This window comes from Amycolatopsis acidicola, from assembly GCF_007713735.2.
In the GTDB taxonomy this organism is placed as follows: Bacteria; Actinomycetota; Actinomycetes; order Mycobacteriales; family Pseudonocardiaceae; genus Amycolatopsis_E; species Amycolatopsis_E acidicola.
Genome location: NZ_VMNW02000002.1, coordinates 110,793 through 223,910, shown reverse-complemented (window position 1 = coordinate 223,910; position 113,118 = coordinate 110,793). Strand labels below are relative to the sequence as shown.

Annotated in this window: 104 protein-coding genes, 1 tRNA gene and 2 pseudogenes (2 of these 107 running past the window's edge); 75 read left to right on the top strand and 32 right to left on the bottom strand. The window is 70.6% G+C overall.

Annotated elements, in window-relative coordinates; genetic code table 11:
- The 19 genes from FPZ12_RS02670 to FPZ12_RS02580 all read left to right on the top strand — a co-directional run.
- On the top strand, positions 1–270 hold the final stretch of the coding sequence (locus FPZ12_RS02670) for an LLM class flavin-dependent oxidoreductase (RefSeq protein ID WP_144745809.1). It extends 738 nt beyond the left edge of the window; the window shows 270 of its 1,008 coding nt (coding positions 739–1,008); its start codon lies off the left edge, out of view; the stop codon is at positions 268–270.
- A gap of 29 nt (positions 271–299) precedes the next feature.
- Entirely contained in the window at positions 300–1,583 is a 1,284-nt protein-coding gene (locus FPZ12_RS02665; RefSeq protein WP_144745811.1) for a cytochrome P450, read from the top strand.
- A complete protein-coding gene (locus tag FPZ12_RS02660) occupies positions 1,580–2,383 on the top strand; it encodes an SDR family NAD(P)-dependent oxidoreductase (RefSeq protein ID WP_144745813.1) in 804 nt (267 codons plus the stop codon). The genes FPZ12_RS02665 and FPZ12_RS02660 overlap by 4 nt, the downstream gene beginning before the upstream one ends.
- A 185-nt stretch (positions 2,384–2,568) precedes the next feature.
- Positions 2,569–3,897, top strand: a complete 1,329-nt coding sequence (locus tag FPZ12_RS02655; protein WP_144745815.1) for an MFS transporter — start codon at positions 2,569–2,571, stop codon at positions 3,895–3,897.
- A gap of 116 nt (positions 3,898–4,013) precedes the next feature.
- Complete coding sequence (locus tag FPZ12_RS02650) at positions 4,014–5,228, top strand: acyl-CoA dehydrogenase family protein (RefSeq protein WP_144745816.1); 1,215 nt, start codon at positions 4,014–4,016, stop codon at positions 5,226–5,228.
- Positions 5,225–6,391 (top strand): acyl-CoA dehydrogenase family protein, encoded by a 1,167-nt coding sequence (locus FPZ12_RS02645; protein ID WP_144745818.1) that lies wholly within the window; start codon positions 5,225–5,227, stop codon positions 6,389–6,391. The genes FPZ12_RS02650 and FPZ12_RS02645 overlap by 4 nt, the downstream gene beginning before the upstream one ends.
- The gene (locus FPZ12_RS02640) at positions 6,388–7,191 is read left to right on the top strand and encodes an amidohydrolase family protein (RefSeq protein WP_144745819.1); all 804 of its coding nucleotides are present in this window, start codon (positions 6,388–6,390) and stop codon (positions 7,189–7,191) included. Before FPZ12_RS02645 ends, FPZ12_RS02640 begins: the two co-directional genes overlap by 4 nt.
- The gene (locus FPZ12_RS02635; protein WP_144745821.1) at positions 7,188–8,552 is read left to right on the top strand and encodes an acyclic terpene utilization AtuA family protein; all 1,365 of its coding nucleotides are present in this window, start codon (positions 7,188–7,190) and stop codon (positions 8,550–8,552) included. The genes FPZ12_RS02640 and FPZ12_RS02635 overlap by 4 nt, the downstream gene beginning before the upstream one ends.
- 1 nt (position 8,553) lies before the next feature.
- Positions 8,554–8,907, top strand: coding sequence for an AtuA-related protein (locus FPZ12_RS02630; protein WP_144745823.1), 354 nt, complete (start codon positions 8,554–8,556; stop codon positions 8,905–8,907).
- Positions 8,904–11,033 carry an acetate--CoA ligase family protein gene (locus FPZ12_RS02625; protein ID WP_144745824.1) on the top strand — a complete coding sequence of 710 codons (2,130 nt, stop codon included), beginning with the start codon at positions 8,904–8,906 and terminating at the stop codon, positions 11,031–11,033. The genes FPZ12_RS02630 and FPZ12_RS02625 overlap by 4 nt, the downstream gene beginning before the upstream one ends.
- A complete protein-coding gene (locus FPZ12_RS02620; protein WP_144745826.1) occupies positions 11,030–12,214 on the top strand; it encodes a thiolase family protein in 1,185 nt (394 codons plus the stop codon). Before FPZ12_RS02625 ends, FPZ12_RS02620 begins: the two co-directional genes overlap by 4 nt.
- A gap of 3 nt (positions 12,215–12,217) precedes the next feature.
- Entirely contained in the window at positions 12,218–12,976 is a 759-nt protein-coding gene (locus FPZ12_RS02615) for an SDR family NAD(P)-dependent oxidoreductase (protein ID WP_144745828.1), read from the top strand.
- Complete coding sequence (locus tag FPZ12_RS02610; RefSeq protein ID WP_144745830.1) at positions 12,973–13,752, top strand: crotonase/enoyl-CoA hydratase family protein; 780 nt, start codon at positions 12,973–12,975, stop codon at positions 13,750–13,752. The genes FPZ12_RS02615 and FPZ12_RS02610 overlap by 4 nt, the downstream gene beginning before the upstream one ends.
- A gap of 11 nt (positions 13,753–13,763) precedes the next feature.
- Entirely contained in the window at positions 13,764–14,927 is a 1,164-nt protein-coding gene (locus FPZ12_RS02605) for an acetyl-CoA C-acyltransferase (RefSeq protein WP_144745832.1), read from the top strand.
- Positions 14,924–15,727 carry an enoyl-CoA hydratase/isomerase family protein gene (locus FPZ12_RS02600; RefSeq protein WP_166462539.1) on the top strand — a complete coding sequence of 268 codons (804 nt, stop codon included), beginning with the start codon at positions 14,924–14,926 and terminating at the stop codon, positions 15,725–15,727. The genes FPZ12_RS02605 and FPZ12_RS02600 overlap by 4 nt, the downstream gene beginning before the upstream one ends.
- 5 nt (positions 15,728–15,732) lie before the next feature.
- Positions 15,733–16,488 carry an SDR family NAD(P)-dependent oxidoreductase gene (locus tag FPZ12_RS02595; protein WP_144745835.1) on the top strand — a complete coding sequence of 252 codons (756 nt, stop codon included), beginning with the start codon at positions 15,733–15,735 and terminating at the stop codon, positions 16,486–16,488.
- Positions 16,489–16,510: 22 nt separating this feature from the next.
- Positions 16,511–17,239, top strand: a complete 729-nt coding sequence (locus FPZ12_RS02590; RefSeq protein ID WP_144745837.1) for an SDR family NAD(P)-dependent oxidoreductase — start codon at positions 16,511–16,513, stop codon at positions 17,237–17,239.
- 8 nt (positions 17,240–17,247) lie between these two features.
- Complete coding sequence (locus tag FPZ12_RS02585; protein WP_144745838.1) at positions 17,248–17,784, top strand: nuclear transport factor 2 family protein; 537 nt, start codon at positions 17,248–17,250, stop codon at positions 17,782–17,784.
- On the top strand, positions 17,781–19,256 hold the full coding sequence (locus FPZ12_RS02580) for an aldehyde dehydrogenase family protein (RefSeq protein ID WP_144745840.1): 1,476 nt from the start codon (positions 17,781–17,783) through the stop codon (positions 19,254–19,256). Before FPZ12_RS02585 ends, FPZ12_RS02580 begins: the two co-directional genes overlap by 4 nt.
- 49 nt (positions 19,257–19,305) lie before the next feature.
- On the opposite strand, the gene FPZ12_RS02575 is transcribed toward FPZ12_RS02580, so the two are convergent.
- Together FPZ12_RS02575 and FPZ12_RS02570 are read right to left on the bottom strand one after the other, a co-directional pair.
- A complete protein-coding gene (locus tag FPZ12_RS02575) occupies positions 19,306–20,130 on the bottom strand; it encodes a mycofactocin-coupled SDR family oxidoreductase (RefSeq protein ID WP_144745842.1) in 825 nt (274 codons plus the stop codon).
- 85 nt (positions 20,131–20,215) lie between these two features.
- Positions 20,216–20,998 carry a FadR/GntR family transcriptional regulator gene (locus FPZ12_RS02570; RefSeq protein ID WP_144745844.1) on the bottom strand — a complete coding sequence of 261 codons (783 nt, stop codon included), beginning with the start codon at positions 20,996–20,998 and terminating at the stop codon, positions 20,216–20,218.
- A gap of 172 nt (positions 20,999–21,170) precedes the next feature.
- On the opposite strand from FPZ12_RS02570, the gene FPZ12_RS02565 reads away from it, so the two are divergent.
- Positions 21,171–22,526, top strand: coding sequence for an MFS transporter (locus FPZ12_RS02565; RefSeq protein ID WP_166462538.1), 1,356 nt, complete (start codon positions 21,171–21,173; stop codon positions 22,524–22,526).
- A 9-nt stretch (positions 22,527–22,535) separates the two neighbouring features.
- Here the strand turns inward: FPZ12_RS02565 and FPZ12_RS02560 are convergent, their stop codons facing one another.
- Positions 22,536–23,477 carry an AraC family transcriptional regulator gene (locus tag FPZ12_RS02560; protein WP_144745847.1) on the bottom strand — a complete coding sequence of 314 codons (942 nt, stop codon included), beginning with the start codon at positions 23,475–23,477 and terminating at the stop codon, positions 22,536–22,538.
- Positions 23,478–23,617: 140 nt separating this feature from the next.
- Here FPZ12_RS02560 and FPZ12_RS02555 point away from each other — a divergent pair, with 140 nt between their 5' ends.
- Together FPZ12_RS02555 and FPZ12_RS02550 are read left to right on the top strand one after the other, a co-directional pair.
- The gene (locus FPZ12_RS02555) at positions 23,618–24,841 is read left to right on the top strand and encodes a cytochrome P450 (RefSeq protein ID WP_144745849.1); all 1,224 of its coding nucleotides are present in this window, start codon (positions 23,618–23,620) and stop codon (positions 24,839–24,841) included.
- Between the two features lies 1 nt (position 24,842).
- Positions 24,843–25,841, top strand: coding sequence for a 2Fe-2S iron-sulfur cluster-binding protein (locus FPZ12_RS02550; RefSeq protein WP_144745851.1), 999 nt, complete (start codon positions 24,843–24,845; stop codon positions 25,839–25,841).
- A gap of 48 nt (positions 25,842–25,889) precedes the next feature.
- Here the strand turns inward: FPZ12_RS02550 and FPZ12_RS02545 are convergent, their stop codons facing one another.
- From FPZ12_RS02545 to FPZ12_RS02535, 3 genes are read right to left on the bottom strand one after another with little or no spacing between them, the layout of a single operon-like run.
- Positions 25,890–26,651: an SDR family NAD(P)-dependent oxidoreductase gene (locus tag FPZ12_RS02545; RefSeq protein ID WP_144745852.1), complete on the bottom strand. Its 762-nt coding sequence runs from the start codon at positions 26,649–26,651 to the stop codon at positions 25,890–25,892.
- 14 nt (positions 26,652–26,665) lie between these two features.
- Positions 26,666–27,661: a transketolase family protein gene (locus tag FPZ12_RS02540; RefSeq protein ID WP_243769641.1), complete on the bottom strand. Its 996-nt coding sequence runs from the start codon at positions 27,659–27,661 to the stop codon at positions 26,666–26,668.
- Positions 27,658–28,530, bottom strand: coding sequence for a transketolase (locus tag FPZ12_RS02535; RefSeq protein WP_144745856.1), 873 nt, complete (start codon positions 28,528–28,530; stop codon positions 27,658–27,660). Before FPZ12_RS02535 ends, FPZ12_RS02540 begins: the two co-directional genes overlap by 4 nt.
- A 240-nt stretch (positions 28,531–28,770) precedes the next feature.
- Between FPZ12_RS02535 and FPZ12_RS02530 the strand changes: the two genes are divergently transcribed.
- Positions 28,771–29,967: an IS110 family RNA-guided transposase gene (locus FPZ12_RS02530; protein WP_424923567.1), complete on the top strand. Its 1,197-nt coding sequence runs from the start codon at positions 28,771–28,773 to the stop codon at positions 29,965–29,967.
- A gap of 35 nt (positions 29,968–30,002) precedes the next feature.
- Here FPZ12_RS02530 and FPZ12_RS02525 read toward each other — a convergent pair whose 3' ends face one another.
- The 3 genes from FPZ12_RS02525 to FPZ12_RS02515 form a co-directional block, all read right to left on the bottom strand.
- Positions 30,003–31,367: an MFS transporter gene (locus FPZ12_RS02525; protein WP_144745859.1), complete on the bottom strand. Its 1,365-nt coding sequence runs from the start codon at positions 31,365–31,367 to the stop codon at positions 30,003–30,005.
- Between the two features lie 151 nt (positions 31,368–31,518).
- A complete protein-coding gene (locus FPZ12_RS02520; RefSeq protein WP_243769640.1) occupies positions 31,519–32,175 on the bottom strand; it encodes a GntR family transcriptional regulator in 657 nt (218 codons plus the stop codon).
- 101 nt (positions 32,176–32,276) lie between these two features.
- Entirely contained in the window at positions 32,277–32,936 is a 660-nt protein-coding gene (locus tag FPZ12_RS02515) for a FadR/GntR family transcriptional regulator (RefSeq protein ID WP_144745861.1), read from the bottom strand.
- A 148-nt stretch (positions 32,937–33,084) separates the two neighbouring features.
- Between FPZ12_RS02515 and FPZ12_RS02510 the strand changes: the two genes are divergently transcribed.
- The 3 genes from FPZ12_RS02510 to FPZ12_RS02500 are packed head-to-tail and all read left to right on the top strand — an operon-like array spanning position 33,085 to position 36,030.
- Entirely contained in the window at positions 33,085–33,969 is an 885-nt protein-coding gene (locus FPZ12_RS02510) for a fumarylacetoacetate hydrolase family protein (protein WP_144745863.1), read from the top strand.
- A 20-nt stretch (positions 33,970–33,989) separates the two neighbouring features.
- On the top strand, positions 33,990–34,751 hold the full coding sequence (locus FPZ12_RS02505; RefSeq protein WP_144745865.1) for an alpha/beta fold hydrolase: 762 nt from the start codon (positions 33,990–33,992) through the stop codon (positions 34,749–34,751).
- A gap of 40 nt (positions 34,752–34,791) precedes the next feature.
- Positions 34,792–36,030, top strand: a complete 1,239-nt coding sequence (locus FPZ12_RS02500; RefSeq protein WP_243769639.1) for a metal-dependent hydrolase family protein — start codon at positions 34,792–34,794, stop codon at positions 36,028–36,030.
- 131 nt (positions 36,031–36,161) lie between these two features.
- Here FPZ12_RS02500 and FPZ12_RS02495 read toward each other — a convergent pair whose 3' ends face one another.
- The 5 genes and pseudogenes from FPZ12_RS02495 to FPZ12_RS46235 form a co-directional block, all read right to left on the bottom strand.
- Positions 36,162–37,520: an MFS transporter gene (locus FPZ12_RS02495; protein WP_243769638.1), complete on the bottom strand. Its 1,359-nt coding sequence runs from the start codon at positions 37,518–37,520 to the stop codon at positions 36,162–36,164.
- Positions 37,423–38,076, bottom strand: a complete 654-nt coding sequence (locus tag FPZ12_RS46250) for a LacI family DNA-binding transcriptional regulator (RefSeq protein ID WP_424923566.1) — start codon at positions 38,074–38,076, stop codon at positions 37,423–37,425. The genes FPZ12_RS02495 and FPZ12_RS46250 overlap by 98 nt, the downstream gene beginning before the upstream one ends.
- Positions 38,077–38,134: 58 nt before the next feature.
- Positions 38,135–38,446 (bottom strand): annotated as a pseudogene (locus tag FPZ12_RS46245) (LacI family DNA-binding transcriptional regulator); the annotation flags it as partial.
- 165 nt (positions 38,447–38,611) lie between these two features.
- Entirely contained in the window at positions 38,612–38,935 is a 324-nt protein-coding gene (locus FPZ12_RS46240) for an LLM class flavin-dependent oxidoreductase (RefSeq protein ID WP_243769636.1), read from the bottom strand.
- Positions 38,878–39,186 (bottom strand): LLM class flavin-dependent oxidoreductase, encoded by a 309-nt coding sequence (locus FPZ12_RS46235; RefSeq protein WP_243769635.1) that lies wholly within the window; start codon positions 39,184–39,186, stop codon positions 38,878–38,880. Before FPZ12_RS46235 ends, FPZ12_RS46240 begins: the two co-directional genes overlap by 58 nt.
- Before the next feature lie 495 nt (positions 39,187–39,681).
- Between FPZ12_RS46235 and FPZ12_RS02480 the strand changes: the two genes are divergently transcribed.
- Genes FPZ12_RS02480 through FPZ12_RS02470 form a run of 3 tightly spaced genes read left to right on the top strand, consistent with a single transcriptional unit; the run spans position 39,682 to position 43,162 of the window.
- Positions 39,682–40,974, top strand: a complete 1,293-nt coding sequence (locus FPZ12_RS02480) for an MFS transporter (protein WP_166462537.1) — start codon at positions 39,682–39,684, stop codon at positions 40,972–40,974.
- Positions 40,971–41,741 carry an SDR family NAD(P)-dependent oxidoreductase gene (locus FPZ12_RS02475; RefSeq protein WP_166462536.1) on the top strand — a complete coding sequence of 257 codons (771 nt, stop codon included), beginning with the start codon at positions 40,971–40,973 and terminating at the stop codon, positions 41,739–41,741. The genes FPZ12_RS02480 and FPZ12_RS02475 overlap by 4 nt, the downstream gene beginning before the upstream one ends.
- 41 nt (positions 41,742–41,782) lie before the next feature.
- Entirely contained in the window at positions 41,783–43,162 is a 1,380-nt protein-coding gene (locus FPZ12_RS02470; protein WP_144745871.1) for an amidase, read from the top strand.
- Between the two features lie 11 nt (positions 43,163–43,173).
- Here the strand turns inward: FPZ12_RS02470 and FPZ12_RS46815 are convergent, their stop codons facing one another.
- Positions 43,174–43,938, bottom strand: a complete 765-nt coding sequence (locus tag FPZ12_RS46815) for a FadR/GntR family transcriptional regulator (protein WP_144745873.1) — start codon at positions 43,936–43,938, stop codon at positions 43,174–43,176.
- 131 nt (positions 43,939–44,069) lie between these two features.
- Here FPZ12_RS46815 and FPZ12_RS02460 point away from each other — a divergent pair, with 131 nt between their 5' ends.
- From FPZ12_RS02460 to FPZ12_RS02415, 10 genes are all read left to right on the top strand, one after another.
- Positions 44,070–44,885, top strand: a complete 816-nt coding sequence (locus FPZ12_RS02460; protein WP_144745875.1) for a polysaccharide deacetylase family protein — start codon at positions 44,070–44,072, stop codon at positions 44,883–44,885.
- Positions 44,882–45,583 carry an SDR family NAD(P)-dependent oxidoreductase gene (locus FPZ12_RS45450; RefSeq protein WP_166462535.1) on the top strand — a complete coding sequence of 234 codons (702 nt, stop codon included), beginning with the start codon at positions 44,882–44,884 and terminating at the stop codon, positions 45,581–45,583. Before FPZ12_RS02460 ends, FPZ12_RS45450 begins: the two co-directional genes overlap by 4 nt.
- Positions 45,584–45,619: 36 nt before the next feature.
- Complete coding sequence (locus FPZ12_RS02450; RefSeq protein WP_144745876.1) at positions 45,620–46,795, top strand: 3-isopropylmalate dehydrogenase; 1,176 nt, start codon at positions 45,620–45,622, stop codon at positions 46,793–46,795.
- A 103-nt stretch (positions 46,796–46,898) separates the two neighbouring features.
- Positions 46,899–48,209, top strand: coding sequence for an MFS transporter (locus FPZ12_RS02445; RefSeq protein WP_144745878.1), 1,311 nt, complete (start codon positions 46,899–46,901; stop codon positions 48,207–48,209).
- Positions 48,206–49,162: an LLM class flavin-dependent oxidoreductase gene (locus FPZ12_RS02440; protein ID WP_144745881.1), complete on the top strand. Its 957-nt coding sequence runs from the start codon at positions 48,206–48,208 to the stop codon at positions 49,160–49,162. Before FPZ12_RS02445 ends, FPZ12_RS02440 begins: the two co-directional genes overlap by 4 nt.
- Positions 49,155–49,598, top strand: a complete 444-nt coding sequence (locus FPZ12_RS02435) for a (2Fe-2S)-binding protein (protein ID WP_144745883.1) — start codon at positions 49,155–49,157, stop codon at positions 49,596–49,598. The genes FPZ12_RS02440 and FPZ12_RS02435 overlap by 8 nt, the downstream gene beginning before the upstream one ends.
- The gene (locus FPZ12_RS02430; protein WP_144745885.1) at positions 49,595–53,005 is read left to right on the top strand and encodes a molybdopterin cofactor-binding domain-containing protein; all 3,411 of its coding nucleotides are present in this window, start codon (positions 49,595–49,597) and stop codon (positions 53,003–53,005) included. Before FPZ12_RS02435 ends, FPZ12_RS02430 begins: the two co-directional genes overlap by 4 nt.
- 267 nt (positions 53,006–53,272) lie before the next feature.
- Positions 53,273–54,091, top strand: a complete 819-nt coding sequence (locus tag FPZ12_RS02425) for an IclR family transcriptional regulator (RefSeq protein ID WP_144745886.1) — start codon at positions 53,273–53,275, stop codon at positions 54,089–54,091.
- Between the two features lie 89 nt (positions 54,092–54,180).
- Complete coding sequence (locus tag FPZ12_RS02420; protein WP_166462534.1) at positions 54,181–56,409, top strand: CaiB/BaiF CoA-transferase family protein; 2,229 nt, start codon at positions 54,181–54,183, stop codon at positions 56,407–56,409.
- On the top strand, positions 56,406–57,197 hold the full coding sequence (locus FPZ12_RS02415; protein ID WP_144745890.1) for an enoyl-CoA hydratase/isomerase family protein: 792 nt from the start codon (positions 56,406–56,408) through the stop codon (positions 57,195–57,197). Before FPZ12_RS02420 ends, FPZ12_RS02415 begins: the two co-directional genes overlap by 4 nt.
- Before the next feature lie 48 nt (positions 57,198–57,245).
- Here the strand turns inward: FPZ12_RS02415 and FPZ12_RS02410 are convergent, their stop codons facing one another.
- Both FPZ12_RS02410 and FPZ12_RS02405 read right to left on the bottom strand, forming a co-directional pair.
- Positions 57,246–57,587, bottom strand: a complete 342-nt coding sequence (locus tag FPZ12_RS02410; protein WP_144745892.1) for an indolepyruvate ferredoxin oxidoreductase subunit alpha — start codon at positions 57,585–57,587, stop codon at positions 57,246–57,248.
- A gap of 11 nt (positions 57,588–57,598) precedes the next feature.
- Positions 57,599–58,573, bottom strand: coding sequence for an NAD(P)/FAD-dependent oxidoreductase (locus FPZ12_RS02405; protein ID WP_144745894.1), 975 nt, complete (start codon positions 58,571–58,573; stop codon positions 57,599–57,601).
- Positions 58,574–58,778: 205 nt separating this feature from the next.
- Here FPZ12_RS02405 and FPZ12_RS02400 point away from each other — a divergent pair, with 205 nt between their 5' ends.
- The 13 genes from FPZ12_RS02400 (at position 58,779) to FPZ12_RS02340 (ending at position 73,271) form a co-directional block, all read left to right on the top strand.
- Positions 58,779–60,020, top strand: a complete 1,242-nt coding sequence (locus FPZ12_RS02400; protein WP_144745896.1) for an aromatic ring-hydroxylating oxygenase subunit alpha — start codon at positions 58,779–58,781, stop codon at positions 60,018–60,020.
- A gap of 10 nt (positions 60,021–60,030) precedes the next feature.
- On the top strand, positions 60,031–60,975 hold the full coding sequence (locus FPZ12_RS02395; RefSeq protein WP_144745897.1) for a DODA-type extradiol aromatic ring-opening family dioxygenase: 945 nt from the start codon (positions 60,031–60,033) through the stop codon (positions 60,973–60,975).
- Entirely contained in the window at positions 60,972–62,255 is a 1,284-nt protein-coding gene (locus FPZ12_RS02390) for a zinc-binding metallopeptidase family protein (RefSeq protein WP_208025707.1), read from the top strand. Before FPZ12_RS02395 ends, FPZ12_RS02390 begins: the two co-directional genes overlap by 4 nt.
- Positions 62,252–63,100, top strand: a complete 849-nt coding sequence (locus tag FPZ12_RS02385) for an alpha/beta fold hydrolase (protein ID WP_144745901.1) — start codon at positions 62,252–62,254, stop codon at positions 63,098–63,100. The genes FPZ12_RS02390 and FPZ12_RS02385 overlap by 4 nt, the downstream gene beginning before the upstream one ends.
- Positions 63,101–63,228: 128 nt before the next feature.
- Positions 63,229–64,083 (top strand): alpha/beta fold hydrolase, encoded by an 855-nt coding sequence (locus tag FPZ12_RS02380; RefSeq protein WP_144745902.1) that lies wholly within the window; start codon positions 63,229–63,231, stop codon positions 64,081–64,083.
- Positions 64,083–65,021: a quinone oxidoreductase family protein gene (locus tag FPZ12_RS02375; protein WP_144745904.1), complete on the top strand. Its 939-nt coding sequence runs from the start codon at positions 64,083–64,085 to the stop codon at positions 65,019–65,021. Before FPZ12_RS02380 ends, FPZ12_RS02375 begins: the two co-directional genes overlap by 1 nt.
- The gene (locus FPZ12_RS02370) at positions 65,018–65,770 is read left to right on the top strand and encodes an IclR family transcriptional regulator (protein WP_144745906.1); all 753 of its coding nucleotides are present in this window, start codon (positions 65,018–65,020) and stop codon (positions 65,768–65,770) included. Before FPZ12_RS02375 ends, FPZ12_RS02370 begins: the two co-directional genes overlap by 4 nt.
- A gap of 88 nt (positions 65,771–65,858) precedes the next feature.
- Positions 65,859–67,799 carry an FAD-dependent oxidoreductase gene (locus FPZ12_RS02365; RefSeq protein WP_208025706.1) on the top strand — a complete coding sequence of 647 codons (1,941 nt, stop codon included), beginning with the start codon at positions 65,859–65,861 and terminating at the stop codon, positions 67,797–67,799.
- A 16-nt stretch (positions 67,800–67,815) separates the two neighbouring features.
- Positions 67,816–69,231 (top strand): cytosine permease, encoded by a 1,416-nt coding sequence (locus FPZ12_RS02360; protein ID WP_144745910.1) that lies wholly within the window; start codon positions 67,816–67,818, stop codon positions 69,229–69,231.
- Positions 69,224–70,027, top strand: coding sequence for an alpha/beta fold hydrolase (locus FPZ12_RS02355; protein WP_144745912.1), 804 nt, complete (start codon positions 69,224–69,226; stop codon positions 70,025–70,027). The genes FPZ12_RS02360 and FPZ12_RS02355 overlap by 8 nt, the downstream gene beginning before the upstream one ends.
- 15 nt (positions 70,028–70,042) lie before the next feature.
- Entirely contained in the window at positions 70,043–71,158 is a 1,116-nt protein-coding gene (locus tag FPZ12_RS02350) for an acyl-CoA dehydrogenase family protein (protein ID WP_144745914.1), read from the top strand.
- Positions 71,158–72,618, top strand: coding sequence for an AMP-binding protein (locus FPZ12_RS02345; RefSeq protein WP_144745916.1), 1,461 nt, complete (start codon positions 71,158–71,160; stop codon positions 72,616–72,618). The genes FPZ12_RS02350 and FPZ12_RS02345 overlap by 1 nt, the downstream gene beginning before the upstream one ends.
- Complete coding sequence (locus tag FPZ12_RS02340) at positions 72,615–73,271, top strand: isochorismatase family protein (protein ID WP_144745918.1); 657 nt, start codon at positions 72,615–72,617, stop codon at positions 73,269–73,271. The genes FPZ12_RS02345 and FPZ12_RS02340 overlap by 4 nt, the downstream gene beginning before the upstream one ends.
- Positions 73,272–73,354: 83 nt before the next feature.
- Here the strand turns inward: FPZ12_RS02340 and FPZ12_RS02335 are convergent, their stop codons facing one another.
- From FPZ12_RS02335 to FPZ12_RS02325, 3 genes are all read right to left on the bottom strand, one after another.
- Positions 73,355–74,095: an SDR family NAD(P)-dependent oxidoreductase gene (locus FPZ12_RS02335; RefSeq protein ID WP_166462533.1), complete on the bottom strand. Its 741-nt coding sequence runs from the start codon at positions 74,093–74,095 to the stop codon at positions 73,355–73,357.
- A 201-nt stretch (positions 74,096–74,296) separates the two neighbouring features.
- Positions 74,297–74,380, bottom strand: a tRNA-Leu gene (locus FPZ12_RS02330).
- 103 nt (positions 74,381–74,483) lie between these two features.
- Positions 74,484–75,170 (bottom strand): IclR family transcriptional regulator, encoded by a 687-nt coding sequence (locus tag FPZ12_RS02325; protein ID WP_243769634.1) that lies wholly within the window; start codon positions 75,168–75,170, stop codon positions 74,484–74,486.
- Positions 75,171–75,300: 130 nt separating this feature from the next.
- Between FPZ12_RS02325 and FPZ12_RS02320 the strand changes: the two genes are divergently transcribed.
- Genes FPZ12_RS02320 through FPZ12_RS02300 form a run of 5 tightly spaced genes read left to right on the top strand, consistent with a single transcriptional unit; the run spans position 75,301 to position 80,091 of the window.
- The gene (locus FPZ12_RS02320; protein ID WP_243769633.1) at positions 75,301–75,747 is read left to right on the top strand and encodes a nuclear transport factor 2 family protein; all 447 of its coding nucleotides are present in this window, start codon (positions 75,301–75,303) and stop codon (positions 75,745–75,747) included.
- Positions 75,744–76,562, top strand: a complete 819-nt coding sequence (locus FPZ12_RS02315; RefSeq protein ID WP_144745924.1) for an SDR family NAD(P)-dependent oxidoreductase — start codon at positions 75,744–75,746, stop codon at positions 76,560–76,562. The genes FPZ12_RS02320 and FPZ12_RS02315 overlap by 4 nt, the downstream gene beginning before the upstream one ends.
- On the top strand, positions 76,555–77,334 hold the full coding sequence (locus FPZ12_RS02310) for an SDR family NAD(P)-dependent oxidoreductase (RefSeq protein WP_144745926.1): 780 nt from the start codon (positions 76,555–76,557) through the stop codon (positions 77,332–77,334). Before FPZ12_RS02315 ends, FPZ12_RS02310 begins: the two co-directional genes overlap by 8 nt.
- On the top strand, positions 77,331–78,734 hold the full coding sequence (locus FPZ12_RS02305; protein ID WP_144745928.1) for an FAD-dependent oxidoreductase: 1,404 nt from the start codon (positions 77,331–77,333) through the stop codon (positions 78,732–78,734). Before FPZ12_RS02310 ends, FPZ12_RS02305 begins: the two co-directional genes overlap by 4 nt.
- A gap of 31 nt (positions 78,735–78,765) precedes the next feature.
- Positions 78,766–80,091 carry an MFS transporter gene (locus tag FPZ12_RS02300; RefSeq protein WP_144745930.1) on the top strand — a complete coding sequence of 442 codons (1,326 nt, stop codon included), beginning with the start codon at positions 78,766–78,768 and terminating at the stop codon, positions 80,089–80,091.
- A gap of 72 nt (positions 80,092–80,163) precedes the next feature.
- On the opposite strand, the gene FPZ12_RS02295 is transcribed toward FPZ12_RS02300, so the two are convergent.
- The 5 genes from FPZ12_RS02295 to FPZ12_RS02275 form a co-directional block, all read right to left on the bottom strand.
- On the bottom strand, positions 80,164–81,330 hold the full coding sequence (locus FPZ12_RS02295) for a thiolase family protein (protein WP_144745932.1): 1,167 nt from the start codon (positions 81,328–81,330) through the stop codon (positions 80,164–80,166).
- Between the two features lie 76 nt (positions 81,331–81,406).
- Positions 81,407–82,567 carry an acyl-CoA dehydrogenase family protein gene (locus FPZ12_RS02290; RefSeq protein WP_144745934.1) on the bottom strand — a complete coding sequence of 387 codons (1,161 nt, stop codon included), beginning with the start codon at positions 82,565–82,567 and terminating at the stop codon, positions 81,407–81,409.
- 13 nt (positions 82,568–82,580) lie between these two features.
- Positions 82,581–84,044 carry a 3-hydroxyacyl-CoA dehydrogenase NAD-binding domain-containing protein gene (locus tag FPZ12_RS02285; RefSeq protein WP_144745936.1) on the bottom strand — a complete coding sequence of 488 codons (1,464 nt, stop codon included), beginning with the start codon at positions 84,042–84,044 and terminating at the stop codon, positions 82,581–82,583.
- 18 nt (positions 84,045–84,062) lie between these two features.
- Positions 84,063–84,818, bottom strand: coding sequence for a CoA-transferase subunit beta (locus FPZ12_RS02280; protein ID WP_144745938.1), 756 nt, complete (start codon positions 84,816–84,818; stop codon positions 84,063–84,065).
- Positions 84,815–85,735 carry a CoA transferase subunit A gene (locus FPZ12_RS02275; protein ID WP_144745940.1) on the bottom strand — a complete coding sequence of 307 codons (921 nt, stop codon included), beginning with the start codon at positions 85,733–85,735 and terminating at the stop codon, positions 84,815–84,817. Before FPZ12_RS02275 ends, FPZ12_RS02280 begins: the two co-directional genes overlap by 4 nt.
- A gap of 106 nt (positions 85,736–85,841) precedes the next feature.
- On the opposite strand from FPZ12_RS02275, the gene FPZ12_RS02270 reads away from it, so the two are divergent.
- The 8 genes from FPZ12_RS02270 (at position 85,842) to FPZ12_RS02235 (ending at position 95,892) form a co-directional block, all read left to right on the top strand.
- On the top strand, positions 85,842–86,741 hold the full coding sequence (locus FPZ12_RS02270; RefSeq protein WP_144745942.1) for a LysR substrate-binding domain-containing protein: 900 nt from the start codon (positions 85,842–85,844) through the stop codon (positions 86,739–86,741).
- A 493-nt stretch (positions 86,742–87,234) separates the two neighbouring features.
- Entirely contained in the window at positions 87,235–88,056 is an 822-nt protein-coding gene (locus tag FPZ12_RS02265; RefSeq protein WP_243769632.1) for a sensor histidine kinase, read from the top strand.
- A 116-nt stretch (positions 88,057–88,172) separates the two neighbouring features.
- The gene (locus FPZ12_RS02260; protein ID WP_144745946.1) at positions 88,173–88,787 is read left to right on the top strand and encodes a TetR/AcrR family transcriptional regulator; all 615 of its coding nucleotides are present in this window, start codon (positions 88,173–88,175) and stop codon (positions 88,785–88,787) included.
- Positions 88,787–89,281 (top strand): nitroreductase family deazaflavin-dependent oxidoreductase, encoded by a 495-nt coding sequence (locus FPZ12_RS02255; RefSeq protein WP_144745948.1) that lies wholly within the window; start codon positions 88,787–88,789, stop codon positions 89,279–89,281. Before FPZ12_RS02260 ends, FPZ12_RS02255 begins: the two co-directional genes overlap by 1 nt.
- A gap of 213 nt (positions 89,282–89,494) precedes the next feature.
- Positions 89,495–89,941, top strand: a complete 447-nt coding sequence (locus tag FPZ12_RS02250; RefSeq protein WP_166462532.1) for a response regulator — start codon at positions 89,495–89,497, stop codon at positions 89,939–89,941.
- An 11-nt stretch (positions 89,942–89,952) separates the two neighbouring features.
- Positions 89,953–94,395, top strand: a complete 4,443-nt coding sequence (locus FPZ12_RS02245) for a HAMP domain-containing protein (protein ID WP_150980172.1) — start codon at positions 89,953–89,955, stop codon at positions 94,393–94,395.
- 79 nt (positions 94,396–94,474) lie between these two features.
- On the top strand, positions 94,475–95,023 hold the full coding sequence (locus tag FPZ12_RS02240) for a hypothetical protein (RefSeq protein ID WP_144745954.1): 549 nt from the start codon (positions 94,475–94,477) through the stop codon (positions 95,021–95,023).
- A gap of 104 nt (positions 95,024–95,127) precedes the next feature.
- A complete protein-coding gene (locus FPZ12_RS02235) occupies positions 95,128–95,892 on the top strand; it encodes an SDR family NAD(P)-dependent oxidoreductase (protein ID WP_144745955.1) in 765 nt (254 codons plus the stop codon).
- Here FPZ12_RS02235 and FPZ12_RS02230 read toward each other — a convergent pair.
- From FPZ12_RS02230 to FPZ12_RS02205, 6 genes are all read right to left on the bottom strand, one after another.
- Entirely contained in the window at positions 95,877–96,758 is an 882-nt protein-coding gene (locus FPZ12_RS02230; protein ID WP_144745956.1) for an enoyl-CoA hydratase-related protein, read from the bottom strand. The genes FPZ12_RS02235 and FPZ12_RS02230 overlap by 16 nt on opposite strands.
- On the bottom strand, positions 96,755–97,531 hold the full coding sequence (locus FPZ12_RS02225) for an enoyl-CoA hydratase/isomerase family protein (RefSeq protein ID WP_243769631.1): 777 nt from the start codon (positions 97,529–97,531) through the stop codon (positions 96,755–96,757). The genes FPZ12_RS02230 and FPZ12_RS02225 overlap by 4 nt, the downstream gene beginning before the upstream one ends.
- On the bottom strand, positions 97,528–98,568 hold the full coding sequence (locus tag FPZ12_RS02220; protein ID WP_144745957.1) for an acyl-CoA dehydrogenase family protein: 1,041 nt from the start codon (positions 98,566–98,568) through the stop codon (positions 97,528–97,530). Before FPZ12_RS02220 ends, FPZ12_RS02225 begins: the two co-directional genes overlap by 4 nt.
- Before the next feature lie 14 nt (positions 98,569–98,582).
- On the bottom strand, positions 98,583–99,770 hold the full coding sequence (locus tag FPZ12_RS02215) for an acyl-CoA dehydrogenase family protein (RefSeq protein ID WP_144745958.1): 1,188 nt from the start codon (positions 99,768–99,770) through the stop codon (positions 98,583–98,585).
- Complete coding sequence (locus FPZ12_RS02210) at positions 99,767–100,909, bottom strand: thiolase family protein (protein ID WP_144745959.1); 1,143 nt, start codon at positions 100,907–100,909, stop codon at positions 99,767–99,769. The genes FPZ12_RS02215 and FPZ12_RS02210 overlap by 4 nt, the downstream gene beginning before the upstream one ends.
- An 88-nt stretch (positions 100,910–100,997) precedes the next feature.
- Positions 100,998–102,542: an acyl-CoA synthetase gene (locus tag FPZ12_RS02205; RefSeq protein ID WP_144745960.1), complete on the bottom strand. Its 1,545-nt coding sequence runs from the start codon at positions 102,540–102,542 to the stop codon at positions 100,998–101,000.
- A gap of 50 nt (positions 102,543–102,592) precedes the next feature.
- On the opposite strand from FPZ12_RS02205, the gene FPZ12_RS02200 reads away from it, so the two are divergent.
- From FPZ12_RS02200 to FPZ12_RS02180, 5 genes are all read left to right on the top strand, one after another.
- The gene (locus FPZ12_RS02200) at positions 102,593–103,285 is read left to right on the top strand and encodes a TetR/AcrR family transcriptional regulator (RefSeq protein ID WP_243769630.1); all 693 of its coding nucleotides are present in this window, start codon (positions 102,593–102,595) and stop codon (positions 103,283–103,285) included.
- 63 nt (positions 103,286–103,348) lie between these two features.
- The gene (locus FPZ12_RS02195) at positions 103,349–104,929 is read left to right on the top strand and encodes a long-chain-fatty-acid--CoA ligase (protein WP_144745961.1); all 1,581 of its coding nucleotides are present in this window, start codon (positions 103,349–103,351) and stop codon (positions 104,927–104,929) included.
- A 33-nt stretch (positions 104,930–104,962) separates the two neighbouring features.
- Positions 104,963–105,787: a MerR family transcriptional regulator gene (locus tag FPZ12_RS02190; protein WP_144745962.1), complete on the top strand. Its 825-nt coding sequence runs from the start codon at positions 104,963–104,965 to the stop codon at positions 105,785–105,787.
- A gap of 431 nt (positions 105,788–106,218) precedes the next feature.
- Positions 106,219–106,602, top strand: a complete 384-nt coding sequence (gene trxA / locus FPZ12_RS02185) for a thioredoxin (RefSeq protein ID WP_144745980.1) — start codon at positions 106,219–106,221, stop codon at positions 106,600–106,602.
- Between the two features lie 84 nt (positions 106,603–106,686).
- Complete coding sequence (locus FPZ12_RS02180; RefSeq protein ID WP_144745963.1) at positions 106,687–107,721, top strand: zinc-binding dehydrogenase; 1,035 nt, start codon at positions 106,687–106,689, stop codon at positions 107,719–107,721.
- Here FPZ12_RS02180 and FPZ12_RS02175 read toward each other — a convergent pair.
- Positions 107,699–109,216, bottom strand: coding sequence for a long-chain-fatty-acid--CoA ligase (locus FPZ12_RS02175; RefSeq protein WP_144745964.1), 1,518 nt, complete (start codon positions 109,214–109,216; stop codon positions 107,699–107,701). The genes FPZ12_RS02180 and FPZ12_RS02175 overlap by 23 nt on opposite strands.
- A 230-nt stretch (positions 109,217–109,446) precedes the next feature.
- On the opposite strand from FPZ12_RS02175, the gene FPZ12_RS02170 reads away from it, so the two are divergent.
- From FPZ12_RS02170 to FPZ12_RS02150, 5 genes and pseudogenes are all read left to right on the top strand, one after another.
- Positions 109,447–110,229 carry an ABC transporter ATP-binding protein gene (locus FPZ12_RS02170; protein WP_144745965.1) on the top strand — a complete coding sequence of 261 codons (783 nt, stop codon included), beginning with the start codon at positions 109,447–109,449 and terminating at the stop codon, positions 110,227–110,229.
- Positions 110,222–110,725 (top strand): annotated as a pseudogene (locus FPZ12_RS02165) (ABC transporter ATP-binding protein); the annotation flags it as partial. The gene FPZ12_RS02170 and the pseudogene FPZ12_RS02165, both read left to right, overlap by 8 nt.
- 203 nt (positions 110,726–110,928) lie before the next feature.
- Complete coding sequence (locus tag FPZ12_RS02160; RefSeq protein WP_144745967.1) at positions 110,929–111,807, top strand: branched-chain amino acid ABC transporter permease; 879 nt, start codon at positions 110,929–110,931, stop codon at positions 111,805–111,807.
- The gene (locus tag FPZ12_RS02155; RefSeq protein WP_144745968.1) at positions 111,804–112,895 is read left to right on the top strand and encodes a branched-chain amino acid ABC transporter permease; all 1,092 of its coding nucleotides are present in this window, start codon (positions 111,804–111,806) and stop codon (positions 112,893–112,895) included. The genes FPZ12_RS02160 and FPZ12_RS02155 overlap by 4 nt, the downstream gene beginning before the upstream one ends.
- Positions 112,892–113,118 carry the beginning of an ABC transporter substrate-binding protein gene (locus FPZ12_RS02150; protein ID WP_144745969.1) on the top strand. 1,078 nt of this gene lie beyond the right edge of the window, so 227 of the gene's 1,305 nt are visible here — the first part of the coding sequence; the start codon lies at positions 112,892–112,894; its stop codon lies off the right edge, out of view. Before FPZ12_RS02155 ends, FPZ12_RS02150 begins: the two co-directional genes overlap by 4 nt.

Genomic DNA, 113,118 nt, shown 5'->3' with positions numbered 1-113,118 from the left:
CGGGCGCGCTACGAGACCTACCGCAAATGGGGCCTCAACGGGCAGAACACGCCGGTGGGGAAGTCCGGCGAAGAGCTGCGCGAGGACATCGACCAGCGCTTCATCCTCGGCAGTCCCGAGGAGTGCGCCGCCGAACTGCACAAGCTCGGTGCCGAAATCGGGATGACCCACTTCGTCTACAAACCGCACTGGCCCGGTCTCCCGCACGCCGAGGCGATGCGGCAGCTGGACCGTTTCGGTTCCGAGGTGGTTCCCCTGCTCAAGGACTGATCCCTGGAACCGGCTCGACGAGGAGCACGATGACTACCACCACGACGGCCCCCGGGGTCCGAGACGACGAGATCACCGCGTTCTTCCGCGCGGACACCGACGCGATCCGCTGGCCCTACCCGATGTTCGACCGCTGGCGGGGTCACGGCGCGCTGCGCTGGGCAGCGGGACCGGCTGTCGTCGTCACCCGGTACGCCGACGTCAAGGCGCTGATGTCGGGGGAGCTGCCGGTCGGCAACGACGGGCACGCCCGCGGTTCGCTGGCGGACGGGACGGTGTCGCGGCTGCCAGCGCGCCAGCACCGGATCTTCCACGAGATCATGGAGTTCGAGAGCAACTTCATGAGCCGTCACGATGGCGCTTCGCACCTGCGCCTGCGGCGGATCGCTTCCCGCGCGTTCACTGGCCGCCGGATCGGCCTGCTCCGCGACGCCGTTCAGTCGCATGTGGACGAACTGTGCGAGGAGCTCGCGGCGGATCCGGCGCCGGATTTCAAGCGGCACCTTGCCGACCGGCTGCCGGTCCGGGTGATCGTCGACCTGCTCGGCGTTCCCCAGGCCGACCGGGACATGATCTGGGAGTGGGCCGAAGCGATCGCCGCCCACTTCACGATTTCCGAACAGAGCCTGGACGCCGCGGAGGCGGCGATCACCGCCTTCCGCGGGTACCTCGCCGACATGGTGGCGCGGCTGCGCCGCACTGGGGACGGGCCGGATCTGGCCCGGACACTGCTGGGCCGCCGGGACGAGGAGGCGATGACCGAGACGGAGCTGCAGGCGATGTACCTGCTGATCCTCTTCGGCGGCAGTGAAACGACCACGAACCTGCTCGGCAACGGGTTCCGCGCGCTGCAGGACCACCGCGATCAGTGGGACCTGCTGGTCGCGGATCCCGGTCAGGTCCGGGGCGCGGTCGACGAACTGCTCCGCTACGACTCGCCGCTGCAGTTCCTGCCGCGGGTCGCCCAGGCGGACTTCGAGCTCGACGGCCTGCCGGTGCGGGCCGGGGACACGGTACTGGCGGTGATCGGGGCGGCCAACCGTGACCCCTCGGTGTTCCCCGATCCTGCCCGGCTGGATCTGCTGCGCCCCACTAGGAACGAGCACCTCGCCCTCGCGTTCGGATCGCACTACTGCCTGGGCGCCGCGCTGGCCAGGCTGGAAGGCGAGGTCGTGTTCGACACCCTCGTCCGCCGGTTCCCGCGGATGCGGCTCCGCGGTGGCGAACCGCCCTACGGCGGCAGCGCGATGCTCCGGAAGATCACCAGCCAGCCGGTCGATCCGGGCCCGGACCGCGGGCGGGTGCCGCGGTGAGCGCGGGGCCGGTCGCCGTTGTCACCGGAGCCGCCAGCGGGATCGGCGCGGCGCTCGCTCGTGCCTGTGCCGCGCGAGGGATGGCGCTGGCGCTCGCGGACGTGGAAGCGGGACCGCTCGCGGAAGTTGCCGAATCCTTACGCGGCAACGGGTCGCGTGTGCTGGAATGCGCGATCGACGTGGCGGACGGTGATGCCGTCGCGGCCTTCGCCACGGCGGTGCGTGCGGAGTTCGGGCGGGTCGGCCTCGCGTGCCTCAACGCCGGGGTCGTCGGGCCCCGTCTGCCGGTCTGGGAGCAGCGTCCCGAGGACTGGCGGTGGGTGCTGTCGGTCAACCTCGGCGGGGTGGTCAACGGGCTCACGGCGTTCATCCCGGGGCTCATGAAGCAGGGCAGTGGTCACGTACTCGTGACGGCTTCGACAGCGGCTCTGAATCCGGTGCACGGTGGGGGAAACGGGCCATACGCGGCGAGCAAGCACGCTGTGCTGGGCCTCTGCGAGACGCTGCGGGAGGATCTCGGCGCCGCGGGCCATCCGGTCGGCGTGAGCGTGCTGTGCCCGGGGCCGGTGGCCACCCGGATCCGGGATGCCGCGCGGAACCGGCCGGACGCGGCCGGGGAGCCGCGTTCTCCGTCGCCCTCGTTCGAGAACACGATCACGACGATCGACGCGGACACGGCGGCGGCCCGCGCTCTCGCCGGGGTCGACGCCGGGCGGTTCCTCGTGCTGACCAACCCCGGGTCGGAGACCGAGGCCGGCGCGCGCTTCGCCCGCTTGGAGCGGGATCTCGTCGTGGAGTGAATCGGCCGGGCATCGATCCCGGCGCAACCGTTGACAAAGCCGGGGGGCAGCGCCTCACAATAACAACCGAAATATACGCATGGTAAGGATGGATGACCAATGAAGCTCAGTCGATCCCACATGTCCCGCCCGCGTTCCTCCCGGCGCGCTGCCCGGGTGCGCGTGGCCGCGAAGGGAGTCTGCGGATGAACGCCCCCTCGCGCGGCCAAGAGGTCCGCACCGTCACGGCGAGCATGATCGGCACCGCGGTCGAGTTCTACGACTTCTCGATCTACGGTGTCGCGGCCTCACTCGTGTTCTCGCACCTGTTCTTCCCGGCGGTGAGCGACGTCGTGGGGACGCTGCTGTCGCTGTCCACGTTCGCGATCGCGTTCGTGGCGCGGCCCATCGGTGCCGCGGTCTTCGGCCACTTCGGGGACCGGGTGGGACGCAAGGGGACGCTGTTCGTCACGCTGATGCTGATGGGGATCGCGACCGTCGCGATCGGGCTGCTGCCCACATACGGGCAGATCGGCGTCTTGGCTCCGATCCTGCTCGTTTTTCTGCGGCTGGTACAGGGTTTCTCCCTCGGTGGCGAGCAATCCGGCGCGATGCTGATGAGCGTCGAGAGCGCGCGCGACAGCCGGCGCGGGATGTTCGGGGCGTTCGTCAACTCCGGTGCCGGGTGGGGGCTGCTGCTGGCCAACCTGGTCTACCTGCTGGTAGCGCGGCTCTCGCCCGCGGCATTTCAGAGCTGGGGCTGGCGGGTGCCGTTCGTGCTGAGCGCCGTGCTGGTCGTGGTAGGGCTCTTCATCCGGCTCAGGCTGGCGGAGAGTCCCGAGTTCCAGGAGGTCAAGCAGGTCGGCGAGGTGCGCCGGCTGCCGCTGGTCGAAGTGCTGCGTGACAACGGGAAGCAGGTCGCGCTGCTGGCGTTCGGGCTCATGGCGTCCGGGGTCAGCTACTACATCGCGATCGTCTATTCCCTGTCCTACGGCGCGAAGGCGCTGCACAAGTCCAACGGCACGATGCTGTCGCTGGTCCTGTGGATGACGGGCCTGATGATCACGCTGGTGCCGTTGATCGGCTGGCTGTCGGATCGCTGGGGCATGGCCTCCCGGAGGCTGATCTTCGTGGGGTCCTCGGTGGCGCTGATGGCGACTTCGTTCCTGTGGTTCACGCTGCTCAACACCGGCGACTACGGCTTGATGCTGCTGGGTTTCGTGATCCTGTTCGTGGCCTACTGCGCGAACATCGCGGTGACGCCGACGTTTTTCGCGCTCGCGTTCCCCGCGCGCGTCCGCTACAGCGGCATGGCGCTCGGGTTCACGCTCGGCACCGTCATCGGCGCGTCGATCGCTCCGCTGATCGCCACCGCGTTGCAGGACGCGACCGGCAGCTGGGTCGGCGTCGCGGTGTATATGAGCGGCTCGGCGTTCCTCGCCGCGATCGCCGGGCTCCTGCTGCGCGAGTACGACCCGCTTCGACCCCGGCGTCGCCGCGCGAAGGACAAGGACGCCGAAGTCGTTTCCGCCTAGCCGGCCTGGGTGTTGACACCCCCTTGACCTGACGACTACTAATAATAGCTAAACATACGCATGTTTAAGGAAGGTCTGGCGTCCGGCCGGACTGTTCTCATCGTGGAGGAACCCAGATGGCCCGACCCATCCCGAGCTACGGCGACGAGGCGCTCGACGCGCTCGCGGGCATGGTGCGCGAGTTCGGTTTGCAGGAGGTGCGGCCGCGGTTCCGCGAGCTGGAGGACGCGGGCGAGTTCCCGCGCGAACTGTACCGGCGGATGGGCGAGCTCGGCCTGTTCTCCTGCTGCTTCCGCAGCGCGGACAACCCCGACGCCGGTTACCGGGCGCTCGCGGTGGTCTCCGAACAGCTGGCCTATGCCTACCCGCCGATCAGCGCGCCGATGAACCTGCAGGCGGCGACCGTGCCCCTGACGATCGCGAACTGGGGCACGGTCGGACAGATCGACGCTTACGTCCCGGGGCTGACGGCGGGGAAAGTCCTGGGCTGCAACGCGATGACGGAACCCGACGGCGGATCCGACCTGCTGGGCGCCATGCGGACCCGCGCCGTGCGCGACGGTGACGAGTACGTGGTCACCGGTGCCAAGATGTGGATCACCAACGCGAACGTCGCCGACGTCGCCGTCGTCTACGCCAAGACCGACCCCGCTGCCGGGCACAAGGGCGTCACCGCGTTCCTGCTGCCGATGGACACCCCGGGTGTCGTCGTGGACCGGGTGCCCTGCCGGGTGCTCGGCAAGCTCATGCCCACGAACATGATCACCTTCGACGGCGCGCGGGTGCCCGCGTCCGCGGTGCTCGGCGCCGAGGGCGACGGGTTCAAGGTCGCCATGAGCGCCATGGACTTCGGCAGGCTCACCGTCGCGGCGCGCTCGCTGGGGCTCGCACAGTCCTGTTTGGACACGGCCGTCGACTACGCCACCCAGCGGGAGGCGTTCGGCCGGCCGATCGGCCACTTCCAGATGGTCAAGAAGCAGATCGCCGACATGACGTGCGAAGTGGCGGCCGCGCGCAAGCTCGTCTGGGACGCGGCGGTGAAGTACGACGAAGGCACGGTGCCCACCCGCGAGTCGTCGATCGCGAAGTACTACGCCGCGGAGGTGTGCAACCGCGCCGCGCAAGCCTGTGCCGAGATCCACGGGGGCTACGCGTTCAGCGACGAGCTGCCGATCTCGGTCTACCTGAACTACGCCAAGCTGTGGCAGACCGGCGAGGGTTCGGCCAACATCCAGGCCGTCCTGATCGCCGACGACGCGCTCGGGTTCAAACGGATGGACCGCCATCGCCGCCCTTCGTTCGTCACGGCGCCGACGGCGGTGCCGGCATGAGCACACCGGCCGACACCACTTTTCACGAGCTGGCGCCGGAATATGTCGCGCTGCGGGAGCGTGCCCGCGAACTCGCGGCGACCTGCGCGCCGTTGGCCTGCCGTGCGGACGAAAGCGACTCGGTCGACCGGGAAGTCCGTGCGCTGCTGGGCGAAAGCGGCCTGGCCGCCGTACAGGTGCCGCGCGAATACGGTGGCGAGTTCCACCGGCCGGACTCGCTGGCCGTCACGCTCGTCCGCGAGCAGCTCGCCGCCGAGTCCGGGCACCTGGACTCGTTGTTCGCGATGCAGGGGATCGGCAGCTACGCGATTTCCGAGGGCGGATCGGATGAGCTGCGCAGGCACTGGTTGCCTCGCGTCGCGCGGATGGACGCCATCGCCGCGCTCGCGCTGACCGAGCCGGACGTCGGTTCCGACCTCAAAGCGCTGAGCACCACCATCACCGCAGAGGGCGGGGAACTGATCGTTTCCGGGCGCAAGAGTTTCATCACGAACGGCGGCGACGCGAGCTACTACTGCGTGCTGGGCAAGGAAGAAGTCGATGGGCGCACGGGGTACTCGCTCGTGCTGGTGCCCGCGGACGCCGCCGGCGTGAGCTGGTCCCGGCCGCACCAGATCATCGCCCCGCACGTGCTCGGCGACCTCGTGTTCGAGGACGTCCGGGTGCCCGCCGGGAACCGGCTCGGGTTGCCGGGTAAAGGTTTCGCGCTCGTGCTCGCCACGCTCGCGACCTTCCGGGTCTCGGTCGCGGGTGCCGCGGTCGGCACGGCACAGGCCGCGCTCGACGACGCCTTGGTTCATACCACTGGGCGTGCGCAGTTCGGTGTCCCGCTGGCGCGGCTCGGCCCGGTGCCGCAGCTGCTCGCGATGTCCTGGACCGAGATCGAGATGGCACGGACGTTCACCTACCGCGTCGCCCGCGCGGCGGCGGCCGATCCCGCGGGCAGCCTGCACCTGTCGTCGATGGCGAAGATCGGCGCGACCGAGGTCGCCGGGCGGGTGACCGATCGCGCGGTGCAGGTGATGGGGCGCTTCGGTCTCGTCCGCGGCACCCGCGTCGAGCGGATGTACCGCGCGGCGCGGCCGATGCGCGTGTACGAGGGCGCTACCGAGGTCCTGCTCGACGCGCTGTCCAAGCAATTGATCAAGGGGGCCCGCTCGTGATCATCGACGCCCATTGCCACGTCTGGCCGGACGAGATCGCGCGCAAGGTCCTGGCCGGGCGGCCCGTGGGGCTCGATCCGGTGCACGACGGCACCCTCGACGGCTTGCGCCGGACCATGGACGCGGCCGGGATCGGCCTCGCGATGACGCTCGCGGTCGCGAACGTGGCCCGGACCGTGCGGCGCACCAACGAGTTCGCGGGCAAGGTGGACCGCTCACGCTTCATCCCGTTCGGCACCGTCCATCCGGGGCTGAGTACCGAAGAGAACCTCTCTTCGTTGCGGGACAACGGAATCGTCGGTGTGAAGCTGCACCCGCTGTTCCAGGACCTGTCGTTCGCCGACGCGAAGGTGCGCGAGATCCTGACCGCGCTCGCGGAGCACGGCTTCCCGGTGATCGCCCACGTCGGGTGCGGAGGTGATCACACGCAGAATGAGCGCGGAGCTTCGAAACACCTGCCGTCGCTGGTCGAGCGCATTCCCGGCCTGCGGTTCATCGCCGCGCATTTCGGTGGCTACCACGACCTCGACGCGGCCGAGGAATGGTCGGTCGGGGCGGACGTGCACCTGGAAACGTCCTGGCCGCCGAGCGTGGGCACGCTCCCCGGCGAGCGGCTGCGGACGATCATCCGGCGGCACGGCGCCGACCGGGTCGTCTACGGCTCGGACTGGCCGATGACCGACCCTGCCACGGAGATCGCCGCCATCAGGAACCTCGGCCTCACCTCCGAGGAAGAGGCGGGTGTGCTGGGGGACAACCTCGCGCGCCTGCTCGGGATCGACGAGAAGGGCTTCGCATGAGCAAGACAGTCCGGCTCGGCGCCGGCATGGCCTTCTGGGGCGACAGCGTCCAGCCGGCCATCCGGATGGTGGAGCGCGGGGAGATCGACTACCTGTGCTGCGACCACCTCGCCGAGCTGACCATGTCCATCCTGTCCAAGCAAAAGGACCGCGACCCGGAGCGCGGCTACACTCCCGATATCCTCGATCTGCTGCGCGGCGCGCTGCCGGGGTGCGTGGAAAAGGGCATCAAGATCATCACCAACTCCGGCGGCGCGAACCCGCGCGGCGCGGCCGCGAAGATCGCCGGCCTGGCCAAGGAGCTCGGGATCTCCGGGATCAAGATCGCCGTCGTACTCGGCGACGACCTGAGCCCGCGGATCGACGGGCTCCTGGAGCAAGGCGTCGACTTCGCCAACATGGACACCGGAGAGCCGCTGTCGGCGGTGCGTGACCGGCTCACGCACGCGGCCGTGTACACGGGCTGCGAAGGGATCGTCGAAGCGCTCGGCGCGGGCGCGGACATCGTGGTGTGCGGCCGGGTCACCGACATCGCGCTGTACCTCGGCCCGCTGCGCCACGAGTTCGGCTGGGCCGCGGACGACTGGGAGCGGCTCGGGATGGCCACCGCGGTCGCGCACGCGATCGAATGCGGTGGCCAGGCCACGGGCGGCCTTTTCGCCGGTGGCTGGTGGGAAACCGGGGGCCTGGAGGAACTCGGGTATCCGATCGCGGAGGTCGCCGAGGACGGCACCGCGGTGATCACGAAGACCCCGGGCTCGGGCGGCCGCGTCGACATCGCGTCGCTGAGCGAGCAGATGATCTACGAGATCCTCGACCCGGCGAACTACCTGACCGCCGACGTGACGGCGGACTTCTCCGGCATCGAACTCACCGAGATCGGCCCTGATGAGGTCCGTATCACCGGTGCCACCGGACGGCGGGCGCCGGCCACGCTCAAGGTGAACATGGGCTACCGCAACGGTTTCGTCGGCGAGGTGCAGTTCACCTACACCTGGCCGCACGCGCGGGCGAAAGCCCGGCGCGGGATCGAGTTCCTCGAAAGGCGGCTCGCGCGGGCCGGGTTCACCGCCTCCGGCACGCACGTCGAATACCTCGGCCAGACGTCGATGTGGAACGACCGGGTGTCCGTGCCGGACGATCCGGACCTGCCGGAGGTCGTCGTCCGCTACGCGGCCCGCTGCCCCGACCAGGCCGAGGCACGCAAGGTTTTCACCGAGTCCGTGCCGCTCTACAACAACGGTCCCGCCGGCGTCGGCGGGATCGGCACCCGGCCTCCGCTGAAGGAACTCTTCGCGATCTGGCCGTGCCTGATCCCCCGCGAGCACATCGTGCAGTCCGTCGAGATGGTGGAGGTCTGAGATGCGGGTGGCGGACATCGCGCACGGCCGCTCCGGCGACAAGGGCGACACCTGCAACGTCGGGATCGTCGCCTACGACGCCGAGGGTTACGCGCTGCTGCGCCGTGAACTGACCGAGGAAGCGGTGGCGGCGCATTTCGGGAACCTGGTGCACGGCACTGTCTCCCGCTATGAGCTACCGGGCATCCTCGCGCTGAACTTCGTGCTGACCCGCGCCCTCGACGGCGGCGGCACCCAGTCACTGCGCTCGGACCACCTGGGCAAGACCATGTACGCCTGGCTGTTGCGGATGGATCTCCCGGACGAGCATGGCGTGCGGCGCTATCCCACCGGCCCCGCGGGAGTGCCGGCATGACGGAGCTCATCCGGGTCACCGGCGCCGAGGAGGATGTCCGCCGTCTGTGGTCACCCCGCTCCGTCGCGGTCGTCGGGGCGAGCAGCAGGCCCGGCGCGCTGAGCTGGTGGCCGCTGGAGCTGTTGCGCCGCTACGGTTTCCGCGGCCCGGTCCACGCCGTGAACCCGCGCCGCGACCGGATCGGGGACGTGCCGTGCGTACCGTCGATCTCCGAGGTCGACGGTCCCGTGGATCTGGCCGTCGTGCCCCTCGCCGCCGCCGACACGGTCGTCGCGGTGAAGGAGTGCGCGGCCGCCGGTGTTCGTACGGTTGTGTTGCCCTCACAGGGTTTCGGTGAGCTGGGCGAGGAAGGACGGGCGGCCGAACGCGAGCTGCTGGCGGCCGCCCGCGAAACCGGGATGCGGATCGTCGGGCCGAACACCGACGGTGTCGCGAACCTGGCGCTCGGCGCGCTCGCGTCGATCCAGCCGCTGTTCGGACAGGGGGTGCGCCCGGGGCGGGTCGCGGTGGTGACCCAGAGCGGCGCGACCGCGGCCTCGCTCCTGGTGCGGCTGGACGCGGAGGGTATCGGCTGCCGGCTCTACGCCAGCGCGGGAAACGAGATCGACCTCGGGCTGGCGGACTACCTGTCGGTCGCGGTGCAGGACCCCGAAGTCGGCGTGGTCGTGTCGTTCGTCGAGGCGATCCGGCGCCCGCGGGACTTCGTGGCGGTGGCGGAACTGGCGGCGCGGCTGGGCAAGCCGATCGTCCTGATCAAGGTCGGCCGCACCGAACAGGCGGCCGCGCGGGCCGCCGCGCACACCGGCGCGCTCGCGGGCCCGGACCGGATCTACGACGCGCTTTTCCGTTCGCTCGGCGTGATCCGGGTCGGCGAGCTGTCCGAGATCGTCGCGGTCGTGAAACTGCACCTGGGTGTCGGCGTGCCGGACTCCGCCGGGCTGGGGGTGATGTCGGTGTCGGGTGGTCAGGCGGGTGCGATCGCCGACCGTGCCCCGGAATTCGGCATCAGGGTCCCGGTGCTCGGGGAGCCGGCCCAGGAGCGGCTGGCCGAGCTGCTGCCGTTCGGGTCGCCGCTGAACCCGTGCGACCTGACCGGCGAAGTCGCCGTCCGGCACGACCTCGCGGCCGGGGTGTACCGCGCCTACGACGCCGATCCCGGAATCGGCCTGGTGATCTACGCCCGCAAGGAACTGACCGGCGACGCCGGGCGTCACGCGGCACGAGCGTTGGTCGCGGCGCGCGCGGAGGGAGCGACCCCGTTGGTCGTGTACGCGATGGACGGTCAGTTCAACGAGGATGAGACCGCGACCTACGCCGGCGCGGGAGTCCCGGCCTTCACCTCGTTGTCCGAACTACTCACCGCCTACGGCGCGCTTGTCCGGCACGGAGCCGCTTTGCGGGCGCGGGCGGGCCGCGCCGTCGCGTCGGCCGGGCCGCGCGGAGTTCTCCCAGTGGGCTCCGGCACGGTGGACGAAGACGCGGCGCGGACCTTGCTCGCGGAGTACGGCCTGCGCGGCCCCGCGGCGGAAACGGTGCCCGATGTGGAGTCGGCCGTCGCCGCGGCCGAACGCATCGGCTACCCGGTCGCGGTGAAGGTGGTCAGCCGCCGCATCGCGCACAAGACCGAGGCCGGTGGCGTGCGCCTCGGCTTGACCGGCGCCGGCGAAGTGCGCCGTGCGGGCAACGAGATCCTGGCCGCCGCCCGTCGCCACCTCGGCGGCGATCCGGCCGACGGATTGCTGGTGCAGCACCAGATCGTGGACGGAGTCGAGATCATCGCCGGGCTCGTCGCCGATCCGCAGTTCGGGCCCTTCGTGTTGCTGGGCACCGGTGGCATCACCGCGGAGCTGCTGGCCGACTCGGTGCTCAAGCCGGCACCGGTCACCGCGGGTGAGGCACGCGAAATGGTCGGCGAGATCCGGGGAAACGCGTTGCTGCGGGGATTCCGCGGCGCTCCGCCCGCCGATGTCGACGCCCTCGTCGAAGCGATCGTCGCGCTCTCCCACCTTGGCGCCGATCACGCGGACCGGATCGCCGAGCTGGACCTCAACCCACTGCTGGTCCGCCCCGAGGGTTTGGGCGTGGTCGCCGTGGACGCGCTGATCGTGACGAAGGAGAGCTCGTGAGCACGGCGGTGATCGTCGGCGCCGTCCGATCGCCCATGGGCAAAGGAAAACCGGGCGGCGCGCTGTCGGGCCTGCATCCCGTGGAGTTGCTGGCCCAGACATTGACCGGGCTCATCGGCCGCACCGGAATCGACCCGGGCCTCGTCGAAGACGTGATCGTCGGCTGCGTCAGCCAAGGCGGGGAACAGGCGGCGACGCCGGGACGGCACGCGTGGCTCGCGGCGGGCTATCCCGAGCACGTGCCCGCGACGACGATCGACCGGCGGTGCGGGTCCTCGCAGCAGGCACTGCATTTCGCCGCCCAGTCCGTCCTGGCCGGGGTACACGACGTGGTCGTCGCGGGCGGCGTCGAGTCGATGAGCCGGGTCCCGATGGGCTCCGCCCGCATGGGCGCGGACGTCTACGGCCCTTCGGTGACCGAGCGCTACGCTCCGGGCCTGGTCTCGCAGGGCGTCGCTGCCGAACTCGTTGCGGCACGGTGGAAGATCGGCCGTGAGGAGATGGACGAATACTCCGCTCGTTCGCACGCGCGGGCCGCCGCGGTCGCCGACTCCGGCGGCTTCGACGCGGAGATCGTGCCGATTCGCGTGCCCGGCCGTCCGGAGCCGATCTTCGCGGACGAGACGATCCGCCGGGGCACCACCGCCGGCACACTCGCAGCCCTCCGTTTGGCCTTCGCCGACGACGCGGCGGCCGAACGGTTCCCCGGGATCGACTGGTCGGTGACGGCCGGGAATTCGTCGCAGATCACCGACGGAGCAAGTGCCGTGCTGGTGATGAGCGAACAGCGGGCCACCGCGCTGGGACTTCGGCCGCGGGCGCGGGTCGTCGCGATGTCGGTGGTGGGCGACGACCCGGTCGCCATGCTCACCGCGCCGATCCCGGCCACCCGGATGGTCCTCGAACGCGCCGGTCTCGCGATCGACGGCCTCGACGCCGTGGAAGTCAACGAGGCCTTCGCATCCGTGCCGCTGGCCTGGCAGGCCGAGTACCGGATCGGCGAGGAACGGCTCAACCCGGCAGGCGGGGCGATCGCGCTCGGGCATCCGCTCGGCGCGTCCGGCACCCGGCTGTTCGCCACGCTGCTGCACCACCTCGAACGCACCGGGGGCCGCTACGGGCTCCAGACGATGTGCGAGGCGGGCGGCATGGCCAACGCGACCGTGATCGAAAGGCTCTGACACATGGACATCGCAGGACAGTCCGCCCTGGTCACCGGGGGAGCGTCCGGGCTCGGGCAGGCCACCGCCCGGCGGCTGGCCGGAAAGGGGGCCCGGGTAACCATCCTGGATCTGCCGACCTCGGCGGGGGAGAAGGCCGCCGCGGACCTCGGCGCCCGCTTCGTCGCCGCGGACGTCACTGACCCCGAACAGACCCAAGCGGCCGTCCAGGAGGCAGGGCGCGACGCGCCGCTGCGCGTCCTCGTCCACTGCGCCGGGCGCGGTGGGCCCGTTCGCGTCGTCGACAAAAACGGGCAGCCCGGGTCGCTCGAGGCGTACGAGGCCATCGTCCGGCTCAATCTGATCGGCAGCTTCAACGTCCTGCGGCTGGCGGCCGCCTCGATGGCCGCCACCGAGCCCGTCGACGGCGAACGCGGAGTCTGCGTACTGACCGCGTCGGTGGCCGCGTTCGAGGGCCAGATCGGGCAGATTCCTTACGCCTCCTCGAAAGCGGGCATCGTCGGCATGACACTCGTGGCCGCGCGCGACCTGGCGGGCAAGCTGATCCGGGTCTGCACCATCGCCCCGGGCACCTTCGATACACCCCTGCTCGCACGTCTGTCCGACGACGTCCGCGACAGCCTCGGCAAGGCCGTCCCGCATCCGAGCCGGCTGGGCAGGCCGGGCGAATTCGGTTTGCTCGCGGCACAGATCGTGGAGAATCCGATGCTCAACGGCGAAACCATCCGGCTCGACGGCGCGATCCGGATGCCCCCGCGATGACCGGCCGGACGAAGAGCGACGTGCCCCTGCTCGTCGCCGACGAAGGACCCGTCCGGATCCTCACCCTGAACCGGCCGGCGGAACGCAACGCCATCGACCTGGCCACCGCCACCGCGATCGACGAGGCCGTCACGGAGTTCGACGCCGACCCCGTACTACGGGTCGCGATCCTCGCCGCGAACGGCCCGGCCTTCTGCGCGGGCATGGACTTGAAGGCGTTCCTGCGCGGGGAACGCCCGTCGACGGTCCGCGGGTTCGCCGGGCTCGTCGAGCAGCCACCCGCGAAACCGGTGATCGCGGCCGTCGAAGGGGCCGCCGTGGCGGGCGGGTTCGAACTGGTGCTGGCCTGCGATCTGGTCGTCGCCGCGGAGACGGCGTTCTTCGCGCTGCCCGAAGTCCGGCGCGGCCTCGTCGCGGCGGGCGGTGGTCTGCTCCGCCTGCCCGGGCGAATGCCGTACCACCTGGCGATGGAACTCGCGCTCACCGGCAACCGGCTGGCCGCCGCCGATGCCGGACGGCAGGGGCTGGTCAACCGGCTGACTCCACCCGGCGAAGCGTTGCCGGCCGCACTCGAACTGGCACGCGAGGTCGGTGCGTGCGGCCCCCTCGCCGTCACGGCGACCAAGAAGATCATCCAGGACGGGCCGGGCTGGCCGCGGGACGAGGCATTCGGCCGGCAGCGCGTGCTGGCCGAGCCGGTGCGCTCGTCGGCGGACGCGGCCGAAGGCGCCCTGGCCTTTACCGAGAAGCGTGCCCCGGTCTGGACGGGGAAGTAGGAGGAAATCAGATGCTGGCCAGACCGGTATACGTGGCCGGAGCGGTGCGATCCGCCATCGGCCGCCGCCGGGGAGTGCTCGCCGGGGTGCACCCTGCGGATCTCGGTGGCGCCGTCGTCGCGGAACTGCTTGAACGGACGGGGGCGGCGGGCGACGCCGCCGCGGAGGTCGACGACGTGATCCTCGGCTGCGTGACGCAGCTCGGCGCCCAGTCGACCAACCTCGCGCGGATCGTCGCTCTCTCCGCGGGACTCCCGGAGTCCGTGCCGGGCACGACGATCGACCGCCAATGCGGTTCGTCCCAGCAGGCGCTGAACTTCGGCGTGCAGGCGATCGCGTCCGGCGACCAGGACCTTGTCGTCGCCGGCGGGGTCGAGGTGATGTCGCGGATCCCGATCGCCTCGGCGGCGTTCGTCGGCGCCGAGCACGGAATGGGGCTCCCGCGTGACGGCGAGCTGTGGCGGAAGCGTTACGGCGACGAGGAAATCAGCCAGTTCCGCGGTGCCCAGCTGATCGCCGACCACTGGTCGGTCAGCCGCGAGCGGATGGAGGAGTTCGCGCTCGCCAGCCACGCCCGCGCCCTCGCGGCGCGGGACGGCGGACTGTTCGACGCTGAGATCGCGCCCGTGTACGGGCTGGCTCGCGACGAGGGCCCGCGTGCGGATACCACCGCCGAGAAGATGGCCGCGCTGAAGCCGCTGGCCGAAGGAGGCACCCTCACCGCGGCCGTCGCGTCGCAGATTTCCGATGGTGCCGCGGTACTTCTGCTGGCTTCGGAGACCGCGGTCGAACGCCACGGGCTCACCCCGCTGGCCCGCGTCGTCGCGCAGACCGTCGTCGGCTCGGACCCGGTCATGATGCTCACCGGCCCGATCCCGGCGACCGCAAGGGTGCTGGCCAAGGCGGGTCTGAGCGCCGGGGACATCGACTTCTTCGAGGTGAACGAGGCGTTCGCGTCCGTGGTCCTCGCGTGGCAGCACGAGACCGGCGTCGGTGCCGACCGGACGAACGTACTCGGCGGGGCGATCTCCCTGGGGCATCCCCTGGGCGCGACGGGAGCCCGGCTCGCCACGACCTTGGTCCACCACCTGCACCGGACCGGGGCCCGCTACGGACTCCAGGTGATGTGCGAAGGCGGCGGGATGGCGAACGCGACGATCCTGGAGCGAGTGTGAGCGGCGCGGTCGAAGTCACCCGGGAAGGCAGCCTCGGCTGGATCAGGCTGAACCAGCCCGAGCGGCGCAATCCGCTGGACCGCGCCACGGCCGAGGCCGTCACCGAAGCGTTCCGCGCGCACTTCGCCGACCCGCGCGTCCGGTCGGTGTGCGTTACGGGGGAGGGCAAGGCTTTCTGCGCGGGCGGGGACCTGGCGCAGATGGGCCGGTTTTCGGAAATGGGCACGGCCGCCGCGTTCGACTGGCCCGGGCCTATCGTCGAGCTGCACCGGCTGGTGCTGCGCGCCGAAAAGCCGGTCATCGCCGCGGTGAACGGACCCGCCTACGCCGGCGGGATGGGGCTCGCGGGGATGTGTGACGTGTTGCTGGCGGTGCGCGACGCGCGGTTCGCCATGCCCGAGATCAAGGTCGGCATCTTCCCGATGATCATCGTCGCGCACTTGTGCCGCGCGCTGCCGCGCAAGCGCCTGATGGAGATGATGTTCACCGGCGACCCGATGGGTGCCGGGGAAGCCCACCGGCTGGGGTTCGTCAACCGGCTCTATGGAACCGCGGACGAGCTGGCCGATGGGGCCAGGGAGTTCGCGCGCAAGTTCGACCAGGTGAGTCCCGCGGCCGCCAAGCTCGGCAGGCGCGCCTTCGGCCTGCTCGCCGACCTGCCCGCGGACCAGGCGATCGACGCGGCGCAGTTCCTGGTCATGCCGTTCCATCTCGGCGAGGACATCAAGGAAGGGGCCGCGGCGTTCCTCGAAGGCCGCAGCCCGAACTGGGTCCCGCGCGACCCGACCGGACAGGAGTGACCACAATGGACCTGGACCTCAACGGCCGCGGGGTGATCGTCACCGGCGCCAGCAAGGGACTCGGCCGCGCGGCCGCCCGCGCGCTGGCCGAGGAGGGCGCCGACGTCCTCGCGGTCGCCCGTACCGAGGAGAGCCTCCGCGAGCTGGCCGGCGAACGGTTCCCCGGCAAGATCCACCCGCACGTCTGCGACATGCGCGACCGCGCGCAAGTGTCCGCGCTGGCGGAGCTCGCCGCCGGGAAGCTGGGCCGCCTCGACATCGTGGTCAACAACGCCGGGATCGCGCCCGCCGCGAACTTCCTGGAGATGGACATGGGGGTCTTCGACGAGGTGATGGAGGTCAACGTCGCCGCCGTCGCCGTTCTTTCCCAGGCGGCGGCACGGGTTTTCGTGGAATCGGGCACCGGTGGCCGGATCATCAACGTCGTGTCGACGTCCGGCATTCTCGGCAAGGCCACGCTGGCCGCCTACTCGGCGTCCAAAGGCGCGGCGATCCAGCTCACCAAGGCGCTCGCCGCGGAATGGGCGCGCCACGATATCCAGGTGAACGCCATCGCGCCCGGCGCGTTCGCGACCGAGGCCCAGGCCTACGTCACCGGCAACCCCGAGGTGCTCGCCAAACGGGTGCGGAAGATCCCGGCCCGCCGGATGGCCGACCCCGGCGAGTTCGCCCCGCTGGTCTGCTACCTCGCCTCGGCGAAGGCGAAGTTCGTGTCCGGCGCGGTGTACGTCATCGACGGCGGGGAAACGGCGAAGCAGTGAACCCACGTTCGAAGGGGAATTGATGGCTCTGCTGGAAGGACAGTCGGTGATCATCACCGGCGCCGCGCGCGGCATGGGGGAGGCCACGGCGCGGCGGGCCGTGGCCGAAGGCGCCGCGGTCGTGCTCGTGGACCTGGACCCGGCGGTGACCGGACTGGCAGCGGAACTCGGCGGTGAGTCCGTCGTCGGCTCGGTCGCCGACCCGGACTGCGCGGAACGCGCGGTGGCCGCCGCCGCTGGCGTCACCGGGCTCGTCAACGTGGCCGGCGTGTTCCGCCTCGGCGACGTCGTCACCGCGTCCGACACCGACTGGGACGAGCTGCTCGCGATCAACCTCACCGCACCCCGGATCTGGGCGAGAGCGGTGATCCCCGCGATGATCGCCCGCGGCGGCGGCGCGATCGTCAATTTCGCTTCACTGGCCGGAACCCGCGCGCGACCGAACTGCGTCGCGTACACGACGGCGAAGACGGGACTGCTCGGACTCACGCGCAGCATCGCGATCGACTACGGCCCTCAGGGAATCCGCGCGAACTCGATCTCGCCGGGAACCATCGACTCGCCCATGCTGCGTGGCAGCGAAGCGGCAGGCGGGACGACACGGGCGGAGCACATCGCGCTCAACTACCTGCCCCGCCTCGGCACGCCCGGAGAAGTCGCGGGCTGCTGTTGCTTCCTGCTCTCGCCGGACGCGGGCTTCGTCAACGGGGCGGACTTCATGATCGACGGCGGCCGGACCGCCGGAACCTGAGGAGGGGCATGAACGACGACATTCCCGCCCGGCTGCGGCGCATCGAGGCACGGACCGAGCTCGATGAGCTGATCACCCGGTACGCGATGGCCTGTGACGATCGTGATCTCGGCGCGCTCGCGGAATGCTTCACCACCGACGGCGCGTTCGTGTCCGTCGGCGGCCGCGTCGAGGGGCGCCCCGCGCTGGTCGAGTACTACACGGAACGGTTCCGGCACTACGGCCCGAGCTACCACGTACCGCACCGGCTGGTACTCGACGACCTCGCCGGAGAAACCGCGCGCGGGGTCGTGCTCGCCCATTCGGAGCTGATGCTCGAGGGCGGGCTGTTCGTGTCCGCCCACCGCTACCGCGACACCTACCGGGTCGAAGACGGGCGCTGGCGGGTGGCCGAGCGAACCTGCGATTTCCTTTACGGCGCGCCACTTCGGGACCTGCTGGACCTCGATCACGCCACGCCACGCCGCCGCTGGCCGGGCGTAGCGCCGGCCGACGCCGACATACCTGAGAAGCTCGACACGTGGAGGGCGTTCTACCAGCGATGACCGACTACCTCGACCGGCGTGCGGCCCCGCCGTGGTGCACTTCGTTCACGATCGACGGCGAGGAGATCACGGGGGCGGGCGCCGCGCTCGACGTGGTCGGCCCGGCCACGGAAGAGACGCTCTGCGCGCTACCCACCGCGTCGGTGTCGCAAGTGGACGGTGCCGTCGCGGCCGCCCGCCGTGCCTTCGACGACGGCCGCTGGTCCGGCCTTTCCGGTGCGCGGCGGGGAAAACTGCTGCACGCCTTCGCCGACCGGATCGAGAGCCTGCACGACACCCTCGCCGCGGGTGTCGTCTGTGAGGTCGGCAGCCCGGTGTCACTGGCCACCACTTTGCACACCGACGTGGCGCTGCGAGTCTTGCGCACGTACGCGGATCTGGCCGCCCAGGACAGGACAGTGGACCTCGGTGCCGACGGCGCGCCGGTGCCGAGCCGCAGCATCGTCGCGCATCGCCCGATGGGCGTCGCCGCGGTGATCACGGCCTACAACATCCCGCTGCTGATCCTCGCGCGCGCGATGGGAGCCGCACTCGCGGCGGGCTGTACCACCGTTGTGCTCCCGAGTCCGAAGGCGCCCCTGACCTCCCTGATCGTGGCACGGGCCGCGGCCGAGGCGGGCCTGCCCGACGGCGTGGTCAACATCGTCGTCGGCGGCCACGAGGCCGGCGAGCGGCTCGGCACCCATCCCGGGGTGGACAAGGTCGCGTTCACCGGCTCACTGGGCGTTGGACGGCGGATCATGGCGCAGGCGGTCCCGCGGCTGACGGGGCTGTCGCTCGAGCTGGGCGGCAAGTCGCCCTCGCTGGTGATGCCGGGCTTCGACGCCACGGAAGCCGCCTACGAGATCCACGCCCGCTATCTGCGCAACGGCGGTCAGGGCTGTGCGGCCCCGGCCAGGATCCTGGTGCCGCGCGACTACTACGACGAGTTCGCCGAACTCAGCCGCGTGGCGTTGGCCAGGATCCGCACCGGCGACCCCTGGGACCCCGAGACGATAGTGGGCCCGATGATCAGTCGCGAACACCGCGACGGGGTCCGTGCGACGGTCGAGGCCGCTGTCGCCGGCGGCGCGACACTCGTGGCCGAGGGGCCCGATCCCGGCCGGGACACCGGCTGGTTCGTCCGCCCGGCCTTGGTCGGTGGCGTTGCTCCGGAGGCTCGGATCGCCCAGGACGAGATCTTCGGACCGGTCGGAGTTGTGCTGCCCTACAACGGAATCGACGACGCCGTGCGCCTGGCCAACGGCACCGCATTCGGCCTGTCCGCCCACGTTTACTGCCGCGACAAGGAAGACGGCGTCGCTCTCGCCGCCCGGCTGCGCGCCGGGACTGTGGCGGTGAACGGCGGCGGTGCGTTCCGCCCGGACGCCCCGTTCGGCGGTTTCAAGGCCAGCGGGTTCGGCCGCGAGTACGGCGAATGGGGCGTGCGTGAGTTTCTCGAAGTCCAGCACGTGCAGTGGCCGGCCGGCTGAACGACGGGAGCCCCGGCCGGGAAGACGTCCCGCCCGGGGCTCCCGTCGTTCAGCAGAGGAGCTGGCCCGCGTCGACCGGCACCGCCGTTCCGGTGACATAGCGCGATTCCTCCGACAGGAGCCACAGCACGGCGTCGGAGATGTCCTGGGGCTCGGCGAGGTCCACGTTCATCGCGTTCGCCATCCAGCCGGGTGGGGAGGCGCTCCGGAGGCTTGAAAAGGCGTCGTTGACGACCATCGGCGTGCGCACCCCGGCCGGGGCGACCAGGTTGACCCGCACGCCGTACTGGCCCAGCGCGCGGGCGAAGTTCTTCATGATCGCGATCACCCCGTGCTTGGCCGCGCCGTACCCGATCTGGCCCGGATTGAGCAGGTCGACGTCGTAGGCCACGCCGCGGAACGAGGACGTGGACCCGGTGATGACGACCGCGCCGCCGGTTCCGGCGTCGAGCATGGCGCGTGTCGTCTCCCGCACGGTGTAGAAGACGCCGGTCAGCATGACGTCGAGGGTGTCGGCCCAGGCCTGGATCTCCAGGGACCCCGGCCCGGTGGTGGGCATGATGCCCGCGTTCGCCACGACGAGATCGAGGTGGCCGAACTCGGCGATCCCACGCCGGACCGCGTCCTCGACGGCCGCGTGGTCCCGTACGTCCGCCTCGACCGCCAGCGCGCGCCGTCCTTCTTTTTCCACGAGCGCAACGGTTCCCTGGAGATCGGCCCGTGAGGACATCGGGTACTGCACCGAATCGATCTGCCGGCAGAGGTCGAGCACCACGACGTCCGCGCCCTCGCGGGCGAGGTTCACCGCGTGGGAGCGGCCCTGGCCCCGCGCGCCCCCGGTGACGAAGGCGACCTTCCCGTCGAACTTGCCCATGACAACACCCTCCTGCTCCGCATCGGGCTAAACCATGCGAAACATTAGTATGTCTTGTGGGGTGAGGGCAACGGGCGAGTGGTGCTCAGCGCCAGTCGACGACCTCGTCGAACAGCTCAGGGAACCGTTCCTCCAGCTGGGCGGTGTAGTCGATCATGTGCTCACGCATCAGTTCCTCGGCGATCCTGGCGCGGCCCTTGATGATCGCCTCCGCGATCTCCTGGTGGCTGTCGGCCACCATGTGCCGGTGCGAAGGCGGGTACACGTACCGCACGACCCGGTCCGCGTAGATGATCTTCAGGGACTTGCCGACCAGGTCGAGGACCCGGTTGCCGGAGACCCCGGACACGACGTCGTGGAACGAGGTCGCGCCGTGGATGTAGTCGTCGCTGTTCTCGCTGACCACGGCGTCCTTGGTCAGGCCGACGGCCTTTTCGAGCGCCTCGACGGTGCCGGGGTCGCGGCGCGCGGCGGCGAGGCCCGCCATCATCGGCTCCAGGGCCAGCCGGGCCTCCACGAGCTCGCGGAAAGTGGCGCGCGCGGCCTGGAAGTGCAGGGACGCGTAACGCGCGAAGTCGTGGGGGCCGGTCGCGGCCACCATGGGCCCCCCTCCGCGCCCCGGTTTGATGATGACCAGGCCCTGCACCTCGAGGATGCGCAGCGCCTCGCGGACCGAGGCGCGGCCGACGCCGAAACGCTCGACCATCTCCAGTTCGGACGGCAGCATCGCGCCCGGCCGCAGGTCGCGGGCCACGATGTCGCCGACGATGTCCCGCACCAGCGACTCGGAGATCTTCGACGTCCGGCGCTGTCGGGGCTGGTCCGCCGCGGAGAGGTGACTGTTCTGGCGGGCAGCTGACTCCGTCATGCGGTCACGGTACCGACTTCTCCTGAGACCGTCGTATTTTTCGCACGGATTGCGCCGTTCGGCGTGTCGGGTGGCCAGGACAGGGCGGCCGGGAAGTGGGGAAGGTCTTGCCCTCCGGGGATTCAATGCGCATGATACGAGTACTTTCACCGCGGAGAGGCAGGAGTGGCCGATGACGCTGGACCCGGAAGCCCCGGAGAGCACCACTTCGCCGGCAACGAGAGCGGCGACGGGCGCTACGCGGCGAGCCACCAGGGCATCGGTCGCGAGCCTGCTCGGCACTGCGGTCGAGTACTACGACTTCTCCGTCTACGGCGCCGCGGCGTCGCTGATCTTCAAGGACCTGTTCTTCCCCGATGTCAGCTCCTTCGTCGGCACGCTGCTTTCGTTGTCCACCTTCGGGATCGCGTTCGTGATGCGCCCCGTCGGCGGCCTGTTCTTCGGGCACCTGGGCGACCGCGCCGGCCGGAAGGCCACCCTGGTCGCCACGTTGCTGGTCATGGGGATCGGCACGACGGCCATCGGCCTGCTGCCGACGTACCGGTCGATCGGGGTGCTCGCGCCGGTGCTGCTGGTGATCTGCCGGCTGCTGCAGGGTTTCGCGCTGGGCGGGGAGCAGTCGGGCGGGTTGCTGATGGGTATCGAGAGCGCCCGCGGCGAACGACGCGGGTTCTTCGGGGCACTCGTGCAGTCGGGTTCCGGCTGGGGGCTGCTGCTGGCGAACCTCGTGATGCTGCTGGTCACGCGGCTGCCGCACGCGCAGCTGATGAGCTGGGGCTGGCGGATTCCCTTCCTGTTCAGCGGGGTGCTGATCGTCGTCGGCCTGTGGATCCGGCGCAGGCTGGAGGAAAGCGCCGATTTCGCCCAGGCCCGTCGGGCCGGGAAGCCGCCGAAATACCCCGTGGTGGCCGCCATCCGCGGTGAGTGGGTGCGGATCATCCTTGTCATGCTGGGACTTCTCGCCTCGAGCGTCAGCTTCTACGTCGTCACCGTGTACTCGCTGACCTACGGCACGAAGACGCTCGGCCTGCCGAGCGGCACGATGCTGTCACTGGTGCTCGTGGGGACCGTCATGATGATCGTCTGCATCCCATCGTTCGGCGTGCTGGCGGACAAGATCGGCCGTAAACGGCTGTTCGTGGTGTCCGCGTTCGGTTTCGCGGTCGTGCCCTTCGCCTGGTTCCCGCTGCTCGGTACGCGGAGCTACCCGTTGATGGTGCTGGGTTTCGTTTTGTTCTTCCTGTGCGACACCGCGAACCTCGCAGCCTTCCCGGCCTTCTTCGCCATGGCGTTCGCCCCGAAGGTTCGCTTCAGCGCGATGGCACTCGGCCTCACGCTCGGCAATCTGCTGGGCGCGTCTCTGGCTCCGACGATTTCGAGCCTGCTGCTGCGGGCCACCGGGAGCTGGGTCAGCATCGCGTTGTACATGTGCGGCGCCTCGGCCGTGGCGCTGGTCGCCGGTCTCCTGCTGAAAACCCGTCCGGACAGCCAAACCACCGGCGAGCGCATGAGCGCGGACCTCGGCTGAGGACGTGTCCTAACCGCGTCGTGCTTGTGCGGGGGAGAGGCCGTACCGGCGCCGGTAGGCCGCCGCGAATCGGCTGGCGCTGGAAAATCCCCAGTACGCCGCCACTTCACTGATCGTGCGCCGCGGATCGGCCGCCAGGTCGGCGTCCGCCCGCTGGAGCCGGATACCGGCCAGGTATTCCATCGGCGCGCAGCCGACCCACTGCCGGAACCCTTCCTGCAGCCGCCGCACGCTCGTGCCCGCGACCGCCGCCATCTCGCTTGCCGTCCAAGCGCGGCCGGGGTCGTCGTGCAGCTGGTCGACCACCCGGCGGATCGCGCGGGGGCGCGGCGCCGGGCCCGCGCCGGCCTCGGGGCATCCGGCCAGCAGGAAGCTCGCGGCGACCGCCCCGGCGAGCTGCTCCCGGACGAGGTCGCAGTCGCCGAACAGGTGCGGGTCGTGCAGGTGCGCGGCGAGGCTGCCGACGAGCTGCCGCCATCCGCGGCCCGGGCCCGCGCCCAGTTCGAGTTGTTCGGGCAGAGTCCCGCGCAGCGCGGTGCGGTCGGTACCGAGCACGCGTTCGGCCTCGCGGGCGAGCCAGGTGCTGTCGAACTTCACGCCGAGCACCGTGCAGGTCGCGTCCCAGTGGCTGATCTCCGAGGGAGTGTCCGAACGGAACACGGTGGCCTGGCCGGGCACCGACGTGACCGCGCCGTGCCGGCCGAGGCTTTCCAGATGCCCGGTGAGCGGCATGTTGATCTCGTAGGCGCCCGGGTAGTCGCAGGCGATCCGCACGTCCGCGCCCCAGCCGACGTGCCCGACGAGCACCGGGCCGAGGTCGAGGGTGTGCAGGGTCAGGCGCGGATCGCGGCCCCCGCCGAGCGGTGTCAGCTCGTGCGGGAAATAGGCCTCCGCCACCTTCCGGGACGCCTGCTGCCAGTCCCGCGGCGGCGCACTACGCCGTGCGCGCATGGCTGGGACGCTACCAGAACACCAGGTCAGCAACTCGGCGCGCGATCCGTGCCGGTCCCGCGCGAAGCGTGTCGCCACAGGCGTCCGAGCTTCCTAACGTCCGGATCCGTCCCTTACGACGACGTGGGAGGAACCCGGCGATGACCACCACCGAACGCCCTGATCTGGCCTGGCTCGACGAGGTCACGATGACCGAGCTGGAACGCGATCCGTACGCCATTTATGAACGGCTTCGCGAGCAGGCACCGCTGGCCTTCGTGCCGGTGCTCGGTTCGTACGTCGCCTCGACCGCCGAGGTGTGCCGCGAGGTCGCCACGAGCCCGGACTTCGAAGCCGTGATCACCCCCGCCGGTGGCCGCACCTTCGGGCATCCGGCGATCATCGGCGTCAACGGCGACGTGCACGCGGACCTGCGCTCGATGGTCGAGCCGGCGCTGCAGCCGGTGGAGGTGGACCGCTGGATCGAGGACCTGGTCCGCCCGATCGCCCGCCGCTACCTGGCGCGGTTCGAGAACGACGGCAGTGCCGAGCTGGTCTCGCAGTACTGCGAGCCGGTCAGCGTGCGCGCGCTCGGCGATCTGCTGGGCCTGCACGAGGTGGACTCGGACAAGCTGCGCGAGTGGTTCGCCAAGCTGAGCCGCTCGTTCACCAACGCGGCCGTCGACGAGCACGGCGAGTTCGCCAACCCGGAGGGCTTCGCGGAGGGCGACCAGGCGAAGGCAGAGATCCGCGCGACCGTCGACCCCCTGATCGACCGCTGGATCACCGACCCGGACGACAGCGCGATCTCGCATTGGCTGCACGACGGCATGCCGCCGGGGCGGACCCGCGACCGCGAGTACATCTACCCGACGATCTACGTGTACCTGCTCGGCGCGATGCAGGAACCGGGGCACGGCATGGCTTCCACGCTCGTCGGGCTGTTCAGCAGGCCGGAGCAGCTGGAGGAGGTCGTCGACGACCCGCAGCTGGTGCCGCGCGCGATCTCCGAAGGGCTGCGGTGGACGTCGCCGATCTGGTCGGCCACCGCGCGCATCTCCACGAAGCCGGTCACCGTCGCCGGGGTGGAACTGCCCGAGGGGACGCCGGTGATGCTGTCGTACGGTTCGGCCAACCACGACACCGGCCACTACGAGGCACCGTCGCGGTACGACCTGCACCGGCCGCCCTTGCCGCACCTGGCTTTCGGCGCCGGGAACCACGCCTGCGCCGGGATCTACTTCGCCAATCACGTCATGCGGATCGCGCTGGAGGAACTGTTCGAGGCGATCCCGAACCTCGAGCGCGACACCCGCGAGGGCGTGGAGTTCTGGGGCTGGGGCTTCCGCGGCCCGACGTCGCTGCACGTCACCTGGGAGGTCTGAGATGGGGCACGCGGTGACCGTCGGCGGCCGCCAGGTCGACTGCGCCGCCGGCCAGACGTTGCTCGACGCCTGCCTGCGCGCCGGGGTGTGGATGCCGAACTCGTGCAACCAGGGGACCTGCGGGACGTGCAAACTCCAGGTGCTGTCCGGAAACGTCGACCACGGACTGTCCCCTGTGGACACGCTCACCTGTGACGAGCGGGCCGCGGGCCTGGCACTCGCCTGCCAGGCCCGTCCGGTGTCCGATGTGGAGGTCGGCTCGGACTCCGGCCGGGCCACGCACCCGCTGCGCGACCTGTCGGCGACCGTGTTGCAGGTGGCCGACATCGCCAGGGACACCCGCCGGGTGCTGCTTGGATTGGCTGAGCCCCTGGCTTTCGAGGCCGGGCAGTACGTGGAACTCGTCGTGCCCGGCAGTGGCGCGCGGCGTCAGTACTCGCTGGCGAACACCGCTGACGAGGACAAGGTGCTGGAGCTGCACGTCCGGCGCGTACCGGGCGGGGTCGCCACCGACGGCTGGCTTTTCGACTGCTTGGCCGTCGGTGACCGCGTCGAGGCCACCGGTCCGCTCGGCGACTTCCACCTGCCCCCGGAAGCCGAGGACGACGGCGGCCCGATGGTCCTGATCGGCGGCGGCACCGGGCTGGCGCCGCTGGCCGGCATCGCCCGCACCGCGCTGGCCCGCCACCCGGAGCGGGAAGTGCTGCTGTACCACGGGGTTCGCGGGACCGCCGACCTCTACGACGCCGACCGGTTCGCCGAACTGGCCGCCGAACACGCGGGATTCCGGTTCGTCCCCGTCCTGTCCGACGAGGCGGATCCCTTGTACCGCGGCGGTTTCCCGACCGACGCGTTCGCCGAGGACGTCACGAGCGGGCGCGGCTGGTCCGGCTGGCTGTGCGGCCCGCCCGCGATGGTCGAGGCGGGGGTGAAGGCGTTCAAACGACGGCGGATGGCGCCGCGGCTGATCCACCGGGAGAAGTTCACCCCAGCGGAGTGACGCCGAACGACCACGTGCGTGCTGGCCCGTGCGGATTGGCGTGCCGTGTCAGTGGATGTGGGAGCCGCCGTTGACGTCGTAGGTGGCACCGGTGATGTAGCTGGATTCCTCCCGGCACAGGTAGGTGATCAGGTCGGCGACGTCGGCGGTGCGCCCGTTGCGGCCGACCGGGATTCCGGCCAGCAGCGCGGCTTTCCGGTCGCCTTCGAGGAGGCCGCCGGTGATGTCGGTGTCGATGAGTCCGGGGGCGACGCTGTTGACGGTGACGCCGTGCGGGCCCAGCTCGCGAGCGAGCGCGCGGGCGAAGCCGAGTTGTGCCGCCTTGGCCGCGGAGTACGCGACGCCACCGAAGACGCCGCCACCGCGTTCGGCGGAGACAGAGGAAAGGAAGACGACGCGGCCGAAACCACGCTCTGCCATCCCGGGTGCGACGGCGCGGGTGATGGTGAAGGCTCCTCGGACGTTGACGGCGAAGATGCGGTCCCATTCGGTGCCGTCGACGTTCAGGAATGGTGTGGGTGAGGTGATTCCGGCGTTGTTGACTAGGGCGCCGACCGGGGGACCGTCGGCGCTGAGAGTACCGAGCGCGGTCGCGACGGAGTCCTCGTCGGTGACGTCGCAGCCCAGTCCGAAGGCCTGAACCCCGTGCTGTGCAACGATTTCCTCGGCGGCGGCCTTCGCGCCGACCTCGTCGAGATCGAGGACGGCGACGTTCCATCCGGCGGCGGCGAGCGCGTGGGCGGTGGCGCGGCCGATGCCGCGCTGGGAGGCGGCGCCGGTGACGATGGCGGTTTTGCCGGTGACGGTCATGTGGTGTCCCCTGTTCAGAGTTCGGCTTTGACGCGCGCGCAGAGCGCGTCGGTGGACAAGCCGTAGCGGTCGTGCAGCGTGGGCAGGGCGCCGGCGGCGAGGAATTCGTCGGGCAGCGCGGCGGCCACGATGCGCGAGCCCGTGCGGCCGTAAGCGGCGGTGGCGGCGACGGCTTCGGACAGCCCGCCGATCACGGTGTGGTTTTCGCAGGTCACGACGAGCCGGTCGGTGCGCAGCTGGGCGAGGATCGTCTCGGTGTCCAGCGGTTTGATGGTGGGCACGTGCAGTACGGCGGCGTCGATGTGGTCGGCTTCGAGCCGGGCCGCGGCTTGCAGCGCGCGCATCGTCATCAGCCCGGTGGAGACGAACAGGACATCCTTGCCGCCGCGTAGTTCCGCCGCCTTGCCGAGTTCGAACCGGTAGCCGTACTCGTCGAGCACCGTGGGCACTTTTCCGCGCAGCAGCCGCAAATACGTCGGTCCGGGGTGGTCGGCGAGCGCGGGTACGGCCTGGTCGATGTCGACGGAGTCGCACAGGTCGACGATGGTCAGGTTCGGGCAGGCGCGCAGGATCGCGAGGTCTTCGGTGGCCTGGTGGCTGGGCCCGTAGCCGGTGGTGAGTCCGGGCAGGGCGCCGACGACGTTGACGTTGAGCCCGGGCTCGGCGATGTCGAGGCACAGGAAGTCATACGCGCGGCGGGTCGCGAACACCGAGTAGGTGGAGGCGAAGGGGACGAGCCCGGCTTCGGCCATGCCCGCGGCGGCGCCGAGCATCGCCTGTTCGGCCATGCCCATCTGGAAGAACCGGTCGGGGTGCGCGTCGCGGAAGACGTGCATGTCGGTGTATTTGGCGAGATCGGCGGACAGGCCGACGATCTCGGGCCGTTCTTCGGCGAGGCGGTTGAGTGCGTGGCCGAAGGGCGCGGGGCTGGTGCGCTGGCCCGGGTCGGCGAACGAGGCGATCATCGCTGAGGTGGTGAGCTTCTTGCGCGGGGTCTGCGCGGTGGTCACTGCTGGTCTCCTTCGAGCTGGTCGCGGGCTGCCTGCCATTCGTGCTCGGCCACCGGCATGAAGTGCGCCTTCTCCCGGGTTTCCAGGAACGGCACGCCGCGGCCGATGCGGGTGTCGCAGATCAGCACCGACGGGCCGCCGGTGTGTTCGCGGATCTCGTCGAGGCCGTCGAGCAGTGCCGGGATGTCGTTGCCGTCGACGCGCACCGCGTGCCAGCCGAAGGCACGCCACTTGTCCACGAGCGGTTCGGTGCGCAGGACGCCCGGGGTGGGGCCGTCTGCTTGGAGGCCGTTGACGTCGACGATCGCGGTGACGTTGCCGAGTTCATGGTGGGCGCAGGCCATCGCGGCCTCCCACGTCGAGCCCTCGTCGAGTTCGCCGTCGGAAAGCAGGTTGAACACGCGCGCGGGGTTGCCGCGGTATCGCAGCCCCAACCCGAGCCCGCAGGCGATGCCGAGGCCGTGGCCGAGTGAACCCCCGGAGATCTCCATGCCGGGCGTATAGGTGGCCATGCCCGACATCGGCAGCCGTGACTCGTCGCTGCCGTAGGTTTCCAGCTCTGCCAGGGGAATCGTGCCGGCTTCGGCGAGTGCGGCGTAGAACGCGATGGCATAGTGGCCGATCGAGAGCAGGAACCGGTCGCGGCCGTCCCACTCCGGATCTTCGGGGCGCAGCCGTAGTTCACCGTCGCCGTGGGCGTAGAACACGGCCAGGATGTCGGCGACGCCCAGTGCCTGGCCGATGTAGCCCTGGCCCTGCACCTCGCCCATGATCAGGGCCGACCGGCGGATCCGGGTGGCGGCGGCGCGCAGGCGCGCGACGCGCTCCGCGGCCGGGGCCGGTGGTGACACGGGACTGACCGAGGTCATGAGTTCCTCCATAAGGTTGTTGATGTTCAGGACGGGATGTTCTGAATGCCCAGGGCGGTGGGGTGTGGCTGATGAGTTCTTGCCGTTGGGTGGTTTCTCAGGAGTAGCCGCCCTGCCGTTCTGGACGTCCTGGCCGCTGATTGAGATCTGCGTTCGGTCGCTGTTTATGGAGATGCTGGCGGGTCGTCCACGGGGTTGAGCTGCGGACACAGGAGGACGGGCCGGGTGGCGGTGCGCACGATGTGGGTCGGGATCGACGTGGGCAAGGGCTTTCACCACGCCTGCGCGGTGGATGAGACCGGCCGGGTGGTGTTCTCGCGGAAAGTGGTCAACGGGCAGGCCGCGATCGAGCAGTTGATCGCCCGCACTCGGGCGAAGGCGGCCGAGGTGGTGTGGGCGGTGGACATGACCTCGGGTGCCGCGGGACTGCTGGTGGCGTTGCTGCTGGGCACGGGGCAGCCGGTGATGTACGTGCCGGGCCGGCTGGTCAACCGGATGGCCGGCGCCTTCGCCGGTGAGGGCAAGACCGACGCCAAAGACGCCAAGACCATCGCCGAAACCGCCCGCCTGCGCGGCGACCTCACGCCGGTGACGAGTCCGGATGAGATCGCGGCCGACCTGAAAATCCTCACCGCCCGGCGCGAGGACCTGATGGCCGACTGGGTCCGCGGAGTCAACCGGCTGCGTGAACTGCTCGCGAGCATTTTCCCCGCCCTGGAGCGGGCCTTCGACTACTCGACGCGTTCGCCGCTGATCCTGCTCACCGGCTACCGCACCCCCACCACCATCCAGGAAGCGGGCGCACCCGGCCTGACCCAGCACCTGCGAGCCGGCGGCGCCTGGCCCAAGGGAATTCCATCCATAGTGGACAAAGCTCTCGCTGCCGCGGCCGAGCAAACTGTTGCCCTGCCAGGGGAAACCATCACCGCGCCCCTGATCACCAGACTGGCCCGCCAGCTGCTCGACCTGGATCGGGAGATCAAAGACCTCGACAAGCAGATCACCGAGCGTTTCGGGCAGCACCCGGCCGCCGGGTCGATCACCAGCGTCGACGGGTTCGGCCCGATCCTGGGTGCCCAGCTGCTCGCCGACACCGGCGGCGACCTGCAAGCGTCCTTCGGCAACTCCGGGCGCCTGGCCGCCTACGCAGGGCTGGCCCCCGTGCCACGTGACTCCGGCCGGGTGCGCGGCAACCTGCACCGACCCACCCGCTACCACCGCGGCCTGCGGCGCGTGTTCTACCTCGCCGCCCTGTCCGCCATCAAAGTCAAAAACGGCCCCTCCCGAACCTTCTACCAGAAGAAACGAGACGAAGGAAAGATCCACACCCAAGCCCTGATCGCCCTGGCCCGCCGCCTCGTCGACCTCATCTGGGCACTGATCCGCGACGGCCGCGAGTTCCACCACTCACCACCACCCACAGCCCAAACGGCTTGACAAATTCATTGAGACTCCTTGGGGTGCAACGGTTTTCAGCTGCTGACCGGGTTGGCGGCGGGGGTGGCGAGTGAGCGTTGGAGCGCGTCGACCTCGGCGCGTTCGGCCCGGCCCCACGTTTCGCGGGTCAGCAGGGTGGCGATCAGGCCGAGCAGGCCGAAGGCGCTGAACAGCAGGGCCGGGCCGATCCAGCCGGCGGCGCTGAACAGGGCGGTCGCGATCAGCGGTGTGAAGCCGGAGACGACGGCGGAGAGCTGGTAGGACAGCGAGGCGCCGCTGGTGCGGGTGCGGGCGTGGAACAGTTCGGAGAACCAGGCGCCCTGCACGCCGGCAAGACTGTTCTGGCACACCGCGTAGCTGACGATGAACGCGAGCACGATCGCGGTGGCGCGGCCGGTATTGAGCAGGAGGAACAGCGGAACGCCCCAGGCGAGGGCGATCGCGGTGCCCAGCAGGTAGACCGGGCGGCGCCCGATCCGGTCGGTCAGCGCGCCCCACAGCGTGGTGGCGATGATGCCGAGCCCGGCGGCGAGCATCAGCGCGAACAGGGTGGTCGAGCGGCCGGCGAGGTCCTCGCTCTTGAGGTAGGAGAGCACGAAGGTGATCGACAGGGCGTAGCCGGCGGTTTCGGTGACGCGCAGGCAGAACGCGCGCAGGATGTTGGGCCAGTCGGTGCGCAGGACTTCCAGCAGCGGGTTCTTCGCGACCTCGCCCTCGGCCTTGAGCTCCTCGAACGCCGGGGACTCCTCGACCTTGAGCCGGATGACGATACCGACGGCGATCAGGATCGCGGACAGCAGGAACGGCAGCCGCCACGCCCACTGCGCGCCCAGCGGCACGCTGATCAGGAACGCCGCGTTCGCGAGCAGCAGCCCCACGGGGAAACCGGCCTGGGTGAGGCCGGTGTAGAGCCCGCGTTTGCGCCAGGGGGCGTGTTCGAACGTCATCAGGATCGCGCCGCCCCATTCGGCGCCGAACGCCAGCCCCTGCACGACGCGCACGGCGACCAGCAGGATCCCGGCCCAGATCCCGACCTGCGAATACGTGGGCAGCGCGCCGATCAGCACCGTCGCGATGCCCATCACCAGCAGCGACCCGACCAGGACGGGTTTGCGCCCGATCCGGTCGCCAAGGTGCCCGCCGAGAATCCCGCCGAGCGGGCGCACCGCGAACCCGACGCCGAGCGTGGCGAACGACAGCAGCGTCCCGGAAAGCGGGTTGCCGGAAGGAAAGAACGCGTCGTTGAAGTAGAGGGCCGCGGCGGTACCGAAGCCGATGAAGTCGTACGTCTCGATCGTCGCGCCCACCGACGAGCCGATCGCGACCCGCCGTCGTGCCGGTGTGCCCTCGATGGCGGCACGGACTGATTCGGCTCCTGGCCGGCTTTCAGGTCCAGACATGAGATCTCCAGTGATCCGTCGGGGCGTGCGAACGGTAGCTCAAGGATTGAGCGTTGACTGTCAACACTCAACATGGAAGTCACGATGCAGGCTGGGTCAGCGTTCTGTCAAGCGTGCGGCGTCAGGGCCCCGAATCTGGTGGGGCGGGAGGTCAGCCGGCGGTGCCGGTGAAGTGGTCGGCCGCGGCGGTCATGTGCTCCTGCACGACCTCGAGCGCCTTGTCGAGGTCGCCGTTGTCGATCGCGTCGATGATCGGGGCGTGCCGGGCCGGCGTCATCATCGTGGGGGCGCCTTCGGGGCCGCGGTTCATGATGGTGATCCGGATGCGGCCTTCGAGGTGCCGCCATGACTCGACCAGCATCGCGTTGCCGGACAGTTCGCACAGCTTCAGGTGGAACCCGAGATCGGCCTCGACGCGGGTGGCGAAGTCGTCCGCCCCGGCGAGTTCGTCGACGGCCTTGCGCAGCGCTGTGACCGCTTTCTTGCGGCGCGGGCCGCCGATGATCTCGGTGACGGCCAGCCCTTCGAGCGCTGCCCGCACCCGGAACAGGCCGTGGATCTCTTCCTGCGACAGGGAATTGACCCGGAGCATGCCGCGCATGCCGGCCTGGACCAGGCCTTCCTGCTGCAGGTGCCGAAGCGCTTCGCGGACGGTGCCGCGGCTGACGCCCAGCCGTCCGGCCAGTTCGACCTCGCCGAGGTGGTCGCCAGGGCGGTACGCGCCGGAGGTGATCGCCGTGCGCAGTGCCTGCAGCACCCGTTCGCGCAGCGTGCTCCGGTCCATCGTCGGCAGCGACTCGGCGGACAAGGCGTCTCCTCTCGACAGCCGCCATGGTAGCTGCCGACAGTCAACGATCGGTTCCTGACACGGTCATGATCAGGAGCCGACAAGCCGGTTTCCGGCCGTCGTCAGCGCCGGCCGAGGAGGCTGTCGGCGACGTGCTGGAGGTGGCGGCTCATGGCGTCGCCCGCGCCTTCGGGGTCGCGGTCGCGCAGGCTGTCGACGATGTCGGTGTGCTCGCGGTGGTAGCAGGCGCGCAGTTCGGGCGTCGAGGTGCGGCGTTTGAGGTTGCCCCACACCGGAAGCGAGCGAGCGGTGTTCATGACGTCGAACATGCCCATCAGCAGGCCGTTGTGGGCGGCGGCGGCGATCGCACGGTGCAGCGTGGCATCCCAGCGTTCGAAGCCTTCGAAATCGCCGGCCGCGCCGCCGGCCGTCAGCGCCTGGGTGATGTGGTCGAGGTCGGTCTGGGTGGCGACGCGGGCGGCCAGCACGGCGACCTGCGGTTCGAGCAGTTGCCGCACCTGCATGATCTCGACCGGGCTGGTGTCCGCGGGCGCGCCGTCGACCGGATGGGCGGCATCGGTGAGGAAGGTGCCGCGCCCGACGTGACGTTCGACGAGTCCGTCTCGTTCGAGCGCTTCGAGCGCCCGGCGGACGGCGCTTCGGGGCGCGGCGAGGCGTTGGACGAGGTCGCGTTCGGTGGGCAGTTTCGTGCCGGGCAGGAGGGTGCCGTCGCGGGTGCCCTCGGCTACCAGGGCGCGCAGGGAACGCTCGACCGTCGTCATGACTGGATCCTACTGCACGGAATCTGACCAATCGAGACCAATAATTGCGAGGCTGCCCGGCGCCATCTTGGCTCTCGACAGGGCTGAGCGCGCCGCGTACGGTGAACCTGGTCAGAGTTGGTCTCTATTGGTCATGATTGGTCTTTGGATGAAGCTGGTGACCTTCTCCGCTGGGGCGGAGGACCGGGTCGGTGTGGTGGACACCGGGTCCGGCGTGGTGCGTGATGTGACCGGGCTGCTGCCGGCCGGCACCGGGATGCTGGAACTGATCCGGCGCTGGGACGAGCTCGGCCCGGTGCTGGCCGACCGCGCCGGCGGGCTGGACGGTGAGCCGCTGGATTCGGTGCGGCTGCGCGCGCCGATCCCGGAGCCCCGGCGAAACGTGTTCTGTGTGGGCAAGAACTACCGCGAGCACGTGGCCGAGTTCGGGCGCAGCGGGTACGACACCCCGGGCCGGTCGCAGGAGCTGCCGGCCAAACCGATCCTGTTCTCCAAGGCCACAACGGCGGTGACGGGTCCGTTCGACGATGTGGACCCGCATCGCGAGGTCACCACCGAACTGGACTACGAGGGGGAGCTCGGGGTGATCATCGGCCGTGGCGGCCGGGGCATCAGCCGGGCGGACGCCTTCGGGCACGTGTGGGGATACACGATCATCAACGACGTGACCGCGCGCGATCTGCAGCGTGACCACAAACAGTGGCTGCTCGGGAAATCGCTGGACACGCATTGCCCGATGGGGCCGTACGCGGTCACGGCGGACGAAATCGCCGACGTGACCGGACTGGAGCTGGAGACCAGCGTCAATGGCGAGAATCGTCAGCTCGCCATGGTCAAGGACCTGATCTTCGACATCCCCGACCTGATCGAGACGCTCTCGGCGGGAATCACGTTGCTGGCGGGCGACATCATCGCCACGGGTACGCCGGCCGGGGTGGGGATCGGGTTCGAACCACCGAAGTTCCTGCGCAGCGGGGACGTCGTCGAGGTGTCGATCACCGGACTCGGCACCTTGCGCAATCGGATCGCCTGAGCGGGAAGGAAAGTACGCGAATGAGGATCAACGACACCGAGCTGGCGGTCGAGGTCGACGGCGACGGCCCGGCCGTGCTGCTGGTGCACGGTCTCGGTGGCACGTCGAACTTCTACCAGATCCAGGCCGAGGCGCTGGCGGCGCGGTTCCGTGTCATCCGGGTCGACTCGGCCGGCGCCGGGCGTTCCGGGCTGCGCGGGGACATCAGCATCGAGTCCCACGCCGACGACTTGGCCGCGGTCCTCGACGCCCTCGACGTGGCCTCCGCGGCGGTGGTGGCGCACTCGATGGGCACCTTGGTCGCGAGGACCCTCGCGGCGCGGCACCCGCGGCGGGTCAACGCGCTGGCCTTGCTGGGCGCGGTCGCCGAACCGGCCGAACCCGGACGGCAGGCGCAGCGAGACCGGGCCGCGGTCCTGCGCGAGCAAGGCACGGCCGCGGTGGCGCCCGGCGTCGTGGCGAACGCGTTGTCGGAAACCACCCGCCGGGACAAGCCCGAGGTCGCCGCGTTCGTGCGCGAACTGGTGATGCGGCAGAACCCGGAGGGCTACGCCCGCAACTGCGAGGCGCTCGCGGCCGCAGCCGATCCCGGCCCGGTTCCCGCTGAACTGCCGCTGCTGCTGGTCACCGGGACCGACGACAAGGTCGCCCCGCCCGAGGTCAGTGAGGCACTTGCCGCGGCGCACGGTGACGCCACCGTGGCGGTGCTGCCCGGTGTCGGGCATTGGACCGCGCTGGAAGCCGCGGGTGACGTCACCGGACTGTTGTCGAAGTTCCTTTAGCTCCAGCCTTTTCCCCACCTCAACGACGAGGAGAACCATCATGCCCCTGCCGGTGCGCAAAACCCTGTTCCGTGACGTGTCCATTTTGGACTCGACCGGGGCGCTGCCCTACCGTGGCGACGTACTCGTCGACCACGACCGCATCGTCGCCGTCGGCGCCGCGGATCCCGGTGTGGCCGACGATGCCAGGGTGATCGAGGGCCGGGGCCGGACCTTGATGTCCGGGCTCTGTGACGCACACACCCACTTCACCTGGAACAACAGCGGGGACCTCGAGGGGCTCGGCGCGTTGCCTGTCGAAGAGCACCTGCTGTTCGCGATCGAGTCCGCCCGCTCCTATCTCGACTCCGGCTACACCATGTGTCTCGGTGCGGCCTCAGCGAAGGACCGGCTCGACGTCGTCTGCCGGGACGTCATCAACGCGGGGCGGTTCCCGGGGCCGCGCTACCTCGCCAACGGGCCGGAGATCGCGGTCACCGGCGGCGAACTGGTCAAGGGCATCACGTGGTTCGCCGACGGTCCCGAGGAAATGCGCAAGGCCGTCCGCCGCCTGATCGAGATCGGCGTCGACCAGATCAAGCTGTCGATGACGGGCGAGGAGATCACCGGCACTCAGCGCGCCGAGGACACCTACATGTCCGACGAGGAGGTGGCTGCCGCGGTCGCCGAGGCGCACCGCCGCGGCAAGCGCGTGTGCGCCCACGCACGCAGCGCCGAAAGCGTGAAGATGTGCGTGCGGCACGGCGTCGACATCGTCTATCACGCCAGCTTCACCGACGAAGAAGGTATGGACCTGCTCGAGTCCGCCAAGGACTGGATCTTCGTCGCGCCCGGCGTGAACTGGCTCGTGGCGACGCTGTACGAGGCGGCTGATTTCGGCTACCCGCAGGAAGCCGCCGAAGCCGCGGGCTACAAACGGGAACTGGAGACGGCGACCGCCGCCATGATCGAGATGCACCGGCGTGGGATCCGCGTGCTGCCCGGCGGGGACTACGGCTTCGCGTGGACCCCGCATGGCACCTACGCCCGTGATCTCCAGCATTTCGTCGAACGTTTCGAGTTCACCCCGATGGAGGCGATCCTGGCGGCCACCGCGCTCGGCGGCGAGATCATGCTCCGCCCGGACGAGCTCGGCAAGGTGCAGCCCGGCTATCTCGCCGACCTGCTCCTCGTCGACGGCGACCCGCTCGCGGACATCACCGTCCTGCAGGACAAGGAGAAACTGCACTACATCATGAAGGACGGCGTGTTCCACAAGGAAAATCCCGGCACCCGCTGACTTCGGGAGCGGCTGCCTGCTCAGTGATGATGGCGGCCGCGCGTTTCGCGCTTACGACGGCGGTGTCGATGACAAGGTGTTCGCGACGTGCTGGCGGAACGGCAGTGACGCGCACGCATACCGGTTTCGGATCAGATGGCCAACCGTGCGGTGTTCTGGTGTGCGCGGAGGCGGTGCATCGCCAGCGTGCCGACGAGCGGCCCGGCCGCGAGCAACGGCACCGCCTGGCGCCAGCCCACCGCGTCGGCGAGCAGGGGGAGCAGCTGAATGGTGAGCCCGCTGATCAGGAAACCGCACGCGGTCATCGCGGTGAGCGCCGTTCCGACGTAGCGCTGGTCCGTCAGTTCGCTCAGCGCGGCGGAGAACTGCCCGGAGTCCGCGACGACGGCCGCGCCCCAGACGAGCAGCAGCGGGACGAGCGCGACGGTACCGAACGCGGCGGCCGAGAGGAGGCAGCACACCCCGCTGACCAGCATCGCGATCATGGCCACCAGCGGACGGCCGTGCCGGTCGGACAGCGCGCCACCGGCAAGGCAACCGAACGTGCCACAGATTCCGATGACCACGAACGACCTCGGCCCCGACCCCGGGCCGAGGTAGGCGGGCAGCCAGGCCCACAACGCGTACATCTCCCACATATGCCCGAAATAGCCGAGAAAGACCAGCCGCTGTCGCCGGTCGGCCAGTATCCGCAGGACGTAGCGGGGCTCCCATGAGGACGACGGCGGGAACTCCGGTCCCGGGCGCACCCCCACGATCGCGAGCACGCCGGAGACCACCGCGAACGCCGCGGTGCCGAACAGGACCGGTCGCCAGCTGAGCACGGTGAGCAGGTTGGGCATGGCCGAGCCGACGGTGAGCGCTGCCAGCAGAACACCGAGCGCGAGGCCACGACCGCGGGGAAACCACGAGACGACGACCTTCATCCCGACCGGGTACACGGCGGCCAACGCGAAACCGGTGAGGAACCGCAACCCCACGCCGAGCCATTTCGTCTCACCGCACAACGGAAACGCCGCGTTCGCCGCCGCGGCGAGGAACGCGCCGCCGCGGCGAGGAACGCGCCGCAGCCCATGATCACCTGCGGGCGGAACCGGTCGGCCAGGTTCAGCGCGGCCGAGACCACCGCACCGGCCGCGAACCCCACCTGCACCGTGACCGTCAGCAGGATCGCGCCTTCTCTCGACAGCGACCACTCGGCCCGCAACGCCGGAATCACGGCCGATGCCGAGAACCAGACGCTCATCGCGAGCACCTCGACCACGGCGAGCAGCACGAGCTGTCGCAGGCGGCGTTGCATCCTCCGTGCTTATTGACCACCTGCCTGCCCGGTCAACGCGCGGTCCGTCTCGTTCATCCGAAAGCGTGGATCTTTCCCGCGATGCGGACGGATTACGGCAGTGCCCGCGACGTGGTCCGGCACCCGCAGGTGTCGCCGATCCAGAGCAAAGAATCGATGGGCGCGCGGATGGTGGCGGAGGTCTGGGCATAGGTGCCCGCGATGACGGCCTGCGGCGCGGTCGGGGACTTGCGGAGGAAAGCGCTGACGGCCGAGTACGCGCCTGCCGGGGTGAGGTCGGTGCGGATCTGGGTGATGCCGTGCTCGCGCACGGCACTGGCCCCGGCGAATCGTTGCTGCACGGTTTCGCGGTCGCCGTGGGGAACGTCCGCCCCGGTGAACCCGCCGACGAACACCAGGTCCTCGCAGTCGTGCTCGTCGACGAAGTGCCGGGCGACGAGTTCGCCGGCGCGCACGTGGTCCACGCCCACGATCGGCACGGCGGCTTCGCCACGGATGCTGTGCATCCACACCACCGGGACGCGTTCCCGCGCGCACAGTTCCGCGGTTTCGGTCGCGCTCGCCGCCCCGATCACGACAAGGCCGTCGATCCCGGCTTGGGCGAACGCGGTCGTGAACTCGAGTTCGCGTTCCGGGTCGTAGCCGGTGTTGCCGATCAACGTGAGATGGCCGCGGGCACGGGCCTCGGCCTCGATCCGCCCCACGAACTCGCCGAACAGCGGCAACGTCAGGTCCGGGACGAGCAGGCCGATCTGCCGCCAGCCGCGTGGCCGCCGAAGTGCTTGCGCGCCGGTCCGGCCGGTAGTCCAGCTCGTCGATAGCGCTGATCACCTTGGCACGTAACGAGGCCGACACCGGACGCGGGCCGTTGTTGAGCACGTAGCTCACCACCGCTGTCGACGTGCCCGCGCGGTTCGCCACGTCGGCGAGCGTCGGACGTTTCCTGGCCACTGCTCCTACCTTCGACCCCTCTTCGTCAACGCCCGATTGTGGCAGCTCCGCGGGCTCGCGCCGCTTCCCGCATGCTGGGTTCCTTGACCGGCCGCGCCGCCGGATCGCCGACGGTGACCTCGTGGCGGTCCGCGGTTTCCCGGTTCGGGCGCTCGGCTGGATCATCGTCGGGCTCGTCTTCGCGTCGGCGGTGTGGTCGCTGGTGGTTGCGTCCGGGCGGTTCCCGCGCCAGCTTTCCCGAGCGTGCCGGAGATCCTCGCGGCCGGACGTACATTGTGGACGGACGGCCCTGTTTTCGGCCAGCCGCGCGACCTTGGCCTCGGCGTCGGCTCAGGCCGGGTCGGTGGTGTCCCGTACGAACGTGGTGACCCGCAGCCCGAACTCCAGGGGCGGATGCTCGCGCCCCAGCTTCTCGCTCAGCCCCTTGAGCCGCTCGATGCGCTCGGCGATCCCGTCCAGCGGCTCTCCCCAGAAGAGCTGGACGTCGGCGTCGGTGGCGGCCACCTGTTCGGCGGCCGGGGAGGCGCCGCCGAAGTAGAGCCGGGGATGTGACCGTCCACTGCGGACGACCGGGCGCTGGGCGAGGGTGGAGCCGGTCACGGTGAAGTGCTCGCCGCGGTAGGTGACGTCCTCCTCGGTCCACAGTTTCCGCACGATCCGCAGGAACTCCCTGGTGCGCCGAGCGGCTGGAACTTCGTCGTCCTGGCGGCGAGCGCGGTGGCGACGGTGAAGGTGTCGGGCCGCCCCCAGCCGGTGCCGATCAGCGCGCCGTCCCACCCGTGGTGTTCCAGCGCCTTCGCTTGCCTGGTCAGCGTTTCCAGGCCGTTGTGGTCCGCCGCGACGGCGTCGCCACGGTGACCGGGCTCGGCCTGGTTCGGGATGTACCAGAGGAATTCGAGGCTCATGGCCGTGTACTCGTTTTCTGGTGCCGCGGCAGCCCGCCGTACTTTATGGTGCGCAACGGTTTCCGCCAACGCGTCTCAGGTGTCAGGGCATCGGCTGACGTGCCCGAGGCAAACGGGCCATGCTTCGATCTGCGCTGACCGCATCGTGGGAGGGGTTTTCCCGCCGCCGCCCGGCGCGCACGATGGTGCGACGGACCGGCTTCCCCGCGGCAGAGTACGCGGATGATCGCTTCGCGGTTCCGTTGTCACCGCCGCGTGTGGCGCAAGGGACGCCGCACGCGGTTTTCGTTCGCGAGACCGGCGGGGCGCCACAGGCTCGTCAAGAGACCACCTTCGTCCGGAGGCTGTTAACGCGTAGTTACTGCTCGCCGGGTACCTGGACTTCCGGTCCGGTGGCATCTACTGTTCTTCTGGTCAGACCAGTAGCTAGGTGCGCCGACTGGCGCGGACAGCCCGGAGGTGCGTGTGTCGTCACCAGCCCGACCATCCGAGGGAGTGGACGCCGGGACCGCGTCAGGCAGGCGGGGAGATCGTCGCGCCGTATTCGCCGGCGGGATCGGCAATTTCATCGAGTGGTATGACTACGGCGTCTACGCCTCGCTGAGTCCGGTGATCTCGTCGCTGTTCTTCCCGAACGAGAGCGCGGTGGCCTCGACGCTGTCGACGTTCGCGGTGTTCGGCGTCGGCTTCATCGTGCGCCCGCTGGGTGGGTTGTTCTTCGGCCAGCTCGGTGACCGGCGGGGGCGCCGCACCGCGCTCGGGCTGTCACTGATCATGGTTTCGCTGAGCACGCTCGGCATGGGCCTGCTGCCCGTGTTCGCTCACGCCGGCCTCGTCGCGCCCCTGTTGTTGCTGGTCTTCCGGTTGATCCAGGGATTCTCGGCCGGCGGTGAGTTCACCGGGTCGGCGACGATGATGGTCGAGAACGCGCCGGCCGGACGGCGCGGGAGGGTCGGCAGCTGGCAGCAGTTCAGCGTCGTCACCGGGACACTCGCCGGCGTCCTCATCGTCACGGCGATCACGAACTTCGGCTCCGCCGAGCTGCTGTCCGCCTGGGGCTGGCGCATCCCGTTCCTGATCGCGCTGCCCCTGGGCGCCGTCGGTTTCTACATCCGGTTCCGCATGGAGGACACCCCGCATTTCCAGGCGCTGGCGCAGGCCGGTGAGGTAGCCGAGCGGCCCACCACGGAGGCCGTCAAAACCCAGCGCGGCGCGATGGTCATGGCGTTCTTCTACACCGCACTGCCGAACATCGGGTTCTACACGTTCCTGACGTACACACCGACGTTCCTGCGCAACCAGGGCGGGCTCAGCCTCGGTGACGCCTACATCGTGAACGTCATCGGGATGGCCACCTACGCCGTGCTGACCCTCGTCGTCGGCAGGGCGTCCGACCGGATCGGCCGGCGGCCCGTGCTGATCTTCCACGCGGTGGCGTTCTTCGTCTCCGCGATTCCGATCTACCTGCTGATGTCGAGCGGATCCTTCTGGGTCGCGATCGTGGCGCAGCTTCCCGCGATGCTGATCATGGCGTGCTACTCGGGGCCCGGGACCGCGGGCCTGACGGAGCTCTTCCCGACGAGGTTGCGCTTCTCCGGGATGGCGTTGCCCTACAACCTCAGCTCCGCCCTGTTCGGGGGCACAGCTCCGTTCGTGGCGACGGCGCTGATCGCCTGGCTGGGCACGCCGCTGGCGCCGGCGTTCTGGGCGATGCTCGCCGCGATCCCGACCGTCATCGTCTACCTCCGCATGCGCGAAACCGCGTTCACCGGGCTGAGGGACCGGTGACGGCCGCCGGTACCCAGCCCGTGGCGATCGTGACCGGCTCGTCGTCGGGGATCGGCCGTGCGTGCGCCGTGGAACTGGCCCGCATGGGCTGGGACCTGGTGGTGCACGGCCTGGAGGACGACGCGGACCTCCAGCGGGCGGCGGAAGACGTGCGGGCGCAGGGCGCGAACTGCGTGACCGTGCCGGGAAACGTCGCGGACCCCGCGACCACGGCGGCACTCGTCGGTCACGCGGAATCCGCGTTCGGCAGGCTCGACAGCGTGGTCAGCAACGCCGGAACCGGGATGACCAGGCCGTTCGACCAGATCGACGACGACGGATGGCACGAGCTGTGGGCCGTGCACCTGGGTTCGGCTGCCCGGCTGCTGCGGCGCGCGCACCCGCTGCTGGCCGTACGTGGCGGCGCGGTGGTGGCGATGTCGAGCCTCGCGGCGAGCCGGGCGATGTCCGGCCGCGCGGGCTACGGCGCGGTGAAAGCAGGACTCGAGGGGCTGGTGCGGCAGCTGGCCGCCGAGTGGGCGGCCATCGGGATCAGGGTCAACGCGGTCGCGCCGGGGACCATCCTCACGCCGCTGGTCGAACGCAACTTCGAGCGCGGATTGCTCGACGAACAAGGCGTGCTGGGGCGCACGCCGATGGGCAGGCTGGGCGAGCCGTCAGAGGTGGCGACGGTCGTGCGGTTCCTGCTGTCGGCTGACGCCTCCTATGTCACCGGGCAGACGCTGGCGGTCGACGGCGGCTGGTCCGCCTTCGGTGGCTGGTCGTGATCGCCTCCGGTGACCATCCGAGCAAGAGAGGAAGCACCACGATGTCCGCAGTCACGGACGTGCGGGGCCTGGGAACGCCCGGCTCCGCCGGCACCGCGACCCGCGAAAGCCTCGACCGCATCCGCGAGCTGGATCCGGCGTTGCACGCCTTCCTGACCGTCTGCGCCGACCGCGCGCTCGACGAGGCCGACACGCTCGACGCGAACGATCGGGTGCTCGGGCCGATGCACGGCATCCCGTTCTCGGTGAAGGACACTTACGCCACCCGGGATGTCCGCACGACATACGGTTCGGCGGTGTTCGCCGGGCACGTGCCGGAGCGTGACGCGCCGGTGGTCGCGCGGATCCGGGAAGCGGGCGGCGTGCTGGTGGGCAAGACCAACACACCCGAGTTCGCGATCTACATCCGCACACTCAACGAACTCCAGCCCGAGACGGTGAACCCGTGGGACCGGCACCGCATCTGTGGGGGATCGAGCGGTGGCGCGGCGGCCTCGGTGGCGGCGGGTCTGACGCCGGTCGCGCTCGGCAGCGACGGCGGGGGATCGGTGCGCATTCCCGCGGCGCTGTGCGGAGTGGTGGGCCTCAAGCCGTCTCACGGGGCGGTATCGGCCGGGGGCGGGTTCATCGGTACCCGGCGGTTCTCCGTACCCGGCCCGCTCGCTCTGCGGGTTCGGGACGCACGTGCGATGTGGCAGGCCATGCGTGGACCCGTCGACGCCGAACGCGCCACCCGGACATTCGTCGACCGGGACGCGACGCGACGTTCGGGGACCACCGGCTGGCGCCTGCGCTGGGTCCCCGAAAGCGGGCGGAACACGGACGCCGAGGTGGTCGCGGCGGTGCGCGCGGCCGTGGGGACACTCGCGGAGCTCGACGATGTGGACATCGAAGAAACACAGTCCAGTTTGGACACACCCCGCTTCGCGGAACCGTTCTACGACGCGATGATGGCCGACCGGCTCGCTACCGGCGGCGACCGGATGCTGGCAGACCCGGCGGCGCGCGCTCTGCTGGCCGCCTACACACGGCACCACCTCGAGCGCGCGGCCGCCGTCACCGGCACCCGGTATTCCGAGTCCCTGGCTCGCGGTGACGCGGCAGCCGACCACCTCGACGGTCTGCTGGACGGCGTCGATTTCCTCGTCACGCCCACCACCGGGACGATCGCGCCCGAGGGGGCCGGCGGTCCCGCGGACACGGTGCCCGAGGACGCACGCCGGGAACTGGTGGCCTACACCTTCCTGGCCAACTACACCGGCTATCCGGCGATCACCGTTCCCTGTGGCACGGTGTCGGGAATGCCGGTGGGGCTCCAGGTACTGGGGCGCCCCGGCGCCGAAGATCGCTTGCTCGACGTCGCCGAGGCTGTGCAGGAGAAGGTGTTCCCGCCGCGACTGGCACCGTGGACCGCGGCGTGACGGTGGCGCGCTCAGTCTCCGGGCAGTTCGGGTGCGCCGTCGGGGCCGAGCAGTACCCTGAGCCGCGTGCGCTGTTCGGCGTCGAGCGACCCGGCATAGCCGGCGTACAGCGTCTGCCCGGCCAGTCGCGCGGCGGTGTCGCCATCGCGGTTCTCGATCGCCGCGAGGACGTCACGATGAACGGCGATGAACTTCTCGCGAGCCTTCCGCCCGCCGGCCGAGGGCGAAACCGCGCCGGCGACGAGGTCGAGGGTCGCGTCCTGGATGACGCCGCCGATGATGCCGAGCAGCCGGTTGCCCGCCGCCTCGCGGATCACGGCGTGGAAGCCGTCATCCGCGGCGGCGAAGGCCGCCGTGTTCTTGGCGGATGCCATGGCGTCGATCGCCTCGGCCATCCGGGTCAGGTGCTCTTCGGTCCGCAGGTGTGCCGCCAGCCGGTTGGCGGCCGCCCCGGCGATGATCCGGTATTGGACGAGCTCCACGACCGGGATCTGCTCCATCCGCACGGCGCCACGCAGCATCCGGGTGAGGCCCGGCGTCATCGTCGCATCGACCTGCGGGCCACTGCGGCTGCCCGGGCTGGTGCGGACGAGGCCCATGCTTTCCAGGATCCGGAGTGCTTCCCGCACGGTGGAGCGGCCGACACCGAAGTTCTCGACCAGCGTGCGTTCGGGCGGCAGGAAATCGCCCGGCCGGTACTCACCGGAGTAGATGGCCGATTCGATCTGCGTGACGACCGCTTCGAAGGCCCGCGTCTTGTCAACCGGCTTGAACATCGCTCCCCAGACAGGTCGTCGTCGGCAGGCCCGAACCGGGCCTTCGCCTTCAACCTAGCATCTTGTCAGACCACAACCCGTTCGCTCGCCGGGACGATCGTCCGCGGTGCGCGGTACTCCAGGAGCCATCGATGACCACACCCGTGCTGCTGACCTTCGACATGGATGCCGAACTGCTGTGGACCGCCCGTGACCCGGAAGGCGCCGGGAAGCCGGTGTGGGTCTCGCAGGGCCACTACGGGCCGAACGTCGGGTTGCCCCGCATCCTGCGCTTGCTGAAGAAATACGGGATCGCCGCGTCGTTCTTCGTGCCGGGGCAGGTCGTGGAGCGCTACCCGGCGGCCATCGAGTCCATTTTGGACGCCGGGTTCGTCATCGAGCACCACAGCCACACGCATACCTGGTCGGACAATCTCAGCAGGGACCAGGAGGCCGAGGAGTTCGGGCTCGCCGCCGAAGCGATCGTCAAGGCCACCGGCCGCGCCCCGAAGGGCTGGCGTTCGCCCGCCGCGGAGCTGACGCCTCATTCGGTGTCGCTGTTGGAGGAGCACGGCATGATCTTCTCCTCCAACCTCTTCGACGCCGATTCCGTGCACCTGCTCGACGATCGAGAACGCGGGACGGACATCGTCGAGATCCCGTTCGCCTGGGCGCTGGTGGACACTCCGGTGTTCATGTACACCAACCGCGTGGCCGGCCGGGTCATGTCCGCGCCATCGGCTGTCCTCGAAACCTGGACCCGCGAGTTCGACGGTCTCGTCGAAGAGGAGGGCACGCACTTCATGATCGGCATGCACCCGCAGTTCATCGGCCGGTCCTCGCGGCTCTGGGTGCTGGAGCAGACGATCAAGCACGCGCTGGCTTCCGGCCGCGCCGAATTCCTTTCCTGCGCGGATTACGCCGAACGCGTGCGCCCGGGCCTTCTCGCCGCGAAGGACGCCCGGTGACCGGCGACCAGGTCGCGGTCGTCACCGGCGGCGCCAGCGGTATCGGCGCCGCCGTCGGCGTCCTCCTCCGCGCCAAGGGCTACACGGTCGTGGTCGCCGATCTTGACGGTGACGAGCCGGTGGACGTGGCCGACGGTGCGTCGGTGCACGCGTTCGCGGCGCGGCTGGGGGATTCGTTCGGCCGGGTCGACCTCGTGGTGCATTGTGCGGGGACGGTGGCCACCGGAGCGGTCGACACGATGGACGAGCACGCCGACGCGGAGTGGGATCGGGTTTTCGCCGTCAACGTGACCGCGGTCTGGGCCGTCAGCCGGGCGTTGCTCCCGATGATGGGGGAGGGCGCCGCGATCGTTGTCGTGGCTTCGGCCGCGGGCTTGCGCCCGATCGCCGAGATGGCGGCCTACGTCGCGTCGAAGTCGGCCGTCATCGGGCTGAGCCGGTCGATGGCGGTGGATCTCGCACCGCGCGGGATCCGCGTCAACTGCGTGTGCCCGGGGCTGGTGGACACTCCGATGGCGCGGGCCGCGCAGCGGAAACGCTCGCCGGGCGCACGTGCGGGTGTCGCCGAACGGCGCGGTTACCTGATCGACCGTGACGGAACCGCCGAGGAACTCGCCGAGGCGATCGTGCTGGCCGGCACGAACGGATACCTGACCGGCTCGACGATCGCCGTCGACGGCGGCCGTTCCCTGCACTGACGAACCTGATCGCCCGCGCGGAGTGAGGAGACCACCATGCCCACCTACGACCTCGCCGTGATCGAGGGCGACGGTATCGGACCCGAAGTGACGGCCGCGGCGCTCGCGGTCCTCGACGCGGCTGCGGACCGATTCGGCTTCTCCGTCACGACGACCGGCTATCCACTCGGCGCCGGACACTACCTTGAAACGGGTGTTGCCCTCGACGACCAAACCGTTGCGGCACTGAGTAAACACGACGCGATCCTGTTCGGTGCGGTGGGTGATCCGAGGGTCGCGCCGGGCGTGCTCGAACGAGGCGTGATCGTGGCCTTACGCGTCGCGTTCCGCCAGTCGGTGAACGTCCGGCCTGCCAGGCTTTATCCGGGCGTCCGCAGCCCGATGCGGGACGTCACCCCGGACGACTGCGATCTGGTCATCCTGCGGGAAAACACCGAAGGCCTCTACGCCGGCGGTGGGTCCACTGTGCACGGTGGAACCGGAAACGCGACCGCGCTGCAGAGTTCGGTGACGACCGCGGCCGCGACCCGCGAGTGCGTCGAGTTCGCCTTCCGCCTCGCCGCGGCCCGGCGCAAGCGGCTTACCCTGTGCCACAAGACGAACATTCTCGTGCACGCGGGCCGGCTGTGGGAACAGATCGTCGACGAGGTCGGGGCGGACTATCCGGATGTGGAACGAGACTACGTGCACGCCGACGCGATGTGCCAGCATCTGCCGATGAACCCCGGCCGGTTCGACGTCGTGGTCACCGACAACCTGTTCGGCGACATCATCAGTGATCTCGCCGCCACTGTCATCGGCGGCCTCGGCATAGCCGCGAGCGCCAACTTCAACCCGCGAGGCACGGCTCCCAGCATTTTCGAACCCGTTCACGGCTCGGCGCCGGACATCGCGGGACGAGGCTGGGCCAATCCCGCCGCCGCGATCTTGTCGGCCTCGCTGTGCCTGGCCACGCTCGGCGAACGCGACGCCGCGCTGGCGTGTGAAGCCGCGACATCCGTTGTCCTGAGTGGACTCACCGCGCTCACCGGGCCCGGCATGGGAGCCGACACGGCAGAAATCGGCCGCCGCGTCGCGGCCAAGGTTTCCGACGTCGCACTCGACGCACTGGGCGACCCCGCCCGATCCCTCATGACCGCCATGGCCGGGTTGGCACCCGCGAACACGGCCCGGCCACCGCTGAACGCCTGGTCCACTGAACGAACCGACTGATTGGCCGTAGCTCCCGGCCCGCCGATAGTCGGCGCACGCGACGAGGGCCGGGAGCACCCGCACGGCCAGGACGCGCGTGCCCGCCCGAGCCGGAGGAGCTTCCATGACGGCCCCCGCACGACCACGCAGCCAGCCAGCCCGCGCGACCTTCGCCGGGTGGCTCGGCACGGCCATCGAGTACTACGACTTCGCGATCTACGGGTCCGCGGCGTCCGTGCTGTTCACCAAGATCTTCTTCCCGGCGACCGACCCGGTCGTGGGCACCCTGGTCTCGCTGTCGAGCTTCGGCGTCGGCTACGTCGCGCGCCCGGTGGGCGGCCTGTTGTTCGGCCACCTCGGCGACCGGGTCGGCCGCAAATCCATCCTCGTCATCACGCTCACGATGATGGGCCTGTCCACCGTGCTCATCGGCCTGCTGCCGACCTACTCCGCGATCGGCATCGCCGCGCCGGTGCTGCTCGTGGTCCTGCGCATCGTGCAGGGCGTGTCCCTCGGCGGCGAATACAGCGGCGCCGCGCTGATGACCGTGGAACACGCCGGGCGGCAACGGCGCGGGTTCTTCAGCGGCCTGATGAACACCGGCACCGCCGCGGGCATGATCCTCGCCAACGTGATCTTCCTGCTGATCACCCGGCTGCCCGAGGACCAGCTGCTGTCCTGGGGCTGGCGGATCCCGTTCCTGTTCAGCGCGCTGCTGGTCGGCGTCGGCCTGCTGATCCGCCTGACCCTGCAGGAGAGCCCCGAGTTCGCGCACGTCAAGGACGACGGCGAGGTCCGGAAGCTGCCTCTGGTCGAGGTCCTGCGCGCGTGCGGCGGCCGGGTGCTGCTGGTGACGCTCGGGACGGTCGCCGCCGGGATCGTGTTCACCATGGCGACGGTCTTCTCGCTCACCTACGGCAAGGCGAAGCTCGGCCTGAGCACACCGTCGATGCTGGGTGTGCTGCTGCCCGCCGCGGTGGTGCTCATCGTGACGATCCCGGTTTACGGCAGGCTGTCCGACCGGATCGGGGAGCGCCCGCTGTTCCTGGCCGGCGCCGCGTCGATGATCGTGCTGCCGTTCGCCTGGTTCGCGTTGCTGGACACCGGGAACCGCGGCCTGATGGTGCTCGGCTTCGCGCTGCTGTTCGCGGGCTACGCCGCGAACTACGCGGTGTTCCCGGTGTACTTCTCGCAGGTCTTCCCGATCTCGTTGCGGTTCAGCGGGATGTCGATCGGCTTCACCGTCGGCACCATCGCCGGGAACGCGTTCGCGCCCACCATCGGCGCGGCGTTGCTGGACGCGACGGGCGGCTGGACGCTGATCGCGGTCTACATGGGCGGTGCCGGGCTGATCAGTTTCGTCGCCGGGCTGTTCCTGCGTGAGGCCGCGCCCGTGCGCGAGACCGTCGCCCGGCCGGAGGTCGCGGCGGGATGAGGATCGGTCTCCGGGTCCCGCCCTGCGCCCCACTGCCCGAGCTCGCCGAGTTCGCCCGCGAGGTCGAGGCGGCGGGGTTCGACGAAGCGTGGTTCCCTGACTCACAGCTGTTGTGGCGGGACGTGTTCGCGGTGGCGGCCACCGCCGGGATGGCGACGTCCCGGCTCACCGTCGGCACCGCGGTCACGAACGTCGTCACGCGCCACCCCGCCGTCGTCGCCTCGGCCGCCCGCACGGTGGCCGAGGCGTCGCCTGGCCGGTTCGTGCTCGGCGTCGGCGTCGGCAACAGTTCGGTCGCCCCGGTCGGACTGGCGCCGTCCAAGCGAGCCGAACTCCGCGCCGGCATCGGCGTGATCCGCGACCTGCTCGCCGGGCAGGCGGTCGATTTCCCCGGTACGAAGGGGAAACTGCGTGATCCGGTGCCCGTGCCCGTGCACATCGCGGCGAGCGGACCACGCAACCTCCGCCTCGCCGGTGAGATCGCCGACGGCGTGATCCTGCTGTCCGGCGTTTCCCGGGAACCGCTTTCCGCCGCGCTGTCCGCCGTCGGCTCGCCCGTGCCCGCCACGGTGTCGGCGTTCTGCCGGGTGACCGACGACATCGAGCGGGACGCCCGGGAGCTGAAGCCGATCTGCCTCGGCATCGCGGGCAACGGCGGCACGACCTTCCTGGAGCGGGCCGGGATCCACGTCCGGCTGCCGGACCGGCCGCCGGCGGTGTACCCCGACCTGGTGCACGCGGAGTCGTGGCCGGACGCGATCGAGGCGTGCGAGAAGTACGTGAGCGACGAGGCGGTGGTCGCGTTCGCGCGCGAGTTCTGCCTGTTCGGCACCGTCGCGGAGATCCGCGCGCGTCTGGCCGAAGTGGCGGGTTCCGGGGTGGCCTCGGTCCTGCTGCAGCACGTCGGCTCCTACGACCTGCCGCGCGGTCTCCTGGCAGTGGCCGATGGCTGAGCACCGGCTGGTGGTGAACGGGACAACGGTCACCGTCGCGGCGCCAGGGCTGCGGTCGGTGGCGGAGGTGCTGCGCGAGGACCTGGGCCTGACGGCGGCCAAAGTGGCCTGCGGGCGCGGGGAATGCGGGGCCTGCACGGTGCTGGTCGGTGGTGAGCCGCGGATGGCCTGCTCGACCCCGGCGATCCTCGTCCGCGACGAGATCGAAACGAGCGAGGGACTGGCGGAGGAGAGCGAGCGGCTACGCCGGTCGTTCGCGGACCGCGGCGCGTTCCAGTGCGGATTCTGCACCCCGGGTCAGATCGTGCACGCGATCGCGTTGCTGCGCAGGGGAATCAGCGATCCCGGGCGGATCAGGCACGAGCTGTCCGGCAACCTCTGCCGGTGCACCGGATATCAGGCCATTGTGGACTGTGTGGTGGAGGCGGGGTCATGAGTGTCGGACGCCGGGTCCGCCCGATCGACTGGGAGCGGCGCGGTCTCGGCCTGCTCGCCTACACCGCCGATCTGCCGGGCGACCACCTGCACGGGGTGATTCTCCGTTCGCCGCACGCCTTCGCGGAGATCCGCGCGCTGGACACCCGGGTGGCGGATGGGATGCCGGGCGTGCACGCGGTGCTCACCGCCGCGGACTTCGAGCCCGGGATCCGTTACCTGCACCGGGGCGGTCCGTTGTCCGACCGGCCGCCGCTCGCCGACGGGGTGGTGCGTCACGTCGGGCAGGAAGTCGCCGCCGTGGCGGCGGAAACGCCCGGGCAGGCGCTCGCCGCGGCGCGTGCGATCGAGGTGCGCTACCGGCGCCGCCGCGCCCCGCTGGTCGTGGCCGAATCACGCCGGCCGGGTGCGCGGCAGCTGCACGGCCGGACTTCGGGCGAGCCCAACGTTTCCTTGGTGCTGCGGACGAAATGGGGTGATCCGGACCGCGGGCTGGCCGCCGCGCACGTCGCCGTGGAGGGCCGGTTCGTCTACCCGAGCGTCTCCCACGCCTGCATGGAGCCGAATACGACCCTCGCCGTCTGGCACGAGGACACGCGGCGCGTCGAGTTGTGGACCTCGACCCAGGCGCCGTGGTTCATCGCCAAGGAGGTCTCGCACCTGCTCGGCCTCGAGCACGAGCAGGTGGTGTGCCGGGAGGTCGCCGTCGGCGGCGGGTTCGGCAGCAAGTCCAAGGCCTCCGAACACGAGGTGCTGGCCGCCGCGCTCGCCCGCAAGGCCGGCCGCCCGGTACTCGTGGCGCTGAGCCGCGAGGAGGAGTTCGGTGCGAACAAACCCCGGCACCGCTTCGAAACCTGGCTGCGCAGCTCCGCCGACGCCGCCGGGGTGCTGCGTGCGCTCGAAGCGGATGTGGTGGTGGACAACGGTTCCTACAATCACATGGGTACGTCGGTGCTGCGCGTCGGCGTGATCACCCTTGGCTCGATGTACCGGCCGGAGGGGGTGGACTTCACCGCGCGACTGGTGGACACCGCGACCCAGCCGGGCGGGCAGTTCCGCGGCTACGGCACGCCGCAGGTGTCGCTGGCGATGGAGTCCCAGCTCGACGAACTGGCCGAACGGCTCGGCACCGACCCGATCGAACTGCGCCTGCGCAACCTTGCCGCGCCCGATACGACGACGCTGTGCGGCTACGAAGTCGGTTCGAACAGGCTGGGGGACTGCCTCACCGCCGTCCGCGACGGCCTCGACTGGGACCGCGCCCGCGCGTCGCGGCCGTCGGGCGACGTCGCGCGCGGCTGGGGCGTGGCGGCGGGCTCGCACGGGAGCGGCGCGTACGCGTACGAGTTCGCGAACCGCAGCGACGCCGCGCTCGACCTGTACGCCGACGGGCACGTGCGGGTCCGGCACGGCAGCGGCGACGCGGGCACGGGACAGAACACAATCCTCGCGCAGATCGCCGCGCACGAGCTGGGCGTCGACCTGGCGCACGTCGAGGTGCTGTCGATGGACAGCGACCGGACGCCGTTCGAGCTGGGCGCCTGGTCGTCGCGGGGCACGCACATGACCGGCTCGTCGGTCGGCAAGGCGGCGCGCGAACTCGCGGACCGCCTCCGTGCCCTCGCGGCGGAAAAACTCGGTGTGGCGCCGGGCGAAATCACGCTGCGCGACGGCCGGGCGCGCGGGGGAGACGACGCGATCGACCTGGGCGACCTGGTGGCGCTGGCCGACGACGCGGCGGATGGTGTGCTCAGCCACGAGACCAGCTACCTCCTGGACGGCACCGAACCGCTCAGCCCCGATCGTGACACGGCCAACCTGTCCCCGAGCTACGCCTTCGCGGCCCACGGCGCTGTGGTCGACGTCGATCGCCGCACCGGTGCCGTCCGCGTCGTCGACTACGTGGCCGCACACGACGTCGGTACCGCGATCAACCCGACCGCCGTGGAAGGGCAGATCATCGGCGGCGCCGCGATGGGCCTGGGCGCGGCGCTGGGCGAGGAGCTGATCCGCGAAGGCGGGCGGATCGTGAACACCACGTACCTGCACTACGCGATGCCCCGCAACGCCGACCTGCCGTCGGTGCGCGCGGTGATCGTGAAGGGGCACGAGAAGGCCGGGCCGTACGGGGCGAAGAGCGTGGGGGAGATGTCGATCATCCCGCCGGGCGCCGCGGTGGCCAACGCGGTGTACGACGCGGTGGGCGTGCGGATCCGCGAACTGCCGATCACCCCGGACAAGGTGCTGACCGCGCTGGCCGGCCGCCGGCGGCGGCACCGGCTGTGGCGGCGGCCCGGCCGGTGGTGGATCGCCGCGGTCCGCCGGAGCTACCCGCTCGGCCTGCACTGGCTCCTCGACCGGTATGGCACGAGGTTCGGCGCGGCCCACCGGGCCCGGCGCCGCCCGCCCGCGCCGGAGCCCGAGGTGCGCGTGCCCGAGAGCGTGGCCGAAGCGACTCGGCTGCTGGCGAAGCCCGGAACGGCGGCGCTCGGTGGCGCGACGGATCTGCCCGTGGAGCGCCAGCGCCAGGCGCGGCCCGCGCACACGCTTGTGGCCGTCTCCGCGCTGACGAGCCTACGGGGCATCCGGCGGACACCGGACGGGCTGCGGATCGGCGCCGCGACGACACTGAGCGAACTGGCGGCGCATCCGGACGTCCCGGCGTCCGTCGCGACGGCGGTGGACACCATCGCCTCGCCGCAGATCCGGAACGCCGCGACCGTCGGCGGGAACCTGGTGCAGGAGAAGCGCTGCTGGTTCTTCCGCAACGGATTCGACTGCTACAAGCGCAACGGCGCGACCAGCCCCTGCTACGCCGTGCTCGGCGACCACCGGTTCCAGCACGCGGCCGTCGACGGGCATCGTTGCCAGGCCGTGACCCCGTCGGACCTGGCGACCGCGCTGCTCGCCCACGACGCCACCCTGGAACTGACCGGTACGGCGGGGAGCCGGACCGTCACTGTCGGCGGGTTCTACACGGGGCCGGGCGAAACGGTGCTGCGCGAGGAAGAGATCGTCACCGCGGTGACACTCCCGGTGACCGGGAAACGGAGTGCGTTCACGAAGCTGGCGCTCTACACCGGCGACTTCGCGACGGCCTCCGCGGCCATCACCGCGGAGGTGGACGCGCAGGGCCGGTGGAGCGGAACACGCCTGGTCCTGGGCGCGATGGCACCCACCCCGTGGCGGCTCACGGAGGCCGAGGAAGCGCTGGACGGAACGGTCGTCACACCGGCGTCGGCACGAGCCGCGGTCGACGCGGTGCTCGACCGGCACGCGCACCCGCTGCCGCGCAACGCGTGGAAGCTCGACGCCGCCGGGGGACTGGTCGAACAGGCCGTCGAAGAGGTGCGGACGGAGAGCGCGCGTGTGAGCACGGTCGTCGACACAACCCCGCCGGTCCGCTGAGTGGACCGGAAAGGGTGTGCCCGTGGCCACCCGTCGCCGATACTGACCCGAACCCGCCGCGGGGTTGCCCGCAGCGCCGTGCCGGGCGCAAGATCGATGTGTCACAACGGTGTGGAGGGTGTGTGCGAACGGAGCCGGCGCGGCCTGCACGGTCCACAGTGGACCGAACGCGGGTCACGCGATGTTTACCTGGCTGTCTTCGCCTGAAACTTCCCGCTGTTGGACTGGTCGGGGCAGGGACGGGGGCAGAGGTGAAGGAGACGGCTGGTGACTTCCGGCGTGTTCGTGGAAACGCCCCCGGTGGACGGCGAAGAGGAGCTCCCGTGCCCGAACTCGGTGCTGGGCAAGGCACAACTGCTGCTCGGCGCCTTCCAGTCCGGCGCGTACCGGCTGCGGTTGTCGGAGCTGAGCCGCCGCTCGGGCGTGCCGAAGGCTTCGGCGTACCGGCTCGCGCAGGAGCTGGTGCAGTGGGGCCTGCTCGACCGCAGCGGTGACGCCTATCAGCTCGGGCTGCGGATATTCGAGCTGGGCCAGCGGGTTCCGGTGTCCGCGGTGCTGCGCGCGGTCGCGCGGCCGCTGCTGACGGACCTGTTCACCGCGACGCGCGCCACCATCCACCTCGCCGTGCTCGACGGCACCCATGTGATGTACCTGGAAAAGGTCGGCGGCAAGGCGAGCGTGCACACCCACTCGCACGTCGGCGGCCGGCTGCCGGCCGCGTGCACCGCCACCGGCAAGGCACTGCTGGCGCATTCGTCCGATGTGGACGAACTGCTTGCGGAGCTGGAACGGACAGGGCTGACCAAGCTCACCTCCCGCACGGTCGCCTCCGTCGACGAGCTGCGCGCACAGCTGGCCCAGGTCCGCGAACGCGGCTTCGCCCTGGAACAGGAGGAAACCGCACCCGGTCTCGCGAGCGTCGCGGTGCCTCTGATGGGTGCGGACGAGACGGTGTACGGCTCGGTGTCGGCGACGGCGCCGCTGGCGTGGACGGATCCGCGCCGCGTGGTGCCGGTGCTGCTGGCCACGTCGGCGACGATCGTGCGCACCCTGGAGCAGCGCCTGCTGGTCTCGGCCGACGCGTGAGGCCCGGTCCGGTGACCGGACCGGCGGGCGGGCCCGGGGTGGCGGGGCCCCATACCGTCGGGTGGTCGCCGATGGACAGGGAGTACCACGTGCCTGAAGACGCCGCGCCGCTGCGCGTCCTCGACCTCACCGACGAACTCGCCTACCAGGGTGCCCGGCTCCTGGTCGGGCTCGGCGCCGATGTCGTGCGCGCCGACGCGCCGGAACACCTCTCCCCGGCGGAAAATTTGCACTGGCATGCGGGAAAGCGCCTGATGCGGGGCGATCTGGACGAGCTGGCCGCGGGCGCGGACATCGTGCTGGAAAGCGGTCCGGTCGCCGGGCTTCGCGGCGTCCGCGCGGACGGGACGTCGCGGTGGCCGGACGTGGTGCATGTGGTCGTTACGCCGTTCGGGCTGACCGGGCCGCGAAAGCACTGGACCGGAAACGATCTCGTGCTCGCCTCCGCCGGTGGGATGACGTGGCTCGGTGGAAAGCCCGGTGGGCAACCGAAACCGCCGCCCCGAGAGCAGGCCGTCCAGCTCGCGGGGGCGCACGCGGCGATCGGTGCGCTGCTGGCGCTGCATGCCGGAACCGGCCAGCTGGTGGACGTTTCCGTGCAGGAGGCGGTGGCGGCGACGTTGGAGACCGGTGCTGTCGCGTGGATTCATGCCGGTCGTTACCCGGTGCGCAACGGCGGGGTGTACGAGCACGTGGCGCACCGGATCTTCGCCGCTTCCGACGGCTTTGTCGCGGGCGGGTATTCGGGCAGTGATCGCATGTGGACGGACCTGCTGAAGTGGCTCCTGGAGGAGGGGGGAGCGGGCGATCTCGCGGACGAACGCTTCTCCGACGCGGTCACGCGGTGGCGCGAACGCCCGCATGTGGATGAGATCGTGCAACGCTTCGTGGGCAAGCGGACCGCACGGGCGGTCGCGGGCGAGGGCCGGGCGCGTGCGTTGCCGTGGGCGGAGGTCGTCACCCCGGCGCAGCTCCTGGACAACCCGCAGCTCGAAGCCCGTGGCTTCTTCGTCGACCTCGGCGAGGTCAGGGATGTCGGGTTCCCGGTACGGGCGGTGGACACCGTGCGGCCGCTGGAAAAAGCGGACTCGTGGCGGACGACGGCACGGCGGGAACCCCGGACCGGGCGGGGAAGCCGGGCGCTGGACGGAGTGCGGGTGCTCGACCTGACGTGGGTGCTCGCCGGGCCGTACGTGACGAAGACGCTGGGGGAACACGGCGCGGACATCATCAAGATCGAGTCGAAGCACCGGCAGGATCCGACGCGCTTCGCCCCGTCGATGCGGTTGCGGCCGGGCGCGGGGCCGGACGACGCCGGGTATTTCCTGAACTTCAACCGCAACAAGCGGAGCGTGGCACTGAACCTGCGGACCGGCGAGGGCCGGGAACTGCTGCGGGAACTGGTGCCGCGTTGCGATGTCGTGGTGGAGAACTTCAGTCCCGGCGTGCTCGCCAAATGGGGCATGGACTACGAGTCGCTCGCCCGGCTGAACCCCGGCGTGATCCTCGTGTCCATGGCCGGGGCAGGGCAGACCGGGCCGTGGCGCGACGCGGTCACGTTCGCCGACACACTCGCCGCGATGTCCGGCCTGTCCAGCGAAACCCGCGACCCCGGCGAGCCGCCGCAGGGGCTCACGTTCGGGCTGGGGGACATGATCGCCGCGAACGCGGCCGTCCTCGCCACCCTGGACCTGGTGCTGCGAGGCGAAAGCGGGCACGTCGACCTGTCGCAGCTGGAGGCGATGGTGGCGACGATGGGCCCGGCCCTGCTGGAGGCGCAACTGGGCGCGCCCGCGGACGGGCGGACCGCCGAATTCCCGAACCGCGGCGCGAAAGCCGTCCCGCACGGGGTGTATCCGGCGGCCGGGGATGACCGCTGGGTGGCGATCGCGGCGCTGGACGAGTCGCAGTGGCAGGTGTTGCGGGACATCGCGGCGCTGCCCGACCCCACCGACCGTCGCGCGGGCGAGGACGAGATCGACCGGGCGCTGGCGGCATGGACGCGCGACCGGCCCGCCGAGGACATCGCAGTGCGGCTGCAGGACGCGGGCGTGGCGGCGGCCGTGGTCGCGACGGGCGAAGACCTCGTGGACCGCGACGAGCACCTGGCGGCGCGCGGGTTCTATCCGGTGCTGGAGCATCCGCTGGCCGGGCCGGTGAAACACGAGGGGATCGTGGCGCGCCTGTCGCGGACCCCGGGCGGGCTCGACACCGCCGCTCCCTTGCTGGGCCAGCACACGGCCGAGGTGCTGGCGGAGTTGCTGGGCGTGGACGAGGCGCGGCTCGCGCAGCTGAAGGCCGCGGGGGTGACGGAATGAACGAGGGAACGGAGAATCCGGTGCCGGTGCTGAACGTGACGCGCGAGGGTGCGGTGGCGACGATCCGGATCGACCGCCCGCCGGCGAACGCGGTCGACCCGGCGATGATCGAGGAGTTCCTGACGGTACTGGCGCCACTGGCCGACGACCCGGCGGTGCGCTGCGTCGTGCTCACCGGCACCGGGCGGTTCTTCGTGGCCGGCGCGGACATCGCGGTGATGCGGGACCTCTCGGACGCCAACCAGGCGAAGATGCGCCGCTGGATCGACGTGCAGCGGGCGCTGGAACGGGCGCCGAAACCCGTGGTGGCGGCCATGAACGGGCACGCGCTGGGCGGGGGAGCGGAACTGTCGCTCGCGTGTGATCTGCGGATACTGGCGGACAACGCGAGCTTCGGTTTCCCGGAGATGGCGCTCGGGCTTTTCCCCGGCGCGGGCGGGAGCCAGCGGCTGCCCCGGCTGGTCGGCCCGCACCTGGCGAAACGCCTGATGATCGACGGCGTCCGGCTGTCCGCGCGGCGTGCGCTCGAGCTCGGGCTGGTGGATGTCGTTGTGCCCCAGGAGGAATTCGCGGAGACGGTGGCGGCCACGGCGCGGACGCTGGCCGCCAAGCCGACGGCCGCGATCGCCCTGCTCAAACGCGTCGTCGACGAAGGGTATGGCCTGCCGATCGAGGAAGCCTTGGCGCGGGAGGAAAAGGGCGTCCAGGAACTCATGCGCAGCGCCGACGCGGCCGAGGGCCTGCAGGCCTTCCTCGACAAACGGCCACCGGAGTTCACCGGCCGGTAGCCACGAAAGCGGTGGGGTGCGGGACGTTTCTCCCGCACCCCACCGCTTTCATGCCTGGTACGCGGTCACGAACTCGGTGTCCACCCCCAGGTCACCGACGGACCCCGCCCCGCCCGGATCGCCGAGCGGGGCGTCGCGGCCGGGCAGCGACTCGGTGAAGAAGGCGATCGAATCACCGACGAACACGGTCTTCTCCGCGTCACCGCGTGCGTTGCGGTCCACGAAGATGGCGTCCACCGGGCATTCCGGTTCGCAGGCGCCGCAGTCGATGCACTCGTTGGCGTTGATGTAGCTCTTGCGCTCGCCGACGTAGATGCAGTCGACCGGGCACACGTCGAGGCACGCGCGGTCGGTGACGTCGATGCAGTTCGCGCCGATCACATAGGACATGGAAGCCTCCTTCAGGCGGTTTCGGTGGAATGACCGGGAAACAGGGAAAGCCCGGGGTCCAGCTCGACGGCCGCGTTGTGCACGGCGGTGGCGACCTCACCGAACCCGACCGACATCAGCCGCACCTTGCCGTCGTATTCGGTGATGTCCCCGGCCGCGTAGACCCGGTCGAGGTTGGTGCGCATACGCGTGTCCACGAGCACCGAGCGGCGAAGCAGGTTCAGCCCCCACTTCGCGAGCGGGCCGAGATTGCTGACGAAGCCCAGCGCCGCCACGACGCTGTCCACCTTCAGCACCTCGACGGTGTCCCCGATCCGGACATGCGCCTCCGCGACGGTTTCCGCGCCGGTCAGCGCCGAGACCTCCGCGTTGGTCAGGATCCGCGCGCCGGACTCCTCGACGGCGGTGACACTGGCCGCGTGCGCGCGGAACCGTTCGCGCCGGTGCACCAGGGTGACCGACTTCGCCAGCGGCCGCAGGGTCAGCGCCCAGTCGAGCGCACTGTCCCCGCCGCCCACGACCAGTACGTCGTGGTCCGCGTGGGCGCCGGGGTCGGGCACGAAGTAGCTCAGCCCCCGCCCCAGGAACTCCTCGCCCGCAGGCAACGGACGCGGCGCGAACGTCCCGATGCCGGCGGTCAGCACGACGGCCCCGGCGTCGACGACCCGCCCGCTCAGGAGCGTGACCTGGGGCCGCCCGCCGGCGTAGGCCAGGCTCACGGCCTGCTCGCCGAGGAGGTATTCCGGGCCGAACTGCGCCGCCTGCGCGAGCAGACCGTCGACCAGATCACGTCCGCGCGCACCGGGAATCCCCGCCACGTCACGGATCTCCTTCTCCGGGTACAGCGCGCTGACCTGACCGCCCGGCTGCGGGAGTGCGTCGACGACGGTGGCCCGCAGGCCGCGGAACCCCGCGCAGTACGCCCCGTAGAGCCCGGCCGGGCCGGCGCCGACGATGAGGATGTCGGTGGAAGTGACTGGCGGCATGGGGTTTCTCCCTGATCGTCGACTGTGGACAGTGGCCACCCTAGGCACCGCGCGGCCCGCCGCCACCGATTCCGGACCGGTGAACGGAACACTCCTCGCGGTGGCCGCCCCGGTCCGGTGAGCGGACCACTCGTGTTGGCCCGGCGGGGCCGCGGTGATGGACTCGCCGTCAGTCAGGCTTTCGAGAAGGTGAAGGAGCGCCCCCATGACTGCAGAAGCCGGGACGCCCGTGAACGGGCAGGCCGCCGAGGCGCGGCGGCGCCGGTCCCGGCTGGGCCGGCTGCCCGGCCGCCAGGACTGGTCGAGCTGGCCGCACTACCAGGCGGCCGCGGCGGGGTTCCGCGGCTACTGGTACCCCGTCGCCTATGGCTCCCACATCGGCGGCAAGCCGAAGCAGATCACCCTCCTCGGCGAGAAGATCGTGCTCATCCGCGACGGCGGCCGCCACGGCACGGTGTACGCGCTCAAGGACCGCTGCCCGCACCGCGGTGTCCCGCTGTCGGAAGGCAACCAGCAGTTCCCCGGCACGATCTCGTGCCCGTACCACGGCTGGACCTTCGACCTCGCCAGCGGTGACCTGAAGGCCGCGATCACCGACGGCCCGAAATCCCCGATCTGCGGCAAGGTCACCCAGCCGACCTACGAGGTCGCCGAACGGCTCGGCCTGGTGTGGGTGTTCGTAGGGGACGGTGAGGAGGCGCCGCCGATCGACGAGCACTTGCCGGAGGAGCTGGTCTCCAACGCCGCGGTGCTCGGCTCCCGGATCCAGCCGCGCCAGGGCAACTGGCGCTTCGCCTGTGAGAACGGCTACGACGAGGGGCACGCGAAGTACCTGCACCGGACGTCGTTGTGGCGCATGTTCAAGTCGATGCCGGTGTGGAACGAGACCCGCATCGTGCAGCGCGGCCGGTGGATCTTCCGGGTGCAGGACAAGCAGTACTGGGACGCCGACTTCCCCGGCCTCGGCCCGTGGAACAACCAGGCCTGGTACAAGCTCAAGCCGCCCAAGGAGGTCACCAACATCGGCAACACCGGCGGGCACCGCGAGGTGGACCCGGTGATCGCGGCCCAGGAGTTCCCCGGATTCGCGTCGGTGAGCATGCCGGGCATGCTGCGCATCGCCTACCCGACGTTCATCCACTACGAGTTCTACGTCCCGGTCGACGCGGACAACCACCTCTACGTCGGGGTGATGGCCGAGTTCCGCAAGGGACGCAAGGTGCTGCCGTTCTACGCCAAGTACCTCGGCTTCATCCGGTGGCTCTTCCACGGCGAGTTCTCCGCGCAGGACAAGTGGATGGTCGAGGTGACCGACGCGCCGCCGGAGAAGCTCTACCGTCCGGACGACTCGCTGCTCAAGTGGCGCAAGCTCGCCGAGGACGTCACCGAAGAACGCGTCGCACGCCTTGCCGGGCAAGGGATCCAGCCCGCCGCGGCGAAGGACTGAGGGGAGCGGTATGTCGGACATCGTGGTCGGCGTCGGGGCTTCGCACTCCACGTTGATGAACACCCACTGGGACAAGGTCGTGCACACCGGCCGCGCGGAGCGCTTCCGCGACGCGCTCGGCGAGGCACGGGACGCGGTCGCGGCGGCGGAGCCGGACATCGCGATCATCATCGGCTCCAACCACTTCCGCGGGTTCTGGCTGGACATGATCCCGCCGTTCACCCTCGGCGTCGGCGAAGTGCTCGGCGCCGGTGAGGCGAAGACACCGAAAGGTCCGCAAAGGACGGACCAGGAGTTCGCGCGGAGCCTGGCGCAGCAGCTGATCGAGGCCGGCACCGAGGTGGCGATCTCCGCGCGGCTGCAGATCGACCACGGGCAGACGCACGCGATCCAGTACCTGCTCAGCGGGCTCGAAATTCCCGTGGTGCCGCTGGTGATCAACGTGTTCGCCGCCCCGTTGCCACGCCTGGACCGGTGCGTGCAGCTGGGCCGCAACATCGCGGACGCGGTGCGGGCGATCGGCGGGGACCGGAAGGTCGCGGTGCTCGCGTCGGGCGGGCTGTCGCACCAGCTGCCGTGGCCCGCCGACTGGCGGGACCCGCACGGCGACGACGAGGAGTTCCTGGTCGAAGCCTGGCTCAACGGCCGGGGCGACTGGGAGCGCTACGACCAGCGTCGCCGCGAGATCATCACCGCCGCGCGGCCAGTGCTCTTTCCGGAGTTCGACGAGCGTTTTCTCGCGGACCTGGAGAAGGGCGAACTCGCCCGCTACGGCACGTTCACCAGCGAGGACCTGGAAAAGCTCGCCGGGAACGGCGGGCAGGAACTGCGGACCTGGCTGACCATGGCCGCCGCGCTGGACTTCGCGCCGGGCCGCAACCTCGCGTACTCGCCGATGCCGGAATGGCTCACCGGCATGGGCGTGGGCGTCATCGAACCGGCGGGCGTGTCGTGACGGTGCTCGACGCCGTGCTGGCCGAAATCACCGGGGAACGGCTTCGCGAAGCCGCGCACGCGGTGACGAACATCCCGAGCCCGACCGGGCGCGAGGCACCACTGGCGCACCTGCTGGCCGGCCGCCTCGCGGCGGCGGGCTGGGCGGCGACGGCGCAGCACCTCGACGAGCACCAGGCGAACGCGGCCGGCAGACTGCGCGGATCCGGCGGCGGCGAGGACATCATGCTGTACGCGCCGATCGATACTTTCACCACGGGGGAGCCGGGCATCGACCTGCCGTGGATCGGCCCGGAGCTGCGCCAGGACATGCTGCCCGAAGCGCGCGACGAAGGGCCGTTCGTGTCCGGCCTCGGGGCCGGCAATCCCAAGGGACACGCGGCCTGCATCCTCGTGCTCGCCGAAGCGCTCGGGCGCGTCCGGCCCCAACTCGACGGTGACATCGTGGCCGCGTTCGGTGCGGGCGGGATGCCCACCAACGCCGTCGAAGCGCCGGGCTACCCGGAGCGCGCCAACACAGGGCAGGGCGTCGGCTGCTCGTTCCTGCTGGAGCGCGGCTGGCACACCGACCACGCCGTGATCGCGAAGCCCGGCGATTTCGTGGCGCACGAAGAGGTCGGGCTGTGCTGGTTCGAAATCACCGTGCCCGGCATCCACACCTACGCCGGCAGCAGGCACCGGCTGCCCTACCGGAACCCCGTCGTCACGGCCGCCGAAGTCGTCACGCGGCTGGAGGAGTGGCTGGCCGGGTACCCCGCGCGGCACCGCACGGAAACCGCGCTGCCGCAAGGGATCATCGGCTCGATCGCGGGCGGCTGGGAACGGCTGCTCGCCGCCACCCCGGCGGCCTGCCGGATCCGCCTGGACATCCGGATCGTGCCCGGTATGGCGCCGCTGGCGCTGAAACGCGAACTCACCGAGTACGCCGCGCGGCTGTCCGCCGAGCTGGACACCGACCTCGGCGTCGAGATGGTGCTCGCCATCCCGGGCACGCACACCCCGCCGGACGCGCCGATCGTGCGCGGCACCATCGAGGCGTGGGAGGCGGCCAACGGCCGGGCGCACGAACCGGTGCCGGACAACAGCGGCGCCACCGACGCGAACATCCTGCGCGCCAGGGGCATCCCGACCGCGCGGGTCGGCATGCCCAAGGTGACCAGCGGCGAGTTCGACGTGGACTTCTCCCGCGGCATGAACACCGTCGACGTCCGCGCCATGCGCAAGCTCTGCGAGGTACTCGCCCGCACCGCACTGACGATCACGACGAAGGGACGGAAATGACGCCACCACCGGAAAGTCACTACGCCGACGGGGCCGGCGTCCGGTACCACTACCACGACCTCGGCACCGGTGCCGACACCGTGTTCCTGCACGGCGGCGGCCCCGGCTGCACCGCGTGGAGCGACTTCGGTCCGGTCGCCCCGCTGTTCGCCGCGGACCGGCGCTGCCTGCTGGTGGACATCCACCAGTACGGGAAGTCCGAGAAGTCCCGGATCAAGGGGCCGATGTGGGACCACCATGCGGAGAAGACCGTGGGCCTGCTGGACACGCTCGGAGTGTCCCAAGCGGACTTCGTGTGCAACTCCTGGGGCGGCACCATCGCGCTGAACCTCGCCGCGAAGTACCCGGACCGGGTGCGCTCGCTGGTGATCACGGGCAGCATGCCGGTGTTCCACGGCCCGCTCGCCCCGCTGCCGGAGAACGGGCACCGCGGCCGCACCGCACGCGACGCCTACTACGGCGGCGAAGGCCCGACGCGCGAAAAGATGCGCAAGCTGATCACGAGCCTCGAATGGTACGACGCCGACGCCCTGCCGGACGAAACGCTCGACCTGCGCTACCGGCAGAGCCTCGACCCGGAGGAGCGCGAACTGGCCGCCATGTCCGACTCGCCGCGCGGTGACTGGCAGGACCTGTCCGCGGAACTGCCCGCGATCGAGGCCCCTGCGCTGTTCCTGTGGGGCATGTACGACGCTTTCCTGACCCCGGACTACCCGCTGATGCTGGCCCGGATGCTCCCGCGCGGCAGCCTCCACGTGATGGACAGGGCTTCGCACCACCTCCAGGAAGAACGCCCGCGCGAGTACTACTCGGTCGCGACCGGCTTCCTCAATTCCGTGGCGTAGAGAGGAAAACCGTGAAGAAGATCCTCGCCGTACTGGCCGCCGCGGCGGCGGGCGTCGGGCTGCGTGCGTGGGCACGGCGCAGCAACACCCAGGTCCACCGGATCAACCAGCACTGAAAGAGAGTTCCCGTGACCATCTGGACCGAACTGAGCCCCACCGCATACCGCGTCGAGTACGTCGACGCGGCCGGGGTGCGCACCCGCACGCTGCGCGCCGGCGACCCGGACGCCGCGAGCGTCGTGTTCCTGCACGGCACCAGCGGGCATCTCGAGGCGTTCAGCCGCAACATCACCGCGCACGCCGGGTACGACCTGCACGCGATCGACATGCTCGGCCACGGTTACACCGGGAAACCGGACCGCCCCTACGAAATCGCCGACTACGTGCGGCATCTGCTGGACTACTTCGACGCGGTGGGCATCGAGAAGGCGCACATCGTGGGGGAGTCGCTCGGCGGCTGGGTGGGCGCCCGCGCGGCGATCGACCACCCGGAGCGCGTGGCCAGCCTGCAGCTGCTGTGCGCGGGCGGCACGGTGGCCAACCCCGAGGTGATGAACCGGATCCGCACCAGCACCAAGGACGCCGTCGCCACCGACGACCTCGAGCTGACCCGCAAACGGCTCCGCCTGCTGATGGCGTCCGAAGCGGACGCCACCGAGGAGCTCGTGCAGGTGCGCCACGCGATCTACCACACGCCCGAATTCGTGGCCAATGTGGACAACCTGCTTTCGCTGCAGGACATGGAACGCCGTCAGCGCAACCTCCTGCGGCCCGGTGACCTCGCCCGGATCACCCAGCCCACGCTGATCGTGTGGGGCAGGCAGAACCCGTTCGGAGAGGTGCCCGAGGCGGCCAAGATGCACGAGAACATCCCGGGTTCGCAGCTGGAGCTGTTCGAGGAGTGCGGGCACTGGCCCCAGCACGAGAAGGCCGCGCGGTACAACCCATTGAGCCTCGAGTTCCTGCGCAAGGCCACCGCCTGATGCGGGCCGCGCGGTTCCACGGCTGGGGCGCCAACCCGGTCGTGGACGACGTGCCCGAGCCGGTACGTGGCGAAGGTGAGGTCCTGGTGCAGGTCCAGGCCGCCGCGGTCGCGCACCTGGACGTGACGGTCGCGAGCGGGACGTTCGGGCTGAAGCCGTCGCTGCCCTACATCGGCGGGGTCGAGGGCGCGGGCGTGGTGCTGGAGGCGGACGACCTGAAGCCGGGCACGCAGGTGATGCTCCGCGGCGGCGGGCTGGGCATGAACCGCGACGGCACGTGGACCGAACGTGTCGCCGCGCCCCGGAAAGCGGTGATGCCGTTGGATCCGGAGCTACCGCCCGACGTGGCCGCGACGTTCTTCGTCCCCGCCACCACCGGCTACGTCGCCGTGCACGACGTCGGCCGGGTGCAGGCCGGGGACCACGTCATCGTGACCGGCGCGGCCGGGGCGGTCGGCTCGATGGCCGCGCAGCAAGCGGCCGCCGCGGGCGCGCACGTCGTGGGCGTGGTGTCGCGAAAGGACAGTCTCGACCGGGTGCCGGCGGGTATCGAAGCCCGGACGGCGGACGAACTCGAAGGCCTCGCCGACGAGCGCCCGGCGGCCGTGCTGATCGACACCGTGGGCGGCCCCGGGCTGGTGGACCGGGCGCGCTGGGTGCGGCCCGGCGGCCGGGCGGTGCTGATCGGCTACGTGCACGGGGCGAAGATCGAGCTCGAGCTGTCCTCGTGGCTGCTCGACGACGTCGCGTTCCTGCCGGTCAACATGATCCGCCGGGAGCGCCGCGCGCGTGAGGTGGCGGGCGGGCTGCTGGACCGGCTCGCGGCCGGGACCCTGCGCGTGGAGACCGAAACGTTCGGCCTCGGCGACATCGCCGCCGCGCTGGACGCACTCCGCACAGGACAGGTGCGTGGCCGGGCGGTGGTGACGCCCGGGTGAGCGAGCCGGATGCGGACGCCAACAGCGTGCTCGGCAAGGTGCAGCGCATCCTGGAGGCGTTCGGCCCGGACGAGGAGCACCTGAGCCTGTCGGAGCTGTCCCGCCGTTCCGGCGTGGCCAAGGCGTCGGTGCACCGGCTCGCGCAGGAGCTGGTGCGCTGGGGGGTGCTGGAGCGCCGTGGCGCGGACTACTGGCTCGGCATGCGGTTGTTCGAGATCGGGCAGCGGGTGCCGCGGCAGCGGATCCTCCGTGACGCCGCGCGCCCCTACATGGAGGACCTCTACCACGCGACCGGCGAGACGGTGCACCTCGCGGTGCTCGACGGGATGGAGGTGCTCTACCTGGAGAAGGTGTCCGGGCACCACCAGGTCAAGAAGCCTTCCCGGATCGCGGGGCGGATGCCCCTGCACTGCACCGCGACCGGGAAGGTGCTGCTCGCGTTCGGTTCGCGCGCGCTCGTCGACGAGGTCGTCGCGAGCCCGCTGGAACGGATGACCCCGCGCACCGTGGCGACGCCCGGTCTGTTGCTCCAAGAGCTCGCCCGCGCGCGCGAGACCGGCTACGCGGTCGAGCACGAGCAGACCCGCATCGGCTATCTCAGCGTCGCGGTGCCCCTGCTGGGTGCCACGGGCACGACCGCGGGCGCGCTGTCGGTGACGGCGCCCCTGGTGCGCGGCGACGTGCCGAAGTTCGCCGGCCTGCTCGGCATGGTCGCGCGGCGCATCACCGCGACGCTCGCCAGCGACTGAGCGGTTTCGCTCACCGGACCCGCTCGTTGTCCCGGCGCGGTTTTCCGGGAACTGTCCACGGGAAGCCCGCCCGCTGGAAGGGGACCCCGTGCGCGAACCGACGGATCCGGACGCAGCAAGGACACTCTCGGCCGTCTGCGATGCTTTCCTGCCCTCGCTGCCACCGCCGGAGGGAGCCGACCGGGCACTCGCCGAGTTCTACCGGGACGGCGCGCTCGCCCGCGGCATCGACGAATCCGTGCGTTCCGGTGTCGCCGGGTTGACGGCGAACCTTCGGGACGCCGTCGCCGCTGTGCTGGAATACCTGGCGGCGCAAGGCTTCGCGGACCTGAGTGCCGAAGAGCGAGTACGTGTCCTGGACGAGGCAGCCGAGCTGAACCCGGTGCTGCGCCTGGGAATCCGGCAGCTGCGCGCGATGACGTTCGGGGCTTTCGTCGGTGCCGTCGACGAAACCGGCCGCAACCCGGTCTGGCCGGTTGTCGGCTACCCCGGCCCGCCGGCACTGGCGGCCGGTGACGTGCCGGGGCGGATCGCCGTGACCGAACCCGGAGACGTGGTCTCCGCCGACGTGTGCGTGATCGGTTCCGGAGCCGGGGGAGCGGTGATCGCCGCGCGGGCGGCGGAGGCCGGGCACTCGGTGGTGATCGTGGAAGCCGGGCAGCGCCGGGACGAGTCCGACTTCGACCAGATCGACGCGCACGCCGGCGAGATGTTCCTGCGCGGCGGGGCGTTGTACTCCGACACCGGGAGCGTCGGCGTGCTCGCCGGTTCGGTGCTCGGCGGCGGCACGCTCATCAACTCGATGGTCTGCCTGCGCACGCCGGGCGAGATCCGCGAACTGTGGGCGGCCGAAGGTCTGTCCGGTGTGGACGGTCCCGAGTTCGACAAGTACACCGACCTCGTCTGGGAACGCCTTGGCGTCAACACCGACGCCACCACCTACAACGCCAACACCCGCGCCATGATCACCGGCCTCGCCGCTCACGGTTACGCGCACGAACCGTTGCCCCGCAACGCGAAACTCGACGACGAAGCGGAGTACTGCGGCTTCTGCAACGCCGGTTGCCGCCGTGGTTCGAAGGCCTCCGTGCTGCACACGTACCTGCGGGACGCCGTGGCGGCGGGCGCGCGGATCATCACCGGCTGCACGGTCGAGCGGATCACCACCACCGGCGGCCGCGCTACCGGGGTCATCGCCACCCGCGACGGCAAGCGGCTGAGCGTCGGCGCGCCGACGGTCGTGGTCGCCGCCGGGGGCGTGGAATCCCCGGCGGTGCTGCTGCGGTCCGGGATCGGCGGGCCCGCGGCCGGGAAGAACCTGCGGCTGCATCCCGCGTGGATCGTCACCGGCGTCTACGACCAGCCGGTCGAGGCGTGGAGCGGGCAGATCCAGTCCGCGGTCAGCTTCGACCTCACCCGCTGCGAGAACGGCACCGGCTTCCTCGTCGAAAGCCTGACGTTGAACCCGCTGACGTGGGCGGGCCAGACCCCGTTCACCGGCGCGGCCCGGCACCGGGAGATGCTGCGGAACCTGCCGTACTTCGCCACCTGGCACGGCGTCGCGCACGACCACGGCAGCGGCGAGGTGTACCTCGACCGCGAAGGCCGGGCGGCGATCCGCTGGGACCTCGACGACGAAACCGACCTGCGCGTCGCCCGCCGCGCGCACACCGAACTCGCGCGGATGCACCGCGCCGCGGGCGCGCGCGAGATCTTCACCTTCCACTGGAGCGACCACCGCTGGCGGCGCGGCGAGGATTTCGAGGACTACCTGGCCAGCCTCGCCACCGCGCCCGCCGCCGAACACACCGCGTTTTCCGCGCACCAGATGGGTTCCTGCCGCCTCGGCGCCGACCCGGCCACCTCGGTCGCGGACGGCCGGGGGCAGCTGCACGACACCGCCGGGGTGTGGATCGGGGACGCCTCCGCGCTGCCCACCGCGCCCGGGGTGAACCCGATGATCACCATCATGGCCCTCGCCGAGCGCACCGCCGCGGCGCTGCTCGCCTCCCGCACCGTCCCCGCCTGAGCCCCGGAGGAAGAACTTGCTGGAACAGACGACCGCCGAGGCGCAAGCCGACGGCGTCCGGCGCACGATCGACGACAACTCCCTCACCCCGGTCCCCGAAACCGAACGCAAGTCCGGCTGGTACCTGTCCTGGCTGCCCGCCGGCGTGGCCACCTCGTTGCTGCAGCTGACGCTCGCGGGCACCATCACCGCGCTCGTCGGCTCGATGCTGGGCCTGCTCGCGGGCGTCCTGGTCGCGGCGTTCGTGCTCGCGATCGGCTGGCTGTTCGGCAATATCGCCCGCGTCGAGGGCCTGTCCGGCACCGTGCTCCCGCGCTTCTACGGGCTCGGCGTGCGCGGCTCGGCGATCTCCTCGCTCGCTTTCGCGATCATGATCATCGGGTTCTGCGCGAGCGAGAACGTGCTGCTGTACAACGGAACCCTGTTCGCGCTGGGCTGGCAGGACAGCACCGGCTCCCGCATCCTCGTCTACGGCGTGCTGACCGTGGCGTGGATCGTGCTGTCGATGTTCGGCATCAAGGTGGTCGCCCGCACGTCCTCCGCGCTGGTGATCCTCTTCCTGCTTCTGCTGGCGTACATGGTCTTCCGCATCTACGACACCTCCGGCGCGACCCTCGGTGAGGCGTTCACCAAAGCCGCCACCGTGTCCACCGGCTCCGGGGCGTCCCGGTTCTTCGAGGTCGTCGGCATCCTCGGCGGGCAGGGCGCGGCGCTGATCCTGGTCAACGCCGACTACACGCGCTACGCCCGCGGCCGGTCGTCCGTCGGCGGCGTGAACCTGGTCGGCGTGATCATGCTCGACCTCGTCGGCATCGCGCTCGGCGTGCTGGTGCTCACCGGCGGGAGCAGCCTGGCCGGCGACTACCTGGTCGCCCACGGGCAGGCGACCCCGGCCGGCGCCGCGGCCGCCGCGACGGCACTGGCGACGACGAACACCGGCGCCTACTTCGTGATCGTCTCCGGCACCATCGGCTTCGTGCTGATGTACGTGGCGCAGGCGAAAGTCCAGGTGCTCAACGTCTACTCCGGCTCGCTGGCGCTGTCGAACCTCTGGCATGTGCTCACCGGCCGTACCCCGAACCGGTTCGTGATGATCCTCGTGGCCAACGCGGTCTGCCTGCTCCTGATCGCCGCCGGGGTGTTCGCGCACCTGTCCGGGTTCATCAGCGTGCTCGGTATGATCATGATGGGCATCATCGCCACGGCCATCGCCGACTACTACTTCGTGTCCCGGCGCGACCGGCGGCACCGCGAGGAACCGGTCAACTGGGCCGGTGTCGTGACCGTCGCCGTGTCGTCGGTGGTGTCGTACGTGCTGTCGGAGACCGGCTTGTTCCCGTTCGGCTTCCTCAGCGCCACCGTGCTTTGCCTGGTGCTGTACCCGTTCGCCCGAACCTCCCTGCTCAAGCCGAAGGCGGTCGCTCATGACTGACGGGATCCGCCGGGCCTACGCCGACACGGCCGTGGGCCAGGTGCACTACGCGGAAGCGGGCAGCGGCCCGGTCGTCGTGCTGCTGCACCAGACTCCGCGCTCCCACGACGAGTTCCGCGAGCTGCAACCGTTGCTGGCCAAGGAGAACCGGGTGCTGGCGCTCGACATGCCCGGCTTCGGGCAGAGCGCCCGGCTGCCCGCGCCGCAGACGATCGAGCTGTTCGCCCACGGCGTGCTGGCCTTCCTCGACGCGCTGGAGCTGGCGGAGGTCGCGGTACTCGGGCACCACACCGGGGGAGCGGTCGGCGTCGAGCTGGCCGCCGCGAACCCGGACCGCGTGCGGGCGCTCGTGCTCTCCTCCACGCCCTGGACCGGCCCGGACTACCGTGCCGACCACGCCGACCGCACCACCGTGGACGAGGTCGGCCCGAGCGAGGACGGGCGGCACCTGGTCGAGATGTGGGGCATCCGGCGCCCGTACTACCCCGGAGACCGGCCCGATCTGCGCGACCGGTTCCTGCACGACGCCCTGGCCCACGGCGTCGACCCGGCCGAGGGCCACCGCGCCTGCGTGCGCTACCGGATGGAGGAGCGGATCGGGCTGGTCACCGCCCCGGTGCTGCTGATCGGCGGCGAGGCGGACCCGTTCGCCCTGCCTGACGTGCCGAAGCTCGACAAGCACCTGGTGCACGCCGCGAGCCGGAAGGTGGTGACCATTCCCGGCGGCATGGTTCCGTTGATGGAGCAGTGCCCGGCCGAGGTCGCCGCCGCGGTGCTGCCCTTTCTGCGCGGCTGAACGAGGGAGGCACGGATGGGAGCGTTCGAGGAGGTGCTCGCCGAGCTGGGCGAGCGCAAGGAGGAGTTCCACGCACAGCGCTACGTCCCACGGGACTTCGTGGACAAGCTCAAACCACTCGGCGTCTACCGGGCCTCGACGCCCGCCCGCTTCGGCGGGGAGCCGATGCCGCCGGCGGAGTTCCTGCGGATGGTCGAGCGCATCTCTGCCGTCGACGGTTCGGCAGGCTGGGTGGCCAGTTTCGGTTCTCAGCTGGTCTACCTCGGCTCGCTGCCGCTGGAGTCGCAGGCGAAGATGTTCGCCGGCGGGCCGGACGTGGTGTTCGCCGGGGCGCTGTTCCCGGTGCAGGAGGCCGTGCCCACCGACGCCGGCTTCCGCGTCAGCGGCCGGTGGAAGTTCGCCAGCGGCTGCATGGCCGCCGACATCATCTGCGTCGGCATCCCCGGCGACGACGCCTCCGCGGGCAAGCCGCGCGGCGCGCTGCTGCGGCCGGAGGACGTCGAGATCGTCCAGGACTGGGACGTCGAAGGCATGCGCGCCACCGGTTCCTTCGACCTGGTCGTCCGGGACGTCGAGGTGCCGCGGGAGTGGACCTTCGTGCGCGGCGGCGCGCCCGTGCTCGACGAACCGCTGTACCGGTACCCGGCGATCACCTATGCGGCCCAGTCGCTTTCGGTGGTGTCCGCCGGGGTCGCGCGGGCGGTGCTGGACGTCGCCGAAGAGGCCGGCGGCGGACGGGCGAGTATCACCGGCGCGCCGAAACTTGCCGATCGCGCCTACTACCGTGCCGCTGTCGCGGAAGCCGAGGCGTCGTTGCGGTCCGCCCGCGCGTATTTCTACGAAGCGGCCGAAGAAGCCTGGGAGGGCATCCTCGACGGCAACGGCGTGAGCGACCGCCGCAACGCGGACATGCGCCTTTCGGCCGCGCACCTGGCCCGGACCGCCTCGTCCGTGGTGGAGAAGATCGTGTCGGTCTCCGGCACCTCGGTGATCTTCAGCGGACACCCGCTGCGGCGGCTCGTCGCCGACGCTCAAGTGCCCCAGTCGCACGCCTTCCTGAGTCTCGCGATGTACGACGCGGCGGGCGCGGTGTTCCTGGGGCAGCCGCCGACCGTGCCGGCGTTCCGCTGATGCGGCCACGTTCCTTCGCCGAAGCGGTACTGGCCCGGGCCGAAGCCGAGCCGGACGGCGAACTCGTCCGGCTGGCGGGGCAACCCGGGTGGACGGCGGGTGAGCTGGCCGAACGGGCGATCGCGAACGCGCGCGGGCTGGCGCGGCTGGCCGGGCCGGGTGACGTGGTCGCCACGGCCGTGCGGGGCGGCCCGGAGGCGATCGCGCTCACGACGGCGTTGTCCTTGCTGGGCGCGGTCGAACTCCCGGTGCCGTCCGAGCTGGACCCCGCGTGGGCGCGGCAGCTGGCGAAGTCGGCCGGCTGCGTGGTGACGGTCGCGGATTCGGCCCGGTTGAGCGAAGAACCCCATCTGGCGAGACTGGCCGAGTCCACTGTGGTCAGTGATGACGGGCTGGCCGCGCGGGGTGGCAGGCTGCCGAGCTTCGTGCCCGGACTGGACACCCCGGCGCTCGTGGTGACGACGTCGGGCACCACCGGGAAACCCAAGGGCGCGGTCCTGCCGAACGGCGCCGGGCTCGGGCAGGCGGACCGGGTCCAGCGGGCGATGCGGTACGACGGTTCCGACGTGCTCTACAACTTCTTTCCCTGGCAGCACATCAACGCCCGGCACGCCGCGTTCCTGCCCGCGGTACTGGGCGGCGCGGTGCTGGTCGTGGACCGGCGGTTCTCCGCGTCGCGGTTCTGGGACGTGGCCAGGGCCGAGGGGATCACGGCGTTCAACTTCATGGGTGCCGTGTGCGTGATGCTGCTGCGCCGGCCACCGGACAGCGGCGGACACCGGGTCCGGCGCGCCTACGGTGGCCCGGCACCGGCGTGGCTCGTGCACGAAATGGCCGACCGCTTCGGGGTCGAGTTGTTGCAGGCCTACGCGTGCACCGAACTCGGCGACGTCGCGACCACCCCGGTCGGCGAGGTGCGCCCGGGCGCGGCCGGACGTCCGGTGCCGGAGTACGAGGTGCGCGTGGTGGACGGTGCGCTGTACGTCCGTCCACAAGGGACGAACCTGACGTTCACCCACTACGTCGGCGATCCGGAGGCGACGGAGTCGGCGTGGCACGACGGCTGGTTCCGCACCGGCGACCAGGCGCGCCTCGAAGACGGCTGGCTGTATTTCGAAGGCCGGTCCGCGGACGTGATCCGGCGGCGTGGCATGAACATCAGCGCGGTCGGCGTGGAGGACGCGGCCGCGTCGATGCCCGGCCTCACCGCGGCCGCCGCGGTCGGCGTCCCGTCGGAGCTCACCGAGGACGAGGTGCTGCTCGTCGTCGTGGGCGACGTCGACCCCCGGGCCGTGCACGAACACTGCGCGGCCCGGCTGCCCCGGCACGCCGTGCCGCGGTACGTGAGCGTGGCGGAAGACCTGCCGCGCAACGGAAGTTTCAAAGTCGTCCGGGCGGCCTTGCGGGACCGGGGCCTGCCGCCGGGGGTCTGGGACGCGGAAACCGGAGGAGTCGCATGACCGAGCACGTGCTGGCGATGAACGACCAGGAGCTGCCCTTCCACCCCGCGCGGGCGGCGTTGCTGGTGATCGACATGACCAACGACTTCCTCGCCGAGGGCGCGCCGTACGAATGCGCCGACGGGCGGGCGCTGCTGCCGCACATCAACCGGCTCATCGGCCTGGCCCGCGCGAAGGGCCTGCCCGTGGTGTGCACGACGCAGGTGCACCACCCGGGCGGCGCCGACCTCGGCATGGTGCGCCACCTGCACCCGCTCACCGGCTCGGGCAAGGCGCTGGTCGAGGGCACCGAGGGCGTCGAACTGCATCCGGAGCTCGACTTCGACCCGGCCACCGACGAGTTCCTGGTCAAACGCCGCTACTCCGCCTTCTACGGCACCGACCTGGAGAACTACCTGCGGCGCCGCAGGATCGACTCGGTGATCATCACCGGTGTCGCCACCCACTCCTGCTGCGAGGCGACCGCGCGGGACGCGCTCTTCCGGGACTTCGCGGTGTACTTCGTGTCCGACGCGACGGCCACCGTCGGCCTCTCCGACGCGGGCTGGGGTTCCTTCACAGCCGAGGAGGTGCATCGCTTCGCGCTGACCGACATCGCCCATTTCCTCGGCCGCGTCGGCACCACCGACGAGCTGGCGGCGCTGCTCGGCTGAGCCCCGTGCCGGTGTCCGGGGCGGGGGCGGCGCCGGTCGCGGAATGCAGAGGTTTCCGGCATCACCGCGTGGACCTGGCTGGGTTACTGCGCGGTGTAACCGCCGTCCACGTGGAGGACAGCTCCCGTGGTGTACGACGAGCCGGCGCTGAGCAGGGGAACGACCAGATGTGCGATATCCGCGGGAGTGCCCCACCGGCCGACGGGTATCTGAGCGGTGAAAGCGCTGTCGGTGTCGGCGGCGTTCATCGGCGTGCGGACGGGGCCGGGAGCCACGCAGTTGACAGTCACACCGGTACCGGCCACTTCGAGCGCTGTCGACCGGGTGAGCGCCGCTACCGCGCCTTTCGTTGCCGCGTAGCCGCCTCGCTCGGGCGCGCCGGTCGAACCCAGCACCGAACCGATCGTGACGATCCGGCCGAACCCCGCCTCGAGCATCCCGGGAAGCGCGGCGCGGATGGCAAGCCAGGTGCCGATGACGTTCGTCTCCAGGGCGGCGCGGAAATCGTCGGGCGCCAGCGTCAGCGCAGAGCCTCGCGCGAGGCGGCCTGCGGAGGTGACGAGCCCGGTGACCGGACCCCATCTGGTGGTCGTGTGGTCCATGGCGGAGGCGAGCGACCCGGGGTCGGTGGTGTCGGCGGCCAGGACGACGTGCTCAGTGCCGGCGAGTGTTTTCCGGGCTTCCCGCCGGCGTTCTTCGGTCTGGCCGAGCACCGCGACCGGTCGGCCGGACCGAGCCACCGCCTCGGCGATCGCGAGCCCGATCCCGCTGGTGCCACCGGTCACGACGACCGGACCCTCGTGAGTGGACGATTGTGCGGTCATTCCGGGAGTGTCGTGGTACACCGGTGATCCGCCAACGGAACCGGTCCGTAGAGCGGACCGTGAGCCGCCATCGGCCGGGCCGCGCGGGAAAGGTCCGCGGTGGCGCGGTCGTCGGCTGTCGCGGGTGGCGGCGTGGCATCGTGCGGGGCACATCCCCAGACTGGCCAGTAGGACGCCTGCGCAAAACCAGCGCCACATGAGTGTCCGAGGGGGGACTTGAACCCCCACGCCCGTTAAGGGCACTAGCACCTCAAGCTAGCGCGTCTGCCATTCCGCCACTCGGACTTGCTGCGGAACAGACTAACGGATGCCCCCTGCCGCGTACGCCCGGGGGGCCGTGTGCTCAGCTGCGGACGGTTGCGATATAAGTCCGCCCGCTCACGCACGGTTAGCCGAGCTGGGCCGCCAGCCTGGTGGCGGCTTCGACGACCTCGGCGCCGAGTTTGTCCTCGTCGGGGGCTTCGAACAGGGACAATCCGATGCTGATCGGCATCTCGGTGCCGGACCGCGGGACGACGGCCGAGATCCCGACGATCCCGTGCGAGATCTCCCCATGGGACACGGCGAACCCCCGCTCGCGGGCGCGGGTGACTTCTTCGCGTTCGCCGGTGGTCGGGGGGAGCGCGGCGAGGATCGCGAGGCCCGCGGAGCCGCGGTCGATCGGGTCCATCTGGCCCGGCCGGAAGCTCACGTGCATCCGGGCCTGATGCGGCTCGACGATCATCAGCATCCGCACCTGGCTTTCGTTCTCGCGCACGACCAGGTGCGCGGTGGCCTGCGTGGCGTCCGTCAGCTCCTCGAGAATCGGGCGCGCGAGCGTGCGGAGGTCCTGTTCGACGGGCTCGGCGAGGCGCACCAGGCCGGTCCCCAGCGAAATGCGCTTGAACTTGTCCCGCCGGCACAGCTGATGCGCCTCCAGTGTCCGCACGAGGCGGTGCGCGACGGTCCGGTGCACGCCCACGGCCTCGGCGATTTCGGTCAGCGACATCCCCTGCGGATGCGTGACCAGCAGCTCCAGCACCTGCAGGCCGTTGTGCAGCGTCTTCGACATGCCGCTGTCGAGTTCGACGTCCACGGTGGCCCTCCTCTTGACGCGCGGGTCGACGGCGACCTACTGTTTCCGTAGATCGCACACTGCGTGCGATAATAGCACGTCGAGGCGGACGTGCAAGCCCCGAAGGCGGGGCGGTTTCCCGGAGGTAGTCGTGACAGGTGAGGTCATCGCTGACGTCGGCACCGAAACGCTAGTGGCCATCCACCGGCTCTACGGCGCGCAGAGTCACTTCATCGACGACGGCCACGCCCAGGCCTGGGCGGCCACGTTCACCGCGGACGGCGAGTTCCATTCGCCGAGCTACCCCGCCCCGGTCGTGGGCACTGAGGAACTGACGCGCTTCGCCGAGCGGTTTTTCGCCGGGGAGGGCACCACGCGCCACGTCCTCACGAACGTGTACGTCGAATCCGCCGACACCGTCTCCGCCACCGTGCGGGCCTACCTTCAGATCGTGCACACGCCGGAGGGCGGGGCGTCCCGCCTGGTGCGGCAGACGACGATCATCGATCACCTCGCGTTCGACGGGGCCTGGCGCATCCGGCGCCGGGAAGTCCGCCGCGACGACGAGCCGGTTTCCCAGTCAGGAGAACAACAATGAGCGAGCCCACCGGACCCGGCCGTGTCCTGCACGAGCCGATGACCGCCGTCTACCCCGAGTTCGCGGGCAAGACGGCCGTGGTCACCGGAGCCGCGCGGGGCATGGGCGCCCGCTTCGCCGCCGCGCTCGCCGCCCGTGGCGTGAACGTGGTCGGCGCCGACATCAGCGAAGAGCAGATGCAAGCCACCGCGGCGGAACTCAACGAGGAACTGTCCACACTGGACAAACCGGGGCAGGTCGTCGCCGCCCGCATCGACGTGACCAAGCCGGACGAGCACGAGGCCGTCGCACAGGCCGCGCTCACGCAGTTCGGGCGCATCGACTTCTGGATCAACAACGCGGGCATCTTCCCGTTCGCCCTCGCCGAGGAGATCACGCCGGAGCAGATCAACGCCACGCTCTCGGTCAACGTCGAGGGTGTCCTTTATGGAGCGCAGGCCGCCGCCCGCCACATGGAGCCGGGTAGCGCGATCGTCAACATGTCCTCGGTCTCGGCGATCCGCGTGCGCCGCGGCCGCGGCGCCTACTGCACCTCCAAGGCCGCGGTGGCGCACTTGACGGAATCTCTCGCCGTCGAGTTGGGGGACAAGGGAATCCGGGTCAACTCGATCGCCCCGGGCTACATCGACACCGAGATGACCCGCTGGGTCAAGGAGGACCCGCAGGCCCTGCAGCACGCCCTCGACGTCGTCCCGCTGCACCGCCTCGGCTCGCCCGAAGAAGTCGTGGGCCCCATGCTGTTCCTGCTCTCCGACAGCGCGCGCTACGTGACCGGCCACAGCATCGCCGTCGACGGTGGTTCCCGGCATGTCTGAGCAGTATCCGGGCGTCGTGCTCATCACGGGCGCCGCGGCGGGCATGGGCGCGAGCCACGCCCGCGCCCTCGCGGAGCAGGGCACGCACGTCTGCCTCGCCGACGTCGCCGACGCGACGCCGGTCGTCGAGGAGATCGTGGCGGCCGGCGGTTCCGCTTCCGCGCACACCCTGGACGTGACCGACCCGGCCGCGTGGCAGCGGGTGGTCGCGGAAATCCTGGACAGCAAAGGGGAACTCGGCGGCCTGGTGAACAACGCCGGCATCTCGCGGCGGCTGGAGTTCCTCGACACGACCGACGAGATCTGGGAGAAAACCCTGCGGATCAACCTGTTCGGCCCGTTCTACGGCATGAAGGCCGTGGCGGAGCCGATGCGGGACGCCGGCGGCGGGCCGATCGTCAACATCTCCTCGATCTCCGGCCAGATCGGGTACTTCTCCCCGGCGTACTCGTCGAGCAAATGGGGACTGACGGGACTGTCCAAATCGGCCGCGGGCACCTTCGCGAAATGGGGGATCCGGGTCAACTCGGTGCATCCGGGACTCGTCGGCACGGCCCTGCTGGCCGGCGCGGACAAGTTCGTCGAATCCGCCGTCGCCAGCATCCCGGCGGGGCGGATGGCCGACCCCGCCGAGATCACGAAGGTCGTGCTGTTCCTGCTGTCGGACTCGTCCGGCTACATGAACGGCAGTGAGGTCACCGTCGACGGCGGGCTGGTCTCCAACGGGCTCTACCACCGCATTCTCGCCGACGCCGAAGGGGAACTGTCATGACGGACGTCGACGTCATCGTGATCGGTGGTGGCGGCGCCGGGCTTTCGGCGGCTGTCTCCGCGGCCGAGAGCGGCGCGAGCGTGCTGTTGTTCGAGTCCGAAAAGGAGCTCGGCGGATCCACCCAGCTTTCCGCCGGGCTGTTCACCGCCGCGGGCACGAGTGTCCAAAAGGGACTCGGCATCGAGGACTCGGCGGAGAAGTTCTTCCAGCACTACATGGATCTCAACCACTGGGTGCTGCGGCCCGGTCTCATCGCGGCGTTCTGCCGCAACGCCGGGCCGACGCTGGAATGGCTGATCGGGCTCGGGGTCGAGATCCCGGCGAAGGTGTCCAGTAACGCGCACATGCCGGGGCTGTGCCAGGCGGGTGTGGAGGACGTCTGGCGCGGGCACGTGCCGAAGGACCAGGGCTACGGACTCGTGCAGGTGCTGGCGAAGGCGGCGCGCGCGAACAAGGTCGACATCGTGCTCAACACCCGTGTGCAACGGCTGATCGAGGAGGACGGCCGGGTTGCGGGCGTCGTCGCGGACGACCTCGAAGTGCGGGCCAACGCGGTGGTCGTGGCCAGCGGCGGGTTCGCACAGAACAAGGCGCTGCTGGCGAAGTACTACCCGGCGACGCTTCGGGCGGGCGACGACCTGTTCGTCGTGGCCGCCGAAGGCAGCCGCGGCGACCACATCGGCTTCGGTGAGCAGGTGGGCGCGGCGCTGGCGGGCGACGGGTGGGGTCTGCTGATGCCCACCGCGTACCTGCAGCGGATGCACCACTGGCAGTCCGGTTTCCCGCCGAAGTCGCGGATCTACGTGAACGACCGTGGCAGGCGGTTCATGGATGAGGACGCCTCGTACGCGGTGTCCGGCGGCATCATCGACGCGCAGGGAGGCACGGTCTGGAACGTCTTCGACGAACGCGCCCGGCTGGCGCTGGGCGAGGGCTACGCGCACTGGAACGCCGAGGTCGTGGCCGCGGAGGCGGAGGCGGGCCGGACGATCCGCGCGGGTAGCCTTGAGGAGCTGGCCGGGAAGATCGGCGTCCCGGCAGCCGCGCTCACGGCCACCGTCAACCGGTGGAACGAGCAGCTCCCGCACGGCACCGACCCGGACTTCCTGCGGCACCGGACGCTGGCGAACAAGGGCTCGGCGGAGAACCCCGAACCGATCGGCACGGCGCCGTTCTACGCCGTGCGCACGCTGCCCGCGGAGCTGGTGTGCACACACGCGGGCCTCGAAATCGACGAGCACGCGGCGGTGCGCGACGAGAACGGCGACGTGATCGGAGGCCTGTTCGCCGCGGGCGAGGCCGGGGCCGGCGTGCTCGGCCTGCGCTACGTCGGCGGCGGCAACGCGGTCGCCAACGCCCTGACCATGGGCCGCGTCGCCGGACGCAACGCCGCCCGCTGACCACCGGACTCAACGACGAGGAGAAACGACGATGGAAGAAACCGAACTGGGCAGACGAACCGTCCGCAAGGTGACCGGCCGGATCCTGCCGCTGATCGGCCTGCTCTACGTGTTCAACTACATGGACCGCTCGAACATCAGCTACGCGCAGCTGGGCATGCAGCACGAGCTGGCCATCACCACCGCGGTGTTCGGGACGGCGTCGGCGATCTTCTTCCTCGCCTACGTGGTGTTCGAGATCCCCAGCAACATGATCATGAAGAAGGTCGGCGCCCGGATCTGGCTGGCGCGGATCGCGATCACGTGGGGCATCGTCACGGCGATCACCGGGTTCGTGCACGACATTCCGCAGCTCTATATCGCGCGGATCCTGCTCGGGGTGGCCGAAGCGGGGTTGTTCCCCGGGCTGCTGCTGTACCTGACGCTGTGGTTCCGCGGCAAGGAACGCGGGCGGGCCATCGCGGGGCTGGCGCTGGCGCAGCCGGTCGCGATGATCATCGGCTCGCTGACCGGCGGGCTGATCCTCGACCACGTGCACTGGTTCGGGCTGTCCAGCTGGCGCTGGGTGTTCCTGCTGCAAGGCGTGCCGGCGGTGCTGATCGGCATCGTGGTGCTGATCTCCCTGCCGAACGTGCCGAGCAAGGCGAAGTGGCTCTCCCGCGAGGAGGCGGGCTGGCTGCAGAACGAGATCGACAAGGAGTATCAGCCGGAGCAGAAGGGCTCGCTGCTGGGCGAGCTGCGGGTGATGGGGGACAAGAAGGTCCTGTACCTGGCGATCGCGAACTTCTTCGCCGCGTGCGGGCTGTACGGGTTCACGTTCTTCCTGCCGCAGATCGTGAAGCAGATCGACTCCGGGTACTCCTCGACGAACATCGGGTTCCTGGGCGCGATCCCGTTCGTCGTCGGCGCGATCGGGATGCTGGTGGTGGCGCGCAACTCCGACCGGACGGGGGAGCGGCGCGGGCACGTGATCTTCCTGATGCTGCTCGCCGCGGCAGGGCTGCTCGGCACGATCTGGTTCCGGCACAACCCGGTGGTGGCGTTGACGTGCCTGTCGCTGGTGGCGATCGGCGTGCTCGGCTACATGGCGCCGTACTGGGCGATGGCGGCGAAGGTTATGTCGAAGGAGCACACGGCGGTCGGCCTCGCGGCGATCAACTCGATCGCCGCGCTGGGCGGGTTCTTCGGGCCGTATGTGATCGGCAAGAGCGCGACCGTGGACAACGTCTCGGCGGGGCTGTACTTCCCCGTCGGCTGCCTCGTGGTCTGCGCGATCATGCTGGCGTTCCTCAAGGTGCAGCGCGACAAGCCCGCCGGTGCCGAGGAACCGGACGTGGAGGTCGCCGCCACGCGGTGATCGCGTCAGGCGGGCAGGGGGTGCGTTCCGGGCGGGCGCACCCCCTGTTTCGGTACCGCGTCAGGTGAACGGTCAGAGGCGTTCGATGATGGTGGCGTTCGCGAGGCCGCCTGCTTCGCACATGGTTTGCAGGCCGTAGCGGCCGCCGGTCTGCTCGAGGACCGACAGCAGCGTGGTCATCAGCCGGGCGCCGCTCGCGCCGAGGGGGTGGCCGATGGCGGTCGCGCCGCCGTTGACGTTGACCTTCGCGAGGTCGGCTCCGGTTTCCGCCTGCCACGCGAGCACGACGCTGGCGAAAGCCTCGTTCACTTCGAAGGCGTCGATGTCCGAAAGGGACAGTCCGGCCTTCCCGAGCACCTTCTCCGTCGCCGGGATCACGCCCGTCAGCATGAACAACGGGTCGTCGCCCACCACGGCCGTCGTGTGGATGCGGGCGCGTGGGCGCAGGCCGAGCCGGGAAGCGGTTTCGCTGCTGGTGATCAGCACCGCGGCCGCGCCGTCGTTGACGGGGGAGGAGTTCCCGGCCGTGACACGCCAGTCCAGCTGCGGGAAGCGCCGCTCCCAGACGTCGGCCCGGAAGGCGGGCTTCAACCCGGCGAGCACCTCGACGGACGTCGACGGGCGCACGGACTCGTCGCGCGTCAACCCGGCCAGCGGCGCCACTTCGCCGTCGAACCGGCCATCGGCCCAAGCGGCGGCGGCGCGGTGGTGACTTTCGGCGGCGAAGGTGTCGAGCCGCGCGCGGGAGAGGTTCCACTTGTCGGCGATCAGCTCCGCGCTGACGCCCTGCGGGACCAGCCCCTCGGGGTACCGCTCCGCTATCCCGTCGCCGAAGATGCTCCTGCCCGCGGTCTGGCTGCCGATCGGGATCCGGCTCATCGACTCGACGCCCGACGCGATCACGACGTCGTAGGCCGCGCTCAGAACCCCTTGCGCGGCAAACGAAATCGCCTGCTGCGACGAGCCGCACTGCCGGTCGACGGTGACCGCGGGCACCGACTCCGGCAGCCCGGCGGACAGCGCCGCCCACCGCGCGGTGTTCCCGCTCTGCTCACCGATCTGCCCGACCGCGCCGCTGATCACGTCCTCGACCGCCGCCGGGTCGATCCCGGTCCGCTCCAGCAGCGCGCGGATGGCGTGCGCGTGCAGGTCGACCGGGTGCAGGCCGGACAGCGCCCCACCGGGCTTGCCCTTGCCGACCGGCGTCCGCACCGCGTCGACGATCACCGCTTCCCGCATGGCTTCCTCCTCGAAAAGAGTGGTTACCTACGGGTATACGCTCGTGAGTTGGATTTGCCAACCCAGTCGATCCGGGTCAGGTCAGCGCGTCGGCCCCGGTCAGATCCCGCCCGATGATCAACTTCTGCACCTGGCTCGTGCCCTCGTACAGCGTCAGCACGCGGGCGTCGCGCACGTACTTGCCGACCGGGTACTCGTCGATGAACCCGTAGCCCCCGAACACCTGCAGGCAGTTGTTCGTCACGCGCACCGCTGTCTCGCTGGCCAGGTACTTCGCGGCCGACGCGTCCGTCGCGTACTCCTTCGGCGTCACGCCGGCGTCCGCCATCCGCGCCACGTGGTGGGTCATCAGCCGGGCGCTCTGCACGTCCACGGCCGCGTCCGCCAGCAGCTCCTGCACCAGCTGGAACGACGCGATGGGCTTGCCGAACTGCTCGCGCTCCTTGGCGTACCGGGTGGCCGCGTCGAGTGCCGCCTGCGCGACGCCCACCGAACCCGCGGCGACCGAGATCCGCCCGCGTGACAACGCGCCCAGCGCGATCCCGAGTCCGCGCCCGACTTCGCCGAGCCGCGCGGAATCGGGCACCCGCACGCCGTCGAAGCTCAGCTCGGCCGTCGCCTGCCCGCGCAGGCCCAGCTTTCCCTTGATCTCCGTCGCCTCGAACCCCGGCGAATCCGTGGGCACGAGGAACGCCGTGATGCCCTTCTCGTCGGTCCGTGCGAATGTCAGCGCCACCTTCGCCCAGGTACCGTTCGTGATGAACATCTTGCTGCCGTTGAGGATCCAGTCCCCGCCGTCCCGTTTCGCCCGGGTGGTCAGGGATCCCGCGTCGGACCCGGTGCCCGGCTCGGTCAGCCCGAAGCACCCGAGCGCCTCACCGCTCACCAGCCGCGGCAGCCACTCCCGCTTCTGCTCTTCGGTGCCGTACGCCGCGATCGTCTTGCTCACCAGCCCCAGCGACACCGAGACGATCCCGCGCACCGCCGAATCGCCGCGTCCCAGCTCCTCGGTCACCAGGATGTACGACAGCATGTCCGCGTCGACGCCGCCGTAGGGCTCAGGCAGCATCAGGCCCAGGAACCCGAGCTCCCCGAGCCTGCGCACGATGCCGAGGTCGACCGACTCCGCCCGGTCCCAGTCGCGCGTGTGGGGCACGATCTCGGCGTCGACGAACTCGGCGGCCATCCGCCGGAAGTCGAGCTGCGTCTCGGTGAGCCCGAAATCCCTAGCCAACATGGGAAAACTCCTTCTACAGGTCCGCGGGGGAGAGGCCGGCGGCGGTGAGCGGCAGGCCCAGCTGGGCGCGTTCGGTGATCCAGCGGGTGGGGCGGTAGCGCGGATCCCCGGTCGTTTCGTGCAACGCGGTCTGGAGCGCCAGCACCCGCGAAGCGCCGAGGCGGTCACCCCACGCGAGCGGCCCGACGGGATACCCGAGCCCGCGCGTGACGCCGAGGTCGATGTCGCCCGGGGAGGCGATGCCGTGCTCGGCGATGGCGGCCGCGACGCCCACGATGGACGCGACGAGCCGCTGAGCGACACCGCCCGCCACATCACGGACCACGGAAACCTTCTTGTCCCCCAACGAAAGCACGGCGGCCGCATCGCGGGCGGCCGTGACGTCCGACGCCGGGGTGACGGCCAGGACACGCCTGCCGGTGGGCAGCGACAGCGGATCCACGCCGAACGTCCGCTCGGGCGGCAGACCGCCCGCCGCGATGGCGGAAGCGACCGTCGTGCCCCACGTGGGCACCAGCACGATTCCGCCTTCCGCGATCGTCGCGCCCGCCAGCGCTTCCCGTACCGCGGCGTCCGGCGACCACACCGGACGGCTCGCGTCGCCGGAGATCGCTTGCTCCGGCGGGGTTTCGGCGTTGTGGTCGTACCAGCCGCGCCCGGTCTTGCGGCCGTGCAGCCCGGCCGCGACCCGGTTCGGCGTCAGGTACGAGGCACGCAGCCGGTCGGCGTACCGGAAACCCTCCCAGATGGACTCGATCACGGTCGCCGTGACGTCGAGTCCGGTGAGGTCCATCAGCTCGAACGGGCCCATCTTCAGCCCCAGCACGTCGCGTGCGATCCGGTCGATCACCACCGGCTCCGCGGCGCCTTCTTCCAGTAGCGCCAGCGCTTCGGTGACCAGGCCGCGCCCGGCGTGGTTGATCAGGAACCCTGGGGTGTCGGACACGACGACCGCTTCGTGGCCGGTGTCGCGCACGAGCCCGCTGACCTGCTCGACGATCTCCGGGCGGGTGAAGGTCCCCGGGATCACCTCGACGATCTTCATCAGCGGGGCCGGGTTGAAGAAGTGCAGGCCGACCAGCCGGGACGGATCACGCAGGGTCGCCGCGATCCGCGTGATCGGCAGCGAGGAAGTGTTGCTGGCGAACACGGTCCGCTCCGGCAGCGCCTTCTCCAGCTCCGCGAACAGCTCCGCCTTCGTGCCCAGATCCTCGCGCACGGCCTCGATCACGAGGTCCACGTCACCCGGCTGTCCGGGCGAGTCGAGGGGCACCAGCCTGCCGGAGATCGCCGCGGCGTCCTCGGCGGTGGTCCGGCCCTTCTGCACCGCGCGGTCGAGCATCGAGCGGATGAACTCCACCGCTTCGCCCACCGACTCCTGGCGCGCGTCGGCGAGCTCCACGGTGTGCCCGGCGGTGGCGGCCCACTGCGCGATCCCGCGGCCCATCACCCCGGTGCCGATCATCCTCATTCGCATTGCCGTTCCTCTCTTTCCTCAGCGCAGGTACACGCGGTCACGGTCGACATCCTCACGCAGCAGCCGCAGTTCCGCGTCGGTGGGCGGGTCGATCTCGGTCACTTCGGCCGCCACGCCGAGCTCCCAGCCGGTGTTCTCGCGGACCTGGTCCACGGTCACGCCCGGATACACGGCCTCCAGCCGGAGTTCCTCGCCCGGCCCGCCGCGGGACAGGATGCCCAGCTCGGTGATCACCTTGGTGACCCCGGCGCCGCGCGGGCGGATCCCGTCGGCCAGCGCCCGGTCCGGGCCGGGGGAGGTGCAGAAGTCCAGTTCGTCCACAAAGGACCGGGGGTCGTGGCGGCGCATCACCACGAACACCTCCCGCGAACCCGCCATCACCTCCATCGCGCCCCCGGACCCCGGCAGCCGCACCTTCGGCGCATGCCAGTCGCCGATCACCGACGAGTTCAGGTTGCCCCACCGGTCGATCTGCGCGGCGCCGAGGAACCCGACGTCGATGTGCCCGCCCTGCAGCACGTAGCCGAACAGCGCGGGCATCGACAGCACGGCCTCGGCGCCGGTGATCAGCACGGCGTCCGCGATGGTCTCGGGCAGGTGCGAGGGATGCGCGCCGCAGACGCCGGATTCGTAGACGATCTCCAGCTCCGGCGCCACGGTGAGCTGGGCCAGCGCCGCGGCGAGCGTGGGCAGGCCGATCCCGGCGAACACCGTGCGCCGCGCGGCCAGCTCCCGCGAAGCCACGACTGAAAGCCGCTCGGACGACGTGATCACAGCCGCCTCCCGTAGTTGACGGGCAGGCTCAGTGCTTCGCCGACGGCGAGTCCCGCCCAGAACTCGTCGCCGAGCTTGGCCACGTACTCGGCGTGATCGGCGGTGCCGAAGATCCACTCGTCCAGCCACGCGCGCAGCCGCGCGGGATCCTTGCTGATGTGCGACCAGGAGCGGTAGAACGCGCCGTCCCGGTCGTAGTAGCCCTGCGCGAAGGACGGATGCGCGCCGCGAGGGCATTCCACGACGGCGTCCACCGCGTGCGCAGGCACGACCGTCCGGTTCGGATCCGAGCGCACCACCTCGTCGTCGACGATCTCCTCGACGACCACCACGGCCTTGTCCGCGGCGAAGACGGCTTCGGCCTGCACACCGGTGAGACCCCAGATCTGCGTGTTGCCCGCCCGGTCCGCGCGTTGCGCCTGGATGATCGTCACGTCCGGGTTGAGCGGCGGCACGACGTAGATCTGCTCGTCGGAGTAGGGCGAGCGGACCTTGCGGATGTCCGGGTTGACCTTGGGCACGTCGCTGCCCGCGTAGGAGCGCAGCGGGAAGAACGGCAGCCGCTGCGCGCCGGCGAGGTAGCGGCAGATCATCCCGTGGTGGCTGTACTCCTCGAACTCCAGCGGCTCGGGGTCGTCGTGCTCGATCCGGCGGCGCAGCTCGCCGAGCGAGCCCGCCGAGGAGTTGCCGACGAACGAGGAGATCAGCTTCGTCACGCAGCCGCCGGCGAGCATCTGGTCCACCACGATGTCCGCCGTCATCCGCGCGACGGTGAGATTCCGCTTGCCCTGCCGGATGATCTCGTGCCCGGCCGCGGTCGGGATGAGGTGGGTGAACCCCTCCAGTGAGACGGTGTCGCCGTCCCGGACGAAGGAGGCGACGGCCTCCCGCAGGGTCATCGTCTTGTCCGGCCGCATCGCCGTGACTCCTCCTTCGCGGGCTCGGGTCCCCCTTCACCGTGGCAAAAGCATTGATTACTGTCCAATACTAGATCCGGGTTAGATCAAGACGGAGGCGAAATCAATGGAGCTGCGGTACCTGACGTCGTTCCTCGCGGTGGCCGATGAGCTGCACTTCGGCCGCGCGGCGAAGCGGCTGCAGATGGCCCAGCCGCCGCTGTCGCAGCAGATCCGCCAGCTGGAGAAGGAACTCGGGGTGCAGCTGTTCGAGCGCAACACCCGGTCGGTCCGGCTGACCAGCGCGGGGGAGGCGTTCGTCGAACCGGTGCAGCGCGTGCTGGAGGACCTTGACGTCGCGACGCGCGCGGTGCGGGCGGCGGGGCGCGGCGAGTACGGGCGGGTGAGCGTCGGGTTCGCCGGGGCGTCGAGCAACGAGAGCCTGCCGCTGCTGACGCGCGCGGTGCGTGCGGCGCATCCGGGGCTGGAACTGGTGCTGCGCGGGCAAACCTACGCGAACGTGGCGCTCGACCGGGTCGCGGACGGTTCGCTCGACCTCGGTTTCGTACGGCTGCCGGCGAACCGGCCCGGCGTGGAGACCCGGGTGATCTACGAGGAGGAGATGCTCTGCGCCGTGCCGTCGGACCACCCGTTGGCCCGGCGCGAGGCGATCGCGGTGGAGGACCTCGCGGACGAGCCGTTCGTGAGCTTCCCCGCCAACGCCGGGTCCACGGTGCGCGACGCGACCACGCGCGTCTGCGCGGCGGCGGGGTTCAGCCCGCGCATGGTGCAGGAGGCGCCGGACTCGTACACAATCCTCGCGCTGGTGGCCGCGGGCGTCGGGGTGACGCTCACTTTGACGTCCTGCCAGCACATCCAGCAGACCGGTCTCGTGTACCGGCCGCTGGCCGGGCCCGAGATCCGGCTTGAGGCGGCGCTGGCGTGGCGCGCGGACAACCCCTCGGCCGCGCTCGCCACGGTGCTGGAGATCGCCGAACAGGCTCTGCCGACCCCGGTGCGACGCTGAACTTCTCGCTGGGCCCCGGACGCGAGGACGGGACCTCGGGCGCTCGGCCTGGCCGCTCGAACCGGTCAAAGGGGACGGAGTTCAGGTGACACGGTTGTTCCCCTTCGACATCGAGGGCTCGGAGTCGCCGACCCGCTCGTGCCCCCGAACGGAGAAAGCGCTTTCTGACGCGACGGGCCGCGGTGGTTGCGCATCTGCACGGTCATCCGCACGTGCGGGAAAAACCCACCGTGGCCGGGGCTTCTCCGGCTGTCCCCTGCCGAATCGTGTCGGCAAAAACGGCGTTGGCTGACGGAAAAAGAGGTACGCTGAGCCGGAGGTGCTTGCCCGGCGCTTACTCCCCCTCGAAGTGCCGGGCCGGCGAGCGGTCCCGCTTCCCGGTGCGGACTCCCCCTATGCCCCGCGCCTGGGGCCGCTCGCCAACCCCCTTATCCCCGTCTTACGCGTGCCGGCGCACGCTGGTGTCTCCGGATGTACCAGGCCGGAGGGATCGGTGGTCGCCGTGCGGGACAGGGAAGGGGCGCGGTCCACTGTGGAGCGTCGGTGGCGGCGGGCCGTCGCGCTGACGGCCGGGGTTTCCGTGGTGCTGGGCGGAATCGCGGCGCTCCGGTGTGGCCTGGCCAAGGCGGGGCGGCGGCCGTCGAGCCGGGAAAGCCAGCGGCGGTTCGCCGCGAACGCTTCGCACGAGCTGCGCACGCCGGTCTCGGTGCAGCGCACCCTGGTCGACGTCGCGATGGCGGAAGCGGGCCCTGGCACCGAGATCCACCGCCTTGGCGGGCAGCTGCTGGCGGCCAACGAGCGCATCGAACGCGTCGTCGAGGGCCTGCTCATGCTGGCGCGGGCGGACGAGGGCCCGGCGGAGCGGGAGCCCGTCCGGCTCGACGAGGTGGCGGGCCGGGTGCTCGGCGAGCTGGCTCCGTCAGCGGCCGCGCGCGGGGTCACGCTGTCGCGCGAGTTATCGCCGAAAACCGTTGCGGGGGAGGGGTTCCTGGTCGAGCGGCTCCTTGTCGAGCTGGTGCGGAACGCGATCCAGTACAACGTGGACGGTGGTGTGGTGCGCGTCCGGGTCGGGCGCGAGGTGGTCGTGGAGAACACGGGCCCGGTGGTCGTGGCCGACGCCGTGGCGGGGCTGTTCGAGCCGTTCCGGCGGGCGTGCCCCGACCGCACCAGCCACGGCGACGGGGCCGGGCTGGGGCTGGCGATCGTGCGGTCGATAGCGCTGGCGCACGGCGGTTCCGTGCGCGCCGAGCCCGGAGTCCAGGGTGGGCTCCGGGTCACCGTCCGGTTAGCCCCGGCGCGTCACTGGGCCGCGTAGCCGCCGTCCGCCGCCGCTGGCGATCGCCGGGCGGTCCGCCACGTCGTGACCGTCCTTTGTGGACCCCGACCCCGAACACCCATCACTTGATTGAATCACATGATAGTCTCTCCGGCATGACCGTCGGTACGGAGGAACGGCTCGTGCGTGCTGCCGAGCGCCTGTTCGCCGCGCGCGGGGTCGCCGCGGTCTCGCTGCGCGCGGTCATGCAGGAGGCCGGCACGAACGTCGCCGCCGTGCACTACCACTTCGGCTCGAAGGCGGCGCTGGTCGACGCGGTCGTGCGCGGCCGCCGCGACCAGATCACCGAGGCGCGCGACGCGTTGCTGGACGCCGTCGAGGTGCCGGACGCGCGCGCCCTGGCACTGGCTTTCATCCAGCCGGTGCTGGATCTCGTCGAAAGCGGCGGCGGGGACTGGGTGCGTGTCATCGGCCAGCTGCTGGAGACCAACGACCCGGCGCTCACGCCGATCTCGGAAACCTTCTACGAGCGCAACGCCCGTTTCGTCGATCTCATGTCCCGTCTCGAACCCCGGCCCGACGAGGACACGATCGCCTTCCGGCTGACCCAGGCGATGGGCCTCACCCTGCGCGTGCTCGGCGACCTCGACCGGGTGCGCGCGCTCATGGCCGGGGCCGGGGCCGCCTGGACGGCCCGGCAGGTCGTCGCCCAGCTCACCGACGTGGTCACCGCGGTCCTCGCCGGGCCGCCCGAAGGAAGGAGCGACTGATGGGCCGGTTTTCGCTGCCGGAGCACCGCCCCGGCGGGCTGGACTCGCCGGTCACCGCCAAGGCGATCAAGTACATGGCCAAGGTCCAGACCCGGGTCTTCCGGCTCACCGGCGGCCGCGTCGGGCACAAGTGGCGCGTGGGCGCGGGCTTCCGCAACCCCGTGCCGACGCTGCTGCTCGACCACGTCGGCCGCAAGTCCGGCAAGGTGTTCAGCACCCCGCTGCTGTACCTGGAGGACGGTGCCGATCTCGTGATCGTCGCGTCGCAGGGCGGGCTCCCGAAGAATCCACAGTGGTACGCGAACCTGCTCGCTTCCCCTGACACCGTGGTACATCTGCGCAAGGAGCGTGGCCGGAAGGTGCGCGCCAGGGTTGCCACCGGTGCCGAGCGTGAGGCACTCTGGCCGCGCCTCGTCGCGCTCTACGCGGATTTCGCCAAGTACGCGGCCTGGACGGACCGGGAGATCCCGGTGGTCGTGCTCGAACCCCGGTGAGCATTGTCGGAATCGCGCGGGAACCGGTGAATCGGAAACCGGTCACCGGCGGGGGAAAAGGCGGCGAATTCCGCCGGGAAAAGGCCGCCGGGAAAGGGATTCCCGGTCCGGGCATGCGGGTGAAGCCGGTGGCCCGGGGCTCGCCGAATCACTGGCCGGACGCCTAAACTCCTCTTTCGCAAGAGTGATCGGGCAACCCGGGAGATGATGCACGTGCCCACCTCGTCACCCTCCGGGCGGGAAACCGAGCCGATCCGGCTGTTGCTCGTCGAAGACCATTCCCAAGTCGCGCTCGCGCTCGGTTCCGCCTTCGAAATGGTGCCCGGCATCGAGCTGGTGGGCCAGGCGCGCGGGGTCGAGGAGGCCGTGGCCGCGACCGCGGAGCACCGGCCGGACGTGGTGCTGCTGGACCGGCGGCTGCCCGACGGCGACGGGATCGACGCGATCGGCAGGCTGCACGAACAGTGGGCCGAGGCCAGGGTGCTCGTGTTCACCGGCGGCGCGGACCGCTCGGTGATCGACCGCGTCGCCGCCGCGGGCGGCGCCGGCCTGCTGCTCAAGGCCGGGCTGCTGGAGGACCTCGTCGCCACGATCCGCAAGGTCGCGGCCGGGGAGGACTCCTTCGACGTGGAGCTCCCCGAACACCGGATCCGCAGATGAGAGGCGGCACCATGACCTCTGCCGACCGGGTACCCGGCGACGAGCGGCTCCAGCAACTGCTCGACGGCCTGAAATCGGTGCGCGACGGGGATTTCAGCACCCGCCTGCCGCAGGTGGGCGACGTGCTGCTGGACGAGATCTCCACCGTCTTCAACGGCATGGTCGACCAGCTCGCGCTGTTCACCTCCGAGGTGACCCGCGTCGCGAAGGAAGTCGGCACCGAAGGAATCCTCGGCGGCCAGGCGCAGGTGCCCGCGGTCTCGGGCACCTGGAAGGACCTGACCGAGTCGGTCAACGCGATGGCGGGAAACCTGACCGCTCAGGTGCGCGACATCGCGAGCGTCGCGACGGCGGTCGCGAACGGCGACCTGACCCAGAAGATCACCGTGCAGGTCAAGGGTGAGCTGCTGGAGCTGAAGAACACGCTCAACACGATGGTCGGCCAGCTCTCGTCGTTCGCCGACGAGGTCACCCGGGTGGCCCGCGAGGTCGGCAGCGAAGGGATCCTCGGCGGGCAGGCCGAGGTGCCGGGTGTGGCGGGGACGTGGCGGGACTTGACGACGTCGGTGAACTTCATGGCCGGCAACCTGACCGCGCAGGTGCGGTCGATCGCCGAAGTGACGACGGCGGTGGCGAAGGGCGATCTGACCCAGAAGATCACCGTCGACGCGCGCGGGGAGATCCTCGAACTGAAGTCGACGATCAACACGATGGTCGACACGCTGTCCTCGTTCGCCGACGAGGTCACCCGCGTCGCGAAGGAAGTGGGCACCGAAGGAATCCTCGGCGGCCAGGCGCAAGTGCCGGGCGTCGCCGGGACGTGGCGGGACTTGACGACGTCGGTGAACTTCATGGCCGGCAACCTGACCGCGCAGGTGCGCTCCATCGCCCAGGTCGCCACCGCCGTCGCCCGGGGTGACCTGTCGCAGAAGATCACGGTCGACGCGCGGGGCGAGATCCTCGAGCTGAAGTCGACGATCAACACGATGGTCGACCAGCTGTCGTCGTTCGCCGACGAGGTCACCCGTGTCGCGCGCGAGGTCGGCACCGAGGGGCGGCTCGGTGGGCAGGCGGATGTGAAGGGTGTGTCGGGCACGTGGAAGGGCCTGACCGAATCGGTCAACGTCATGGCCACGAACCTGACCGACCAGGTGCGGTCGATCGCCGAGGTGACCACCGCGGTCGCGCGGGGCGACCTGTCGCAGAAGATCCGGGTCGACGCGCGGGGCGAGATCCTCGAACTGAAGGACACCATCAACACGATGGTCGGCCAGCTCTCCGCGTTCGCCGACGAAGTCACCCGCGTGTCCCGCGAGGTCGGCACCGAAGGCCGTCTGGGTGGGCAGGCGGATGTGAAGGGTGTGTCGGGCACGTGGAAGGGCCTGACCGAATCCGTCAACGTCATGGCGGACAACCTCACCGACCAGGTCCGCTCGATCGCGTCGGTGGCCACGTCGGTCGCGCGCGGTGACCTGTCCCAGCGGATCACGGTCGAGGCGAAGGGCGAAGTCGCCGCGCTGGCGCAGACGATCAACACGATGGTCGACACGCTCTCCGCGTTCGCCGACGAAGTCACCCGCGTCGCCCGCGAGGTCGGCACCGAGGGCATCCTCGGCGGCCAGGCCCGCGTGCCGAACGTCGCGGGCACGTGGAAGTCCTTGACCGACAACGTGAACTCGATGGCGAACAACCTGACCAACCAGGTGCGCTCGATCGCCCAGGTGACCACCGCCGTCGCGCGCGGTGACCTGTCGCAGAAGATCGACGTGGACGCGCGCGGGGAGATCCTCGAGCTCAAGACCACCATCAACACGATGGTCGACACGCTGTCCTCGTTCGCCGCGGAGGTCACCCGCGTCGCCCGCGAAGTCGGCAAGGAAGGCAGGCTCGGCGGGCAAGCCGAGGTCGAAGGCGTGTCGGGCACCTGGAAACGGCTCACCGAGAACGTCAACGAGCTGGCCGGGAACCTGACCCGGCAGGTCCGCGCGATCGCCGAGGTCGCCAGCGCCGTGGCCACCGGCGACCTGACCCGGTCGATCTCCGTGGAGGCCAAGGGAGAGGTGGCCGAGCTCAAGGACAACATCAACGCGATGGTGCAGTCCCTGCGCGAGACCACGCTCGCCAACGAGGAGCAGGATTGGCTCAACACCAACCTCGCGCGCACCTCGGGACTGCTGCAGGGGCACCGGGACCTGCGCGCGGTGGCGCAGCTGATCATGAACGAGCTGACCCCGCTGGTCGGCGCGCAGCACGGCACCTTCTTCCTGATGGAGCCGAGCGGGGACAGCCAGGTGCTGCGGCTGTTCGCCAGCTACGGGCACGACACCAGCGACGAGGTCAGCTTCGACCTCGGCCAGTCGCTGATCGGGCAGGTGGCGCGCACCAAGCGGCCGATCGTGGTGGACCAGACCCCGCCGGGCTACGTGCGGATCTCCTCCAGCCTCGGCTCGGCGCCGCCGGTGAACCTGATCGTGCTGCCGATCGTGTTCGAGGACCAGGTGCTCGGGGTGATCGAACTGGCGTCGTTCAGCCAGTTCCGGCCGGTGCAACGGGACTTCCTGGAACAGCTGATGGAGTCCATCGGCGTCAACGTCAACACGATCATCGCCAACGCGCGCACCGACTCGCTGCTGGAGGAGTCGCAGCGGCTGGCGGGCGAGCTGCAGACGCGGTCCGGGGAACTGCAGGCCCAGCAGGTGAAACTGCAGCAGTCCAACGCCGAGCTGGAGGAGAAGGCGGAGCTGCTGGCCCGGCAGAACCGCGACATCGAGATCAAGAACTTCGAGATCGAGCAGGCGCGGCAGGAGATCGAGGAGCGCGCCCAGCAGCTGGCGCTGGCCTCGAAGTACAAGTCCGAGTTCCTCGCCAACATGTCCCACGAGCTGCGCACCCCGCTGACGAGCCTGCTGATCCTCGCCGGGGTGCTGGCGCAGAACGCCAGCGCGAACCTGACCCCGAAGCAGGTCGAGTTCGCGCGGGTGATCCAGTCCGCGGGCACCGACCTGCTGCAGCTGATCAACGACATCCTCGATCTGTCCAAAGTGGAGGCCGGCCGGATGGACATCCATCCGGAACAGGTCCCGCTGGCGCAGCTGGTGGAGTACGTCGGCACCACGTTCCGCCCGCTGACCGCGGACAAGGGGCTGGACTTCGAGGTGACCGTGGGCGGCGACGTGCCGGAGCAGCTGTTCACCGACGAGCAGCGGCTGCGGCAGGTGCTGCGGAACCTGCTGTCCAACGCGGTCAAGTTCACCGAGAAGGGCCGGGTGGAACTGGCGGTCCGGCTCGCGGAGGAGGACGGCGACCGGGTGGAGTTCTCGGTCACCGACACCGGGATCGGGATCGCCGAGGAGAACCTGGAGACGATCTTCGGCGCGTTCCAGCAGGCCGACGGCACCACCAGCCGCCGCTACGGCGGCACCGGGCTCGGGCTGTCGATCAGCCGCCAGGTGGCGAACCTGCTGGGCGGGGAGATCCGCCCGCAGAGCCAGCTCGGCACGGGCAGCACGTTCACGCTGTGCCTGCCGGTGGCGGCGGAGTTCGACCTGTCCGGGGCGGAGCCGCGGCCGCGGCTGGGCGTGGACGGCGACCGTCGCGTGCTCGTCGTGGAAGGCCCGGACAACAGACTGCTGACCTTGCTGGTGCGGGAGTTCGTCGCGGATCTCGGCGACGCCGGCGGCCCGGTCCGGATCGAAACGGTGACTACTCCGGACGAAGCGGTCGAGGCGCTCACCGCCCGGCCGCACCGGTGCGTCGTGCTCGACGCGAGCCTCCCCGGAGCCTCGGCGCTGACGTTCCTGCAGCGCATCGGCGAAGGGGCCGAGCCGCTGTCGGTGCCCGTGCTGGCGCATCCGAGCCGCAAGCTCAGCCCGGCGCAGGAACGGCTGCTGGAGGCGCAGACCCGCAACCACCTGATCGATCTGCTGCCGTCGCTGGACGAGCTGCGGGAGCGGTTCGTGGTGCTGCTGAGCGAAAATCCGCCCCCGGTGAAGGAGCCGGCGCCGCCGGAGGCCGAGCAGCAGGAGACCGCGATCCAGCCGGTGGCGGGGGAGAGCGGCACGCCCCCGACGCTGCGCGGGCGCAAGGTGCTGCTGGTCGACGACGACCCGCGCAACGTGCTCGCCATCGCGGGAATGCTGGAGCTGCACGGGATGTCGGTCAGCCACGCGCCCAACGGCCGCAAGGGGATCGAGGCGCTGCTGGCCCGCCCCGACGTGGACCTGATCCTGATGGACGTGATGATGCCGGAGATGGACGGCTACGCCACGACGGCCGCGATCCGGGAGATGCCGCGCTTCGACAGCCTGCCGATCATCATGGTGACCGCGAAGGCGATGGCGGGGGACCGGGAGAAGAGCCTCGCGTCCGGGGCGAGCGACTACGTGACCAAACCGGTGGACGCGGAGGAGCTGTTGACCTGCATCGGCCGGTGGCTGCCGGAAAACGCCTCGTGAATTCGGTATCCGCCGGTGACCTTATGCCCTTCACGGGCGGGTCCCGCTGCGGGACGCTGGAGCGCGGAAGCGAGGCGAGATGCCGATGATGACCCTGCTCGACGAGTTCACCCCGCGCTTCGACTTCGAGCTGCGCGAGCACATGGCGGTCGAGGCGGATCCGGGGGAGGTCTACGCCACCCTGGCCGCGCCGGACAAGGCGCTGCTCGAGGTGAGCGGCAAGCCGCTGCGGCCGCGCCCGAGCGTGCCGGGTTTCGACGAGGTGCTCGACGGCGCGCCGTGGACCGTACTCGCGCGGCGGCCAGGGCAGGAGGTCGTCTTCGGCGCGGCGGGCCGGTTCTGGACCCCGTACATGGACTGGCAGCGGCTGGACCGGGACACGTTCGGCGGCTTCGGCGGGCCTCGCCGCGCGAGCCTGGCGATCGCCTTTTCCGTGCTGCCGTACGGGGATTCGCGCACGCTCCTGACGTTCGAGGCGAGGGCCACCTGCACCGACGAGATCGCGTTCCACTGGGCCGACTGGTACTGGCACACGGTGAAGCCCACGGCGCGGATCGTGATGCGCACCGTGCTCACGCGCGTGCAGCTGCGCCTCAACGCCGCCGACCCGGTGTGTGAGTCCTCTTAGGAGGATCAGGTTCCGGGCTTGCCCCGACGCGCGGTGGTCGGGCAGTATCTCTGAACGAGCGTTCGTGAAACTGCCGGAAACCCGCCGGGGCAAGGAGAATCCCGATGAACCCGTTCGACCTCTCGGGACACGTTTCGGTCGTCACCGGCGGCAACTCCGGGATCGGGCTGGCGATGGCGGACGCGCTCGCCGCGGCCGGCGCCGGGGTTTGCGTATGGGGCACCAGCGAAACGCGCAACGCCGAGGCCGCCGGGCAGCTCAAACGGCACGGCACCGGGGTGCTCGCGCTGCGCTGCGACGTCAGCGACGAGGACCAGGTCGAGGCGGCGATGTCGCGCACCATGGAGCATTTCGGCCGGCTGGACTCGTGTTTCGCCAACGCGGGCGTGAGCGCGGGCGGGATCCGGTTCACCGACACGAGCCTCGCCGAGTTCCGGCGCGTGACCAGCGTGAATCTCGACGGCACGTTCCTCACCCTGCGGGCGGCGGCGCGGCGGATGCTCGACCAGGGCGAAGGCGGCAGCCTGGTGGCCACGTCGAGCCTGGCGGCGAAACAGGGCCAGCCGCGCGGGCAGGCGTACGCGGCGAGCAAGGGCGCGCTGATCTCGATGGTCAACTCGATCGCGGTCGAGCTGGCGCGCCACCACATCCGGGCCAACGCCATCCTGCCGGGCTGGGTCAGCACCCCGCTGGCCGACCCGGCGCTCAACTCCGACGGGTTCCAGCGCCGGGTGCTGCCCCGGATGCCGGTCGGCCGGTGGGGCCGCCCGGACGATTTCGGCTCCGTGGCGGTGTACCTGGCCAGTCCGGCGAGCGCCTTCCACACCGCCGACGCGCTGACGATCGATGGCGGTTACGCCTGTTTCTGAGGTTTCGCCGGGAATTCCGGGAGGAAGGCCGGATAGTCGGCGCTCACCTTCGCCGGGAAATCCGCGGGCCGCTTCTCCAGGAACGAGGTCACGCCCTCGGCCGCGTCCTTGCCCGCGCCGAGTTCGAACATCGTCCGCGAGTCGAGGCTGTGCGCCTCCCACGGGGTGGGCGAGCCGAGCATCCCCCACAGCAGCTGCCTCGCCACCGCGACCGACACCGACGACGTGTTGTCCGCGATCTCCCGCGCCAGCGCGGTGGCGGTGGGAAGCAGGTCGGCGTCCGGCACGACACGGGAGACAAGCTTGCCCCGCAACGCTTCCGCGGCGTCGAACACCCGGCCCGTCGACACCCATTCCATCGCCTGCGAGATCCCGACCACGCGCGGCAGGAACCACGTCGACGCCGCCTCGGGGATGATGCCGCGCCGCGCGAAGACGAACCCGAACCGGGCCGACCCGGCGGCGATGCGGATGTCCATCGGCAGCGTCATGGTCACGCCGACGCCGACCGCGGGCCCGTTGATCGCGCCGATGACGACCTTGCGCGACGCCGCGATGCGCAGAGACACGGTGCCGCCGCCGTCGCGCGGGACGCCGTCGACCTCCCCGAACCGCGCGCGGGCCTCGTCGACCCCGTCCTCGTGGTTGAACGTGTCGCCGCCGCCGGAAAGGTCCGCGCCGGCGCAGAATCCGCGTCCGGCGCCGGTCACGATCACCACGCGCACGTCGTCGTCCGCGTCGGCGCGGTCGAACGCCTCGACGAGTTCTCCCGCCATGACGGCCGTGAACGCGTTGAGCCGCTTGGGCCGGTTCAGGGTGATCGTGGCGACGCCCTCGGTCACTTCGTAGGTGATCTCGGAGCTCATTTCACCGCCCACTGTCCGGTGTAGACAGCTGTCGTCTTGGTCAGGAACGCGTTGAACGCCTCGGGCACGTCCGCGGTCGCGAAGTTGATCGTCTGCGCGCGCCCCTCGTTGTCCAGCGCTTCGCGCATCGTGGCGTCCGCGCCGTCGTGCAGCAGCCGCTTGGTCTGGGACACCGCGACCGGCGGGAGTGCCGCCAGCTCGGCCGCCTTCGCCGCCACGAAGGCGTCGATCTCCTCCGGCGGCTTGATCCAGGTGACCAGGCCCAGCCGCTCGGCCTCGGTGGCGTCGATCATCTCCGCCAGCAGCGCCAGCCGTTTCGCCTGCTGCAGCCCGACGAGCTTGGGCAGCAGCCAGGAACCACCGAAGTCGAGCGAAAGCGCGCGTTTGGCGAAGATCTGGCTGAACCGCGCGGAGGGCGTGGCCACGACTAGGTCGCACCCCAGCGCGAGATTCCAGCCCGCGCCGACCGCGACCCCGTCGACCTTCGCGATGGACGGCTTCGGCAGCTCGTGCAGGCTCGCCGCGATCTGCCCGATCCAGTCCATGCGCGCGAGCGGGTGCTCGCCCTCGCGCGCGCCGGAAAGGTCGGCACCCGCACAGAAATCGCCGCCCGCGCCGGTCACCACCAGCACCCGGATCCCGTCGTCCCGCGCGACTTCCGCGATGCCCTCGCGTAGTCCTTCCCACATGGTCTGGTCGAGCGCGTTCTTCACCTCGGGCCGGTCCAGCGTCAGCGTCGCCACCACGCCGTCACGGCTGAGCTTCACGGTCACGCCGGCTCCAATCCCAGCTGGCGCTCCAGCCGCGCGGCCGCGCCGGAGAACAGGATTTCGCTTGTCTTCGCCCGTTTGTAGTAGAGGTGCGCGTCGTGCTCCCAGGTGTAGCCGATGCCGCCGTGCAACTGGACGCCTCCGGAGGCCGCCTGGAAGTAGGCCGGGCCGATGAACGACTGCGTGGTCGCCGCGACCAGCGGCAGCGAGTCCCTGTCCTCGTCGGCGGTCCACGCCGCCAGCCGCACCAGCGACTCGGCCCGCTCGCAGGACGAGTAGATGTCCGCCAGCGCGTGTTTGACCGCCTGGTACGAGCCGATGGCCCGGCCGAACTGCACCCGCACCTTGGCGTATTCGGTGGTGGTCTCCAGCACCTTGCCCATGCCGCCGAGCTGTTCCGCCGCGAGCGCCACGGCCGCGAGATCGCGCACGCGGGCGATCGGGTCGCCGTCGAGCTTGCGGGCGGGCGTGGCCGAGAACTCCAGGCGCGCGACGGGACGGGTCGGGTCGAGCGTGCGCAACACCTTGCGCTCGAAGCCACCGGTGACCACGAACCACTGTCCGTTGTAGACATACACGACGTCGGCCACGTCACCGGCGATCACGAACGGGGCCTTGCCGTCGAGCACCCAGCCACCGTCGCGTTCGGACGCCCGCACGTCCAGCGGGCCCCAGCCCCCGGCCACCGCCACGGTGCCGATCAGTTCGCCGGAAGCCAGGCGTGGCAGCGTTTCCTCGTCCCCGAGCGCCGACGCGGCGTCCACCGCCAGCACGGCCGAGGCGAAGAACGGCACCTGCGCGAGGCTGCGTCCGAGCTCCTCGGCGACGATGGCCCGTTCGACATGGCCCGCGCCCGCGCCGCCTAGGTTTTCCGGCACGACGAGCCCGGCCAGCCCGAGCTCCCCGGCGAGCCGTTTCCACAGTGGACGGTCGATTCCCTCGCCGCTGTCCAGTACCTCCCGCACCCGGGCGTGGTCGGCGAGCAGTTTCCGCACCGTCGAGCGGAGTTCCTGCTGTTCCTTGTCGAGCACCAGTCGCATGTCCACTCCCTCTCTCACGCGGTCCGCTGCGTGCCGACCCGCAGTTCGCGGAACGGTACGTCGCGGTCGACGGCGGGTTCGCGCGGAAGCCCGAGAATCCGGTCGCCGATGATGTTCCGCTGCACCTGGTCGGTGCCGCCGGCGATGCTGGCCGCCGGGGTGGCGCAGATCGCGACCGCCAGCTCGTCGCCATCGGTGGTGTCCCAGGCTGCGGCGTCGAGGCCCGCGATGAGCCCGGCGACGTCGGTGGCGTGCCACAGCAACCGCGCCCCGGCGAGCTTGGCCACCGAACCGCGCGCGCCCGGCGGCGAACCGGCGTCGGCCTCCTGCCGCAGCCGCGCGTTGAACAGCGCCAGCGCGCGCTCTTCGGCATACAGCGACGCGAGTTCGCGGCGTACGGCCGGATCGGACAGCCGGCCACGCTCGCGTGCCATCGCCACGAGGTTGTGGTAGCCCAGCGGATCGTAGCGGCGCCGCACACCGCCGCCGATCGACACGCGTTCGTGCCCGAGCATCGTGACCGCGGCGAGCCAGCCCGCGTTCTCCTGCCCGAGGATCGCGTCGCCGGGGATGCGGACGTTGTCGAAGTAGATCTCGTTGAACGGGGCGCGCCCGGTCATGTCCTTCAGGGGCCGCACGGTGACCCCGGGGGCGTGCATGTCCACGATGAACATGGTCAGCCCCTTGTGCTTGGGCTGATCGGGGTCGGTCCTCGCGAGCAGCGCGCCGTAGTCGGAGAACTGCGCGCCGGTGGTCCAGACCTTCTGTCCGTTGACCAGCCACCCGTCGCCGTCGCGGACGGCGCGGGTCTGCAGGCTGGCCACGTCCGAACCGGCGCCCGGCTCGGAGAACAGCTGGCACCAGATCTCCTCGCCACGCAGCAACGGCTTGACGTAGCGGGACTTCTGCTCGTGGGTCCCCAGATCCACCAGCGTCGGCCCGCACATGCCCATGCCGATCATGAACACGCTGGTGGGCAGGTCGAACCCGGCGGCGGCGTCGTTGAACGCCTGCTGCTCGGCCATGCCGAGGCCCTGCCCGCCGTACTCGGCCGGCCAGGTGATCCCGGCGTAGCCGGCGTCGTAGAGCGCGGCCTGGAACCGTTTCGCGGCGGCCACCACCTGGTCGGCGGCGCCGTTTTCGTCGTCGGCGGGGACGTTCGCGGCCAGCCAGTCGCGCGCGCGGGCGCGGTAGTCGTTCACAGCAGCTCCAGGATCGTGGCGTTGGCCTGGCCGCCGCCTTCGCACATGGTTTGCAGCCCGTAGCGGATGCCGCCCGCGCGCATTTCGTGCACGAGCGTGGTCATGATCCGCGCCCCGCTGCCGCCGAGCGGGTGGCCGAGCGCGATCGCGCCGCCCTGCGGGTTGAGCGCCTTCGGGTCGGCACCGAGTTCCGCGAGCCACGCCAGCGGCACCGGGGCGAACGCCTCGTTCACCTCGAACACGCCGATGTCGTCCACGGACAACCCGCTGCGCCGCAAGGCCTTCTTCGTGGCGGGGATCGGGGCGGTGAGCATGATGATGGGATCGTCGCCCGCGAGCACGGCGGTGTGCACGCGCGCGATCGGGGTGAGGCCGAGTTCGGCGGCCTTCTCGCTGGTGGTCATCAGCAGGGCGGCGGCGCCGTCGCTGATCTGCGAGCTGTTGCCCGCGGTGATCACGCCGTCCTCGCGGAACGCGGGCTTGAGGCCGGCGAGCTTCTCGATGCTGCCGCCGCGCCGCACGCCCTCGTCGGCGGCGACGGTGCCGTCCAGGGTGGCGACCGGCAGGAGCTCCGCGTCGAAGGCCCCGGAATCCTGTGCCGCGGCGGCCTTTTCGTGCGAGGCGAGGCTGAACTCGTCGAGCTGGGTGCGGCTGAAGCCCCAGCGTTCGGCGATCATCTCCGCGCCGACGCCCTGGTTCGGCCGCACCCCTTCGTAGCGGGCCTGGAACTGTTCGCCCATCGGGTTGGCGCCCTGGGACGAGAAGCCCATCGGCACGCGGCTCATCGACTCGACCCCGCCCGCGACGACCACGTCGTACTGGCCGGCGATCAGCCCCGCGGCGGCGAAACTGACGGTCTGCTGGGAGGAGCCGCACTGCCTGTCCACGGTCACGCCGGGCACACTCTCCGGCCACCCCGCCGCGAGCACCGCGGTGCGGCCGATGTCGCCGGTCTGCTCCCCGGCCTGGCTGACGCAGCCCCACACCACGTCGTCGACCTCGGCCGGGTCGATGCCGCTGCGCTCGGCCAGCCCGCGCAGCACGTAGGCGGACAGGTCGGCCGGATGCACCCCGGACAGCCCGCCGTTGCGCTTGCCGACCGGCGTCCGCACCGCCTCCACGATCACCGCGTCTCGCACGGTGCACCTCCTCAATTGTGTTTTCGAAGCGGCTGAGCCAGATTGCCGCGGGCCGCCTCCGGTTCCCCCGGCGCCGCCACTCCCCGGGTCAGGACGCGACCGGGGCCGTGTACCGCTGCTGCAACCGCCGCTTCACCAGTTTTCCCGTTGGTGTGCGGGGAAGTTCGTCGATGAAGTCCACCGTGCGCGGGGCCTTGTAGTGCGCGATGCGCCCGCGGACGTACTCCAGGAGCTCGGCCGCCAGTTCCGGGCCGGGCGTCGCGCCGGGCGCGGGTTGCACGACGGCCTTCACGGCTTCGCCCATCTCCTCGTCCGGCACGCCGATCACCGCCACGTCGAGGACCGCGGGGTGCAGCGCGAGCGCGTCCTCCACCTCCTGCGGGTAGATGTTGACCCCGCCGGAGATGATCATGAACGCCTTGCGGTCGGTGAGGTAGAGCCAGCCTTCCTCGTCCAGGTAGCCGATATCGCCGGTGGTGACCCACGTCTGATGCTCCGGATGCTGCGCCTGGCGCGTCTTGTCCGGGTCGCGGTGGTAGGTGAACGGGACCTCGTCGCGTTCGAAGAAGATCGTGCCGACCTCACCGGGCGGCAGGTCCTTCCCGTCGTCGTCGCAGATGTGGATGACGCCGAGCGCGGCGCGGCCGACTGTGCCGGGATGCTCGAGCCATTCCTCGCTGCGGACGAAGGTCATCCCGGCGCCTTCGGTGGAGCTGTAGTACTCGAAGATGATCGGCCCCCACCAGTCGATCATCGCGCGTTTGACGTCGAGCGGGCAGGGCGCGGCGGCGTGCACGGCGGCCCGGTGGCTCGAGAGGTCGTAGCGCTCGCGCACCTCGGCGGGCAGCTTGAGCATGCGGATGAACATCGTCGGCACCCACTGGCTGTGCGTGATCCGGTAGGTCTCGATGGCGCGGAGCGCGGCCTCGGCGTCGAAGCGCTCCATCATGACCACCGTCCCGCCCAGACGATGCACGGAAGCGCCGTATCGCAGCGGGGCGGCGTGGTAGACGGGCGCGGGGGAGAGGTAGACGCTGTCCTCGCCGAAGCCGTACAGGTACTGCATCAGCGGGGTCAGCGTGTCACCGGCTTCGTCCACCTGGCGATCCGGCAGGTCGACCCGGATTCCCTTGGGGCGCCCGGTGGTTCCCGACGAGTAGAGCATGTCCGCGCCGCAGGGCTGGTCGTCCGGGGCGACGGGCGACGCGGCGGCGAGGAACTCGTCGTAGCTGTCGAAACCGTCGACGGAACCGTTGTACGCCAAGCGGATCCCGGCGTCCGGCACCTGCCTGCCGACTTCGGCGGCCAGCTCGCCCAGTGTCGCCGACACGACGATCGCCCTGGCTTCGGAGTCGCCGACGATGTAGGCGACCTCGGGCGCGGACAGGTGGCTGTTGACCGCCGCCACGTACAGCCCGGACCGCATCGCCGCCCAGAACACCTCGTAGGCGCGGAACGTGTTGTCGGTCAGCAGCGCGACGCTGTCCCCGCGGCGCAGCCCGGCCGCCGCCAGGCCGTTGGCGAGGCGGATGGAGCGCTCGTCGAGCTCGCCGTAGGTCAGACGTTCCCCCGAACCGGCCATCACGATGGCGGGCCGGTCCGGATGGGTCGCGGCGAAAGTACCCGGGTACATACGGCTCCTCCTCGAACCGGCGGTTCCCTTGAGCCTGTCAAGCAGACCCGGTGACAGTCAACACCGACTGTTTCGGCGTGTTCCTGCGTTACGCTCTCCCGGTGAGTCCGTCCGGTGCCGCCACGCGCAGCCGCCAGGACCGCAGCGCCGACAGCCGGACGCTGATCCTGGACGCGGCGGTGGCCTGCCTGGTCGAACTGGGCTACGCGGGCGCGTCCACTTTGGCCATCCAGGCGAAGGCCGGGGTGTCGCGCGGGCGCCTGCTGCACCACTTCCCGTCCCGTGACGACCTGCTCGTGGCGGCCGCGCAGCACCTGTCGAGCACCCATCTGCGGCAGATCGAAGACCGCGTCGCGGGCGCGCTGGCCGGTGAGCCCGAAGGCCCGCGCCGCGTCGACCGCTGCATCGAGCTGCTGTGGGCCACCTTCCAGGAGCCGCCGTTCTGGGCGGCGATGGAACTGTGGACGGCCGCGCGCACGAACCGTTCGCTGGCCCAGTCGCTGCGCCCGGCCGAGCGGCAGCTGCGGGAGGCGATCCGCAAGGTGGGCGACCGGATCTGGGGCCCGGCGGTGTGCGCGCATCCCCGCTACGGCGAGCTCCGCGAGCTGCTGTTCACCAGCATGCGGGGCGCCGCGCTGCCGTACGCGTTCCGCACCCGGCCCCCGGTCACCGACCCGCACGTCGCGCTGTGGCAGGGGATGGCGCGGGGGATCTTGTTCGGCGAAGTCGCCAGTCAACGTTGACTGTTTCGGGCCGGTGGCCGTAGGTTGGCGGCTGTTCCGCCGTCTTCAGCGCCGAGGTGGCCGATGTCCGAACCGTCCGTTCCCCGCCTGCTGGGCCGCGGCATGACCATGGGCGACCAGCTCGCCCGGCACGCCAGGCTCAGTCCCGGCCGGATCGCCTTCCGGTACAACGAAACCAGCCGAAGCTACGGCGAGTTCGACGAGCGCGTGAGCCGGCTGGCCAACGCGCTGCGCGAGCGCGGCGTCGGCTACGGGGACCGCGTCGTGGTCCTCGGGCTCAACACGCTCGAAGTCCTCGAAGGCTATTTCGCGTCCACCCGGCTGGGCGCGATCTGCGTGCCGGTCAACTTCCGGCTCGTCGCCGACGAAATCGCCTACGTGCTCGAAGACGCGGGCGCGTCGGCGATCATCGTGCACGCCCCGCTCGCCGGGGCGATGGCCAAGGCTCGCGAGAAGGCGAGCCTCGACGTGCCCTGCCTCGTGTTCGGCGGCGACGGGGCGGACTACGAGGAGGCGCTGGCCGCCGCGTCGCCGGAGTTCGCCGAGCTGACCGTGGACGAGCAGGACCCGGCGTTCATCATGTACACCTCCGGGACCACCGGGCGGCCCAAGGGCGCCGTGCTCACCCATCACAACCTGCTGATGCACGCGTTCAGCAACATGGCGCACCTCGGCGTCACCCCGGAGGACAAGGTGTGGCTGGCGGCGGCGCCGTTGTTCCACATCGCCGGGCTGTCCGGATTGCTGCCGAACCTGTTGCTGGGCGGGCGGACGGTGCTGCTGCCCTCAGGCCAGTTCGACCCGGCCGCGGTCGTGGAGCTGTTCGAGCGCGAGCGGGTCTCGTCGTGCTTCCTCGTTCCCGCGCAGTGGCAGGCGATCTGCGCCGTGCCGGGCATCGCCGACCGCGATCTTTCCGCGCTGACGCGGATTTCCTGGGGCGCCGCCCCGGCGTCGACCACGCTGCTGCGCACCCTCATCGAGACGTTCCCCGGCGCGGACGTCAACACCGCCTTCGGGCAGACCGAATGCAGCCCGGTCACCACGCTGCTGCGCGGCGAGGACTCGATCCGCAAGATCGGCTCGGTGGGCACCCCGATGCTCAACGTCGAGGTGCGGGTCGTGGACGACGACCTGAACGACGTCCCGCGCGGCGAGGTCGGCGAGATCGTCTACCGCAGCCCGATGGTGATGAAGGAGTACTGGAACAAGCCCGCCGAGACGGCGGAAGCCTTCCGCGGCGGCTGGTTCCACTCCGGCGACCTGGTCCGCGAGGACGAGGACGGCTACTACTACGTGGTCGACCGCAAGAAGGACATGATCATCTCCGGGGGCGAGAACATCTACTGCGCCGAGGTGGAGGACGTGCTCGCCGGGCACCCGAAGATCGGCGAAGTCGCGCTGATCGGGATGCCGGACGAGAAGTGGGGCGAGACCCCGCTGGCCGTGCTGAGCCCCCGTACCCAGGGCGAACCGCCCACTCCCGCGGAGCTCGAGGAGTGGTGCACCGAACGGCTCGCCCGGTACAAGCGCCCACGCCGGATCGCGGTGGTCGAAGCGCTGCCGCGCAACCCGAGCGGGAAGGTGCTCAAGACGCAGCTGCGGGCCGACCGGGCGGCGGGCAGGCTGGTCATCGAGTCCACTTGAGCCGTTGCGGCGCTTTGCTGCCAGGATGGCTCCGTGGAGCCGGAGCAGGGCGCGGTGTGGACGGCGGGACAGGTCGCCCGGCGGCTCGGTATCGCGCCGTCGACGTTGCGAAGCTGGCATCGTCGTTACGATGTCGGGCCGCAGAACATCGAGCCGGGCCGCTACCGCCGCTACACGGCGGAAGACGTGTGGCGGCTGTGCCGGATGCGGGACCTCGTGTCGGCCGGGATGCTGCCGTCGGACGCGGCGAAGACGGCCGCGTCGCCGGGCGCGGCGGAGGACGAGCTGGCGGAACTGGTCGCGGCGGCGCGGGCGCTGGAGCCGGATCGGTGCCTGCACGTGATCGAGGACTGCGTGCGCCAGCGGGGCGTCGTCGGGGCGTGGGAAAGGCTTTGCCGCCCGGCGCTCGCCGCGATCGACGGCGACCAGCGCGAGGATCCCGCGTGTGTGGACACCGAACATGCCTTGTCGTGGGCGATTTCCGCCGCGCTGCACCGGGTTCCGCGGCCCGCGGAGGGCGCGCCGCGCGTGCTGCTGACGTGCGTGGCGGGGGAGTACCACACGCTCGCGCTGGAAGCGCTTTCAGCGGCACTCGCCGAACGCGGTCACCCGGCGCGGATGCTGGGCGCGGCCACCCCGACGGCGAGCCTCGCCCGCGCGATCGCGGCCGCGCGCCCGATCGCCGTGGTCCTGTGGTCGCAACGCCCGGAGACGGCGGACGCCGACGTGATCCGGGTGCTGCGGGGTCATCCCGTGCGCCGGATCCTCGCCGGCCCCGGCTGGCCCGACCGCTGCCCGCCGGGCACGCAGCACACGCCCGGCCTCACGGCCGCGCTCGAACTACTGACCTCGTCGTAAGTTCGCAGAGCTCGAAGCGGCTGCCGACGGAGTCGGCCTGGAACGCGCCCGGCATCGCGGCGGCGAGCCGGTGCTGTGCCTGCCAACTCGTGCGGTGCGCGGGCACGACGACGTCCGGCCCGAGCGCGGCGGGACTGGCCCGTCCCCGCAGGTGCAGCCCGCCGAGGATCGCGGAGATCCGCCCGACCCCGGTGAGCCGCCGCGCGTGCCGGGACGATGTTCACGATGCCCGCGTGCCCGCAGCCGGTAACGACGTCGAGGCCTTTGCCCTCGACGTCGAACACCACGGCCTGGTCGTCGTGGAGCGTGCTGCCGGTCTGGGCGACGTCGTCCGGCACTACCGCGGCGGGAGGCACGCGGCCACCGTGGCGGAAGAACGCGGGCCGCCGGTGTGTTACAGCTGGTGTCCTACCCCATCCAAGGAGAGTCACGTGGCGACGGTCGAGCTGAGCAAGGAGAACTTCGACGAGGTGGTCGGTCAGGAGGGTATGGTCCTGGTCGACTTCTGGGCCTCCTGGTGCGGGCCGTGCCGGCAGTTCGCGCCGGTGTACGAGAAGGCGTCGGACAAGCACGAGGACATCGTGTTCGGGAAGGTGGACACCGAGGCCCAGCAGGAGCTGGCCGGTGCGTTCGGGATCTCCTCGATCCCGACCCTGATGATCGTGCGCGACGGCGTGGTGCTGTACGCGCAGCCGGGCGCGCTGCCCGAGCCGGCGCTGGAGGAGCTGATCGGCAAGGCCCGTGACGTGGACATGGAAGAGGTCCGCCGCGAGGTCGCCGAACAGCAGAAGCAGCAGGAACAGCAAGGATCCTGAACCCGGCGGGAGAAGGCGGGCCCCGGCGCGGGCCCGCCTTCTCCCGTGCGGCAGGGCCGCTGATCGTCGTGTAGAACAGGGTTCATGCTGGCCGGACGCCTCGAACTCAGCCCGCGCAGGTTCGTCGTGAAGGACGTGCCCGTCCCCGAACCGGGGCCGGGCGAGGTCCGGATCAAGGTGGCGGCGGCCGGGGTCTGCCTCTCCGACGTGCACCTGATCGAAGGCGGCCTCACGCCGTTGTTCCTGGCCGCCCCGGAGGTCACCCTCGGGCACGAGGTCGCGGGCGTGATCGACGCGCTCGGCCCGGACGTACCGGAGCCGTGGCGGGTGGGCGACAGGGTCGCGCTCGAAGCGGGCGAGCGGTGCGGCCGGTGCCCGAACTGCGTGCGGTTCCGCGGGCCCTGCCTGCAGATCCGCACCCGCGGCGTCGACTACGACGGCGGCTGGGCCGAGTACGCGCTCGCGAGCCAGCACACCCTCATCGCCCTGCCCGAAGACCTGCCGTTCGACCAGGCCGCGATCGTGCCCGACGCGGTCTCGACGCCGTGGGGCGCGGTCACCGGCACGGGCCAGGCCCGCCCGGGTCGCCCCGCCGGGGTGTGGGGCGTCGGCGGGCTCGGCGCGCACGCCGTGCAGCTCTTGCGGCTCGTCGGGGCGGCGCCGATCGTCGCGGTGGACCCGCTGGAGGCGGCACGCGAGCGGGCGCTGGCCTTCGGCGCCGACTACGCCTTCGACTCGGCGGATCCCAAGCTGGTCAAGCAGGTGCACGCGGTGACCGGTGGTCTGGACATCGCGTTCGACATGGCCGGGGTCGCCGCGGTGCGCGAGCAGGCGGTGACCTGCCTCGGCCTCGGCGGGCGGCTCGTGCTGGTGGGTCTCACCCCGCAGCCGCTGGCCCTTTCGCAGAGCATGGCGTTCAGCATCCGCGGGCAGCGGGTGCTCGGGCACTACGGGTCCGAGCCCGGGGACGTGGAGACGCTCATCGGGCTGGCGGGCCATCACCGGCTGGACCTGAGCCGCTCCATCACCGCCCGCTTCCCGCTGGCGGACGCGGGCGAGGTGGTGGAGAAGCTCATCCGCAAGGAGGGCCATCCGATCAGGTTCGTCCTGGAGCCGTGAGTTCCCGCTTGAGGATCTTGCCCGTCGAGGTCATCGGGAGCGCGTCGCGGACGTGGATGCGGCGCGGGTACTTGTATTCCGCCAGCCGTTCGCGCGCCCAGGCGGACAGCGCGTCGACGTCGATCTCGTGCCCGGTGCGCGGCACCACGTAGGCCACCACTTCCTGCCCGAGCCGCTCGTGGTCCTCGCCGACGACGGCGGTGATCGCGACGTCCGGATGGGACAGCAGGACCTGTTCCACCTCGGCGGGGTAGACGTTGTAGCCGCCGCGCAGGATGAGGTCCTTGACCCGGTCCACCACGTACAGCCAGCCGTCCTCGTCGAACTTCCCGAGGTCGCCGGTGTGGAACCAGCCGTCGCGCACCGCTTCGGCGGTGGCTTCGGGCTGGTTGTAGTAGCCCAGCATGACGCAGTGGCCGCGGATGGCGATCTCCCCGACTTCGCCCGCCGGCACCGGCTTGTCCTGCTTGTCCACCACCTCGATGTCCACGCCCCACACGGGTTTCCCGACCGACGCCGGGCGGATCGGCTCGTCCCAGGGGCTGAACGTGACCGTCGGGCTGGTTTCGGACAGCCCGTAGCCCTGCCGGATCCCGAGCCCGCAGGTCTGGCGGAACCGTTCGTACAACGCGACGGGCAGGCCCGCGCCGCCGGAGGTGACGAGCCGGACGGTTTTGGCCACCGCACGCAGTTTCGTGCCGTCGGGGTCCGCCTGCAGGAAGGCCTGGAACATCGAGGGCACCCCGGAGAACAGCGTGACCCCGTGCTCGATCATCTGCTCCAGCGCGGTCTTCGGGTCGAAACGCGGCAGCAGCACGAGCGTGGCGCCGCCGTGCACGTTGCCGTTCATCACCGACGTCTGCCCGAACACGTGGTAGAGCGGCAGCGCGACCAGCACCACGTCGTGATCGTGCTTGGGGACCAGCAGTTCCTTCATCCGCGCGTTGAGCAACAGGCTCACGTGCGAGAGCACGGCGCCCTTCGGGGTGCCGGTGGTGCCGCTGGTGTAGATGATCACCGCGGGATCCTCGGCGCCGGTCGGCTCGGTCTCGGCCTCGCGCGGATGCGGCGCGAGGAAGTCTTCGAGCTCTCCCAGCGGGATCACCTGCCGCACGCTCGGCGACTGCTCCGCGGCGGCGCGCGCGTTGGCCAGCACCGGTAGCCCTTCGCTGCCCTCCCACGCGAACACGGCGACCGCGCCGCAGTCGTTGAAGACGAAGCTCAGCTCGCGGTCCTTCATCAGCGGGTTCAGCGGCACGACCACGGCGCCGGCCTTGAGCAGCCCGAAGTAGAGGATGGGGAACTCGGCCACGTTCGGCGCGATGAGCGCGATCCGGTCGCCCGGCCGCACCCCGTTCGCCCGCAACGCCCCGGCCACCTGGTTCGCCTTGCCGTCGAGCTCGGCGTAGGTCAGCGTGCGCGCGCCCTGCACGAGCGCGGCCCGGCCGGGCAGCCGGCGGGCGGTGGACTCCAGCAGCACGGAGAGATTGAGCATGGCCTCCCCTTCGACGAGGAAAACTAGAACGCCATTCGGTCTTTGCTGTTCCGACGCTAACAGGTCGCCGCCGCCGATCAAGCCGGTGTCACCCGCAGATCACGGAAAAGCACCGGAATGTCTGATTCGGCCGGAACACTGGGCAAGCCGCCCGCGCCGTTGTACTGTTCGCCGCGAACCGAATCAGGTTCTGAAATCGGGACACTGCGACGAGGCGGTGATCGTGCGGAATGGATGAGTCCGGCCCCCTTTTGCGTGCTCGCGAACTGTGTGTCGCGTTCGGTGGACTGCAAGTGCTCAACCGGGTTTCGGTCGACGTCCCGCAGGCGGGGGTGCTCGGCGTGATCGGCCCGAACGGCGCGGGCAAGACCACCTTGTTCAACACCGTCTGCGGGTTCGTAAGGCCCGAATCCGGTTCGATCTTGTTCGACGGGAAGCCGCTGCGGCCGCGCCCCCACCGGCTGACCCGGCTGGGTATCGCGCGGACGCTGCAGGGCCTCGGCCTGTTCCCGCATCTGAGCGTGCTGGAGAACGTGATCGCCGGGGCGTCGCATCTCGTGCGCACCGGCGCGGTGGCCGCGATGCTGGCTTCGCCGTGGGCCGAACGGCGAGAACACCGGGTGCGGGACCGGGCGATGGAGGTGCTGGAGACACTCGGCATCGCCGCCGACGCGCACCGCGTCTGCGCCAGCCTTCCTTACGGCATCAGGAAACGCGTCGCGCTCGGCCGCGCGCTGATCAGCGAACCGCGGCTGCTGATGCTCGACGAACCGGCCGCCGGGCTGTCGGCCACCGAGACCACGGAGCTGGCCGGGATCCTGCGCGGGCTGCGCGAGCGCACCGCGGTCATGCTCGTGGAACACCACATGGAGTTCGTGATGAACCTGTGCGACGAGCTGGTGGTGCTCGACTTCGGCGAGGTGATCGCGCACGGCACCCCGGGCGCGACCCGCGCGGATCCGGCGGTGCAGCGCGCTTATCTCGGCGAGACGGTCGGGGTGGCCGATGCTTGACGTGAGCGGGCTGGTCGCCGAATACGGCCCGGTGCGCGCGCTCGACGACGTCGACGTCGAGGTCGCGGAAGGCTCGATCACCGCCGTGCTCGGCGTGAACGGGGCGGGCAAGACCACGCTGCTGCGCGCGATCAGCGGTCTCCTGCCCCCGAAAGCGGGCACGGTGCGACTGGCCGGGCGGGACGTCACGCGCCGCGCGCCGGAGGACCTCGTGCGCCTCGGCATGGCGCACGTGCCCGAGGGGCGCGGCGTGATCGTCGAGCTGACGGTGGAGGAGAACCTGCGCCTCGGCGGGTTGTGGCGCAAGGACAAGGGCTGGCTCCGCACGGGGCTTTCCCGGATGTACGAACTGTTCCCGCCGCTGGCGCAACGCCGGAGCCGTCGCGCGGAAACCCTCTCGGGCGGGGAACGGCAGATGCTCGCCATCGCCCGCGCCTTGATGAGCCGCCCGGAACTGCTGCTGCTGGACGAACCTTCGCTCGGGCTCGCCCCGCGCACCGCCGCCCAGATCGTCGCGACGCTGCGCACGCTGCGCGCCGAAACCGGGCTGACTTTGCTGCTGGTGGAACAGAACGCCGGTACCGCGCTGTCGGTCGCCGACCGCGCGGTGGTGCTCAACCTCGGCCGCAAGGTGGCCGACGACGACGCCGCGAGCCTGGCCGCCGACGACCGGGTCCGGCGCGCCTACCTGGAGATGTGATGGGCCGATTCCTTGACCTGACGCTGGCCGGGCTGACCAGCGGGGCCGTGTACGCGGCCGTCGCGCTGGCGCTCGTGCTGATCTGGCGCTCCACCCGGATCGTCAACTTCGCCCAGGGCGGCATGCTGATGCTGACCACGTTCCTCGCCTACACCGTGGTTTCCCACGGCGCCTCGTACTGGCTCGCCCTCGGCGTGGCGATCGTGAGCGGGTTCCTGCTCGGCGCGCTGGTCGAGCGGGTGCTGGTGCGCCCGGTGGAGAACCGGCCGCCGCTGGACGCCGTCGTCGTCACGTTCGGCCTGCTGGTGCTGCTGCAGGGGACGGCGGGAATGCTGTTCGGCGGCACGCCGCGCTCGTACCCGCCCGCGTTCGGGATCGCCGGGTTCAAGGTGGGGGATCACCAGTTGCTGTTCTCTCCCAACGACTTGTGGGTGGTGCTCGTCGTGCTGGGCCTGATGGCGGTGCTCGCGGTGGTGTTCCGGCGGACGTCGCTGGGGCTGAAGATGCGGTCGGCGGCGTTCGCGCCGGAGGTGGCCCGCCTGCTGGGGGTGCGGGTCGGCCGGATGCTCACCGTCGGCTGGGCGCTCGCGGCGGTCGTGGGCGCGGTCGCCGGGGTGCTGATCGCGCCGAGCACCTTCGTCAGCCCCACCGGGTTCGACGCGGTGCTGGTGTTCGGGTTCACCGCCGCGGTGATCGGCGGCCTGGACAGCCCGCCGGGCGCCGTGGTCGGCGGGCTGGTGCTCGGCGCGGTGCTGTCCTACGTGGCGGGCTACCTCGGCTCGGACATCGTCACGCTGGCTTCGCTGGTAGTGCTGATCGCCGTGCTCATGGTGCGCCCCAACGGGTTGTTCGGCACCGGCGTGAGGCGGCGGGTATGACGGCGACCGAGACGCGCGAGGACGCCGAAGTGAAGCGGGCGCCGGCCCCGCTGCGGCTGTGGCGCGGTTCCACCTTGCTGCGCCACCTGTTCTGGTCGGCGCTGGGGCTGCTGGCGTTCTACTTCCTGTCGATCTCGCTGGACGCGTTCGACAACCTGCAACTGGCGCAGATCTGCTACATGGCGATCGCGACCGCGGGGCTGACCGTGTTGTCCGGCCTGAGTGGGCAGATCTCGCTGGGGCACGGCGCTTTCGTGGCCGTGGGGGCGTATTCGGCGGCGCTGCTGCTGGAGCACCTGCAGTGGCCATTGTGGACGGTGCTGATCGCGGCCACGGTGATCACCGGCCTGCTCGGCGCGCTCGTCGGGGTGGCCGCCGCACGGCTGCGCGGCCCGTACCTGGCGGGTGCGACGCTGGCGCTCGCGGTGGGGTTGCCGTCGCTGGCGGACTATCACGGTCTGCGTGACGTGCTCGGCGGCGCCAACGGCCTGATCGTGACGCCGCAGCCGCCGCCGTTGTCGCTGGGGGAGTCGTTCCCGCTCGAGCGCTGGCAGGCGTGGATCGGCGGGCTGTGTCTCGTGATCGTGTTGTTCCTGCTGGCGAACCTGGCCCGCAGCAGGCTCGGCCGCAACATGCGCTTCGTCCGTGAAGACGAGGACGCGGCCGCGCTGTCCGGGGTGCACGTGGCCCGGACGCAGGTGCTGGCGTTCTGTGTGAGCGCCGGGTGCGCCGGGCTGGCCGGCGGGTTGTTCGCGATGGTCAACAACCTCGCCGCGCCGGGCGCTTTCACGCTCACGCTGTCGTTGTCCCTGCTGACCGCGGCGGTGCTGGGCGGGCTCGGCAGCCTCGCCGGCGCGGTGTACGGGGCCGTGCTCGTGACCCTGCTGCCGAACTGGTCCACCAACTTCGCCCAGTCGGCGCAGCTGCCGCAGGCGATCCAGTCGAACATCCCGCTCGTCCTCTACGGGCTGGTGCTGATCCTGGTGATCGTGCTTTTCCCTGGCGGCATCCAGTCCGGCGTGCGCCGGCTCGCCCGGCTGCTCCGCCCGTCCCGTCGCCCGACAACAACCGTGATGGAGAGAAGATGACCGTGTCCAGACACTGGCGTCCGGCGGTCGCGCTGACCGCGGCGCTCACGCTCGCCCTGACGGCCTGCGGCGGGGGAGGGGGTGGCGAAAGCAGCACGCCCGGCGTGACCGGCACCAGCGTGTCGATCGGCAGCACCCTGCCGCTGACCGGCGCGGCGGCGCCCGGCTACAGCGAGCAGGGCCCGGCGGCCAAGGCGTTCTTCGACTACGTGAACGCCAACGG

What these genes read in the sequence shown, in the direction of transcription:
- FPZ12_RS02375 (WP_144745904.1), top strand. Translation starts at nt 64,083, where the DNA reads ATGCGGGCCGCGCGGTTCCACGGCTGGGGCGCCAACCCGGTCGTGGAC.
- FPZ12_RS02405 (WP_144745894.1), bottom strand. Translation starts at nt 58,573, where the DNA reads ATGCCGCCAGTCACTTCCACCGACATCCTCATCGTCGGCGCCGGCCCG.
- FPZ12_RS02295 (WP_144745932.1), bottom strand. Translation starts at nt 81,330, where the DNA reads ATGCGGGAAGCGGTGATCGTCGACGCGGTGCGGACGCCGGTCGGCAAG.
- FPZ12_RS02610 (WP_144745830.1), top strand. Translation starts at nt 12,973, where the DNA reads ATGACCGGCCGGACGAAGAGCGACGTGCCCCTGCTCGTCGCCGACGAA.
- FPZ12_RS02615 (WP_144745828.1), top strand. Translation starts at nt 12,218, where the DNA reads ATGGACATCGCAGGACAGTCCGCCCTGGTCACCGGGGGAGCGTCCGGG.
- FPZ12_RS02240 (WP_144745954.1), top strand. Translation starts at nt 94,475, where the DNA reads ATGCCGATGATGACCCTGCTCGACGAGTTCACCCCGCGCTTCGACTTC.
- FPZ12_RS02235 (WP_144745955.1), top strand. Translation starts at nt 95,128, where the DNA reads ATGAACCCGTTCGACCTCTCGGGACACGTTTCGGTCGTCACCGGCGGC.
- FPZ12_RS02245 (WP_150980172.1), top strand. Translation starts at nt 89,953, where the DNA reads ATGACCTCTGCCGACCGGGTACCCGGCGACGAGCGGCTCCAGCAACTG.
- FPZ12_RS02440 (WP_144745881.1), top strand. Translation starts at nt 48,206, where the DNA reads ATGAGGATCGGTCTCCGGGTCCCGCCCTGCGCCCCACTGCCCGAGCTC.
- FPZ12_RS02580 (WP_144745840.1), top strand. Translation starts at nt 17,781, where the DNA reads ATGACCGACTACCTCGACCGGCGTGCGGCCCCGCCGTGGTGCACTTCG.
- FPZ12_RS02635 (WP_144745821.1), top strand. Translation starts at nt 7,188, where the DNA reads ATGAGCAAGACAGTCCGGCTCGGCGCCGGCATGGCCTTCTGGGGCGAC.
- FPZ12_RS02525 (WP_144745859.1), bottom strand. Translation starts at nt 31,367, where the DNA reads ATGTCTGGACCTGAAAGCCGGCCAGGAGCCGAATCAGTCCGTGCCGCC.
- FPZ12_RS02285 (WP_144745936.1), bottom strand. Translation starts at nt 84,044, where the DNA reads ATGCGAATGAGGATGATCGGCACCGGGGTGATGGGCCGCGGGATCGCG.
- FPZ12_RS02300 (WP_144745930.1), top strand. Translation starts at nt 78,766, where the DNA reads ATGGAAGAAACCGAACTGGGCAGACGAACCGTCCGCAAGGTGACCGGC.
- FPZ12_RS02530 (WP_424923567.1), top strand. Translation starts at nt 28,771, where the DNA reads ATGTGGGTCGGGATCGACGTGGGCAAGGGCTTTCACCACGCCTGCGCG.
- FPZ12_RS02220 (WP_144745957.1), bottom strand. Translation starts at nt 98,568, where the DNA reads ATGCGACTGGTGCTCGACAAGGAACAGCAGGAACTCCGCTCGACGGTG.
- FPZ12_RS02585 (WP_144745838.1), top strand. Translation starts at nt 17,248, where the DNA reads ATGAACGACGACATTCCCGCCCGGCTGCGGCGCATCGAGGCACGGACC.
- FPZ12_RS46815 (WP_144745873.1), bottom strand. Translation starts at nt 43,938, where the DNA reads ATGTTCAAGCCGGTTGACAAGACGCGGGCCTTCGAAGCGGTCGTCACG.
- FPZ12_RS02230 (WP_144745956.1), bottom strand. Translation starts at nt 96,758, where the DNA reads ATGAGCTCCGAGATCACCTACGAAGTGACCGAGGGCGTCGCCACGATC.
- FPZ12_RS02305 (WP_144745928.1), top strand. Translation starts at nt 77,331, where the DNA reads ATGACGGACGTCGACGTCATCGTGATCGGTGGTGGCGGCGCCGGGCTT.
- FPZ12_RS02205 (WP_144745960.1), bottom strand. Translation starts at nt 102,542, where the DNA reads ATGTACCCGGGTACTTTCGCCGCGACCCATCCGGACCGGCCCGCCATC.
- FPZ12_RS02355 (WP_144745912.1), top strand. Translation starts at nt 69,224, where the DNA reads ATGACTGACGGGATCCGCCGGGCCTACGCCGACACGGCCGTGGGCCAG.
- FPZ12_RS02665 (WP_144745811.1), top strand. Translation starts at nt 300, where the DNA reads ATGACTACCACCACGACGGCCCCCGGGGTCCGAGACGACGAGATCACC.
- FPZ12_RS02575 (WP_144745842.1), bottom strand. Translation starts at nt 20,130, where the DNA reads ATGGGCAAGTTCGACGGGAAGGTCGCCTTCGTCACCGGGGGCGCGCGG.
- FPZ12_RS02495 (WP_243769638.1), bottom strand. Translation starts at nt 37,520, where the DNA reads ATGCCCAGACCTCCGCCACCATCCGCGCGCCCATCGATTCTTTGCTCT.
- FPZ12_RS02430 (WP_144745885.1), top strand. Translation starts at nt 49,595, where the DNA reads ATGAGTGTCGGACGCCGGGTCCGCCCGATCGACTGGGAGCGGCGCGGT.
- FPZ12_RS02590 (WP_144745837.1), top strand. Translation starts at nt 16,511, where the DNA reads ATGGCTCTGCTGGAAGGACAGTCGGTGATCATCACCGGCGCCGCGCGC.
- FPZ12_RS02605 (WP_144745832.1), top strand. Translation starts at nt 13,764, where the DNA reads ATGCTGGCCAGACCGGTATACGTGGCCGGAGCGGTGCGATCCGCCATC.
- FPZ12_RS02175 (WP_144745964.1), bottom strand. Translation starts at nt 109,216, where the DNA reads ATGCTCAATCTCTCCGTGCTGCTGGAGTCCACCGCCCGCCGGCTGCCC.
- FPZ12_RS02460 (WP_144745875.1), top strand. Translation starts at nt 44,070, where the DNA reads ATGACCACACCCGTGCTGCTGACCTTCGACATGGATGCCGAACTGCTG.
- FPZ12_RS46235 (WP_243769635.1), bottom strand. Translation starts at nt 39,186, where the DNA reads ATGAGCCTCGAATTCCTCTGGTACATCCCGAACCAGGCCGAGCCCGGT.
- FPZ12_RS02515 (WP_144745861.1), bottom strand. Translation starts at nt 32,936, where the DNA reads ATGACGACGGTCGAGCGTTCCCTGCGCGCCCTGGTAGCCGAGGGCACC.
- FPZ12_RS02535 (WP_144745856.1), bottom strand. Translation starts at nt 28,530, where the DNA reads ATGACCTCGGTCAGTCCCGTGTCACCACCGGCCCCGGCCGCGGAGCGC.
- FPZ12_RS02650 (WP_144745816.1), top strand. Translation starts at nt 4,014, where the DNA reads ATGGCCCGACCCATCCCGAGCTACGGCGACGAGGCGCTCGACGCGCTC.
- FPZ12_RS02155 (WP_144745968.1), top strand. Translation starts at nt 111,804, where the DNA reads ATGACGGCGACCGAGACGCGCGAGGACGCCGAAGTGAAGCGGGCGCCG.
- FPZ12_RS02545 (WP_144745852.1), bottom strand. Translation starts at nt 26,651, where the DNA reads ATGACCGTCACCGGCAAAACCGCCATCGTCACCGGCGCCGCCTCCCAG.
- FPZ12_RS02410 (WP_144745892.1), bottom strand. Translation starts at nt 57,587, where the DNA reads ATGTCCTATGTGATCGGCGCGAACTGCATCGACGTCACCGACCGCGCG.
- FPZ12_RS02170 (WP_144745965.1), top strand. Translation starts at nt 109,447, where the DNA reads ATGGATGAGTCCGGCCCCCTTTTGCGTGCTCGCGAACTGTGTGTCGCG.
- FPZ12_RS02275 (WP_144745940.1), bottom strand. Translation starts at nt 85,735, where the DNA reads ATGCGGCCGGACAAGACGATGACCCTGCGGGAGGCCGTCGCCTCCTTC.
- FPZ12_RS02340 (WP_144745918.1), top strand. Translation starts at nt 72,615, where the DNA reads ATGACCGAGCACGTGCTGGCGATGAACGACCAGGAGCTGCCCTTCCAC.
- FPZ12_RS02180 (WP_144745963.1), top strand. Translation starts at nt 106,687, where the DNA reads ATGCTGGCCGGACGCCTCGAACTCAGCCCGCGCAGGTTCGTCGTGAAG.
- FPZ12_RS02290 (WP_144745934.1), bottom strand. Translation starts at nt 82,567, where the DNA reads ATGTTGGCTAGGGATTTCGGGCTCACCGAGACGCAGCTCGACTTCCGG.
- FPZ12_RS02625 (WP_144745824.1), top strand. Translation starts at nt 8,904, where the DNA reads ATGACGGAGCTCATCCGGGTCACCGGCGCCGAGGAGGATGTCCGCCGT.
- FPZ12_RS02335 (WP_166462533.1), bottom strand. Translation starts at nt 74,095, where the DNA reads ATGACCGCACAATCGTCCACTCACGAGGGTCCGGTCGTCGTGACCGGT.
- FPZ12_RS02435 (WP_144745883.1), top strand. Translation starts at nt 49,155, where the DNA reads ATGGCTGAGCACCGGCTGGTGGTGAACGGGACAACGGTCACCGTCGCG.
- FPZ12_RS02445 (WP_144745878.1), top strand. Translation starts at nt 46,899, where the DNA reads ATGACGGCCCCCGCACGACCACGCAGCCAGCCAGCCCGCGCGACCTTC.
- FPZ12_RS02645 (WP_144745818.1), top strand. Translation starts at nt 5,225, where the DNA reads ATGAGCACACCGGCCGACACCACTTTTCACGAGCTGGCGCCGGAATAT.
- FPZ12_RS02310 (WP_144745926.1), top strand. Translation starts at nt 76,555, where the DNA reads ATGTCTGAGCAGTATCCGGGCGTCGTGCTCATCACGGGCGCCGCGGCG.
- FPZ12_RS02315 (WP_144745924.1), top strand. Translation starts at nt 75,744, where the DNA reads ATGAGCGAGCCCACCGGACCCGGCCGTGTCCTGCACGAGCCGATGACC.
- FPZ12_RS02385 (WP_144745901.1), top strand. Translation starts at nt 62,252, where the DNA reads ATGACGCCACCACCGGAAAGTCACTACGCCGACGGGGCCGGCGTCCGG.
- FPZ12_RS02345 (WP_144745916.1), top strand. Translation starts at nt 71,158, where the DNA reads ATGCGGCCACGTTCCTTCGCCGAAGCGGTACTGGCCCGGGCCGAAGCC.
- FPZ12_RS02270 (WP_144745942.1), top strand. Translation starts at nt 85,842, where the DNA reads ATGGAGCTGCGGTACCTGACGTCGTTCCTCGCGGTGGCCGATGAGCTG.
- FPZ12_RS02400 (WP_144745896.1), top strand. Translation starts at nt 58,779, where the DNA reads ATGACTGCAGAAGCCGGGACGCCCGTGAACGGGCAGGCCGCCGAGGCG.
- FPZ12_RS02655 (WP_144745815.1), top strand. Translation starts at nt 2,569, where the DNA reads ATGAACGCCCCCTCGCGCGGCCAAGAGGTCCGCACCGTCACGGCGAGC.
- FPZ12_RS02415 (WP_144745890.1), top strand. Translation starts at nt 56,406, where the DNA reads ATGAACGAGGGAACGGAGAATCCGGTGCCGGTGCTGAACGTGACGCGC.
- FPZ12_RS02450 (WP_144745876.1), top strand. Translation starts at nt 45,620, where the DNA reads ATGCCCACCTACGACCTCGCCGTGATCGAGGGCGACGGTATCGGACCC.
- FPZ12_RS02350 (WP_144745914.1), top strand. Translation starts at nt 70,043, where the DNA reads ATGGGAGCGTTCGAGGAGGTGCTCGCCGAGCTGGGCGAGCGCAAGGAG.
- FPZ12_RS02260 (WP_144745946.1), top strand. Translation starts at nt 88,173, where the DNA reads ATGACCGTCGGTACGGAGGAACGGCTCGTGCGTGCTGCCGAGCGCCTG.
- FPZ12_RS02550 (WP_144745851.1), top strand. Translation starts at nt 24,843, where the DNA reads ATGGGGCACGCGGTGACCGTCGGCGGCCGCCAGGTCGACTGCGCCGCC.
- FPZ12_RS02565 (WP_166462538.1), top strand. Translation starts at nt 21,171, where the DNA reads ATGACGCTGGACCCGGAAGCCCCGGAGAGCACCACTTCGCCGGCAACG.
- FPZ12_RS02470 (WP_144745871.1), top strand. Translation starts at nt 41,783, where the DNA reads ATGTCCGCAGTCACGGACGTGCGGGGCCTGGGAACGCCCGGCTCCGCC.
- FPZ12_RS02630 (WP_144745823.1), top strand. Translation starts at nt 8,554, where the DNA reads ATGCGGGTGGCGGACATCGCGCACGGCCGCTCCGGCGACAAGGGCGAC.
- FPZ12_RS02500 (WP_243769639.1), top strand. Translation starts at nt 34,792, where the DNA reads ATGCCCCTGCCGGTGCGCAAAACCCTGTTCCGTGACGTGTCCATTTTG.
- FPZ12_RS02195 (WP_144745961.1), top strand. Translation starts at nt 103,349, where the DNA reads ATGTCCGAACCGTCCGTTCCCCGCCTGCTGGGCCGCGGCATGACCATG.
- FPZ12_RS02595 (WP_144745835.1), top strand. Translation starts at nt 15,733, where the DNA reads ATGGACCTGGACCTCAACGGCCGCGGGGTGATCGTCACCGGCGCCAGC.
- FPZ12_RS02570 (WP_144745844.1), bottom strand. Translation starts at nt 20,998, where the DNA reads ATGACGGAGTCAGCTGCCCGCCAGAACAGTCACCTCTCCGCGGCGGAC.
- FPZ12_RS02160 (WP_144745967.1), top strand. Translation starts at nt 110,929, where the DNA reads ATGGGCCGATTCCTTGACCTGACGCTGGCCGGGCTGACCAGCGGGGCC.
- FPZ12_RS02395 (WP_144745897.1), top strand. Translation starts at nt 60,031, where the DNA reads ATGTCGGACATCGTGGTCGGCGTCGGGGCTTCGCACTCCACGTTGATG.
- FPZ12_RS02510 (WP_144745863.1), top strand. Translation starts at nt 33,085, where the DNA reads ATGAAGCTGGTGACCTTCTCCGCTGGGGCGGAGGACCGGGTCGGTGTG.
- FPZ12_RS02505 (WP_144745865.1), top strand. Translation starts at nt 33,990, where the DNA reads ATGAGGATCAACGACACCGAGCTGGCGGTCGAGGTCGACGGCGACGGC.
- FPZ12_RS02560 (WP_144745847.1), bottom strand. Translation starts at nt 23,477, where the DNA reads ATGCGCGCACGGCGTAGTGCGCCGCCGCGGGACTGGCAGCAGGCGTCC.
- FPZ12_RS02255 (WP_144745948.1), top strand. Translation starts at nt 88,787, where the DNA reads ATGGGCCGGTTTTCGCTGCCGGAGCACCGCCCCGGCGGGCTGGACTCG.
- FPZ12_RS02555 (WP_144745849.1), top strand. Translation starts at nt 23,618, where the DNA reads ATGACCACCACCGAACGCCCTGATCTGGCCTGGCTCGACGAGGTCACG.